The following is a 111270-nucleotide window of genomic DNA, read 5'->3' as shown; positions in this document are numbered from 1 at the left end:
CAGCACGAAGAGCGGCCGACCGGCATTCGCCGCCCGGCGGGCAATGCCAGCGAGCGTGCCGGCCGAAATGCTGTGGTCGCCGCCGAGAAAGATCGGCATCGCATCGGCGCTTGCCGCATAGGCCGTTTCGCTGATCGCCGCCGTCCAGGCGGCAATTTCCGGCAGCGCCTTCACCGCCGCGTTGCCGTGTACGACAGGGCACATGTCGGCAGGGATAATCGTTCCGAGGTCGGTCAGTGTATGGCCGAGTTCGGTCAATGCGCCGGCCAGGCCGGCCGTGCGCAGCGCGCTGGGCCCCATCTCGCAACCCATGCGGCCCGAACCCGCCTGGATCGGTGCTCCTACGATCGTGCAATGCATGCTCATGCCCCACCAATTACGATGCCCCTATTGAAGCCGGCATCGCTGGCAGAATGAACATGTCAAATTGGCAAATTTGTCGAAGTGCCTTACCATAGTGGCATCATCTACGTCCGTTGTGAGCAATCATGGACCAGCTCGATGAGCAGATCATCACCTCTTTGCGGCACGACGCCCGGCGCAGCATTTCCGATCTTGCCATCAGCCTGGGTGTCTCTCGGGCAACGGTAAGGTCCCGGATCGAGCGACTTGAAAGGGACGGCGTCATCGTCGGCTACACCGTCATTCTGCGCGCCGACGCGGTCGATCAGCGCGTGCGTGGCATCATGATGATCGAGATCGAAGGCCACGCCGCTGATCGCGTCATCCGGGCGCTGGGCGGCTTCTCCGAGGTCTCGACGATCCACACCACCAATGGCCGCTGGGATCTGGTGATAGAACTCGGAACGCAGACCCTGAGCGAGTTCGACGCGGTGCTGAGACGTATCCGCCTGATCCCCGGAATTACCGGCAGTGAAACAAGCCTGCTCCTGGCAACGCCGCGCACCACCAAGGCGCGGCTGTGATCTTCGCCCTTGACCTGTAGCGGTAACGAAATCCGAAGCCACGGAACCTTCAATTGCCGCCGCGGTTAGAGCAATTCCAGGAAAAGTGTGGAACGCCATTGGCGGATGTTCCCTGCCAAAGGCGTGTTTCACTTCGACCTAAGATGACGATCGGCCGGCGTCCCCGATCGGCCCTCGGATCGCTTGGGTGACGATGGTATAACGCGTGATTTGACCCTCCTCGGGGTCCTCCCCGTGGAAATGGATGTCTGCGTTCAGCGGCAGCGGCGCAGTGCTGCCGAACTGCTTGACGGCGGAGACATGCACGATCTGCATATCGGGATCGCGCTTCATGGCGTCCATTGCTGCCAGCTCGGCGCTGCTGCTGCCACCGATCCGCCAGCTGGCTTCCAGCACACCCGATCGCCAGATGCCCGAGGAATCGACACCTTGGCCGATGTCGTAGTTGCGTCGCGAGGCGAAGAATCCGGGATAACCATCCATCGCTGCGTCATAGGTTCTCGCCTGCGCCACAGCCAAACCCAGCGCCGGAGATAGCCGCAGCTCATCCAGCGCCTCCCATCCGCCCCGCACGACAACCAGATCGGATCCGCCGTAAACGGGCTGCCCGTCGTTGTCGGTCGTCGTCCGCTGGGTGCCGTAATAGCTGACCGACAATTCGTCGATCGTGGTTCTGCCAACGCTCAGTGTAACAATGTCGCGAAGCTGCGTTTCGAGAACAAGGCCGTATTCGCTTAGGTCAGAGGATGGATATTGGTCCAGCAGCCTTTCGACATCGCCGACCGTCGCGGCGGTGTGCTGGTCGCGGCCCCGCGAAGCGCGCGGTGGCTTGAACCGGACCAGCCCGAGCTCCAGCAGACGTTGCGCTGCGCGCAGCGCGTCATGGCGTGAAAATGCAGTGTAGCCGGGCAGTACGGCCGCGGCGACGGCGCTGCCGAAGCCGGCGGGCCATTCCTTTGGCCGTGCCGCCGACCCGTCCACCAGCTCGTGGGTTATGGCCTTGGTGGTTGCGAGGCGCCAGGGCACCACGCCGCCGAAGAAGTCGTCGGGCCCGTTGATGCCCAGTTGGGCCGCATCGGCAGCAAGCAGGCTGTCGTCCGGCACGAAATACAGCCCGCCGCTGTCACCGCCGCCATCACGCAGGCCCTGGCGGAAGGAAAATCCCTTCAACGCTGCAATCGTGCGCGCGACGGCAGCGACGGTTTTCCATTCGTGCGCGTAGATGGTCTCGCCGCCCGGCGCGGAGAATACGACCACAACACCTTTCGTCCCGCTTGGTTGCTTACCGCTTAGCCCGGTCATGTCGAGCCCTTCGCCCATTGCCGAGCCCATCGCCGTTTCCGCGGCGATGCGTCCGAACCGAAAAACCCGCTTCCTCGGCGAATGTTCCGGGCAACGGCGCGCTATCCGGTTTGACCGAGTTGCGGCGATCGGAACATCGGCGGCTCATGGTTTTTATGCGGGAGCCTCAGACAGGGAGATGGATGTGCTCAAGGAGGCCGCGCCGCGCGCCCTGGGAGAGGCCGAGGTCGTCCGCTTGAGACCGAGCTCGCTGTCGCATGAACTGCGGCCAACGGCCGGAATAATCGCTAGCGGTTCATGTTCATGTTCGCGTTCATCGACATCAAATTGTGGTCGAGATTGGCCATGATCCAGATCGAGCCGCCGATCACCAGCACAACGATCAGCACGCCGAAGGCAAGCGCCAGGGCGTTGTTGGTGTTGTCCGGCCCCGTCGTGATGTGCAGGAAGAAGACGAGATGCACGCCCATCTGGGCGATCGCCAGCACGACCAGCGCCACCGGAATGCCGGGTGCCCATATCAGGTTCGTTCCGGGCAACCAGAACGAGGCGATGGTCAGCAGCGTTGCCAGCCCAAGGCCGATCACATAACCGCGTAACCCGGATCCGACTTCGGTGTCGCCGAGGTATTCGTCACCCGGCGCCGTATCGATGTCGTAGCGCTCCAGGCCATCGGTGTCGCGCCGTTGCGCGTGGCGATCGTCCGCATTGCTCATCGACTTGCTCCCAGGAGATAGACCACCGTGAACAGGGCGACCCAGATGATGTCGAGGGCGTGCCAGAACAGGCTGAAGCACATGAAACGCCGAAGAATATCGTCGCGGAATCCCTTGGCGAAGATCTGCGCCATCATCGTAAGCAGCCACAGCAGCCCCGCCGTGACGTGAAGGCCGTGGCATCCCACCAGCGTGAAGAACGCCGACAGGAAAGCGCTGCGTGTCGGTCCGGCACCGCTGGCAACCATATGCGCGAACTCGCGCAACTCGAGCAGGATGAAGGTGGCGCCGAGCACGAAGGTGACAGCCATCGCGACATAGAACCAGGAGCTTCGTCGCGCTGTCACGGCGAGGCTGGCGAGACCGCAGGTAAAGCTCGACAACAGCAAAGCGGCCGTCTCGATCGCGACGTTGCGCAGGTCGAACAGCTCGGCTCCGCTTGGTCCGCCCGCCGTCTTGCCCGCCAGCACGGCGTAGGCCGCGAAGAAGGCCGAGAACATCACGATGTCGCTCAGGAGGAAGATCCAGAAGCCGTAGCCCACGACGATCCGGATCGGTGCTGGGCCGCTGTCGCCGTGGCCGGGTGCACGGCCGTGGCTGCGATGGCCGAGGCGGTAGGGGTCACGCTCTCGAACGTCGATCGCGGTCATTGCCTTGGCCCCGTATGAGTGGCCAGCGCCTCGCGGCGGGCACTTCGGTTGGCGCGGTCGATCCGGGCGACTTCGGCGGCAGGAATGACGTATTCGGGGATGTCGCGCCACGCGAATATGACGAAGGTGGCGAAAGCGCCGAGCGCGCCGAGCGCCACCATCCACCAGATGTGCCAGATGAGGGCGAAGCCCATCACGGTCGCAAAGAAGGCGCAGATGAACCCGGTGGGACCGTTGCGCGGCATCTCGATCGGCTCGTATTCAGGCTCGTCGCGCAGCCGGTTTTGCTCGCGTGCCCGCTGCTTGATGTTCCAGTAGGGCTCTTCGCCCTCGACATGCGGAAGCGCGGCGAAGTTGAAGACCGGCGGCGGCGAGGGCGTGGCCCATTCCAGCGAGCGCCCGTCCCAGGGATCCCCGGTGGCATCTCGAAGCGCCGCACGCTGCCGGATGCTGACGACGAGTTGTATGATCTGCGCGACCACGCCGGCGGTGGTGATTAACATGCCGGCGCCGGCAACCAGCACCCAGGGATACCAGGCCGGCACGTCGAAATGCTGCATGCGGCGGGTCATGCCGAGCAGGCCGACAGCGTAGAGCGGCACGAAGGTGGCGTAGAACCCGATCAGCGTCAGCCAGAAGGCCAGCTTGCCCCAGCCCTCGTGCAGCCGGAAGCCGAATGCCTTGGGAAACCAGTAGGTATATCCCGCGAAGGCGCCGAACAGCACACCGCCGATGATGACGTTATGGAAATGCGCCACCAGGAACAGGCTGTTGTGGAGCAGGAAATCGGCCGGCGGCACGGCCAGCAACACGCCCGTCATGCCGCCGATGACGAACGTCACCATGAAGCCCAGCGACCACAGCATTGGCGTCGCGAAGCGGATGCGGCCGCCATACATGGTGAACATCCAGTTGTAGATCTTCACGCCGGTACCGACAGCGATAATGCTGGTGGCGATGCCGAACGCGGCGTTGACGTCGGCGCCGGCTCCCATGGTGAAGAAGTGGTGCAGCCACACCATGAAGGAGACGATGCAGATGAACAGCGTCGCGGCCACCATCGAGCGGTAGCCGAACAGCGGCTTGCTGGAGAACGTGGAGATAACCTCCGAGAAGATGCCGAACGCCGGCAGGACGAGGATGTAGACCTCGGGATGGCCCCAGGCCCAGATCAGGTTCACGAACATCAGCATGTTGCCGCCGGCTTCATTGGTGAAGAAATGAAAGCCGAAATAGCGGTCGAGCGTCAGCATCGCGAGCGTCGCGGTGAGGACCGGGAACGCGGCGACGATGAGCAAGCTGGCGGCGAGTGAGGTCCAGCAGAACATCGACATCCTGAGGTAACTCATGCCGGGCGCCCGCATCTTCAGGATCGTGGTGACGAAATTGATGCCGGTGAGCAGCGTTCCGACGCCCGCTATCTGCACTGCCCACAGATAATAATCGACGCCGACGCCCGGCGAGTAGGCGGTCTCGCTGAGCGGCGGATAGGGCAGCCATCCGGTGCGCGCGAATTCGCCGATCACCAGCGAGATGTTGACCAGCAGCGCACCGGTGGCGGTGAGCCAGAAACTCACCGAGTTGAGCGTTGGAAAGGCAACGTCGCGAACGCCGAGCTGCAGCGGCACGACCAGGTTCATCAGGCCGATGACGAACGGCATCGCCCCGAAAAAGATCATGATGGTGCCGTGGGCGGAAAAGACCTGGTTGAAGTGGTCGGGCGGCAGATAGCCGGGCGCCTGGAAGGCGAGGGCCTGCTGGGACCGCATCATGATGGCGTCGCTGAAGCCGCGCAGCAGCATCAGCAGCGCCAGCAGCGTGTACATCACGCCAATCCGCTTGTGATCGACGCTGGTGATCCATTCGCGCCACAGATAGGGGAAATGGCCGGCCAGGAAGACCCAGGCCAGCACGCCGAGGATTGCCAGGGCGACGACCGCCGAGGCGATCATCGGCAGAGGCTGATCGAACGGAATGACGTCCCAGCTCAATTTTCCGAGCATTGTCAGCCTCCTGTCTTGGGCAATACGCTCGGCTCGGGGCGACCGGCCTGGGGGCCGGGCGCGGGCGGAACGCCCTGCGTCGCGATTTCATGGAAAAGGTCCGGCTCGACCGAGCGATAGGTCGAAGGCGGCACGTCCAGGCTCTGTCTGGCCAGTTCCTGGTAGCTGGCCTTGTCGAGTGCCTGTCCCTGGTTTCGCGCCGAATTGACGAATGCATCGAAGGCGTCCGCCGCCACGGCATGCAGCACGAATTGCATGCCTGGAAAACCGTCGCCGCTGAAATGGGCCGACCGCCCATAGAATTCGCCCGGCTGATCCGCCTGCAGGTGAAGCTGCGTTGTCATGCCGTTCATCGTGTAGATCATGCCGCCGAGCTGAGGCACGAAGAACGCATTCATGACGCTTGCCGAGGTGAGCGAGAAATGCACCGGCCTGCCCGCCGGCACCACAAGCTGGTTGATGCTCGCGATATTCTGCTCGGGGTAGATGAACAGCCATTTCCAGTCGAGCGAGACGACCTGCACCTCAAGCGGCTTTTGCTGGGAATCCAGCGGCTTCATTGGATCGAGGTCATGCGACCCGATCCAGATGATGCCGCTCAGAAACAGGATGACGAGGATGGGGATCGACCAGACCACCAGTTCGATGCGTCCGGAATAGGCCCATTCCGGCAGATACCGCGCCCTTGTGTTGGTCTCCCGGAACCACCAGGCAAAACCGAGCGTCGCCACGATCGTCGGGACGACGATGGCCAGCATGATGGCGACCGAATTGAGCAGGATCGTGCGCTGCGCCGCGCCGACTGGCCCTTGCGGGTCGAGCACGCCGCCCTGGCAGCCGGCAAGCAGACCAGCAAGTAGCCCAGCAAGTAGCATCGTCGCGCCGACGCGGCCAAAACGGATGACGGCACAATTTCGAACGATCGCCCTCAGCAACATGAAATCTCGCCGTTTCCTGAAAACCGATTGGAACGTTGCAGGCAGCGTGGCTGCCAACCCCGAATGTGCGCGCCGGTATGCTCCTGGCGACAGTTTCTTCATGCACGCGGCTCCGGCTGGCAGAACCACATGCGGCGGACGTCATCGTTAAGCGGTCGACCTGTCGAGAACCCCTCCAAATCCTAAAAACCAGCGGCAAATCTTAAGAAACCAGAAACAGTACCCAGATCGAAGTTATCGCCAGAAACGTGGCGAATGCCAAGGCGGTGAACCGGTTCATGGCCCCGCCCACAGTTGGTCCATTTAGTCCGCTCCCTGCGACTCGTCGCTGAATCCAGTGACGCTGCCCAATGACGCTGCTCTGAATGGTTGCGCCAACCGAACGTATGTTCGTCGCGAAGGTTCCAAAAAGCCAGATCCAACGCAGCCTTTGGTTGCAGTCCGGCGGCCACGCGATGCGCATCAGGGCCGCATGGGCGGCTCTCCTGCCTAGCGGAAGCCGAGGTCGGCTTTGCGTATGTAAAAATTACTTGTCTAGGTAAAAATAGTTGCTACTAATCGGCTGGGCCGACGCATGGCCGGTTCAGGAGGAATTACGGCATGACAAGACTGCGCGGCCTCGCGTGGGATCACCGACGCTGCTGGGGTCCGCTCGACGCCAGCATCGGGCCGTATTGTGCCGCCAATCCCGGCCTTGAGATCGAATGGGACCGCCGCAGCCTTTACGAGTTCGGCGAGGGCGCGCTTGGTCCGGTGCTCGACGCCTATGATCTCGTCGTGTCCGACCATCCGTTCATCGGCGATATTGCCGAAGGCGGGCTGATGGTGCCGTTCGATTTGTCGGCTGAGCAGCGCCGCGGCTTCGAACAGGATTCAGTTGGCGCATCCTGGCAATCCTACGCAAGGGACGGGCGCCAATGGGCGTTGCCGATCGATGCTGCCTGTCAGGTTGCCTCGTATCGCCCCGATCTCGTGGAGCGCTACGGACCGCTGCCGCGCAGCCATGACGAGGTGCTGGAGCTCGGCCGGAGCGCCTTGAAGGACGGCAAATGGCTTGGGCTGCCATTGGTGCCGACTGACGCCATGTGCCTGCTTTTGACGCTCGGTGAGCCCCGCGACGACGGCGACGAGTTCATCGCCAGGCAAAAAATCGAGCAGGCCGTCGGGCAGTTGCGCCAGCTTGCGGCGCTGTCGCATCCGAACTCGCCGAAATGGAACCCGATCCGCTGCTACGATCATATGATCGCACATGACGACGTGGTCTACGTGCCGTTCGCCTTCGGCTATGTGAACTATGCCTCCAAGGCAGACAGGCCGTATCTGCGCTTCGCCGACGTGCCGACGCCGCGATCCGCCGGCGCCTTGCTCGGTGGCGCCGGCATCGGCGTCAGCGCCCAATCGAAACACAAGCAGGCAGCCATCGATTACGCGCTGTTTCTGTGCTCGCCCGGCTATCAGCGCGGCGACTATGTGAAATCCGGCGGACAGCCGGGATCGCTGACGGCATGGCAAGATGGCGAGGTCAACGCTCTCTCAGGCGGCTTCTTCGCGTCGACGCTGGCGACGATCGAAGCCTCCTATCTGCGCCCGACCCATCCGGGCTTCATCAGCTTCTTCCGCCAATGCGCCCCTCATGCCGCGGCGGCCATCGCCGGCGAATTGCCGGCGGCCGAGCTCGCAGATCGGCTGAACCGGCTCTATCGCGAGACCAGGCATGGCCAGCCGCAACGGAGCGTCGCGTAATGGCCACCGATATTGCCCAGATCGTCGACGAAGGCGAAAGCGGCCGCAACGGCTACCGCGTGCCTGCGGTGGAGAAGGCGCTCAACATCCTGGAATTCATGGCTGCCAGCGGCGAGCCGCTGACCCAGACCGAGATCGCCACGGGAATGGGGCGCTCCATTCACGAGATCTACCGCATCCTGCTGCTGCTGGAGAAGCGCGGCTACATTTTCCGGACGCAATCGGACCGCTTTCGCCTGTCGCTGAAGCTGTTCGAACTGGCGCATATGCATCCGCCGGTAAACCGCCTGGTCGAATGTGCGCTGCCGGTGATGCGCGGCCTTGCCGCCAATGCCGACCAGAGCTGCCATCTGGTCGTGCGCGAAGGCGAGAGCGCACTGGTCGTGCTGCAGATCGATTCGCCTTTGCCGATGCGATATTCGGTTGCCCTCGGCTCGCATTTCCCGATCCTCGAAACGAGCTCCGGCGCGGTGCTGCTAGCGCATTCGAGCCGCGCCGAGCGTGACCGCATCGTCGAGCGGATCGTCGCTGCGGGCGAGGGCCAAGGCAGCCGGACGGAAATCGAAGCGCGGCTGAACGAAGTCGCAAGGCTCGGCTATGAAATGCGCGCCTCGCTGGCTGTCGAGGGCTGCACCAACATCTCGATGCCGGTGCGCGACCATACCGGTGCGGTCATTGCCGCGCTCACCGTCCCGTTCCTGCCGCAGAAGGCCGCGCGCTTCGATCGCAAGACCGTCTTCGAACGAACCAAGGCGGCGGCCGAGACGATATCGGCGGCGCTGGGCGCGGGCGAAGCTGCCGCCTCTTCACGTGCCGACCCGGAACGGCGGGACTATCCGTTCAGCAACTGACAAGAAATACAGGGAGAAGAAACATGAACTGGTCCAAATCGATGCTGTTTGCCTCGGCGGCCGCGCTGGCTCTGAGCGCCGCCGCCGCACACGCCGAAAACATGCCGAAGCGCATCGGCTACGTCACCAATTACGCCACGCACGAGTGGTATCAGAACGTCATCAAGGGCATGCAGGCCCGCGCCAAGGAACTCGGCATCGAGCTCGAGGTGCAGGACGCCAATCTCGACATCGCCAAGGAGGTTTCCGCCGCCGAAGACTTCATGGCCAAAGGCGTCGACGTGCTGATTGTCACGCCCGTCAACGAGGAAGGCGTCGTACCGCTGCTGCGCCAGGCGAAATCCAACAACGTTCCGGTCGTGCTCGAAGGCAATCCGGTCAAGGGCATGACCACAATGGTCGCGATTTGCGACTACGACACCGGCTACACAGCCGGCGTTGAAGCCGGCAAATACGCCAAGGAGAAGCTCGAAGGCAAAGCCAAGGTGATGAATGTCGGCCTGCCGCTGCTGTCCGCCACCGTGCTGCGGTCGCAGGGTTTCATGGATGGCCTGAAGACCATCATCCCCGACGCGGTCATGGTCCACGACCTCGACGGCGGCGGCAACCCGGACCGCGCGCTCGAAGTCTCTTCGGCGGCTCTTGCCAAGAACGCCGACATCAACATCATCTACGGCATCAACGATTCCTCGTCGCTCGGCGGCCTTCAGGCCTGGAAAGCGGCCGGCAAGTCGCAGGACGGCCTGTTGACGGTCGGCACCGGCGGCGAAGGCCTCGCCTTCATCAATGCGATGCAGAACGAGCCGTCCTATCGAATCGAGGCCGCGATGTTCCCCGAAAAGGAAGGCTACACCGCCATCGATGCAGCGGTTAAGCTCTTCAACGGCGAAGAGGTGCCGGAACACATCGTCAGTCCGACCGCGCCGATGAACGGCGACGACTGGAAGAAGTTCTATGACTACGACGGCACCACACGAACGATCAAATGGGATGCCGTCAATGCGCTTCAGCCACCGGAAAAATGCATGAAAACTTCCGCCGATCTGAAGAAGTAAGGATTCCGGGTAGCCCTTCCCGCGCGGCGGGAAGGGCATCGGATCGGATGCCGACGGCAAAACAGGTCAACCGCCCTGTTTTGGCCGGCAGTTTCCAAACGGCGACGGCACCCGATGCGGCCCCGAAATGAAATGGACATGAGCGAGCTTACGCAATCCTCCGCGCCAAGGCGTTTCATCGGCGGCCAGCTGCTGGGCAGCAGCCAGCTGGTGCTCGGCGTGATCCTGGCCGTGCTCTGCATCGCCATCTCGATTGCGGTGCCGCAATTCTACTCCGAGGCCAACATCATCGCCATCCTGCGCCAATGCGCGCTGGTGCTGATCGTTGCCTCGGGCATGACGATGCTGATCATCACCGCTGAAGTCGACCTGTCGGTCGGTGCATCGCTGGCGTTTGTCGGCTGCATCGGCATGGCCGTGCTCAATTCGACGCACAGCCTGACGCTCGGCCTGCTGGCGGCGCTCGCCTTTTCCGGTGCGGTCGGCCTGTTCAACGGCCTCGTCGTCACCAGGCTCAAGGTGAACTCGCTGATCGCCACCATCGGCACCATGATGATGCTGCAGGGCGGCGTCTATCTGTTCACCCGCGAGGCAGTGCAGAACCACCATCGGCTTGCAAGTTTCACCGATCTCGGTGCCGGCTATATCGGCGCGATCCCGCTGCCCGTGGTCATTGCCGCGCTGATTTTCGCGCTGGCCGCGGCAACGCTGCGCTTCACCACGCTCGGCCGCTATCTCTACGCGGTCGGCGCCAATGAGCGGGCGGTTCGCCTCTCCGGCGTGCGCTCGCAACGCCTGAAGCTGTTCGCCTTCGTCGTCACCGGCCTTTGCGTCGGCATTGCCGGCATGATCCTGTCGTCGCTGATGAATGCCGGCCAGCCGACCGCCGGCCGCGGCTTCGAGTTGACCGTGATTGCCGCCGTCATCCTCGGCGGCACCAGCCTGCTTGGCGGCCGCGGCTCGCTGCTCGGCACGTTGCTTGGCGTGCTCGTGCTGAAGGTCATCGACAACGGCATCATCATCCTCGGATGGAACCAGGACCTGCAAATGGTGGTGCCGGGCATCGTCATCATCCTGGCGACCTATCTCGACATCGTGCGGAACAGAGCCAATGTCGGTTGATTTCCTTCACCCCCGCAAAACCGCGGCTGTCGACAAAAGCGTGCCGGCGCTGGAGATGCGCGGCATCGGCAAGCGCTTTCCCGGCGTGGTGGCGCTGGACAATGTCGATCTGACCCTGGAACCCGGCAAAATCCACGCCCTGATGGGCGAGAACGGCGCCGGCAAGTCGACCCTGATCAAGATCATGGCCGGGGTCTACGGCAAGGATGCCGGCACCATCCGCTTGCGCGGCCGCGAGGCCGACATCAAGTCGCCGCGCGATAGCCTGAAAGAGGGCATCAAGGTGGTGTTCCAGGAGATCGCGTTGATCGCCGAATTCAGCGTCGCCGAAAACATTTTCCTTGAGGGCTATCCGACCGGCAAAGGCGGCTCGATCGACTGGAAGAAGATCCGTGCCGACGCGGCCGCCTTGTTCAAGCGCATCGGCTTCAACGTCGACCCGGCGGCGCGCACGGGATCGCTGCCGGTCAGCCAGCAGCAAATGGTCGAGATCGCCCGCGCACTCGCCCATGAAGCCCGCGTCGTGGTGATGGACGAGCCGACCTCCTCGCTGACGCCGAACGAGGTCTCGCTGCTGTTCACCGTCATCCGCCGGCTGGCCGCTCTCGGCATCGCGGTGCTCTATGTCAGCCACAAGCTCGACGAGGTCTTCGAGATCGCCGACACCGTGACCGTGCTGCGCGACGGCCGTCACGTCTCGACCAGGCCGATCGGCGAGCACACCAACGACACGCTGATCCAGGACATGATCGGCCGGCGCATTGAAAACCTGTTCCCGCGCAAGCGCGGTGCGCCGGGCAGCAAGGTAGCGCTTTCCGTTGAAGGGCTCAGCACCGCCAAGAAGCTGAAGGATGTGTCGTTCGAGGCGCATGCCGGCGAGGTCCTCGGCTTCTTCGGCCTGATGGGGGCCGGCCGGACCGAGCTCGCCAAGGCCATCGTCGGCTACGACCCGATCACTTCCGGCGCCATTTCGGTCGATGGCAGCCGGCTGCTGCCGCACGACACCCATACGGGCGTCCGGCTCGGCATCGGCCTGCTCACCGAGGATCGCAAGAGCGAAGGGCTGATGGGCGAGCTGCCGGTCTACCAGAATGCAAGCCTCGCCTCGCTCGGTGCCTTCGCCAGAATGGGCTTCGTCGACAAGGCCAGCGAACGCAAGGCGGTGCAGGACTATGTTGACCGTTTCCGCATCAGGACGCCCAGCCTGTTCCAGCAGGTCAAGAACCTGTCCGGCGGCAACCAGCAGAAAGTGCTGATCTCGCGCTGGCTGATGCGCGGTCTCAAGGTGATCGTCGTCGATGAACCGACCCGCGGCATCGACGTCGGCGCCAAGTCGGAGATTTTTGCGCTCATCGACCGGCTCGCCGGCGAAGGATTGGCGGTCGTCATGATGACGTCCGAAATGCCCGAGCTGCTGGGGCTTGCCGACCGCATCGCGGTGATGTGCGAAGGCCGCCTCACCGCGATCATGCCTCGCGACGAGGCCACGCAGGAGAACATCCTCAATGCGGCGATCGGATAGATGATGATGCTTCGCGACAGCATTCCCTGTCATTCGGCCGACGCTTTCGAAGGGACCAAGCGATGAGCCTGGCAAGCACCGACACCATGAAAGCTGGGCCGTCCATGCTGGCGCGGCTCGTCGCGCGGCAGGAATTGGCATTGCTCCTCTGCCTCATCCTGGTGATCGCGTTCTTTTCCTTCACCGCCGAGAATTTCTTCTCGGTGCGCAACATCACCAATGTGCTCGGTCAGGCTTCGCTGGCGCTCACCGCCGGCATCGGCTGCGCCATCGTCTTCATGTCCGGCGAGGTCGACATCTCGATCGGCTCACTGCTGGCGACCATCGCGCTGCCGCTGATCATCATCATGAACGACACGAATTCGCTTGTGCTCGGCATCAGCGGCGCATTGCTGTTCGGGCTGATCATCGGCGTCGTGAACGGCTATCTGACTGCCTATGCCGGCATCAATTCGCTGATCGTGACGCTGGGCACGATGTTCATCATGCGCGGCGGCGTTTATCTCTATACCGGCCAGCGCGCCATTCCAGACGATGCCGCGCTCGACAGCTTCATCGCGCTGTCGGACGGCCGACTGTTCAATGTCATTCCCTATTCGGCGGTTATCGCCATCGCCCTGCTCGCCGTCTTCGCCTACATGATGCTGCACCGGCCGTTCGGACGGCAGATCTATGCCGTCGGCGGCAATCCGGAAGTGGCACGCCTGGCAGGCTACGATGTGCGCCGCGTCAAGTTCATCTGCTTCATCATCAGCGCGCTGCTGGCGACGGTTGCCGGCATCATCCTGGCCGCCCGCGTCGGTTCGGCGCAGCATACGGCCGGGCTGAATTTCGAGTTCCAGGTCGTCGCCGCCACCGTGCTCGGCGGGGTGAGCCTTGCCGGCGGCATCGGCAGCCTGACCGGCATGGCGCTCGGCGTGCTGATCCTGCAGTTCCTGTCCAACGGGCTGCGCGGTCTCGGCCTGCCGACCGAGTGGCAACTGGTCATCACCGGCATGATCATCATTGCCGCCGTCGCCTTCGACGAAGCAAAGCGCCGGCGCGCCATTGGAGGCTGATATGGATCGTCTCAAAGGGAAAACCGCAATCGTCACCGGCGCCGCCGACGGCATCGGCCATGCGATCAGCGAGGCGATGGCAAGGGAAGGCGCGCACGTCTTCCTCAGCGACATCGCCGACGAGAAGGGTGAAAACTTCGCCGCGGAACTGCGCGCCGCCGGCCATCGCGCCGACTACATCCATTGCGACGTGGCGGAGGAGGCCGACATTGCCGTCCTGATAGACGGCGCGGTCGCCAAGACGGGCCATCTCGACATTCTCGTCAACAATGCCGCCATCGCCATCGGCGGCATGCCGGTTCACGAAATGACCGACGAGCAGTGGCACCGGCTGATCGCGGTCAACCTGACCAGCGTGTTCCGCGGCTGCAAATATGCGCTGCCGCATATGATCGCGCAGAAATCCGGCTCGATCATCAACATGGCCTCGGCACAAGGGCATATCGGGCTTGACGGCTGGACCGCCTATGCCGGCGCCAAGGGCGCGGTGATGGCAATGACGCGCCAGATGGCGGTCGAGTTCGGTCCGCTCAACATTCGCGTCAACTCGATCTCGCCCGGCACCATCAACACGCCGATGAACGACAAATTGGTCAAGGAGATCGGTGGCAACCTCGCCAAGGCCTGGGTAAAGATGCATCCGCTCGGCCGCATCGGCAAACCGTCCGAGGTGGCCGAAGCCGCCGTCTATCTCGCCTCCGACGCCGCCGGCTTCACCACCGGCACCGACCTGCGCGTCGACGGCGGCCTCACCGCGGCACCCCGCTACGTACCCGACCTGCTTTGACAACCAACGAGACAAAAATGAACAAGGCCCTCGAAGGCGTCCGCATCCTCGATTTCAGCCATCTGCTGCAAGGGCCGTTCGCCACGCAGCTGCTCGGCGACATGGGCGCCGACATCATCAAGATCGAGCGTGCCGGCGCCGGCGACATGTTCCGCGGCATGACCTTTTTCGCCAAATGGGTCGGCGGCTCCGAAAGCCCGAATTTCCTCGCCTGGAACCGCAACAAGCGCTCCATCGCGCTCAATCTGAAAAGCCGCAAGGTGCATGCCATCATCTTGGACATGGCCAAGAAGGCGGATGTGGTGGTGCAGAATTTCCGCCCTGGCGTGCTCGCCAGGCTCGGCTATGGCTACGAGGATTTCAGGGCGGTCAATCCCGCCATTATCTATTGCTCGGGCTCCGGCTATGGCGAGGAAGGCCCCTATGTCGAGCGTCCCGGTCAGGACATGCTGATCCAGGGACTGTCCGGGCTGATTTCCAACACCGGCCGCGGCGATCAGGCTCCTGTTCCGGCCGGCGCCGGCCTGGCCGACCAGATCGGCGCCATGAACATGGTCTACGGCATCCTGTCGGCGCTCTACTATCGCGAGAAGACCGGCAAGGGCCAGAAGATCGAGGTCAATCTGCTCGCCGGCATGCTGGCGCATCTCAATCAGGAATATGTCGCGGTGCTCAATCTCGGCGAGGATTTCGTGCGCCCGAATTCCGGCATCGGCCACCCCGGCATGCAGGCGCCGTTCGGTATCTACGAAGCGAAGGACGGCGGCTATGTGTCGATCGCCATGAGCCCGTTCAAGACGCTGTATGAAGTGCTGGAGGCGCCGCAGCTTGCTGTCTACGACGATCTGAAGACGCTGTTCGACAAGCGCGACGAGGTGTTCGACAAGGTCAACGCCGAGACCAGGAAGTTTGCCACGCAGGAGCTGCTGGCGCGGCTGCTCGCAGCCGACATCTGGTGTGCCGAGGTGAAAGACATCCGCCGCGCGGCCGAGGATCCGCAGGTCAGGCACATGGGCATGATCACCAGCTACGAGCATCCGCGCGGCGGCAAGGTCAGGGTGGTCGCGCCGGCGGTCAAGATGAGCGAGACGCCGGCTACCATAGAACGGCCGGCGCCGCTGGTCGGCCAGCATGGCCGCGAGATACTGGCCGAGTTCGGCCTCTCCAGCGGCGAGATTGCAGCACTTGAGGCGTCCGGCGACATGACCGTGGATGCTGCCTGACGATGAGCGTTTACCAGACACTCAGCTTGGAAATATCCGGGCGCGTCGCGGTCGTCACCTTCCGGCGCGCCGATCAGCTCAACGCCATGAACCGGCTGATGCAAAGCGAGATCACCGAAGTTTTCGAGGCGTTGTCGCAGGATGATGGCGTCGGCGCGATCGTGGTGACCGGCGAGGGGCGAGGCTTCATGGCCGGCGCCGACATCAAGGAATACGCCGCCCAGACAGCTATCGAGTTCGACGCCTTCCAGGCCGCCGGCACGCGCATGTATGCGGCGGTCGAGAACAACCGCAAGCCGGTCATCGCGGCGGTCAACGGCTTTGCGCTCGGCGGCGGCATGGAGCTGGTGCTGTGCTGCGACATCGTCATCGCCAACCAGTTCGCGAAGCTCGGCCTGCCCGAAATCAAGCTCGGGCTGGTCCCCGGCGGCGGCGGCACGCAGCGCAGCGTCCAAAAACTCGGCCGCAACCGCGCCAATCTGCTGCTGATGACCGGCGCCATCATGCCGGCTTCCGAGTTCGTCGGCGCCGGGCTGGTCAACGAGATCGTCGATGCCGAAAGGCTGATGCCGCGGGCGCTGGAACTCGCCGAGATGATCGCCGCCGAACCAGCCGCAGCGATCGAGGGGCTAAAAGCGCTGACAGCGCATGCCGTGTCGGGCGATCTGGCCGGCGGCCTTGCCATGGAGCGCGATGCCCTGGGTGGCCTCTACCGCAGCGAGCTCGGCCAGCGTCGCGTCAAGGAATTTGCTGAAAAGAGCGCGGCGCGGCCGAAGGCTGCGAAATGACGTCCCTGGTCAAGCCGAACCGGCCGCGCTTCACCGACGTCGAGGGCCTGGCTGCGATGGTCGGCGGCGGCGACGTCTTCGGTGTCGGTGGCCATCATTTTGCCCGGCTGCCGATCGCCTTGTTGCGGGCCATCGCCCGCTCGGGCGTCAAGCACCTTCGCTATGTCTGCTGGGCCGGCGGCCTGCCACTCGAACTGCTTCTCGAAGCGAATGCCGTGGCGGAGGTCGATATCTGCTTTTCCAGCCTCGATATTTTTGGCTTGCCGCCGCGCTTCCGCGCGGCTGCCGAGACCAATGCCGTGCCGGTCCGCGACTGGACGGCGCTGGCCATGATCCAGGCGTTGCGGGCCGCGCAGCAGAACCTGCCGTCGATGCCGTTTCAGCTTCCGGAGGGTTCGGACATGCTGGCGCGCGTGCCCGGCGCGATCGCCGTGCCCGATCCGATCGCGGGAATCACGACCGGGATCATCCCGGCCTTGCGGCTCGATACGTTCGTCGTCCATGCCCAGCGTGCCGACGAGAGCGGCAATGTCCAGATCATCGGGCCACGAGCGCTGGATTTCGCCATGGCCGGCGCGGCGCGCCAGGTGCTGGTCACGGTTGAGGAAATCGTCCCGGTCGGAGCGCTGCGGTATGATGGCCGGCAGAGCATTTTGACCCGCAATCAGGTGTCGGCGATCGCCCTGGCGCCAGGCGGTGCCTATCCCGCCTCCTGCCTGCCATTCTATGTGACGGATTATCAAGCGTTGGCGGGGGCGTTCGCGGCCAAGGAAATACCTTTGTCGGACAGCCTGAGTATGCCTTCGGAAGGCGTGCCGGAGCGGGTTCAAGACGCTGCAAAAGTCCGCGCTGAAACAGTCCTCGCAATGCCCGGGCTCGTGCACGGCGAAAAGGAGGCGTCCATCGACGAGATCATCGCCGCCCGCATCGCCGCTGAGCTCGACAATGAGAGCTTTGCCAGTGCCGGCGCGGTGTCGCCGCTGGCCAATGTCGCCTACCGGCTGGCCAAAGCGACGCACGCGCCGGACATGATCATCGCCACCATGAGTTGCGGCCATCTCGACATAGCGCCGAGCCCGATGATCCTGTCGCTGATCGAAAGCCTCGATTGCGAGACGGCGGTGGCGCATGCCGGCGGCGATGACACCTATTCGACCTACTACCAGGCCGGCGCGGTGACGCATGAGATCGTCGGTGCCGCGCAGGTCGATCGAGGCGGGCGCGTCAACACCATTGCGCTGCGCAAGCGCGACGGCAGCCTCATCCGGCTGCCCGGGCAAGGCGGCATGGCCGATGTCGCCAACATGCACCGCGATTATCTGCTCTACGTCCCCCGCCATTCCGTGCAGTCGCTGGTCGAGACGGTCGAGATCGCCAGCTCGGCGCGCGGCCTGCTGACTGAGGCCGAGCGCGAGCCGATGGGCTATCGGACCGGCGCGGCATTGGTGTTCACGGACCTTTGCGTGTTTCGGCTCGACCAGGAGAGCCGGCAATTGGTCGTCGTCGAGACCATGCCGGGCGTGACGCGCCAGCAGGTCCAGGATGCCACCGGCTTTGCCCTGACATTCGATGCCGATTGCCGCGAGGTTGCGCTGCCCTCGAACGAGACGCTCGACATCCTGCGAAACCGCATCGACCCGCTCGGCCTGCGGCGCCTCGAATTCGTCAGCGCCAAGGAGCGTGGCGCGCTGATCGCCGAGATCCTGGCGGCCGACCGGCTGATGGTCGAGCGCTGTATTGCCGCGCAGCGGTCGCATACTGCAACAGGCTGAAGAGGGGGCGGCGCATGGCAAAGCCGTTGCTCGAAATGTCGGCCGCGAAGGTCTTCTTCGATGGCATCTTCACCAGCCCGCGCGTCGCCCATCCGGAAGGCGTGGCCATCCATCGCGACGGCTCGATCTGGTGCGGCACCGAAACCGGCGACCTGCTGCGCCTCGCCGCCGATGGCAGCTCGGTCGAACGCATGGGCGGCACGGATGGCTTTCTGCTCGGTATAGCCTTCGATAGCGCGGGAAACTGTTTTGCCTGCGATTTGAGACATTCGGCGATCTTTCGCTGGAATGCCGCGACGGCTGATATGACGCGCTTCGCTTCGGCCGGCATTCGCGTGCCGAACTATCCCGTGATCGACGAGGCGCGCGGCTGGCTCTACGTTTCCGACAGCGTAGGCGAAGACAACCGCTCCGGCATCTTCCGCTATGATTTGAAGACCGGCGAAGGCGGCCTGTGGTGCAGCGAGGCCATGGCCTTCGCCAACGGCATGGCGATGGCGCCGGGTGGGAATGGGCTTTACGTCGTGGAAAGCCATGCGGCCTGCGTCAGCTATGTGCCGATCCGTGCCGACGGCACGGCAGGACCTCGCCGGCTCGTCGTGGACGGCGTGAACAACGTCCCCGATGGCGTCGCCTTGGCGCCGGACGGTTCGCTGTTCATCTCGTGCTACGAGCCGAGCCGCATCTATCGTTGGCGACCGGATAGCGGGCTCGAGGTGCTGATCGAGGATCCGGCGGCAACGACGCTCGCCCATCCCACCAATATCGCCTTCAAGGGCGACAAGCTCTACACCGCAAATCTCGGCCGCTGGCACATTACCGAAATCGATTTGAGGGCGATTTCCTAGATCGGGCCGAACCGGGCAGCGGTCGCCAGGGCTATCGGAGCTGGCCGTGACTGGAGCGGATGCGCAACACCTGCACCCTCGACGGCAGCTCGATCAGGAACTCTTCGTCCCGCTCCAGATGGTGGATTTTTGTCGGATCGCCGCCGGTGAACGCCGCCATCGCCTCGACGTTTTCCCAATAGGAAATCGTCACGAATTCCGAATGGGTCGGCGTGTCCTCGCGAAAGGTCTGCACGCCCAGGGCCTTCTGGGTCAGCGGCTTGATGCCGGCTTCGTAATTGTAACTCTCATAGGCATCCGCCTTTTCAGGCACGGTTCTGCCGCGCCAGATACGAGCGATGGTCGGGGTTTTCTCCGTAGTTTTCTCTGTCATGGCCAACGAATTCCTGCTGGTTTGATTGGTCCGCGGCGTTCGGGCAAGGCCAGCCAAGGAACGCATCTCCCCGGCTGGCAGCCTGGTATCCAGCTGCCAGAGCTTTCATCCTCCCCGGCCGACGTAGCTCGCGCTGCCCCAAGCCTCCTTGCCGGCCGGCAGGAGACCTACTCCTGATCCTCGGCGTCTGCTCCGTGGAAGAAGGACCGGATTTCCTGCATGTCGACGCTGCCGTCACCGTCCTCATCGACGGCGTTGAATATCCGCCCGACGAAATCCTGGACTTCGCTCTGAGAAAGCGCGCCATCGCCGTCCGCATCTACTATGGCGAACATCATTCGCATCCTCGCGCCATGCATCCCGCGTCCAACGCCACCGCGGCCTCCCATCTCCCAACCTCGATCAGGCGGGCCCATCCTGTAGTCGCGATGCCAGTGACCTCGCCGTTCTGCCCGGGGCGCGCGATCTTCTTGCATTCTCTCCTCCAGCATCTCAGTCATCATCTGCCGCATCATATCGCGCATGGCATCCTGCCCGTTCACTGCGGGCGACTGTTCGGCGCCACGATCCGGCGCCGGCGCCGCGGGCGGGCTCGTCTGGCCGAATGCCGGCGCGGCCAACAAAGCCAGCGCCGCTGCAATTACAGTGGTTTTGCTTGCGAGCATCATCGTAATCTCCATCGGTATGAATTGGTGGCTGCTGCATCCAAGCCAAACCGGCTGCTCGCCTCATGGTTCCTGGTCAGTCGCCCGACGGCGCAAAAGTCCGCCTGGTCGCGGCAACGAAAGCCGCTTGCCCACGTTGCCAGTGATGCGAAGCTCCACCAGGAGGAAAAAATGGCTGACGATAAGAGCAAGCGAGATTTCCGCGACCGCGATCGCATTGCTGCGGAAGACGAACGTGAGGTCGAGTATTTTGCCCAACAGAACGGCATCACCGCCGACCAGGTCCGCCAGCTGATCAAGAGCTTCGGCAATGATCGCGGGCGCCTGATCGAAGCCGCGAAGGCGTTGCGAGGGATTTCACCTGCCGGAGCCGACGAGGTGACCAGCGAAGCCCGCCAACAGAGAACGCCTATGCATCTCGGCAAACCCGACGAGTGATGCCAGGCAGCTACTCTGCCGCTGCCGCAGCGTCAGAACTTGCGGCTCAAATAATCCGAGCCGCGCAGGCCGAACCGCCACTCTGCATCGACAGCCTTGGAAATGCCGATCCGGCGGCCTGTAAGAACGGCGCTGGCGTCGCCCGGCCGCCTGAATTCGAATGGCGGCACGTCCAGCGGCAGCCCGTCATGGGATTTGTCGATTGCCAGCGCCTGGCAAAGGCGACCCGGTCCCGAACAAAGCAGCCGGGGATCGTCAAGGCCGCGATTGGCCCGCATCACCTCCAGCCCGGATTGCGGTTCGATTGCGCGGATAAGCACGGCACTGCCGGGCAGGCAGACGGCATTGAGGCACCAATGCAGGCCATAGGAGCGATAGACATAGGCGCTGCCTGGGGCGCCGAACATGGCGCCGTTGCGCACCGTCCTGCCACCGAAAGCATGCGAAGCCGGGTCATCCGAACGATAGGCTTCGGTCTCGACGATGATGCCGCCAACGCCATGCAAGAGCAGCGTGGCGCCAATCATGTCGCGCGCGACGATGGTGGCGTCACGGGCAAAGAATTGATGGGTCGTGGTCACTGTGCAGCAGACTCGATCGCGCCTGAACCTGACGCGACAACAAGGTCCCGGACCGGATGCAAAATGTCCAGCCACTGCGCCGCTGAACTTGCGTGCGATATTCAGCGGAGCATAAACCACCAGTTCCTTCCAGGAACAACCGGCGACCGGGCAGGTTGGGCCAGGCATCGGGGAAGGCGAGATGGACTTGGTGCGCCACGCGCCCAGATGCGCGGCAGTTCGAAACACTCCAGCGCATGATCTACTTCACCGCCGACACGCATTTCAGCGACCCGCGCATTCTGCGCATCGATCGTCGTCCGTTCGGCTCGCTGGCGGAACATGACCGGGCGCTCATTGCGTTCTGGAACGAGACTGTCGGGCCGGACGACGAGGTCTGGCACTTGGGCGATTTTGCCAGGGGATCGGCCGCATTCGTGTCGTCGCTTCTGTCGTCTCTTCATGGCAGCAAGCATTTGATCATCGGCAACAACGATGCTGTGGCCACCATCGACGCCACGGGTTGGGCGAGCACGCAGCACTACAAGGAGCTGACGCTCGACGGCAGCCTGCTGATCCTTTGCCACTACCCTTTTCGCACCTGGAACCAGATCGGCAGGAAATCGATCGATCTGCATGGCCATTCCCACGGCAGGCTGACCCCCGTCACGCGTCAGTATGACGTCGGCGTCGACAACTGGGATTTTCGTCCGGTCACGCTGACCACCATCCTTGCCAGCCGAGGCCGAAGGACGGCTCGGACAAAACCCGGCTGAAGGCGGCTGGCCGCTACCGGAACCTCCGCGGGGCTGAGGCGTTCGAAATTGCAAGGCGTAGAGGCAACGGCAATGGCTCAGAAGATCACGACAGGCGCGAACGACCGGCCGCGCAATGAAACCATCGGCCAATCCGGCGAAGGCCTGCCGGACGACAGCAGCAGGCCGCTCGAGGTCGACGAAGGCTGGGTCGCCCGGCCGAGGAACAAGCTGCAGGGCAAGCCCCGGCAAGCCGGCCAAACCAACACGGACGAAGTTCGCGCAGGCACTCCAGGCGCCGGCGAGAATATTTGTCGCCGCTGTGCAGGGTCAGGCATGATCGACGGCCGCACCTGCCCCGAATGCGGCGGAACCGGCAAGGTGACGACGCCGATTGGCGGAGGCTGAGCAATTCCAGGAAAAGTGTGGAACGGTTTTCCGTCCGGAATTGCGTAAAACAAAAAGATAGGCCGGTTCTGCGTTTCCGGCGAAACGATGAACAGCGCCGGTCAGATCGCCGGCACCCACTTCCAGAACACGCCTTCCTTGCGTTCCGGGTAGTGCTTGAAGTCGCATTCGAAGCGCCAGCCGTAGTTCTTCGCGGCGGCAAGCGCTTCCTTGCTGACCGGGTTCATGCCGGTTCCCGGCGCAAACCAGTCCTCCAGCAGATCGTCGGGGATATAGGCGCCGATCCTCAAGGGCAGCTGTTCGAGGACGACATCCATTTCAGGTGGTGCAGGCACGGGGCGCTCCTTTGAAACCTACCCGCGAAGAAGTCGTTCAACGCCAAGCGGGTTCATTCTTCTGTTCGTAGTCCTGGAACGCCTTCTGGAGGCCGCCTATCACCTCCGCAGACGTCTCGAACATCGCCTTCAGCTGCGGCTCATCGACCTTCTCGATGTCCTCGCGAAGGTGCTGCTTCACCTCCTCCAACTTTTTCTGCATTTTCTGCGTGTGGTGGCGCGGATCGCGGTCGGCAGCGCTTGTCATGATCAAATCTCCAATTTGGTTCTCTCTGGAGAACTCGCCGGGCTCTGAGGATCGCCAGGCGGGGTTTGCAGCGTAAACGGCTTGCCGATAGCTGTGGTTCCCGACTGTGGAGCGGTCTTCGTACGCCTCAGCGCGCCGTTCTCTTTCTCAGCCGTCCGGTAGAGGCGGCGACAAGGAAAGTCGGAGAGGTCGCTTCCAATGAATTCGAGACGCGAGCCGTCGAAACGAGCATAGATGAAGCTGAGAACTGATGGCGCCTCTGGCCAAGGACGGTAATCCACTACCTATAGCCTACGCCTCGTCCGCGATCCATTCGAGCGAGGCACCATGCGGGTCAGTCCAAGCTACAGGGGAGCCGTTCGCAGATAGGAGGAAGCGGCCGGGCGGCCAGCTTGTTCCGGCGCGTGTGGCGATGGACGGAAAGACGCGTGGGAACTCGTTCGATATCCAATAAGGAGAGAGACGCATCGCCTGCTCGGCGAAAGCTTCTCTGTCACCAGGGTCGGAGACATAGTCGAGGACGGCTGTGTGAAAGATGACGAGTGTAGCGTCGTTTGGCGCTTCGTTGCAGAGTCGCACGAGGTCGCTCCCGCGCAGGTCGCCCTTCACCACCCGAGGCTTGACTGTGGCAGCGATCTTTAGGGCCGCCCGCAGATTGGCGAGCCGTGCTGTCTGTTCCGGCCAGACCAGTGTCTCTAGCCATGCGACTTGCGAGTCGTCCGAAGCATCTATCGGGCTCAGGTCCAATCCCGCCCGCCAGACGACTTGCGGCAAGGCCGTCGGCAATGGCGTTGTTTCGCTGGCGAAGCAGCGGAAGACAGGCGGCTCCAAGGCCATCGCCGGTGCGGGGATCACCTTGCGTCCGTAGTCATAGCCATAGAGGTCGGGCATGAGGCAGAGCCCTGCGGAGGTCCCGACCTCGATGAGGGCCAGCGGCTGCGGCAAACGCGCCAGGAGGGGGAGCAGGGTGGCGCACCTTCCCGGCTCGTTGGTTTGCGTTGAGCGCTCGAGCATGAGCGAGCGGATGGCGTCGGGATTAGCCTGAAGCGCCTGGCGAAACTCGGTCCACCCTGTCGGCGTGCCGAACAGGTGACGCACCGCTGCAAGTAGAAGGTTCGGTTGCAGCTTTAGGTCCGGAAGGGTCGACAGGAAACCGAGCGTCTCCCGATCCCCAGTGACTGCCCGAGCCAACTCCTCGTAGAGCGGCGAGCGACCGCGAGCTTCCGTATCGGCGAAGCGAATATATCGGGCTGAGATCTCGGCCAAGCCCTCCTCGTCCATATCCGCTGATCCTCGGTCCCGACGTCTCATCACAGTACACGATCCACGGATCTGATTGGAGCCAGGCCCGGCGTTTTTACACAAGCTTGACCCCCGCGAACTTCCCGTGGTCGCCTACTTAACCGTTGCGCTAGGAGGTTGTGCGCAATCCAAAATCTGGGGAACTGTCCCTAATTGGTGTCTCACCCAGGGGTGCGGTCCACCATGTCTCCGGTATAAACCGTAACCTATGTGTCCGGGCCGTACACTTGAAAGTTGGCGCACCCGACAGGATTCGAACCTGTGACCTCTGCCTTCGGAGGGCAGCGCTCTATCCAGCTGAGCTACGGGTGCCTTCAGGATCGGTGATCCCAAAAACGAACCAGCCGGTGAACCGGCCAGCCACGGCTTCTTAGCGGAAGCAGGCGCCGGCTTCAACGGGCAAGTCGAGTTTAGGCGAATTCCGAAGGCCCCCGCAAAGTGGCTTTAAGCAGCTCGCTAGCCGATGTGTTGAACTGCACCCTTGATCGGAGTGAGCTTACCCCATAGAGCCAAGTTGGGGGGACATCACTGATGGACAAACGAAGCCTCACCGAACGCGACATCTGCACGAAATTCATCTTGCCTGCCGTCAAGCGCGCTGGATGGGACGAGATGATGCAGGTTCGGGAGGAGGTCTATTTCACCAAGGGCCGGATCATCGTGCGCGGGAAGCTGGTGACTCGCGGCAAGGCGAAAAAGGCCGACTTCGTTCTCTACTATAAGCCGAACATCCCCATCGCGTTGATCGAAGCGAAGGACAACAACCACGGCGTTGGCGATGGTATCCAGCAGGGCCTCGACTACGCCGCGACGCTGGACATCCCCTTCGTCTTTTCCTCAAACGGCGACGGTTTCGTCTTTCACGACCGCACGGGCCAGAGCGACACCAAGGAGGCGAACCTCGGCCTCGACGCCTTTCCGTCGCCCGCCAATCTTTGGGCACGCTATCGCGCCTGGAAGGGCCTCAGCCCGGAAGCAGAACAGATCGTGCTTCAGGATTATTTCGACGACGGTAGCGGCAAAGCCCCCCGTTATTATCAGGTAAACGCCGTCAACGCCGCGATCGAGGCCATCGCCAAGGGTCGCGACCGCGTGCTGCTCGTCATGGCGACGGGGACGGGCAAGACCTACACGGCGTTTCAGATCATCTGGCGTCTGTGGAAGGCGGGTCGTAAGAAACGCATACTCTTCCTCGCCGACCGCAACGTGTTGATCGACCAGACGATGGTGAACGACTTTCGCCCGTTCGGCGCGTCGATGGCGAAGCTTTCGACGAATGCAAAGACGATCGAGCGGCAGGACGGCACCACGGTCGATCTGACACTGGCGCTCGACAGGAAGCGGCGCATCGACACCGCCTTCGAGGTCTATCTCGGTCTCTATCAGGCCATCACCGGGCCGGAGGAGCGCCAGAAACTCTACAAGGAGTTCTCGCCCGGCTTCTTCGATCTGATCGTAATCGACGAATGCCATCGTGGCAGCGCGGCCGAGGATTCCGCATGGCGCGAAATCCTTACCCACTTTTCCGGTGCAACGCAGATCGGCCTAACAGCCACGCCGAAAGAAACGGAATACGTTTCAAACGCCGATTATTTCGGCGAGCCAATCTTCACCTATTCATTGCGCCAGGGCATCAGTGACGGCTTCCTTGCACCCTACAAAGTCATCAAGGTCCACATCGATCGCGACGTTGAGGGCTATCGCCCGGAACTTGGGCAACTCGACCGAGATGGTAACGAAGTCGAGGATCGAATCTATAACGCTAAGGATTTCGACCGGACGCTGGTTCTTGACGACCGCACTTTGCTTACCGCCAAGAAGGTCACCGAATTTCTAAAGGAAACCGGCGACCGCTTCCAGAAAACCATCGTGTTCTGCGTTGACCGGGAGCACGCAGCGCGTATGCGACAGGCACTCATCAACGAGAACAAGGATCTTTGCGACGAGAACCACCGATATGTCATGCGGATCACCGGCGGTGACAGCGATGGCCAGGACCAGCTCGGCAATTTCCTTGACCCGGAATCGAAGTATCCCGTTCTAGTCACGACCTCGCGGCTTTTGTCGACTGGGGTTGACGCGCAGACCTGTCGGCTAATCGTGCTCGATCGCACGGTAGGGTCGATGACCGAGTTCAAGCAAATCGTCGGGCGTGGCACCCGCGTTCACGAGGACACCAAAAAATTCTACTTCACGCTGATCGACTTCCGTGGCGCAACCTCACATTTCGCAGATCCGGAGTTCGATGGCGATCCGGTGCAGATTTATGAGCCCAGCGAAGACGATCCGATCACGCCGCCCGACGATTCTGCAGTCGGTTTTGGTGAAATTGATCAAGCGCCATACGAACCGGGCGAAGACGAAACCATAGTCGATCAGCCGGGCTTTCCGCTATCGCCGGGAAACCAGGTGCGCAAGATTTACGTGGACGGCGTCGGCGCCCGCATCGTCGCCGAGCGCGTCGAATATCTTGACGAGAACGGCAAGCTCGTCACCGAAAGCTTGCGCGATTTCACTAAGACGGCGTTGAAGAAGCGTTTCGCCAGTCTCGACGATTTCCTCAGACGCTGGAAATCTGCCGAACGCAAACACGCGATCGTTGAGGAACTAGAAGCCGAGGGCCTGGCGCTTGACGCCATCGCGGATGAACTGGGCAAGAACCTCGATCCCTTCGATCTGATCTGCCACGTGGCATTCGACAAGAAACTTTTGACACGCCGCGAGCGTGCCGAAAACGTCAAGAAGCGCGACGTATTCACCAAATACGGGCCACAAGCCCGCGCCGTGCTCGATGCGCTGCTCGAAAAATATCGCGACGAGGGCGTAATCAATCTCGACGACGCCAACGTGCTGAAGGTGACGCCCTTCACTGCGATGGGCAGCGTCGTCCAACTAATCAAGGCGTTCGGCGGCAAGGAAGGCTTTGAAAAGGCCGTCCACGAAATGCAGGATGCCCTTTACCAGGAGATCGCATAGCCAATGATTGTCCGCACCACTGTCAAATCCATCCAGGACATCATGCGCCAGGATGTTGGCGTTGATGGCGACGCGCAGCGCATCAGCCAGTTGTGTTGGATGTTCTTCCTCAAGATCATCGACGATCAGGATCAAGAACTTGAACTGACTAAGGACGGCTACCACTCGCCGATTCCGGAAAAACTCCAGTGGCGCAACTGGGCGGCCGACCCAGAAGGCATCACCGGGCAAGCTATGCTCGATTTTATCAATGATGAACTTTTCCCTGCATTGAAAGGCTTGCAGCTCACTGGAAAACCGGGCGACCGGCGCCGCGTAGTGCGCGACGTGTTCGAGGACGCGTACAATTACATGAAATCCGGACACCTCATCCGGCAGGTCTTAAACAAGATCAATGAGGTTGATTTCAATAATCTCGACGAGCGGCGGCACTTCGGCGAGTTCTATGAGCAGTTGCTGAATGATCTTCAATCGGCAGGCAATGCCGGCGAATATTATACACCGCGCGCCGTGACTGCCTTCATGGTTGATCGCATTGACCCGCGCCCAGGAGAAACGCTGTTCGATCCCGCTTGCGGCACGGGTGGCTTTCTCACCTGCGCTATTCGTCACATGGAAAAAGGCCACGTCCGCACGCCCGCGCAGCGTGAGACGATGCAGGGCGCCTTGCGGGCGGTGGAGAAGAAGCAACTTCCGCACATGCTCTGCGTCACCAACATGCTGCTGCACGGCATCGAAGACCCGAGCTTCGTGCGCCATGACAACACGCTAGCCCGGCCGCTGATTTCATGGAGCAAGGACGAGCGCGTTGATATCGTCGTCACCAATCCTCCCTTTGGCGGGCGCGAGGAGGACGGCATCGAAAACAACTTTCCGACCTTTCGCACCAAGGAAACGGCCGACCTATTCCTCGCGCTCATCGTGCGGCTGCTGAAGGCCGACGGCCGCGCCGCCGTGGTGCTGCCCGACGGCACCCTGTTCGGCGAGGGCGTCAAGACGCGGCTCAAGGAACATCTGATGGAGGAGTGCACCCTCCACACCATCGTTCGCCTGCCTAACTCCGTGTTCAAACCCTATGCCTCGATCGGCACTAACCTCCTGTTCTTCGAAAAGGGCGCGCCGACCAAGCACGTCTGGTTCTACGAACACCGCGTGCCGGAAGGTCAAAAAGCCTATTCCATGACCAAACCGATCCGACTGGAGCATTTTCAGGGCTGCATCGATTGGTGGGGCGGCAAGGAGCGGAAGGGCCGCGAAGAAACACCGCAGGCGTGGAAAGTGAGCGCCGAGGATATCAAAGCGCGCGGCTACAATCTCGACATCAAGAACCCGCACAGTGTTGCCGACGATCACGGCGACCCGGAAACGCTGCTGGCGGCTCTAGCCAAGGCCGAGGCCGAGACGGCGGGCTTGCGTGACCATTTGAAGGCGATACTCGCTGAGGCGCTCGCCCGATGAATGCTGAACGCCTGTTGGTGCATTATGAACAGATTGCCGACGCACCGGACGCCATTGCGAGGTTGCGCCGCTTCATTCTCGATCTGGCGGTACGCGGCAAGGTCGTGCCGCAGGACGCGAGCGACGAGCCGGCGTCGGAATTGCTGAAGCGGATCGCGAAGGAGAAGGCGCGGCTCGTAAAGGCGGGAGAGATCAGGAAGCCGAAGACACTTCCCGTCGTGGATGAACCGCCGTTCGATTTACCGCAGAACTGGCGCTGGACGCGCATCCGCGAAATTGCCAGCGATCGAGGTCAGGAGATCCCGAAAGGGACATTCACTTACATCGACGTGACGGCCATCGACAAAGAGGCCGGTGTCGTCGCTGACCCGAAGGTGCTAGCGGCCAGCGAGGCCCCAAGCAGGGCACGCAAGGTCACACGGAAGGGCGACGTGATCTATTCTTGCGTTCGCCCATACTTGTTGAACGTCGCTGTCATAGAGGCCGAATTCAGCCCGGAGCCGATTGCGAGCACTGCCTTTGCAGTCCTGAACGGGCACGGCTTTGTGCTGCCGCGTTATCTCTGGATAGTGCTTCGTAGCCCGTTCATGGTGGAGTGCGTTGAGGAGAAACAACGCGGGCAGGCCTATCCGGCGATCAATGACGCGGATTTCGCAATCCTACCCTTTCCCCTCCCGCCATTCGCCGAACAACACCGCATCGTCGCCAAGGTCGATGAATTGATGACGCTGTGCGACCGGCTGGAAGCGGCGCGGGCGGGCCGCGAGCAGGTGCGCGACCGGCTGGCGGCGGCGAGCCTCGCCCGCCTCAACGCGCCCGATGCCGAGACATATCAAGATGACGCCCGCTTCGCCCTCGACGCTCTGCCCGCGCTGACCACGCGCCCCGACCAGATCAAGGCCCTGCGCCAGACCATCCTCAACCTCGCCGTGCGCGGCAAACTCGTGCCGCAGGATGCGACCGACGAACCGGCGTCGGAACTGTTGAAGCGCATCGCGAAGGAGCGCGCCGGGTTGCTTAAAGCGGGATACCCGAACCCGGATGAGGCGCGCACCCAGATTAAGAAGTTGGCCGAGCAGTCCGTTCCAGACGGGTTGGAGACACTTCCCAACGGTTGGGCATGGGCAACCCTTCTGCAATGTTCGGGGCTCGTCATCGACTGCAAGAACAAGACTGCGCCCTATGCTAGTTCAGGGATTCGTTTGATACGAACGACGAATGTTCGCGATGGCCGGATGAACTTGAACGACCAGAAGTATGTCGATCAACGGACATATGAAATCTGGAGCGCCCGTTGCACGCCTGAGCCCGGCGACATTCTCATCACGCGCGAAGCTCCTATGGGCGAGGTCTGCCTCATTCCTTCGGGCGAACAAATCTGCCTCGGGCAGCGCATGATGCTTGCGCGTTTGGTGCCCGACACGATTGATCGCAATTTCATGATCTACTCGCTTCGCGATCCAAAGCTGATGGATCGTGTTCAGGATAAGCCGATCGGCGCAACGGTGCAGCACCTGCGCGTGGGCGGCGTCGAGACCTTGCTTGTTCCCCTCCCGCCGCTCGCCGAACAACACCGCATCGTCGCCAAGGTCGATTCATTGATGGCTCTGTGCGAGCAGCTCGAGGCGAGCCTCACCGCCGCCGAGACCACCAGTCGCCGCCTGCTCGACGCGCTGCTGACCGAGGCGCTGGCGCCGGTCGACGCGCGGGAACTGGAGGCGGCGGAATGACGCTCCTGATCGAATATCACAGCCGATCTTTCCCCAGCGTATACAATTTGGCACGCATCGGAACTCTCAGCACATCATGGGATGAACATCTTCAACGCACTGATGCCTTTGCTGGGCTGGACCCCCCGAGAAGGGGACGGTCAGCTACTTCCTCGGGATGACACTTTGCAAGCTGTTCTCATCACGGCTATTGAACACACCGGTAGTCTGTTCAACCTCCGGCACAGCGCCGATTTGACGACGATGGCGCGGAACGCCGAATCGACCTCGATCGTCCCGCCGTGCCCGAAACGCAGCTTGGTCCGGCGCCACCGCCTGCTCATTCGGTCAGGGTGAGGACGGCCTTGCCGCTGATGCTGCGCTGCCGCAGCGCGTCCAGAGCCCGGCCGACGTCCCGCCACGGCACGGTCAGGACCACGCGCGTTTCGAGCCGGCCGGCAGCGATCAGCGCGAGCAGCGAGGCGATATCGGCGCCGACCTGCGGACCGGAAGTGTAGTAGGCGAAGGTCTGAAGCCGCGCGCCCTCGTGACCCGGCACGAACTGGCGGAAGCCGATGGGCGTGAGTTCGCCGCTGCTCGAGCCGAACATGACGACGGTCCCGCCAGGCGCCACCCGTTCGATGGCGTGGGCGAGGCTATCGCCGCCGACCGACTCGGTAATCAGCGAGAACAGTCCTTCGGCGAGCTCGATCGACTCCACGACCCGCTCGGCTCCCAGGCCGCGGAGATCTTCGGTATGCCGGGCGGCGGCGACCGCCACCACCGACGCGCCCTGCTGGCGGGCGATCTGGATCTGGAAACGGCCGACCGCGCCGCTTGCGCCGGTAATCAGGACCCGCTGGCCGGCAAGGTCTCCGCCGTGGCGCAGGGTCCGCAGCGCGGTCGTGCCGGCGACCGGAACGGTGGCGGCGGCGACGAAGCTGACGCCGTCCGGCAGGACGGCAAGGTGGTCGGTTGGAACGGCGACACGCACGGCCCACCCGGCCTCGTCGACCAGCGCCGCAACCCGGGCGCCGACGGCCGGCCCGGAGCCATCGGCCGCCGCGCGCTCGACAATTCCGGCGACGTCCTGGCCAGGCACCCAGCCATTCGGGCGGATGTTGAGCAGGCGCAGTTCGCCGCGGTTCAGCGAGACTGCCCGGACTGAAACCAGCGCCTCGTGCGGGGCGGGCTCGGGCTCGCCAAGCTCGGCGAACCTCAACCCGGTGGCGCTGTCGGAAGATGTGACTAAGCCGAGCATGGTTCGTACCTTCCTGCTGCCTGGCGGACGCCAGCCTGTTTTCGTGCGCCGGGCCAGGAAGCACGCCTGCATGCTCCTGAGTTACTCATCCGGTGGCCTAAATTATCGACTTTCCTGGTTGAGTAATTTAGATATCTTGGCACTTGATCGCTAAAATCAGTCAAAATGAGACAGCCTCTTCGCTTCCCCTGGCCGAATTTCGATCCGGATGACGTCCTCGCCCCGGCAATCGCCGTGCGCGTTGACGTTACCGAAACCAGGGCGGAGGTGCCCGACCACCGCCACCGCAAAGGCCAACTCGTCTTCGCGCTCGGCGGGGGCGTCACATGTCGCGTCCCCAGCGGCCTGTGGATGGTGCCGCCGCATTGCGCGGTGTGGATTCCCGGCGACATGGAGCACAGCAATATCGCGACCGCCAATGCCCGGATTTTCTTCGTCTATATCGAGCCGGGAGCTGCCGACCTGCCGGACCGGTGCTGCACACTGTCGATCTCGCCGTTGCTGCGTGAGCTCATCATCGAGCTGGCCGATCGCGGTGAGGACGAGGACGCCAGGAGCGAGCTCCTGACCAGGGTTCTGCTCGCCGAACTGCCGCGTATGCCTGTCCAGCAGCTACATTTGCCGATCTCGTCCGAGCCGCGCTTGAGGCGCATCGCCGCAGCGTTGGCGGAAGATACTGCCGACCGCAGCACCTTGGCGCAATGGGCCAGTCGCGTCGCGCTCAGCGAGAGCAGTCTCGCACGTCTCGTGGTAAAGGAGACAGGGCTGACCTTCGGGCGCTGGCGCCAGCAATTGCACCTGATCGTCGCATTGCGCGAGCTGGCCTCCGGCGCGAGCGTGCAGCAGGTTTCGGCCGATCTCGGTTACGAGTCGGTCACCGCCTTCATCACCATGTTCAAGAAAGCGCTTGGCAAGCCGCCGGCAAAGTATCTCAGCGGTATCGCGCAAAACGGCGGTTCGGCGTTTGTCGCCTGATGAGCGCCCTGATCCGCCGCCCGCCGGACGTCAGCCCTCACTGCTGCTCGGCATACAGCAGCCGCGTCGTCGCATTCGCCATCCCCGTCGACAGGCTGCGCTGGATCAGCGCCTCGACATGGTCGTTGCGCTGGCGCGCGCTGTCGGCGCCCATCACCACGATGATCAGCCTGTGCCCGTCCGCATTATAGGAGGTAACGATGTTGAAGCCGGAAGCCCTGATGTAGCCGGTCTTGATGCCGTCGACGCCGCGCACCCGGCCGAGCATGTCGTTGTGGCCGCGCACCAGCCTGCCGCGAAACATGAAGTCGCTTTCGGAGAAATAGTGGAAATGCTGCGGGAAGCGGGCGTGCAGCGCCATGCCGAGCACCGCCATGTCGCGCGCGCTCGTGTGCTGGTCGCCGTCCGGCAGGCCCGAGGCGTTGCGGAAAACGGTGCTGCTCATGCCGATCTGGCGCGCCTTGGCGGTCATCATGCCGGCGAACGCCTCTTCGCTGCCGCCGAGATATTCGGCAACGGCGACCGCCACGTCATTGGCCGATTTGACGACGATGGCGCGGATCGCCGAATCGACGTCGATCGTCTCGCCGCGCCTGAACCGCAGCTTGGTCGGCGGCTGCCGGGCGGCGTTGTCCGACACCGGAATTTGCGTCTCCTTGCTGATGCGGCCCTGGTCCAGCGCCTCGAACAGAAGGTACAGCGTCATCATCTTGGTCAGTGACGCCGGATAACGCGGCGCCGTCGAATTGACCTCGAACAGCGTCTTGCCGGTGCCGGCATCGATGACCATGGCGGCATATTTCTGCGGCGGCGCCGGCACCGCCAGCACGCTGTCGGGCGGCGCCACCGTCGTGCAGCCGGCGGCAAACAGCAGCAGCGCCAGCACAGCGACGCATTTGTGAATGAGCGAAAAGAAGCGGAAGGCGGACAAGTCAGTTCCGAAGGCAGGCTGTTTCTGAGACGAGGCGAAGCTATCTTAACGCAAAGGCACAGTCCATTTGGTTAATATCGGTCGGTGCCTGGATTGGTGCCCTGTCCACAGGCCGACGTGGCGCGGTCTGATGTGAATTGCCGGCCACCGCGCTTGCGCAACCGGCGGCGAGTGGGCTTTGCTGGCGCCGGCAGAATCGGGCCGCCAGTATCGGGCCGGGAGAATCGGTAGGTGCACATGGATACGGTCACGATCAGGGCAAAGGGCATTTCGGTATCGGTCGATCTGGCCGTCGGCCATCTCGCCGACATGGCGATTGAGATCGATGGCCGTCGGCTGAAGCCGCTGCATCGCGCACCCTGGGTCGGCGAGCCGCGCGAGACGCTGCCGAAAGACCTGCCTGAAGGGACGGTCCACCTGTCGGGCGATTTCCTGTGCGCGCCGTTCTCGACCAGCGACGTCGAAGCGGCACCTTTGCATGGCTGGCCGGCCAATAGTCGCTGGGACGTCGTCGATAGCGCAGCAACGGCCGATGGCTGGCGCGCCGTCTTCCGTCTGCAGCGCCCGGTCATGGGCGCAACCGTCGACAAGATCCTGACCTTGCGCAACGATCATCCCCTTCTCTATCAGGAGCACGTCTTTTCCGGCGGCGCCGGCGCCATTCCCGTCGCCCACCACCCGATGACGGTGATGAAGGCCGGCGGCAAGCTGGCGTTCTCGGCGAAGCGCTTTGCCGCAACGCCGAACGAGGCGCCTGAGCCCGATCCGGCCCGCGGCCGCTCTTTGCTCGCCTACCCGGCGCGCAGCGCCGACCTGACGCGCTTTCCCGCCGCCGATGGCGGCACGATCGACCTGACCACCTATCGCATGGACCAGGAGCGTGAGGATTTCGTCACGCTGGTCGAGGCCGATCATGGCGGGCCGGGCTGGACGGCGCTGGCGCGCCAGGCGGAAGCCGATCTCGTGCTGGTGCTGAAGAACCCGGCCGAATTGCCGGTCACCATGCTGTGGGTCAGCAATGGCGGGCGCGATTATGCGCCATGGAGTGGCCGCCATCGCGGCGTGCTCGGCATCGAGGACGGCCGCACCGCCGTCGGCCACGCCGCATCGCTCGGCGACAATTGGCTGAAGCGCGAAGGCGTGGCGACCGCCTTTGCCCTTTCTGAAGGGCGCAGCTTTTCGTTCCGCCATGTCATCGGCGCACTGCCATGGCCATCCGGCGAGCCGCCGCGCGACGTCACGACCTCGCCGGGCCGCATGCGCATCCTGGCCGCCGATGATGCGGTGCGCGACATCGGCTTCGACAGCGATTTCCTGCGGATCGGCCAATCCAGGCCCGATTGAAGGCCTGGCACAATCCGGCGTTTGAAATTTCCGAAAACTGCCGCCAAAATGCGCCAGAACCAACGTAAGGGGGCCAATGTCCGAGATCGCCCATATCGCTGCTGCCATTTTCAAGCGCGCCGGCAGGGCGCCGCGCTTCGTCGTTGCCATTGCCGGTCCGCCCGGCGCCGGCAAATCGACATTGTCGGCAGGGTTGCACGACTTGCTGCCGGAAGGCACGGCGGAAGTCGTGCCGATGGACGGCTTCCATTACGACGATGTCGTGCTCGAGCGGCGCGGCCTTCGCGCGCGAAAAGGTGCCCCGGAAACCTTTGATTTTGCCGGCTTCGAAACGCTGCTGAAGCGCATCCGCGCCGGCGAGCCGGATATCGCCATCCCGGTCTTCGACCGCAGCATGGAGCTGTCGCGCGCCGCCGCTGCGATCATCGCCGCCGAGACCAAATTCATCCTGGTTGAAGGCAATTATCTGCTGCTCGACGAAGAGCCATGGACGCGGCTGGCGCCGCTGTTCGACTTCTCGATCTTTGTCGATGTGCCGCGCGCCGAGCTCGAGCGCCGGCTGCTGGAGCGATGGCACGAGCACGGCCGGTCCGACGAGGACGCGCGCGCCTGGATCGTTTCCAACGACATGCCGAACATCGATCGCGTGCTTGCCCGTCGGCGGCCCGCCGACCTGGTGGTCGGTGAGCAGGCCTGATCTGTAAGGACTGTTCGGCCGGAACCTTAACACTTTCAGGCCGTTATCCCGGACACGGCAATCGTGCCGCATGAGGGAACAGTTCGATGGAAACCATGGCAAGAAAGCCTGCGCCCGCCAAGGGCAGGGCAACACGATCAAAAGCAACCCGAGCGAAAACCAGCGCCGGCCCGGCAGCGGCGACGCGTTCCAAGGATGCGGCAAAGCCCAGCTTTGGCAAGGCAGCGCCGAAAAAGGTGATGCCTGCTGCGAGCAAGGCCGCAGCTCCCAAAGCCGCCAGCCCTAAAAAGCCGGCAAGCAGCAGCGCATCGATCGCAGGCAGCGCAATGCGCACCGTCAAAACGACGGCCAACGTCGCCGCTGGTGCCGTGCTTGCGACCGCCAAAGGTGCGGCGTCGCTTGCCGCTTCCGTAGTCGGCAAGAGCTCGAAACGCCGGACCAAGGCAAAATAGCCGGTCCAGTCAGGCTTTCGATCAGGCTCTGGCCGGAATGGTGAGGCCCCTCTGCACCGCCGGCCGGGCAAGGCCGCGCTCCAGCCATGCGCCCACGCTGGGGAAGTCGTCGAAACCGACGAGTTCCCGTGCCTCGTAAAAACTGATCAGATTGCGCACCCATCCAAGCATCGAAATGTCGGCGATGGTGTAGTCGTCGCCCATGATCCAGCTGCGGCGCTTGAGCCTCGTTTCGAGGACGCCGATCAGCCGTCGCGACTCGTCGCGATAACGTTCCAGCGGGCGCTTGTCGGCGATTTCGCGCCCGGCGAATTTGTGGAAGAAACCGACTTGGCCGAACATCGGCCCGATCGAAGCCATCTGGAAGAACACCCACTGGATCGTCTCGTAACGCAGCGTTGCGTCTGCCGGAACCAGCTTGCCGGTCTTGTCGCTGAGGTAGAGCAGGATGGCGCCGGATTCGAACAAGCCGATCGGCTTGCCGCCCGGGCCGTTCGGATCGATCATCGCCGGTATCTTGCCGTTCGGGTTCAAAGACAGGAATTCCGGGGTCCAGCTCTCGTTCTTGCCGATGTCGACGGCATGCGGCTCGTACGGCAGGCCAAGTTCCTCCAGCGCGATCGATATCTTCACCCCGTTCGGCGTCGGAAACGAATAAAGCTGGATGCGGTCGGGGTGGCTCGCCGGCCAGCGCGTGGCGATCGGAAACGCGGACAGATCGGTCATCGAAACTCCTGGTCGGGGACCGCGCCGAGCGGCACGGTCATGGCGGGTCGCAGAGAGTTAGGCGCGACGCCTGGCGCGATCAATATGCGCATGGAAAGTTTCACGGCCCCGGTGAAGGGCCCGCAAGGCGTGCGGTCACACGGCCTTGACCGCCAGCACCGCATTGGTGCCGCCGAAGGCGAAGCTGTTGCTGATCGCGGTGCGCACGGTGCGTTCGCGCGCCACGTTCGGCGTGATGTCGAGATCGCAGTCGGCGTCGGCTTCCCGATAGTTGGCCGTCGGCGGCACGATGCCTTCGCGGATCGCCATCACGCAGGCGATCATTTCCAGCGCGCCAGATGCGCCGAGGCAGTGGGCGTGCATCGATTTGGTCGAGGAGATAGAAAGCTTGTAGGCATGGCCGCCGAAGACACGCTTGATCGCCGCTGTCTCAATCTGGTCGTTGGCCTTGGTGCCGGTGCCATGCGCGTTGAGATAGTCGACGTCCTCGGGATTGAGCCCGGCATCGACGAGGCAGAAGCGCATCGCCGCCTCAGGCCCTTCGATAGTTGGCGCGACGATGTCGGAGGCGTCGGCGGAAAGGCCGACGCCGGCGATTTCGGCAAGGATGGCGGCGCCGCGCGCCATGGCATGCTCATACGTTTCCAGCACCACCATGCCGGCGCCTTCGCCGAGCACGAGCCCTTGGCGGTCGGCCGAAAACGGCCGGCAGGTGTCCGGCGACAGTACCCGCAGGGCCTCCCAGCCCTTGAGGATGCCCCAGACCAGCGGCGCATCGGTGCCGCCGGCGACCATGACATCGGCCCGGCCGAGCCTGATCTGATCGACCGCCGAGGCAATGGCGTGGTTGGATGACGAGCAGGCAGAGGTGATGCCGAACACCGGCCCGCGCAGACCAAGATTCATGCTGACGTGGCCGGCGGCTGCGCCCGGCATTACTTTCGGTACGGTGAAGATGCCGGCGCGGTTCTTGCCTTCGAGCAGGATGGCGCGATAGTTCTCTTCGATTGCCTCCCAGCCGCAGACGCCGACGCCGACGATGGTGCCCATCCGGTAGGTGTTGGCCGCGTGCGGGTTCAATCCCGCCTGCTGTGCCGCCTCCCGCGCGGCGATCGTCGCCAGAAGGCTGAAGCGGTCCATCGACACGACCTGCTTGCGGTCGATGCCGTGCTCGGGAAGCGCCTTGATTTCGCAGCCGACCTTGACCTTCAGATCATGCAGCAGCGGATTGTCGATCGCGCCGATTGCCGAACGGCCGGCGCGCATCTCATTCCAGATTGCCGGTGCATTGGTGCCGAGGCCGCATAATCCGCCGATGCCCGTGATGACGATGCGCTTGTGCATTCGGTCAGGCTTTTTTCGCGATCAGCGCGCGAACCGCCTCGACCATGTCGCCGACATTCTTCAGATTGCTCCAGGCATCGACCGTGTTCATCTCGATTTCGATGCCATACTCTTCCTCGAGATCGAAGATGATTTCCGTCAGTTCCAGCGAATGGATGCCAAGGGCGGTCAGTTCGGTACTGGTGGTGATTTCCTCGCCGCCCGGCTCGGCATGAGCCTTGATCTTGGCGATGATATCGTTTGCCAGCTGGTCAGCCATTCGGTTTCTTCCCCAACTCTGTCGTTTCCCGACGCCAACTGATCAGCGCCCCTTTTGTCCTCGATTACGTCGTCATCGTCGCCTTTTACCCCCGCCGGGCGCCGGTGACCGTACCAAGGTGGCTCCCTCTATAGAAACCGAAACGCTGTCAAGCAACAAGCTATATATCGACAAAGCCGCCGCAGTGCTTAACGTTGGTGTCGTGGATACGATCGCATATAGCTTGACCCCAGTGCCGGCCCAGCGTGTTGCCGGCGTCGCGCGGCTTGGCTGCGACTGGAACGGAGGCCGCACGCGTCTTCGGCGGCTGTACCAGGACGGCTCTGCCAAGATCCGCATGCCGGCGGTCTCGGCCGATCCGCTCGAAGCCGTCCTGATCAACACTGCCGGCGGGCTGACCGGTGGCGACCGTCTCGCCTGGGAGGTCGATGTCGGTGCCGGCGCCGCCGCAACCATAACGACGCAGGCCTGCGAGAAAATCTACCGCGCCGCATCCGACCGCGCCGAAGTGCGGGTGCAGCTGACCGTCGGCGAAGATGGCCATATTGCCTGGCTGCCGCAGGAAACCATCGTCTTCGACCGCTCGGCCTTTGCCCGCACACTTGACGTGGAGCTTGCCGCCGGAGCCGAGGCGCTGATCCTGGAGGCTACCGTCTTCGGCCGTCTGGCCATGGGTGAACGGGCAGCGCAAGGCCATTTCCACGACCGCTGGCGTGTCCGCCAGGACGGGAAGCTGGTCCATGCCGAGGAGTTCCGCATCGGGCCCGACATTGCGGCCACCTTGAACCGCACGGCAGTTGCCGGCGGTGCCGTCGCCGTGGCGACGCTGCTGATGGTGTCGCCGCGGGCAGAGGCTTTGCTCGAGCCGGCCCGGGGCATAGTCGGCGGCCAGGGCGGCGTCAGTTTCTGGAGCGTGCGGAAATCTGGCAAGCTTCTTGCGAGGCTGTTCGCCGAGGACGGCTACCAGCTCCGCAAGCGGCTGGTGCCGCTTGTCGAATCGCTCAACGGACGGGCAGGCCTGCCCAAATTATGGTCACTCTGATTTCGATCGTGCCACTGCAGGAAAAAGCATGAATCTGACGCCGAGGGAGAAAGACAAGCTGCTGATCGCCATGGCGGCGATCGTGGCCCGCAAGCGGCTCGAACGCGGCGTCAAGCTCAATCATCCGGAAGCGATCGCGCTGATCACCGATTTCGTCGTTGAGGGGGCCCGCGACGGCCGCGCGGTCGCCGAGCTGATGGAGGCCGGTGCCCATGTCGTCACGCGGGCCCAGGTGATGGAAGGCATTGCCGAAATGATCCACGACGTGCAGGTCGAGGCGACGTTTCCAGACGGCACCAAACTGGTGACCGTGCACGAGCCGATCAGATAACACCGCCAAGGAGAGGAAAATGCTTGAGCTGCGTCCCAACTGCGAGTGCTGCGACAAGGATCTGCCGCCCGATGCGACGGATGCGGTGATCTGCACCTTCGAATGCACCTTTTGCGCCGACTGCGCACAAAACGTGCTCGGCGGCGCCTGCCCGAATTGCGGCGGCAACTTCTCGGCCCGCCCGATCCGTCCGGCAGCGCTGCTGAAGAAATATCCGGCCTCCACCAGACGTGTGCTGAAGGCCGAAGGCTGCGGCCCCCGCAAGGCCGCCTGATCCGGCGACCGTGAAACGGAAGGCAATCAATGATCCCTGGCGAAATCATCACGGCAAGCGGCGAGATCGAGCTGAACAAGGGACTGCCGACGGTCACCTTGAAGGTAGCCAACAGCGGCGACCGGCCGATCCAGGTCGGCAGCCATTACCACTTCTTCGAGACCAATGCGGGACTGAGATTCGATCGCGACAAGGCCCGCGGCATGCGCCTCGACATCGCTGCCGGCACCGCGATGCGCTTCGAGCCGGGGCAGGAGCGCGACGTTACTCTGGTGCCGCTCGGCGGCAAGCGCGAGGTCTACGGGTTTCAGCAGAAGATCATGGGCGCGCTGTGAGATCGAAGGCGTCGAGCAGTTTCGGCTCAGCCGGGCGGCTTGGCCGCCGCATAGATGACGACCTTTCCGGGATCGTCGAATTCTACCGCCAGAACGTCCTCGGTCTGCACTCGCCGCGAGTCGATGGCGTTGAACAGCAATGCGTTCGCCTCGATCTCCTTGCGCAGCTCGGCAATGTCGTCCCGATGTTGCCTGACCTTGTTCTCGATCGCCGGCGGCGGGCCGCCTTCGGTGCGCGCGGCGTCGGTAAGAAACACGATATCGACCTTGTCGAGCTTGGATGTCTTGCGCACGACGGCGATGTTTTCACGCGTGCGGTCAATCGCCGAACTGACCTTGCCGGCTTCCGCATTTGTCTTGGTCTCTTCCTGGCCGACCTCCGAGCCGACGATCCGGTTGACGGTCTCGGCGCTGTCCAGGCTTTGCGCGTTCAGCGCGGCGTGCGGAATGCTGGCTGCCAGAAACGCGGTTGCGGCAATCCCATGCAGCCATCTGGTGTCGGAGAAGGTGGTGATCGCCATCGCTCGTTCTCAGGGTCCTTTTCGAGGCTTGTGTCAGGGCGACAGGACCGAAACGTAACGTCCCCCGTGAAGGTTCCCTTTGCGATGCGGCGGGCTGACCGGGCGCCGGCCCGCCGCCTCGTCTCGTCAGCTCGCTTTCTTGGTGATCAGCGTCAGCGCGCCATTGGTGCTCATGCTGGCGGCGATCACCTGCGCCGAGGTGAGCCCCTTGGCTTCGAGCGCGGATTTGACCTGCGGTGTCGCGTCGATCGAGCCGCGCAGTTTCTGCAGGTCGGCATCGCTGCGCTTGGCGATCACCTCGTTGACCTTGGCTTGAGTGTCCGCCGGCAGATCCTTGATATCGACGACGTTGATCGCCTGGATGGTGGGCGCCTGCGGCTGCGCCCCGGGTGCGGCAGGAGCAGGCGCCGCCGGCGCCGGACTGGGCTGCTGCGCAGGCTGTTGCTGGCCGCTGGCGGCAGTTGCGAGCACCAGCGTGGCGGCGGCTGCCAGAAGGGTCGTTTTGCGCATGGATGTTCCTTTCCATCGATTGGCAAATGGTCGTTTTGGGGTGGCCCGGCCACCTCAAACGCTAAATGGGATCGGAAAGTGTCGCTCAGCGGGTCATTGCGTGACCATAGGATGGCGGCAATGTGGGGCCCGGCCGCGGGCAGGCCGTGTTTCAGCAGAAGGCAGTGGGGAAAACTATGATTTCCGCGAGCTTTTCGGAAGGCGGTTTGCGCTACCAGAAATTCATCGACGAATTTGTCGAGCTTTCGGGCTCCGAGGTCGTAGCAGATCGGATTAGAAAGTACGGGCATACGGAACGCACGAACCACGACGATTTGCCGTTGGATTTGCAGGAGGAAACAAGAAAGGCATTTCTCCTGTCACTCACCGGATCGAATAGGGAAATTGTTGCGCAATTGATCGAAGACGCTCGAAGTAGTGCAGTCCACGATGTTCTTTCCCATCTTCAGTGGAAGCACACATGTGGAGGGCTCGATTTGACTGTCGACGGCTATCGGCTGCCGAGGGAGCCGTTCTGAGGCAGTATGCATATGGACTACATGTGCCGGCGAGCCGGGGATCCGTGGCCCGAAGAGGATCCCGAGACTAACTAGCGAAGACGTCAGTGCGGCCCGCACGGGGGACTTTGGGGTTAAAGTAAGTAGCCATTCTGGCCGTTGAGGGCCGCATCCGCAAACAGGGAACATCCATGCCCGCCAAAATCACCCGCGCCGCCTATGCCCAGATGTACGGCCCGACCGTTGGCGACAAGGTCCGGCTCGCCGACACCGAGCTGTTCATCGAAGTCGAAAAGGATCTCACCCTTTACGGTGAGGAGGTGAAATTCGGCGGCGGCAAGGTCATCCGCGACGGCATGGGCCAGAGCCAGGTTTCGCGCGCGCAAGGCGCGGTCGACACCGTCATCACCAATGCGCTGGTCGTCGATGCCACCGCCGGCATCGTCAAGGCCGATATCGGCCTCAGGGACAGCCGCATCGCCGCGATCGGCAAGGCCGGCAATCCGGATACTCAAGGCGGCGTTACCATTATCATCGGCCCGGGCACCGAGATTATTGCCGGCGAGGGCAAGATCGTGACCGCCGGCGGCTTCGACGCGCATATCCACTTCATCTGCCCGCAGCAGATCGAGGAAGCGCTGATGTCGGGCATCACCACCATGCTCGGCGGCGGCACCGGCCCGGCCCACGGCACGCTGGCGACCACCTGCACGCCGGGGCCGTGGCATCTGGCGCGCATGATCCAGTCTTTCGATGCCTTCCCGATGAATATCGGCCTGTCGGGCAAGGGCAACGCGTCGCTGCCTGCCGCGCTCGAGGAGATGGTGCTCGCCGGCGCCTGCTCGCTGAAGCTGCACGAGGACTGGGGCACAACGCCGGCTGCAATCGACTGCTGCCTGTCGGTCGCCGACGATTACGACGTGCAGGTGATGATCCACACCGACACGCTGAACGAGTCCGGCTTCGTCGAAAACACGGTCGCAGCGATCAAGGGCCGCACCATTCACGCCTTCCACACCGAAGGCGCCGGCGGCGGCCACGCGCCTGATATCATCAAGGTCTGCGGCCTGCCCAACGTCATTCCGTCCTCGACCAATCCGACCCGCCCCTACACGGTCAACACGCTGGCCGAACACCTCGACATGCTGATGGTCTGTCATCACCTGTCGCCGTCGATCCCCGAAGACATCGCCTTTGCCGAGAGCCGCATCCGCAAGGAAACCATCGCCGCCGAAGACATTCTGCACGACATCGGCGCCTTCTCGATCATCTCGTCGGACAGCCAGGCCATGGGTCGTGTCGGCGAAGTGGCGATCCGCTGCTGGCAGACCGCCGACAAGATGAAGCGCCAGCGCGGTTCGCTGCCGCAGGAGACCGGCAACAACGACAATTTCCGTGTCCGCCGCTACATCGCCAAATACACCATCAATCCGGCCATCGCGCATGGCCTGTCGAAGGACATCGGTTCGGTGGCGGTGGGAAAACGCGCTGACCTTGTGCTGTGGAACCCGGCCTTCTTCGGCGTCAAGCCGGACATGGTGCTGATTGGCGGCATGATCGCCGCCGCCCCGATGGGCGATCCCAACGCCTCGATCCCGACGCCGCAGCCGATGCACTATCGGCCGATGTTCGGCGCCTATGGCAAGGCGATGACCAATTCGTCGGTGACCTTCGTTTCGAAGGCCGCGCTCGATTCCGGCCTGCGCGGCAGGCTCGGCATCGACAAGCAGATGGTGGCGGTAGAGAACACCCGCGGCGGCATTGGCAAGCACTCGATGGTGCTCAACGACGCCACGCCGCATGTCGAGGTCGACCCCGAAACCTATGAGGTCCGCGCCGACGGCGAGTTGCTCACCTGCGAGCCGGCCACCGTGCTGCCGATGGCGCAACGCTACTTCCTGTTCTGAACCATAGGCGTTAGAACGACCGACGTAGAACATGCCGCGCCAGGCCTATGGACCAGCAACTCCCCTACGCCCACGACATTTTCCCTCATATCCGCATCGTCCTGGGCATGGTGATCGGCCTCGGCGTCACCCGCCTGCTGTCGGGGCTCGCCCGCATCGTCCAGCATCCCGGCCAATACCGGCTCTATCCCGTGCACCTCGCCTGGGTTGCGTCGGTGCTTTTAATGCTGGTGCATTTCTGGTGGTGGGAGTTCGGCCTGTTCCAGATCGAGAATTGGACCTTCGGCAAATACCTGTTCATCATCTTCTACGCCGTCACGCTGTTCCTGCTCTGCGCGCTGCTGTTTCCGGATTCGATGCTGGACTACACCAGCTATGAGGATTTCTTTTATTCGCGCCGGGCCTGGTTCTTCGGCCTGCTGGCGGCGACCTATCTGCTCGACGTGGTCGATACGCTGCTGAAAGGGCCGGCGCATTTCGCACATTTCGGCGTCGAATATCTGATCCGCACGCCGGTTTTCGTAGCGCTTTGCGTCATTGCGGTCCTGCTGCGCGACCGCCGCTTTCACATCGCCTTTGTCGCCGGCGCGCTCGTCTATCAGATATCGTTTATCCTGCGGCTCTTCGACACGATTGTTTGAGCGCCATTGGGGCGGCTGATCGGTATAGTCTAGGCTTTTTGCGAAAGGTAGTCTTACATGAAGCTCGACATCCGCACCGACTTCACCAAATTCCCGCGCGCTGTGGCGGTACTAGCTGCCGGCAAGGCCGGAACCACTACGCCGTATGACAGCGCAGTGCTTGCCCATGACGAGCGGCATCTGCGCCGTCGCGCCATCGAAACGGCCCGTAGCGACAAGGTGCTGGTCGACCTGCCCGAACCGGTGACCTTGAACCATGGCGACCGGCTGGTGCTGGAGGATGGCCGCCACATCGAGATCATCGCGGCGGCGGAGCCGCTCTACGACGTCCGGGCCAGCGACCCTGTTCATCTGGCCGAGCTTGCCTGGCACATCGGCAACCGCCATCTCGCAGCCGCCATCGAAGCTGGGCGCATCCTCATCCTGCGCGACCATGTCATCAAGGCGATGCTGGAAGGGCTTGGCGCCACCGTGAGCGACGTTTCCGAACCGTTCAAGCCGGTGCGCGGTGCCTATTCCGGGCATGGCGGGCACGGCCATGCTCATGCCGAGGTGCATGCACACAGCCACGCCGAAGCGCATTCCCATAGCCACAGCGAATCGCATTCCCACAGCCATTCGCACGACCATGATCATGACTGACCAGCCCTCCAACGTGGCCCAGCCTTCCAACGTTGCTTTGTTGCGGCTGATGGCGTGGCTGTCGCCGTCTTTTCCGGTCGGCGGTTTTTCCTACAGCCATGGCCTGGAACAAGCCGTGCATGCCGGGCTGGTTGCCGACGGCAAAGAGCTCGCCGCGTGGCTGGAGACGCTGGTCGAGATGGGTTCGGGCTGGAACGATGCGGTGCTGTTTGCCGAAAGCTGGCGCCGTGCGCGCGAAGCCGGCGATCTCGCCGAAATCGCAGCACTCGCAGAGGCCTTGGCCGGCTCGCGCGAGCGTCATGCCGAAACCATGCTGCAGGGCGCCGCCTTCCTGAAGGCGGCCTCGGCCTGGCCGTGCCAGGTGCTGGACCGCCTGCCGGCCGAATGTGCCTATTGCGTCGCCGTCGGTGCCGTCGCCGGCGGCCACGGAATTATGCTGCGGGATGCGCTGGCCGGCTTCCTGCAGGCCTTCTTTTCCAACCTCGTCCAGGCCGCGATCCGGCTTGGTGTCGTTGGCCAGACCGGAGCGACCGCGCTGCTCGCCGGCTTCGAGCCGCTGGCCTTGGCGACTGCAGCCCGCGCTTCCGACTCGACCCTCGACGATCTCGGCGGCTGCGCTTTTATCTCCGACATCACGGCGATGAAGCACGAGACCCAGTATTCGCGGCTGTTCCGCTCATGATCGTCCTAGCCTCCGCGCTCTCCTCGGTCCTGCTGCTGATCACCGCACTGCATGTCTATTGGGGCATTGGCGGCATCTGGCCGGGCAGGGACGCTGCCTCCTGCGCCCGCGCCGTCATCGGCTTTCATGGCGTCGACGAAATGCCGGCACCCTTCGCCAGCTTCGCCGTCGCCGCATGTCTCGGCCTGGCGACACTGTGGCCGATGGCGCTCGAGGGCATCTTTGCCACGCCGTTTCCCAAGGCTGGGCTTGCCGCCACGTCACTGCTTATCGCCCTGGTTTTCCTGGCGCGCGGCATTGCCGGCTTCACGTCCTGGTGGCGCCGGCTGACGCCCGAACAGCCTTTCGCGCGGCTCGATCTGCGTTACTATTCGCCGCTGTGCCTGCTGATCGGGCTTGCCTTCGCCATTCTTGCCTTCACGGAGTTCCCCGCATGATATCGCCCAACGGTCCTCTTCGCATCGGCATTGGCGGTCCCGTCGGCTCGGGCAAGACGACGCTCACCGAAAAGCTCTGCAAGGCGCTGCGTGACGAGTTCTCGATCGCCGTCGTCACCAACGACATCTACACCAAGGAAGACGCCATGATGCTGGCCCGGCTGCAGGCGCTGCCCGAGGATCGCATCGTCGGCGTCGAGACCGGCGGCTGTCCGCACACCGCCATCCGCGAGGACGCCTCGATCAATCTGCAGGCGATCGCCGAGATGACCAAAAAATTCCCGGATCTCGACATCGTCTTCATAGAATCGGGCGGCGACAACCTCGCCGCCACCTTCTCGCCGGACCTTGCCGACCTGACGCTCTATGTCATCTCGGTTTGCCAGGGCGAGGAGATTCCGCGCAAGGGCGGGCCGGCGATCACCCGGTCCGATTTCCTGGTCATCAACAAGAGCGACCTTGCGCCCTATGTGAACGTCAATCTCGACATCATGGAACGCGACGCTGCCCGCATGCGCGGCAAACGGCCGTTCGGCTTCACCGACCTGTCGCGCGGCAAGGGACTGCAGGAGGTGATAGACTTCATCGTCGAGCATGGCGGGCTCAGGGTCGGCGCGGCCACCAGCACGGCGGCATAACGGCGCTCGCCTGCACCAAACGAAACCGGTTGCGCGTGTTCCAGCCGCGCGGCATGCTCGCTCCATTCACGGAGGTCTACGATGAGCATCACGCGCCTGCAGAAGGAAGTGCTGACCAACCTGCCGTTCTATGAGGAGCGCGTCGATCTGGCTTGCGCCTTCCGCTGGACGGCGCGGCTTAACATGCACGAGGCGGTGGCCAACCATTTTTCGCTGGCGGTCAACGACGATGGCTCGCAATTCCTGATGAACCCTAACCAGGTGCATTTCTCGCGCATCAAGGCGAGCGATCTGCTTCTGATCGACGCCAATGATCCCGACACGCTGGTCGGCCCGAATGCGCCCGATCCGACGGCGTGGGGGCTGCATGGTGCCATCCATCGCAACGTGCGTCATGCGCGCTGCGTCATGCATGTCCACTCGATCCACGCCACCGTGCTTGCCTCGCTTGCCGACTCGACGCTGCCGCCGGTCGACCAGAACTCGGCAATCTTCTTCAACCGCCATGTCGTCGACGCTCATTATGGCGGGCTGGCCTTCGAGGAAGAGGGCGAGCGCTGCTCGCAGCTTCTTGTGGACCCGAAGGTCAAGGTCATGGTGATGGGCAACCATGGCGTGCTGGTCATCGGTGACAGCGTCGCCGACACCTTCAACCGCATGTTCTATTTCGAGCGCGCCGCCGAAACCTATATCAAGGCGCTGTGGACAGGCCGGACGCTGCGGGTTCTGTCGGATGAGATCGCCGAAAAGGCGGCACGGGAACAGGAAGACTATCCCGGCCAGGCCGAGCGCCACCTTTCCGAACTGAAGGCGATCCTCGACGAGCAGGAGCCTGCCTACCGGAACTGAGTGCAGTCCCGCCGGGCCTGGCTTAAAGCCCGAGCTTGGCCCGCAATTCGTCGGCGCTGTTGATGACAATCGCCCCCGGCGGCCCTTCCATGGGCACCTCTGGCCAGAAGATCGTCTTCATTCCCGCTGCCAGCCCCGCCGTGGCGCCGGTCACGCTGTCATCGACCGCCACGGCCTCGGCGGGATCGACGTCGGCCAACCAGGCGGCGCGCAGGAAAGGTTCGGCATGCGGCTTGCCTTCGCGCACGTCGTTGCGGCTGACCGTCTTCATGCCGGGATAGACGAGGCCTACGGCGCGCAGATTGGCATCGACGATCAGCCTGTCCGAGTTGGACACCACCGCTTGCGGCACGCCAAGCTCCCGCAGCTCATTGAAAATCTCGATCGCGCCGCTGCGTGGCGTCAGCGTTTCGGCCATCGGCAGATAGTGATCGTATTTGCGCACGATCCAGTCGTCGAAAGGCAGGTCGAGGCCGAACTCGTCGCGCAGCATTTCGTAGACCGGCCATGCGGCGATGCCGAGCACCCGCTCGTGCAGGTTGGCCGGCGGTGCGATGCCGACGCTGTGCAGCGCCGCAATCAGCGCTGCCTCGTGCAGCGGCTCGCTGTCGACCAGCGTGCCGTCCATATCCCAGAAAACCGCTTTCGGCGTCATGCAAGGCTCCATTCTCCAAAATCCCTTAAAGCGTTTAGCGCGGGAGATAAACCGCCGCGTCCCCGCTAATGCATGTCGCGCAAAAGTGTGCAGCGGTTTTGCGATAACGACATGCATGAGGCCGATCGAACACGTCGCGCTTTGGAACCGAGATTGGTGCGACCTCGACAGCCTTGCTGTTGCGACGAGACTAGGTCGACCCCGTCACTTCGTTCGAACCACCAAGTCCTTAAGCAATTGCTCGTACAATAGGCAATTGCGCGCAAGTTCATTCCCTGCGAAACTATGGTACTCCGCCTCTTATGCTCGGCGGGTTGGGAGGCAGGAACTTGAATTCGCGGCAGGACAGCGGCGGCAACAGGCTGGACGACGCGGCGCGCGCCGGATGGCTCTATTACGTTGCCGGCAACACCCAGGACCAGATCGCCGCCACGCTTGGCATCTCGCGGCAGACGGCGCAGCGGCTGGTGTCGCTCGCAGTCTCCGAAGGGCTGATCAAGGTGCGCGTCGACCATCCGATCGCCAATTGCCTCGACCTTGCGGCACGGCTGAAATCGCGCTTTGCCCTTGATCTGGTCGAGGTGGTGCCGAGCGACCCGTCTTCGTCCTCCACCGTCATCGGCGTCGCAGAGGCGGCGGCGGCCGAGATCGAGCGGCGGCTGAGGTCGCCGACCCCGATTGTCATGGCGATCGGCACCGGCCGCACGCTGAAGGCCGCGATCGAGCAGCTGCCGCCGATGGAATGCCCGCAGCACAAGGTGGTATCGCTGACCGGCAACATCTCGCCGGACGGCTCGGCCGCCTTCTACAACGTCATCTTCACCATGGCCGACAGGGTCAAGGCGCGCTCGTTTCCGATGCCTTTGCCGGTCATCGCCTCCTCGCCGGAGGAGCGCGAGATGCTGCTCAGCCAGCCGATGATCCAGCCGACGCTGGCGCTTGCGGCCGAGGCCGACGTCACTTTTGTCGGCATAGGCGATCTCGGCCCGAAGGCGCCGCTTTACGAGGACGGCTTCATCTCGGAGGGTGAATTGAAGGCGCTGCAGAAGGCCGGCGGCGTCGCCGAGATCGTCGGCTGGGTGTTCGATCGCGACGGCCGCATGATCGACGGCATCACCAACGACCGGGTGTCGTCGGCGCCGCTGCCGTCGCGCGAAAAGTCGCTGGTGATCGCGCTTGCCATGGGCGACCGCAAGCTGCCGGGCATCTTCGCCGCCGTCAACCGGCGGCTGGTCAACGGCCTGATCACCGATGAGCGGACCGCCGCCGCCCTGCTGGCGGGCGCATGATCTCCGAGCCCCTGACGGTCGGAAACGATCATGTGAAATCGAAACGCATCTGAACCCCCGATAAAACGAGCGACACTACTGGCGACGGCCGCAAGGATCATTGCCGTCGAGGAAGCCCATGTCTCGCTGCAGATGCGGCGGCAGTTCCCGGACGTCGAGATAGGCCCGTTTCCGCGCCGCGTGCCTTGCCAATCCCCGCGCCAGCCGTGAAAACCAGCCATGGGCTGGAGCAAGAAGCAGCTTTTCCTGTATTGTGGTCATGATCGTCAGCCTTCGCTATCTCTAGGCGTAATTGATCTTCAACACGGAATATCGGTAGGACCGGCCGGTGCCGCCAATCAAACGTCGATCACTGCCCATAAGGAGGGCTTATGCCGGAGCTCAATTCACGACAGCTGGTTTCGCAGCTTCCTCCGCTTCAGGCGATCCGGGTGTTCGAGGCCGTGGCGCGGCATCTCTCGTTCACCAAGGCCGCCCAGGAGCTTGGCATGACGCAGGCGGCGGCAAGCTATCAGATCAAGCTTCTGGAGGAGCGCATCGGCGCGCCCTTGTTCCTGCGCCAGCCAAAACAGATCGTGCTGACCGAACCCGGCCAACGCCTGGCGCCCGCGGTCAGCGAAGCATTCGCGCTGTTGAGCGGCGCCTATGCCGCCGCGCGCACCGGCGCCGACGGCGTACTTTGCGTTTCGACGCTGCTGACCTTTGCCTCCAATTGGCTGGCGCAGCATCTCGGTTCGTTCCAGGTCGCGCATCCGTCGCTGGCGGTGCGCGTCGACACCTCGAACAGGGTTGTCGACTTTGCCAGAGAGGATATCGACATCGCCATCCGCTCCGGTGGCGGCAACTGGCCGGGCGTCGAGACCCATATGCTTTTCAGGGCCGATTTCACGCCGGTTCTCAGCCCAAAGCTCGCGGCAAGCATCGGCGGCGTCAAGGAGCCGGCCGACTTGCTGCGGCTGCCGATCCTCGACCCGGGCGACATCTGGTGGCGGGACTGGTTTGCCGCCGCCGGCCTGCCGGTCGAGGAACTGGCCAAGCGCCCCGGCACCAGCATGGGCGCGCAGGCCTATGAGGCCAACGCCGCGATTGCCGGCCACGGCGTGGCGATCGTTACCAAGGCGCTGTTCAAGACCGAACTTGCCGACGGCCGCCTGATCCAGCCCTTCGATCTTGTTGGTGACGACGGCCATGCCTATTGGCTGGTCTATCCGACAGCGCGGCGCAACGTGCCGAAGATCCGCGCCTTCCGCGATTGGATCCTGAGCGAGATCGCTTGCCAATAGGCTGAATCCCAGCCACCCGGACAGCAAAGCTCCGGCTTTTGGCGGCGCGATGAGCCCGACCGAACCCCTCTCACATATCCCGCGAGTGGCCCAGGCTTGCCGCTGCACGAGACCGACGTGCTGCGCTGCAGCAACGAATCCGTCTTGACATAATTCACCGCAAGTGAGTAATTGCTCACAGCCAAGGCAAATGCTCATCTTGGTTTATGGGAGGAATTTTGATGAAACTTCGCACGTTCACCCTAGGCCTGTTCTCGGCCAGCGCGCTTGCTTTCGCCGCGCATGCCGAATCCATCACCATCGCCACGGTCAACAATGGCGACATGGTCCGCATGCAGAAGCTGACCGACGACTTCACCGCAACGAATCCCGACATTCAGCTGCAGTGGGTCACGCTCGAGGAAAATGTCCTGCGCGAGCGCGTCACCACCGACATCGCCACCAAGGGTGGCCAGTACGACGTGATGACCATCGGCACCTACGAGGTGCCGATCTGGGCCAAGCAGAGCTGGCTCTTGCCTCTCGACAAGCTCGGCGACGATTACGACGTCAAGGACATCATCCCGGCCATAGCCGGCGGCCTGTCGGTCGACGGCAAGCTCTATGCAGCGCCGTTCTACGGCGAAAGCTCCTTCGTCATGTACCGCAAGGACCTGATGGAAAAGGCCGGGCTCAAGATGCCCGATGCACCGACTTGGGACTTCATCAAGCAGGCCGCCGACAAGATGACCGACCGCGCCAACGGCGTGAACGGCGTCTGCCTGCGCGGCAAGGCAGGCTGGGGCGAGAACATGGCCTTCCTGACCGCCATGTCGAACTCGTTCGGTGCGCGCTGGTTCGACGAGAACTGGAAGCCGCAATTCGACCAGCCCGAATGGAAGAACACGCTGCAATTCTATGTCGACCTGATGAAGGCCGACGGCCCCGAGGGCGCGTCGTCCAACGGCTTCAACGAAAACCTGGCGCTGTTCCAGCAGGGCAAATGCGGCATGTGGATCGACGCCACCGTCGCTGCCTCCTTCGTCTCCGACCCGAAGAACTCCACCGTCGCCGACAAGGTCGGCTATGCGCTGGCGCCGGACAATGGCCTCGGCAAGCGCGGCAATTGGCTGTGGGCATGGTCGCTGGCCATCCCCGCCGGCACCCAGAAGGCCGACGCCGCTCAAAAGTTCGTATCCTGGGCTACCAGCAAGCATTATGCCGAGCTCGTCGCCTCGAAGGAAGGCTGGGCCAACGTTCCGCCGGGAACGCGCTCCTCGCTCTATGCCAATCCCGAGTACCAGAAGGCAGCGCCTTTCGCCAAGATGACGCTGGACTCGATCAACTCCGCCGATCCGACGCACCCAACCGTCAAGCCGGTGCCTTATGTCGGCGTCCAGTTCGTCGCCATTCCTGAGTTCCAGGGTCTCGGCACCACCGTCGGCCAGCTCTTCTCAGCGGCACTTGCCGGCCAGTCGAGCGTCGACGATGCCTTGAAGCAGGCGCAGGACGCCGCCACCGCGACGATGACCGAGGGCGGTTACATCAAGTAGGTTCCTCCCGGTGCCGGTTGCCAATAGCAATCGGCACCGGCCGCCCGAATCCCAGTTCGGGCGGCCAGCTTCATACCGCTGAAAAACTTGGCTGACCTCGAAGGGTGACCGTCATGGCTACTCAGCAGACCCGTTCGCTTGCCCGTTTCATGATGGCGCCATCCGTGGTGCTGCTGCTGGTTTGGATGATTGTGCCGCTGGCATTCACGCTGTGGTTCTCCTTCCAGCAGTACAATCCGCTCAATCCGATGCGCGACGGCTTCGTCGGCTTTTCGAACTACGCGCTGTTCTATTCCAACCCGGCATTCCTGCAGTCGATCCTCAACACGCTCACCATCGTCGTCAGCGTGCTTTTGATCACGGTGATCGGCGGTATCTTGCTGGCGCTTCTGCTCGATCAGCCGATGTGGGGACAGGGCATCGTCCGCATCCTCGTCATCTCGCCGTTCTTCGTCATGCCGCCGGTGGCAGCACTGGTCTGGAAGAACATGATCATGCATCCGCAGTACGGTGTCTTCGCCGATATTGCGCGCTTCTTCGGCGGGCAGCCGATCGACTGGTTCGGGCAGCACCCGCTCCTGGCGATCATCATCATCGTTGCCTGGCAGTGGCTGCCGTTTGCGACGCTGATCCTGTTGACCGCGCTTCAGTCGCTCGACGGCGAGCAGAAGGAAGCCGCCGAAATGGACGGTGCCGGCTTCATCAGCCGCTTCATTTATTTGACGCTGCCGCATATGTCGCGCGCCATAACCGTCGTCATCCTGATCCAGACGATCTTCCTTCTGTCGGTCTATGCCGAGATCCTCGTCACCACCAATGGCGGCCCGGGTTACGCCTCTACCAACCTGCCCTTCCTCGTCTACCAGAAGGCATTGCTGGAGTTCAAAATCGGCCAGGCGTCCGCCGGCGGCATCATCGCCGTCATTCTCGCCAACATCGTCGCCTTCTTCGCCATGCGCGCCGTCGGCAAGAACCTGGACAAATAAGGGAGGCTAAGATGGCACGTGCAGTCACCACCCAGCACAAGACGATTGCGACCGCGGCCGCCTGGATCGTCGCGCTACTGATCTTCTTCCCGATCCTCTATACGATCATCACTTCGTTCAAATCGGAGCAGGAGGCCATCCAAGGCTTCAACCTGTTCCCGTCGGGAACCACGGAGAGCTATTCCGAGGTCCAGGCGCAGAGCGGCTATTTCAAATTCTTCCTGAACTCGGTGTTCCTGTCGGTCGGCTCGACCGTCCTGGCTCTGCTTGTCGCCGTACCGGCGGCATGGTCGATGGCGTTTTCGCCGAGCAAACGCACCAAGGACATCCTGATGTGGATGCTTTCCACCAAGATGATGCCGGCCGTCGCCGTGCTGTTCCCGATCTATCTGATCTTCCGCGATACCGGACTGCTCGACAGCCGCATCGGCCTGATGGTCATGCTGATGCTGATCAACCTGCCGATCGTGGTCTGGATGCTCTACACCTATTTCCGCGAGATCCCGGGCGAGATCCTGGAAGCGGCGCGCATGGACGGCGCATCGCTCTGGAACGAGATCATCTACGTGCTGACGCCGATGGCGGTGCCCGGCATCGCCTCGACCATGCTGCTCAACATCATTCTCGCCTGGAACGAGGCGTTCTGGACGATCCGGCTGACCACCACCGAGGCCGCGCCGCTCACCGCTTTCATCAGCTCCTTCTCCAGCCCGCAGGGGCTGTTCTGGGCCAAGCTTTCGGCCGCCTCGACGCTGGCGATCGCGCCGATCCTGATCATGGGCTGGTTCAGCCAGAAGCAGCTGGTCCGCGGCCTGACATTTGGGGCAGTAAAGTAACGGAAACTGCCTGACGCAAAACGACGAAATAGCCCTTCGGGGGAGGAAATCATGGGAAACATCACGCTCAAGAACGTCTCCAAATCCTTCGGGGCGACATCCATCATTCCCGGCCTCGACCTGGTCATCGAGAACGGCGAGTTCGTCGTCTTCGTCGGCCCGTCAGGCTGCGGCAAGTCAACGCTGTTGCGTCTGATCGCTGGCCTGGAGGATACCAGCGGCGGCACCATCAATATCGATGGCCGCGACGTCACCGGTGAGGCGCCGGCCAAGCGCAAGCTGGCGATGGTGTTCCAGTCCTATGCGCTCTACCCGCACATGACGGTGGCCAAGAACATCGCTTTCCCGCTGAAGATGGCGGGCGAGGACAAAGCCACCATCGACAAGAAGGTGAAGGACGCCGCGCGGATTTTGAACCTCACCAACTACCTCGACCGCCGCCCCGGCCAGCTCTCCGGCGGCCAGCGGCAGCGCGTCGCCATCGGCCGCGCCATCGTGCGCCAGCCATCGGCCTTCCTGTTCGACGAGCCTTTGTCCAATCTCGACGCGGCGCTGCGCGGCACCATGCGGCTGGAGATCAGCGAGCTACACCACCAGCTCAAGACAACCATGGTCTACGTCACCCACGACCAGATCGAGGCGATGACCATGGCCGACAAGATCGTCGTGCTCAATGCCGGCAATATCGAGCAGGTTGGCTCGCCTATGGAGCTCTACAAGACGCCGAAGAACCTGTTCGTCGCCGGTTTCATAGGTTCGCCGAAGATGAACCTGATCGAAGGCGCGCCGGCCGCCAAATATGGCGCCAACACAGTCGGCATCCGCCCGGAGCATATGAACATTTCGAAGACGTCAGGCGACTGGAAGGCGACGGTCGGCGTTGCCGAGCATCTCGGCTCCGACACGTTTTTGCACGTCCAGGCAGATGGTGTCGGGCAGCTGACGGTGCGTGCCGACGGCGAGCTGGCCGCCCATCACGGCGACACGATCTACCTGACACCGGACAAGACCAAGCTGCATCGTTTCGGCACCGATGGGAAGGCGATGCTGCAATGAGGCTCGGAGGTAAATCGGCGCTGATCACCGGATCGGCGCGCGGCATCGGCAGGGCGTTTGCCGAAGCCTACATGCGGGAGGGGGCGACCGTCGCCATCGGCGACATCAATCTCGAGGCTGCCGAGAAGACGGCTTCGGAAATCGGCGGCAATGCCTACGCGGTGAAGCTGGACGTCACCGATCTCGCGTCGATCGATGCGGCCGTCAAGGCGGTCGAAGCCAGGGCCGGCGGCCTGGATATCTTGATCAACAACGCTGCTTTGTTCGACCTGGCGCCGATCGTCGAGATCACCAAGGCAAGCTACGACAGATTGTTTTCGGTCAACGTCGCCGGCACGCTGTTTACGTTGCAGGCCGCCACCCGTTCGATGATTGCCCGCGGCAAGGGCGGCAAGATCATCAACATGGCGAGCCAGGCCGGGCGCCGCGGCGAGGCGCTGGTCGCCGTCTACTGCGCCACCAAGGCGGCGGTCATCTCGTTGACCCAGTCGGCAGGGCTCGACCTGATCAAGCACCGCATCAACGTCAATGCCATCGCCCCGGGTGTCGTCGACGGCGAGCATTGGGACCATGTCGATGCCCTGTTCGCCAAGTTCGAGAACCGGCCGAAGGGTGAAAAGAAGAGACTGGTCGGCGAAGCCGTGCCTTATGGCCGCATGGGCACGGCGCAAGACCTCACCGGCATGGCGGTGTTCCTGGCCAGCGACGAGGCCGAATACATCGTTGCCCAGACCTATAATGTCGATGGCGGCCAGTGGATGAGTTGAGGGGGCGAAGGCGCTCTTCTCCCCGTCTCCTCCACGGGGGGAAGAGCCGTCCCGCTAAAGGGTAAAAGCAGATGACCGTGAAACTCTCTTCTTCCATCCTGGCCAAGCTGCCGCCCAAGGTCGCCGGCCCGAAATACGATCGCGTCGCGCTCAAGGCCGGCATCGTGCATTTCGGCGTCGGCAATTTCCATCGCTCGCACCAGGCCGTCTATCTCGACGACCTGTTCAACTCGGGCGTCGGCCACGACTGGGCCATTGTTGGCGCCGGCGTCTTCGAGGGCGAGAAGGTCGGCCGCGGCAAGTTGCAGGAGCAGGACTGGCTGACCACCGTGGTCGAGCAGGACAGCGGCCATATGAGCGCGCGCGTCACCGGCGTCATGATCGACTTCCTGGTGCCTGGCGACGCGATCGCAATCGTCGAGCGGCTCGCCGATCCGGCGATCAAGATCGTTTCCCTGACCATTACCGAGGGTGGGTATTTCATCGATCCGGCTTCAGGCGTCTTCAATCCGACGCATCCCGACATCGTTGCCGACGCGCAACCCGGGGCGACACCGAAGACCGTTTTTGGGCTCATCCTCGCCGGGCTGCTGCGCCGCCGCGCCGACGGTATCGTGCCCTTCACCGTCATGTCCTGCGACAACATCCCCCATAACGGCCACGTCACCTCGGATGGCGTCATCGGCCTTGCGCGGCTGATCGACGAGGATCTGGCAAACTGGGTGAGCGAAAACGTTGCCTTTCCCGACGGCATGGTCGACCGCATCACGCCGGCCACCACCGACCGCGAGCGCGGCATTCTCTCCAGCGAGTTCGGCCTCGACGACAATTGGCCGGTGTTTTGCGAGCCGTTCAAGCAATGGGTGCTGGAGGACCGTTTCACCGACGGAAGGCCGCCGCTGGAACAGGTCGGCGTGCAGTTCGTCAGCGACGTCGCGCCCTATGAGCTGATGAAGATTCGCATCCTAAATGGCGGCCACGCGACCATCGCCTATCCGGCCGGGCTGATGGACATCCATTTCGTCCATGAGGCGATGCAGGAGCCTCTGGTACGCGGCTTCCTCGACAAGCTCGAGCATGACGAAATCATCCCGACCGTGCCGCCGGTGCCGGACACCGACCTCGAAGATTACTACCAGCTCATCGAGCACCGCTTCTCCAATCCGAAGATCGGCGACACCATACGCCGGCTTTGCCTCGACGGCTCCAACCGCCAGCCGAAATTCATCATTCCGACCATCGCCGACCGGCTGAAGGCTGGCAAAAGCGTCGTCGGCCTGGCGCTGGAATCTGCGCTCTGGTGTCGCTACTGCTTCGGCACCACGGATTCCGGTGCCGTCACCGAGCCCAACGACCCGAACTGGGGCCGGTTGCAGGCGACAGCCAAGGCGGCCAGGGGCATGCCTGCCGCCTGGCTTGCCATGGAGGACATCTATGGCGACGTCGGACGCTCGGCGCCGTTCGCCGAAGCGTTCGCCCATGCGCTCAAATCGCTGTGGGCGGACGGCGCGCGCGCGACACTGACGCGCTATCTCGCCGGCGAACTCTGAAGCCGATCCAGCGCGATGACGCCTGAACTGGTCATTTTCGACTGTGACGGCGTGCTGGTGGATAGCGAGATGCTGTCCGTCTCGGCATTGCTGGAGATGATCGCGCTTGCCGGCGGCAACGTCAGCGAGGACATTGCCTACGAGCACTTCCTCGGCAAGAGCATGAAGAGCGTCCGCGAAATCCTCGCAAGCGACTTCGGGCTCGATCTCACCGACCAGCATCTGATCGAGATGCGCTCCGAACTGATGCGCAAGTTCCGCCAGGAGCTGAAACCGATGCCAGGCATCGCACAGGTCCTGCCGAAGCTCGGCGTGCCGTGCTGCGTCGCCTCCTCCGGCACGCTGGAGCGAATCCGCTATGCGCTCCAGGTTACGGAGTTGCTTGGGCTACTGGAGCCGCATTTGTTCAGCGCTGCCATGGTGGCGCGGGGCAAACCGGCGCCTGACCTTTTTCTCCACGCAGCCGACAAAATGGGGGCTGTTCCGCGAAACTGCCTCGTCGTCGAGGACAGCCCTGCCGGCATCGAAGCGGCTCGGGCGGCCGGCATGCGCGTCCTTGCCTTCACCGGCGGCTCGCACACCGGCAACCCGGCACTGAAAGCGCGGCTTGCGTCGAGTGAGCCGGACTTTATATTCGCTGACATGCTGCAATTGCCCGATCTGATTGCAGGCCTGGGAGCGAGAGCAAGAACACCTTGACCAACAGTTTCGTTTGCGCGGTCGATGTCGGCACCGGAAGCGCCCGTGCCGGCATTCTCGACACCGCTGGCGCCTTGCTCGGCCGCGCCGAGCACCCGATCGCCATGCAACAGCCGAAGGCCGATCACGCCGAGCACGATTCGCAGGATATCTGGTCGGCAGTGTGCAGTGCCGTGCGCGCTGCCCGCGAAAAGGCGGGCGTGAAGGCTGAGGATATCGTCGGCATCTCCTTTGACGCCACCTGCTCGCTGGTGGTGCGAGACCGGCATGGCGGCCAGCTCAGCGTATCCGTCACCGGTGAAAGGCGCTGGGACACCATCGTCTGGCTCGACCATCGCGCCATTGCCGAGGCCGATGAATGCACCGAAAGCGGCCATGCCGTGCTCGACTATATCGGCGGCGTGATGTCGCCGGAAATGGAGACGCCCAAGCTGATGTGGCTGAAGCGCAACCTGCCCGGAACATGGAACGAAGCCGGCTACCTATTCGACCTCACCGACTTCCTGACCTGGAAGGCGACCGGCTCGCTCGCCCGTTCGCAATGCACGCTGACCGCCAAATGGACATATCTGGCCCATGAAGAAATCGGCTGGCGGCGCGACTTCTTCGAAGCGGCCGGGCTCGGCGACCTTTTCGAGCACGGCAATCTTCCGGAAAAGGCAAGCCCGGTCGGTGCCGATATCGGCCCGCTCGGCGCGCAAGCTGCGGCGGAGCTTGGCCTCACCGAAAAATGCCGGGTCGGCGCCGGCGTCATCGATGCCTATGCCGGCGCGCTCGGCGTGCTCGGCGGTTTCGCCGGTGAAGCGCAGGACATCGGCCGCCATCTGGCCCTGATCGCCGGCACGTCGAGTTGCGTCATGGCGATGTCGCCCGATCCGCAGCCTTTCGCCGGTGTTTGGGGTCCTTACTATGGCGCTGCCCTTCCCGGCCTGTGGCTGTCGGAAGGTGGCCAGTCAGCCACCGGCGCGCTGCTCGATCACATCATCCGCTGGCATGGCGCCGGCGGCGAGCCGGATGCCGTCATGCATGCCAGGATCGCCCGCCGCGTCGCCGAGCTGCGCGCCGCCGAGGGCGGCAACCTCGCCGCAAGACTGCACGTACTGCCCGATTTCCACGGCAACCGCTCGCCGCTCGCCGACCCGCATGCCGTCGGCGTCATCAGCGGGCTGACGCTGGATTCCTCCTTCGACAGCCTGTGCAAGCTCTACTGGCGCACCGCTGTCAGCATCGCGCTTGGCGTACGCCATGTGCTGGAGGCGCTGAACGAGAACGGCTATCTGATCGACACGCTGCACGTCACCGGCGGCCACACCAAGAACCCGCTGTTGATGGAGCTCTATGCCGACGCCACCGGCTGCGCGGTGGTCGAGCCGCTGGCGGACGAGGCGGTGCTGCTCGGCACCGGCATGATTGCCGCCACCGCTGCCCGGCTTTTTCCCGATTTGAACGCTGCCTGCATCGCCATGCAGCAAGGCGGCAAGACACGAGACCCCAATCCAGCTGCCGCCGGCCGGTTCGATCGCGACTACCGCGTGTTTCTCGAAATGCACAGGCAAAGGCAGGCGCTGGACGCGATCCGATAGATCGGGATCGGCCGCTATCTCTGGTTCCAGCGCCGGATAACCGGCTCATCAAGGTCGTGCTCATAACCAAGCACGCTCACGCTGGCGGTATCCAGCACGAAAAGCGCGCCGTCTTGCGGCGGCAGGCCGAGCCAGCGTGCGGCCAGCACCCGCAGGAAATGCGAGCTTGAGAAGATCAGGACGTTGCTGCCGGCCTCGCGCAACTGGCTGACGATCCGGTCCGCTCTCGAGCCGACATCCACGGCGGGCTCGCCGCGCGGGCAGCCGTCGCGAAAAAGCCGCCAGCCGGGACGCTCGGCGAGGATTTGCTTGGTGGTCAATCCCTCATAGGCACCATAATCCCACTCCGCCAGATCGTCCTTCTTCACGCCTGACGCGCCGAAGCCGGCCAGCGCACAGGTGTTGAAGGCGCGCTGCGACGGGCTCGACCACACCGCCGAGAAGGACAGGCCCTTGAGCCGCTCAGCGACGCGCCTCGCCGCGTCCTCGCCGGCCGGCGTCAGCGGTATGTCGGTACGGCCGGTATGTTTCCCGGACGCACTCCATTCCGTCTCGCCATGCCGAACCAGATAGATTTCGGGAAACGCGCTCATCAGGGTGCCTTTCAAATGAATCCGCCGTGACCATAGCGGCTTCCATAGCCTCTCCAATAGCGTGCATTGAGCCGACTGGCTTAACCCTTCCGCAGGTCAGCCTCTTGCCACCGGTGCCCATTTGATAGACAAACCCGTCGTAATGCGGAATCCGGCCGATCTTGGCCATTTTCCGCGCTGAGACGCGGCTTCCGGCTCTTGCCGACGTGCCGCAATCGGATAGGCGGAAAACTAGAATGTCTGCGATCGAAGCCGACGCTCGCGCGCCGGAAAACCTTTGGCGTCGGGAAATCAGGGCGATGCTGGCGCTCGCCTGGCCGATGGTGCTGACCAATCTCGGCCAGACCGCGATGACGGCCACCGACGTCATGATGATGGGGCGGCTCGGACCGGACACGTTGGCCAGCGGTGCGCTTGGCGCCAATCTCTATTTCATGCCGCTCATCTTCGGGCTCGGCCTGATGCTGGCGACCTCTCCGATGATGGCGACCGAGCTTGGCCGCCGCCGCCACTCGGTGCGCGACCTGCGCCGCACCGTGCGCCAGGGTCTGTGGCTGGCGATCCTCATTTGCATTCCGATCTGGGTCTTTCTCTGGCACGGCGAGGCCGTGTTGCTGGCCATGGGTCAGGAACCGGCACTGGCGCATCAGGCCGGCATCTATCTGCGCTGGCTCGAATGGGCGGTGCTGCCCTTTTTCGGCTACATCGTCCTGCGCTCGTTCATTTCGGCGCTGGAGCGGCCGGGCTGGGCGCTGATCATCGTCTTCGTTGCCGTCGCCTGCAATGCCTTTTTCAACTGGCTGTTCATGTTCGGCAATCTCGGCATCCAATCGATGGGCATCGCCGGCTCCGGCCTTGCCACCACTCTGTCCAGCACGCTGATGTTCGCCGGCATGGCGGCGGTGGTGATGCTTGAGAAGAAATTCCGGCGCTATCGTCTGTTCGGACGCTTCTGGCGCGCTGACTGGCCGCGCTTCAAGGGCCTGCTGCGGCTCGGCCTGCCGATCGCCGGCCTGCTGGCCTTCGAGGTGACGATCTTCAACGCGGCGGCCTTTCTCATGGGCCTGATCGATGCGGCTTCGCTTGCCGCCCATGCGATCGCCATCCAGATCGCCTCGATCACCTTCATGGTGCCGCTCGGCCTCAACCAGGCCGTGACGGTGCGCGTCGGACTTGCCCACGGCGCCGGCAATCCGGAAGGTGTCAGCCGGGCTGGCTGGACCGCCTATGTCGTCGGTGTCTCCTTCATGGCGCTGATGGGGCTAGTGATGATCCTGTGGCCGCATGTCTTGATCGGCGCCTTCATCGATCTGGGCAATCCGGCTAATGCCGAGGTGGTGGCGCTTGCCGTGTCGTTCCTCGCTTTTGCCGCGCTGTTCCAGGTTTTTGACGGCGCGCAGGCGGTCGCCAGCGGCATGCTGCGCGGCCTGCACGACACCAAGGTGCCGATGATCTATGCCGCGATCGGCTATTGGGGCATCGGCCTGCCGCTCGGCGTGCTGCTGGCCTTCCATTTCGGCTTCAATGGCGTCGGCATCTGGATCGGCCTGTCGTCGGGACTGGCGGTGGTGGCGGCGCTCTTGCTGGGGCGCTGGCTGCGGCGCGACCGTATAGCGCCGTCTCTGGTATTCGGGCGTTGAATTGCTGGTCGCCCGCTCAGCGGGCCGCCGCCCGCTGCTCGAGCGAACGTGCATATTGCGTCAGCGGAAAGCACATGACGAAGAAGATCAGCGCTACCAGCCCATAGACTTTGAACGGTTCGAACGTCGCATTGTTGATCGCGTTGGATGTCCTCACCAGCTCCTCGAAACCGATGATCGAGGTCAGCGCGGTCGACTTGATCAGCTGCACCAGGAAGCCGACGGTCGGCGCGCGGGTGATCGAAAACGCCTGAGGCAAGATGATTAGCCGGAGTTCCTGCAGATAGTGCAGGCCGAGGCTGGCGCCGGCGTCCCACTGGCCGCGCGGCAGTGCATCGACGCCGCCGCGCCAGATCTCGGCGAGATAGGCGCTGGCAAAGAAGGTCAGGCCAAGCACCGCCGCGGTCCACGGCTCGATGCGCAGGCCCAGCATCGGCAAGCCGAAGAACATCAGGAAGAGCTGCATCAGCAGCGGCGTGCCCTGGAAAAGCGCGATGTAGCCGGAGGCAAACCGGCGCGCCCATTTATTCTTGGCGATGCGGAAGAACAGCACGATCATGCCGACCACGGCCCCGCCGACAAAGGCAGCCAACGACAAGAGCACCGTCCAGCGCGCCGCCAGCAGCAGGTTGCGCAGAATGTCCCAGAAGGTGAATTCGATCATGACACGCCGGCTCCAAGAAGCCGGCGCCCGCCGCCGACCAGCAGCCGGCGCAGCCCAATCGACAGGATGAGATAGACCATCGTCACCACGAAATAGGTCTCGAAAGCCCGGAACGTGCGCGCCTGCAGCATGTCGGCTTCATAGGTCAGCTCGCGCACCGCGATCTGCGACACCACGGCGGATTCCAGCATCATGATGACGATCTGGCTGGTCAGCGCCGGATAGATCACCTTGAGCGCCTGCGGCAGCACGATCTTGACGAAGACCTGGCGCGGCCTGAGGCCAAGCGCCAGTGCCGCTTCCGTCTGCCCGGGCGGCACCGCGTCGAGCCCGGCGCCGACGATCTCGATCGTGTAGGCCGCCATGTTGAGCGTCATCGCCAGCATGGCTGCCAGCACCGGATCTAGCCTGACGCCGATGCTGGGCAGCCCGAAGAAGATGAAGAACAGCTGCACCAGGAAAGGCGTGTTGCGGATCACCTCGACATAGACGCCGATCGCCCGCTTGAGCAGGAGCGGACCGTTCCGCCGCCCCGCCGCGCCGAGGATGCTGAGCAACGTTCCCGCCAGCGTGGTCACGGCGATCAACAGGATCGTCGTGGCCGCGCCGCGCGCGATCGCCCCTGTCGCCCCGGCAAGCCAGCCGAAGTCGAGGCTATAGGTCACTGGCCGTCAATCCTTGAGATTGGCGGGATCGAGCGGCGTCTTCAGCCAGGCCTTCGAGCTTTCGTCCAGTCTGCCGTCGGCCAGCATCTTGGCAACCGCATCGTTGACCGCTTGCTTGAGGCGGTCTTCCTTCTTGTTGAGGCCGATATGCGAGGGCGAGGTGAGAAGCTGGAATTTCTGTTCCGGCTTCAGCGCCTCCTGACGGGCGAGCACCTGGGCGCCGACATCGTTGCCGACCACCATCAGCTGGGTCTGGCCCGAGATGAAGGCCTGGATGACGGAATTGTAGTTGTCGAAGCGGCGGATGTCGGCCGAGGCGGGTGCTGCCTCGGTCAGCGAGCTGTCCTCCAGCGTGCCGCGATTGACGGCGATCGACTTGTCGGCAAGGTCTTCCTTGCCTTTGACGGCAAGCGCGGCCGGGCCGATCACGGCGATGTAGTAGGGTGCGTAGGCGGCGGCGAAATCGATCACCTGCTCACGCTCCTTGGAATAGCCGACACTCATCAGCAGGTCGACGCGCTTGTCGGTCAGGTACGGGATGCGGTTCTGGCCGGTCACGCTGACCAGATTGAGCTTGACCTTGAGCTGGTCGGCGATGGATTGCGCCACGTCGATGTCGTAGCCCTTGATGCTCATATCGGCGCTGGCCGAGGAGAAGGGCGGGAAATCGGAAAAGATGCCAACATTGATCGCGCCGGCCTTGGCGATGTCGTCGATCGCGTCGGCATTGACGGCCTGGGTGGTGAAACCAAGGCCGGTCGCGCCGAGCATCAGCACGGCGGCGATGGATGATTTGAGCTTCATGTGAAGTGTCATTGTCATTCCCCTGCTGGAAGCTTGTTTGTTTGGTGCAACCGCCGGCTCCAGCGCGGCGGTCGCCTTTGGATTCTCTAGTGAACCATGATCGTCTCCGAAAACCGGTTCCCACTTTTCGGATCATGGTCGAGCGTGTCAGCCCGCCTTGCCGGTGATTGCCGGGCTGAAGACCATCAAGCTGAGGATCTCGAACAGCACCTGCGCGCCGGCATGCGCCGTGTTGGTGGTCGCGTCGTACTGCGGTGCCACCTCGACGACGTCGCCGCCGACGATGTTGAGGCCTTTCAGGCCGCGCAGCAGCTCGAGCACTTCGCGCGTCGTCAGCCCGCCGACTTCCGGTGTGCCGGTGCCCGGCGCGAAGGCCGGATCGACGCTGTCGATGTCGAACGAGACATAGGTCGGCCCGTCGCCGACTATTCTGCGCGCCTTCTCGATAATGGCGGGGATGCCGAGGCCGGTCACCTCTTCGGCATGCACCACGGTCATGCCGGACTCATAGGTGAACTCCCAAAGGTATTCGGCCGAGCCGCGAATGCCGATCTGGATGGTGCGGCTCGGGTCGAGCACGCCGTCCAGCACCGCGTTGCGGAATGGCCCGCCATGGTGGAACTTGGTCATGTCGAACAAGCCGCTGGTATCGCAATGGGCGTCGATATGGATCATGCCCACCGGCGCCTTCTTGCCGACAGCCTTCAGGATCGGGTGGCTGATCGAATGGTCGCCGCCGACAGACAAGGGCAGCACGCCGGCGTCGACGATCTGGTTGGTGCGGCGTTCGATGTCGTCATGGCTGGTCTCCAGCCGGTAGCGGCTCTGGAACGGCACGTCGCCGATGTCGGCGACCTTCAGCTCATGCGTCGGCGCGCATTCCAGCACATGGTTGTAGGGGCCGATGCGCTCGATGGCGCGCAGCGCCCTTGGCCCGAAGCGGGCGCCCGGCCGGTTGGTGACGCCAAGATCCATCGGCACGCCGATCATCGCCACCTGCAGATCGCCGAAATCCGGATTGTCGGCGGCGATTTCACGATAGGGCGCCGCGAGGAAGGTCGGGATGCCGGAATAGGGCGCCAGCCGCGTGCCGGTCTTGGAGAAGATCTTGTCGGCGACACGCTGGAATTTCGGGTCGAACATTTCGCCGCCATGGCTCTCGCCATATTTGCGGCGCAACGCTTCGAGCTTGCCGCGGTCATAACCCATGTCGGTCCTCCATGGCTGGTGCAGCGCGGACGGCGGCCTCGATAGCCGCAGCCGTTGGCTGCCTGCAGATTTCACGTCTTGATGCAAGGCTTGGGCAAAGTGTCCTGTAGCTGCATTGAAAAATCAATTGATATTGTTAGGGTGTTCGCTGTGAGAAAATCTCACAGAGCCTAGGTTCCAAATGGCCAAGCGTTTGCCACCGCTCAACCCGCTGCGCGCCTTCGAGGCGACGGCGCGCCATGCCTCGCTGACCAAGGCGGCGGCCGAGCTGAACGTCACCCACGGCGCCATCAGCCATCAGATCAAGGCGCTCGAGCAATCATTGGGCGTCAAGCTGTTCGAGCGTGCCGGCCAGCGGGTGAAGCTGACGCCGCACGGCGCCGAATTGCTGCCGGCGGTGTCGACCGCCTTCGACGGCATTGCCGCCGCCACGCAGCGCATGACGAGGCCGGCCAGCACCGGCGCGCTGTCGGTATCCTGCGTGCCGGCGCTGCTGTTGCTATGGATGATCCCGCGGCTGGGCAGCTTCACCTCGCAATATCCGGATATCAGGCTGACGCTGATCCCATCCAATGACGCCAAGGACGTCCGCGCCCCGCACATCGATGTCTGCGTGCACTATGGTGACGGCAGCTGGACCGATTGCTGGATGCGCAAATGGTCGGGTCTCGAACTGTTCCCGGTGGTCAGTCCGACGCTGATCAACAACCGCCCGATCCGCACCGTCCGCGACCTCGCCGATCACGTCTTCCTGCATGGCGACGACGGCCGCGAATGGCACACCTGGCTGGCCGCCGCCGACGCGCTGGACCTGGAGCGCGGCCGCCGCCACCATCTTGGCGACGCGCGCATGGCGACCGAGGCCGCGGTCCACGGCCATGGCGTGGCGCTCGGCGACACAGTGACCGCGAGCGGACTGCTCGCCAGGGGTCTACTTGTCGCCCCGTTCAGCCTTTCCGTGCCGGCGGTCGACGATTTCTATGTCGTCTGCCGCAACGAGATGCGGTCGGCGCCGATCGTGCAATTGTTCATCGACTGGCTGTTTGCCGAGAAAGAGCAGGCCGACCGCCGCGCCGATGCGCCGGTGGCGGGCCGCATCATCGGCACTCGTCGCAAGCGTCCGGCGCTCAAGGTGGTCGGCGCCAAGACCGCATCCTGAGGTCGACACTGCCGCGGGCGCCGCTTGCCGCAGGGACTTCTTTTTGTCGGGCCAGTCCGCAAAGCGGGAGGCGCTTTCAAAAATTCGATGCTAAGAGGCATTTGGAGCAATTCTAGGAAAAGTGCGCAGCGGTTTTCCGTCCGGAATTGCGCTAGACAAAAAGCTAGAGCGAGCAGCGAAGGCGGCATTGAGCGATGGCAAAGACCGATATAGCGCGGCGCGTCTACAACCACACCTGGAAGCTCGACCCGATCGTCCGCAGCCTGCTGGACACCGATTTCTACAAGCTTCTGATGCTGCAGATGATCTGGGGCATGTATCCCAAGGTCGACACCACCTTCTCGCTGATCAACCGGACCACCTCGGTCCGCCTTGCCGAGGAGATTGACGAGACGGAGCTGCGCGAGCAACTCGACCATGCCCGTACGCTGCGTTTCTCGAAGAAAGAGATGATCTGGCTCGGCGGCAACACCTTCTATGGCCGCAAGCAGATATTCGAACCGGAATTCCTCGCCTGGCTGGAAAATTTCCGGCTGCCCGAATACGAGCTTTCCAAGCGCGACGGCCAATACGAACTCGCCTTCAGCGGTCCGTGGATGTACACGACGCTGTGGGAGATCCCGGCGCTGGCAATTATCAATGAACTTCGATCTCGCGCGGCCATGCGGGCGTTCGGGCCGTTCGCGCTCGACGTGCTATATGCCCGCGCTAAGGCCAAGATGTGGGCCAAGACCGAGCGGCTGAAGGCGCTGCCCGGCATCCGCATCTCGGATTTCGGCACCCGCCGCCGTCATTCTTTCCTGTGGCAGCGCTGGTGCGTCGAAGCGTTGAAGGAGGGCATCGGCGAGGCCTTCACCGGCACCTCCAACGTGCTGCTCGCCATGGACAACGATCTCGAGGCGCTCGGCACCAATGCGCATGAACTGCCGATGGTGTTCGCCGCGCTCACCAATTCGGAAAAGGAATTGAAACAGTCGCCCTACAACGTGCTGCAGGACTGGCAGCGCTACTACGGCGGCAATTTGCTGATCGTGCTGCCGGACACCTTCGGCACCGCGGCGTTCCTGCGCGATGCGCCGGACTGGGTCGCCGACTGGACCGGGTTCCGCCCCGACAGCGCGCCGCCGATCGAGGGCGGCGAGAAGATCATTTCCTGGTGGCGCGAAAAGGGCAAGGACCCCAAGCAGAAGCTGCTCATCTTCTCCGACGGGCTTGAGGTCGAGACCATCGAGGAGACCTACCGCCACTTCCGCGGCAAGGTGCGCATGTCCTTCGGCTGGGGCACCAACCTGACCAACGACTTCGAAGGCTGTGCACCGACGGAGACCAACCGGCTCGACGCCATCTCGCTCGTCTGCAAGGTCACAGAAGCCAACGGCAGGCCGGCGGTCAAGCTTTCCGACAATCCGGCCAAGTCGACAGGCGACGAGAAAGAGATCGAGCGCTATTTGCGCATCTTCGGCCAGAAGGACCGCGTGGAGCAGCTGGTGAAGGTGTGAGGGCCGACAAGAAGTATTTCTTGGAAAGCATGAGTTCCCGCCCACCCCCCTCTGTCCTGCCGGACATCTCCCCCTCAAGGGGGGAGATTGGCTCTCATCTCCGCTTTGGCCAACCCTCAACAAGGCAAGAAAAGCGCCGGCCGATTCAACCGCCAATCTCCCCCCTTGAGGGGGAGATGTCCGGCAGGACAGAGGGGGGCGCCGTAGAGCGCTGCATTTCTGCAATCAGGCTCTTTCCCGGCCCCATCGCTTCCTTGGCTCTCCTGTCGCCCACTCCCGCCTTCGCTCATGCCTCCGACCGCGGCCACGTCCTGCTCCTTCCCACCGGCTACTACGTCGCCGGCGGCGCGCTCGCCGTTGCCGCCAGCTTCCTGATCCTGGCTCTGCTCCCGCCGGACTCCCTCGACCGCTTCTGGCGCAAACGCCTGCCGCTTTTCGCCTTCGGCGACGGCGCGCGGACCGCCGTCAGCCTGGTATCCTTTGCCGGCTTTGCAATTCTGATTGCCGCCGGCCTGTTCGGCAGCCGCGACCCGCTTTCCAACCCGCTGCCGCTGACCATCTGGACGCTGCTCTGGGTTGGCCTGGCTCTGCTGCAGGGGCTCGCCGGCGATCTCTGGTCGTGGCTCAATCCCTGGTACGGACCGTGCCGCGTCGTCTCGCGCCTGCTAGGTGGCAAGGAGCCGCGGCGGCTCCCATCACGGCTCGGCTATTGGCCGGCTTTCGTGCTGTTCTTCGCCTTCGCCTGGTTCGAGCTTATCGACCCGGCGCCCGACGATCCGGCGCGGCTGGCCTGGGCCGCCGGCGTCTACTGGCTGCTGAGTTTCGCCGCCATGCAGGTCTTCGGCTACCGCGACTGGAGCCTGCGCGGTGAGTTCCTGACCGTGTTCTTTTCCATGGTAGCGCACTTCGCCATCGTCGAGCGTAACGAGGACGGCCGGCTCAAACTCTGCTGGCCGGGCGCCAAGCTGCTTGGTGCCGCGCCGCTACCGCTCAGCGGCGTCGCTTTCCTGCTGCTTGCGCTGTCGTCGGTGTCCTTCGACGGCCTGTCGAAAACCTTCTTCTGGCTAGGCTGGTTCGGCATCAATCCGCTGGAGTTTCCTGGACGCACCGCCTTGATCGGCATCGGCAGTTTCGGCCTTGTGCTGAGCTTTGTCGTGCTTGCGGCCGTGTTCGCGCTTGCTGTCTTTCTTGGCCACCATCTGGCCGGCAGCAAGCATTCGCTCGGTCACGCCGCCGGGCTTTTGGTCTGGTCGATTGTGCCGATCGCGCTCGCCTACCACTTCGCGCACTATCTGACGGCGCTGCTGGTCGACGGCCAATATGCGATTGCCGCTCTCTCCGACCCGTTTGCGCTGGGCTGGAACCTGTTCGGTACCGCCGACATGCCAATAGAAGCCGGCGTTGTCGCCGGCGCCGGTTCGGCGTGCTGGCTGTGGAACCTCCAGGCCGGCGTCATCATAGCCGGCCACATGTTTGCAGTGCTTGTCGCCCATGGCTTGGCCTCGCGGCTGCATCCCGTTCCCGCTCGCGCCGCGCTCAGCCAGTTCCCGCTCACCGTGCTGATGATCGCCTACACCGTCCTCGGCTTGTGGCTGCTTGCCACGCCGAGCGCCGGATGAACGAGGTGCGCGATGGCCGTCAATCGAACCTTGGGGAAAGCTCGCTTGCCACGTCAGAGCTTTGGTGATTTAGTTTGTACACATGCAATTTTCGGCCCTCTTAACAAGAGTGGCCCGCCTGCTACAGCCATTGGTCAAAGCTCATAAACAAGGGGAACTGCCGTGACTGACAAGAATGGGTTTTTCGATCTCTCCAGATACGCTCTCACCCGCCGCACGGCGCTGAAGGGCCTTGCCGCCGGCGCCGGTCTTGCCGTCGCGCCGGGTTTCGTGCGTTACAGCCAGGCGCAGAGCTCGGCGCCGATCAAGATCGGCTTCCAGTCGCACCGCACCGGCATCGGCGCCGCCTATGGCCGCTGGTACGAGAAGACCACGGCGGCTGCAGTCAAGGCGATCAACGATGCCGGCGGCATCAACGGCCGGCCGGTCGAGGTGATCATCGAGGATGACGGCACCGATCCCGGCCGGGGCGCTGAAGTCGTCGGCAAGTTCGCCTCCCAGCACAAGACCGACATCGTCTACGGCACGCTGTTTTCGCATGTCGTCATCGGCTCGGCGCCGGCCGCCGGAGAGGCCAAGATGCCCTATTTCGTTGTCAGCGAAGGCCACCACGTCGCCTCGACCAAGTTGAACCGCTACGTCTTCCAGCCCGGCATCACCGACGTGAAGAGCCAGATCCAGTCGATGGCGCCATGGATTGCCGCCAACGCCGGCAAGAAGGTGACGCAGATATTCCCCGATTTCGCCTTCGGCTACGATCATCGCGACTACCTGCCGCCGGCGCTGAAGGCGCAAGGCGCCGAGGTTATCGCCCAGATCGCGATTCCGCCGACGGAATCCTCCTTCACCAAATATTTCCCGCAGATCCCCGCAGAGACCGAGGTGATCTACCACGTCATGGTCGGTCCGGCGGTGCTCACCTTCGTCAAGGAGCTCGGCGAGTTCTACGGCTCCAATCGGCCGCAGCTGTTCGGCTTCATCGATTCGCTCGAAGCCACCGACATCAACAGCCCCGGCCTCGAATTCCTCGACGGCAGCCATTTCTGGGAAGGTTCGCCGCGTTATGCGCAGCCCGATGACTCCCCTGCGCAGAAGGCCTACCGCGCCGCCGTCGGCATCGACGACAATGGTGCCGCTGTCGGCGATCCCAAGGACGTCTCCACCGCCGCACATATGTTCGGCTGCTGGGAAACGCTCTACGTCGTCAAGAAGGCGATGGAAGACGCCGGCTACAAGGGCCCGGAAGACCGCGCCAAGCTGGTCGAGGCGACCGAGGCGTTGACCGAGTTCGCCGAGGGGCCGGAGCACCCGCAGGGGCCGAAAACCTTCAACGGCAAGATCCACCAGTGTTTTGGTATCCAGAACATCTCCAAGGTCGAAGGCGGCCGGCTGAATGTCGTCCACAAGACCAAGATCGAGGACGGCCTCTACGAGCCGGAAGGGGATTACACGACGCAGGCGCTGTGAGCTCGGTTCTTTAGTCACAGTGCGCTTCGCCAGAGGGGGGCGCTCTGGGCATCTCCCTTGGGCGCGTAATCGATGCACTTCGGACCCCACCTGCTCCTCGCTGCCCTCGAAGGCCTCGTCACCTCCGCCGTCCTGGCGCTGACGGCGCTTGGCCTGTCGCTGGTGTTCGGCGTCATGCGCATCGTCAATGTCGCGCATGGCGAGTTCTTCATGCTGGGCGCGGTGCTTGCCTGGGCGATCTCTACGGCGATATCCGGCCATCCGGCGCTCGGCTTCCTGGCAGCCCTGGTGCTGGCGCCGCTGATCGTTGGCCTGATCGCGCTGGTCGCCGAACGGCTGGTGCTGCGCCGGCTCAACTACAATCCGGAAGCCACCATCGTCGCCACCATCGGCATGCTCTACATCATCCAGCAACTGGCGCTGACCTTCTACGGCCCGGAGGCGCGGCCGGTGGAGCCGCCGTTCAGCTACCGCATCCTTCTGCCGTGGTTCGGCTATTCCGGCTACAAGCTGTCGATCATCGCCGCGTCGGCGCTGCTTCTGGTCGCGACCTGGCTGATGCTGACGCGCACGAAAATCGGCCTCATCATGCGCGCCACGCAATATGACAGCGAGACGGCGCAGGCCTTCGGCATTCCGGTGACCAGAGTCTATGCCGGCGTCTTCGCCCTCGGCGCCATGCTGGCGGCTGTGGCCGCGGTGCTGATCGTGCCGATCAGCCAGGCGCATTATCTGATGGGACAAGACCCGCTGTTGCTGTCGTTCATCGTCGTCATCATCGGCGGCCTCGGCTCGCTGCGCGGCACGGTCGTCGCCGCGGTGCTGATCGGCCTTTCCGACGGCATCATCTCGGTGTTCTTCTCGCCGACGCTGGCCAAGATCATCGCCACCTTGCTTGTCGCCATGGTGCTGGTGTTCCGGCCGCAGGGCCTGTTCGGGATGGCATCGCGATGAAGGATGCATCGCCGGCAAAGCCATATGCGCTGCATCTCGGCGTCATCGCCCTGCTTTTCGGGCTTAGCTTCGTCCTGCCGGATTACCATCACGGCCTGCTCGCCCGCATCATGGTGCTGGCGGTCTTCGCCATGGGCTACAATCTGCTGTTCGGCTATGTCGGGCTGCTCAGCCTCGGCCATGCCATGTTCTTTTCGGCCGGGCTCTATGGCGCCGGCCTTGCCGTCATCCATCTCGGCTGGAGCGTGCCGGCCGCCTTCGCAGCCGGGCTTGCCTGCGGCGCGCTGCTTGCGCTGGTGATCGGGCTGCTGGCGCTGCGCACCTCCGGCGTCGCCTTCATGATCGTCACCATGATGTTCGCGCAGGTATTCTATCTCGTCATCCTCTATCTCGCCGCCTGGACCGGCGGCGACCAGGGCATGGTCGTACCGCAGGCAATGCGGGTCCTGGTCCTGGGCAGCACGTCGCTCGACCTCACCAACCCGACCGTGCGCTATATGAGCGCGCTGACGCTGTTCTCGATCGTGCTGCTTATAAGCCTGGCCATAGTCCGCTCCGGCTATGGCCGCGTGCTGGTCGCCATCCGCGAGAACGAGGAGCGGACCAAGATGCTTGGCTACGATACGTTTTCCAACAAGCTCGCCGCCGTCGTCATCTCAGGCAGCATCTGCGCGGCTTCTGGCGCGGCCTATGCGCTGCTGTTCGGCTATGTCGGCTCGAGCTTCGCCTCGGTGCAGTATTCCATCCTGCCGCTGCTCTGGGTGCTGCTGGGCGGTGCTGCCACCACGCTCGGTCCGCTGATCGGCACGCTGTTCATGTATTATGTCATCGACGTTGCCAGCGGCTACACCTCCTCCTATCTGCTGATCGTCGGCATAGCGCTCATCCTGCTGGTGCTGTTCTTCCCGACAGGCATTCTCGGCAGCATCCGCCAGCGCTGGCTCGGGTGGTTGCCATGATGCCGCTTTTGACGACCAAAGGCCTGTCCCGCAGTTTCGGCGGCTTGCGCGCCGTCGACGGCGTCGACTTCGCGCTGATGCCGGGCGAGATCCGCGCCGTCATCGGCCCCAACGGTGCCGGCAAGACCACCTTCGTCAGCCTGGTCAGCGGCCGCATCCAGCCGTCGTCGGGCACGATCGTCTTCGACGGCGCCGACATCACCAATCTGCCGGCCTACGCCAGGGTTCGCCTTGGCATCGCCTACACGTTCCAGATCACCAGCGTCTTTGCCAATCTCAGCGCCTACGACAATGTTGCCCTGCCGGTGCAGCGCACGCTGACCGACGGCCGCTCGAAGGGTGCTGTTCACATCGGCGTCATGGCGGCGCTCGAGCGCACCGGCCTTGCCGATCGGGCGCAAATGCCGGCCGGGCAATTGTCCTACGGTCACCAGCGGTTGCTGGAAGTGGCGATGGGGCTGGCACTGAAGCCGCGGCTGCTGATCCTCGACGAACCGACGCAAGGGCTGGCCGACAGTGAGATCGACAATTTCATCGAGCTGGTGCGCGAGATCGCCGATAGCGCCACCGTGCTTTTGATCGAGCACAACATGCCGGTGGTCATGCAGCTCGCCGACCGCATCACCGTCTTCAACGCCGGCAGGATTTTAGCTGAAGGCACGCCCGAGCAGATCCGCGCCAATGCCGCGGTGCAGGACGCCTATCTGGGGACCACCCATGGCTGAGGCCCAGTCCAAGGCACTGACGATCTCCGGACTTGATTGCTTCTATGGCGAGGTCCAGGTGCTCTATGGCCTCGATCTCGTGTTGAACGAGGGCGAGGTGCTCTGCCTGTTCGGCCGCAACGGCGCCGGCAAGACGACGACGCTGAAGGCGATCATGGGCCTGGTGCCGGCAAGGTCCGGCTCGATCCGGCTCGAAGGGCGGGAATTGACCGGCTTGCCGGCGCACGAGGTGCCCAAGGCCGGCGTCGCCTACGTGCCGCAGGGCCGGCGGCTGTTCGCCGAGATGACGGTGGCTGAAAACATCGAGATCGGCCTGATGGCCCGCAACAAGGGCAGGGCGACGCGCGAAAACGTGCTCGATCTTTTCCCGCTGCTGCGCCAGCGCCTCAGGCAGCGTTCCGGCACGCTGTCCGGCGGCGAGCAGCAGATGCTGGCCATGGCCCGCGCCCTGTGTCTGGAACCGCAGGTGCTCCTGCTCGACGAGCCGACCGAAGGGCTGATGCCGTCGATGATCGCCAAGATCCGCGAAACCGTGTCGAAACTGCGTGCGCTTGGCGTGTCGACAATTCTTGTCGAGCAGCGCGTCGATGCCGTGCTGTCGGTTGCAGACCGCGTTTGCTTCATCGAAAACGGCCGCAACCGCGAGACGGTCGATGTCGAGGAACTGCGTGCCGATCCCTCCGCGGTCCGTCGCTATGTCGGCGTCGGCTGATCAGGCAAAGAACAGCAAGCCGGCGAGCAGGAAAGTCGGGATCAGCACGGCGCCTGACCACGCCATGTAGCCAAAGAAGCTCGGCATCTTGATCCCGCGATGCCGGGCAATGGCATAGACCATGAAATTCGGCGCATTGCCGACATAGGTGTTGGCGCCCATGAATACCGCGCCGGCCGAGATCGCCGCCAGCGTCGAGGCGAGCTCGGTCATCAGATGCTGCGCATCGCCGCCCGCTAGCTCGAAGAACACCAGATAGGTCGGCGCATTGTCGAGGAAGGACGACAGCGCCCCGGTCAGCCAGAAATAGGCAAGGTTGTCGGGCGCGCCGGTCGGCGAACTGACCAGCAGCACCAACGGCGCCAGCGCGCCGTCGAGGCCGGCCCGCAATATGGCGACGACCGGCACGATGCAGATGAAGATGCTGGCGAACAGCTTCGCCACCTCGGCGATCGGCCCCCAGTTGAAGGCGTTTGCGCCGCGAAACTCCTTCGGCGAGACGACAAGCGACGTGAAGGCCAGTATTAGGATGGCGGCGTCGCGCACCAGATTCTGCAGCTCGAGGCTGACGCCCTGGAAAGCGAAGCTCACTCCCGGCTTCCAGGCAGCGGAAATCAGGATCGCGGCGATCACCCCGGCCAGCAGCGGGATGTTGGCCAGGCCACGAATGCGCACCTTGCTGTCGGGCGTCGGATCCTTGATCTTCGGCGCGCCTTCCTCGCGGTGATGCATGATGATGTCGATCGCCAGGAAAACCACCAGCACCACGCCGGCGACGAACAGCGTCTCGGGCAACAGGTGAACTGTCGTCCAGAAGAAATCGACGCCGCGCAGAAAGCCGACGAACAGCGGCGGATCGCCGAGCGGCGTCAGCGACCCGCCGATGTTGGACACCAGGAAGATGAAGAAGATGACGACATGGGCGTTGAAGCGCCGGTTGTCGTTGGCGCGGATGAGCGGCCGGATCAGGATCATTGAGGCGCCGGTTGTGCCAATGACCGAAGCAAGCACCGCGCCGCCCAGCAACAGCCCGGCATTGACCAGCGGCGTGCCGTGTATGTTGCCGGCAACGAAGATGCCGCCCGAAATGGTGAACAGCGCAAACAGCAGGATGATGAACGACATGTATTCGGTGAGCAGCGCATGCAGCACCGCCTGCGTGGCCGACGGGATGCCGAAGGCGATGGCCAGCGGCCCGATCACCAACGCTGCCCAGAAGGCAGCGATCTTGCCGTAATGGTGCTCCCAGGCATGATGGAAGAGCAACGGGCCGGTCGCGATGCAAAGCAATAGCCCGGCAAACGGCAGCACCCACCACAGCGACATGGCGGCGCCCGGCAATTCGTGCGCTTCGGCCGCGAGAACCGCTCCCGGAGAAAAGATTGCGGCAATAAGTGCAGCACTTGCCGTCAACGCCGCAAACCGCATGAAGCCCCTCAAAAGTCTGTCAGCTTCGGCTGGATGACGTTCAAATCAGTGCCACGCCGGCATCGCGCATCCGGCCCAGCATCCTCTCCACGGAGCCGTTGAGATCGATGCCGCGGCAGGCGTCGAGCCGCACGGACGTCGCAAAACCGAGCTTGACCGCGTCGAGCGCCGAAAAGGCGACGCAGAAATCCGTCGCCAGGCCGACCAGGGTCAGCGTCTCGATGTTCCGATCCCGAAGATAGCCGGCAAGGCCGGTCGGCGTCGTCCGGTCGTTCTCGAAGAATGCCGAATAGCTGTCGATCGCAGGACGGAACCCCTTGCGGATCACCAGCTCGGCCTTGCTCCAGGCGAGGCCCGAATGGAAATCCGATCCCAGGCTGCCCTGGATGCAGTGATCCGGCCACAGCGTCTGGTGGCCATAAGGCACATCGATTGTTTCGAACGGTTGCTTGCCGGGATGGCTGGAGGCGAAGCTCGAATGGCCGGCGGGGTGCCAGTCCTGCGTCAGCAGGACGTGCTCGGTCCGCCGGATCAGGTCATTGACCAACGGCACGATTTCGTCGCCACCGGCCACTTCCAGGGCGCCACCCGGGCAGAAGTCGTTCTGCAGGTCGATGACGACAAGCGCTTCGTCGGCCATGGAGCCTCCTTATTTTCTTGGTCTTGAGCTTAGGCTCCAATGAAAACGCGACCGGACGCAGAAACTTGACCAGATGGCCGGCTGCGTCAACCTCTCACGGCATAACAAATGCGTTCCGGGCGCACCGGTGCCCATAGCCGTGCAAACTCTGGCTTTGACAATTCCTGCCGGCTTGATATCATTTGCATACGAATGAATTTCCTGCCTTGCATGCTCGGGAAAATCTTTCGGCAGGATCCCCTCTCGGGAAGCCCATTCTGGGAAGGCAAAGCGTGATCCGTTACGCAAAACCCACCACGGTCGACGACGCCCTCGCTTTGCTGGGCGAAGGGCAATGGCGCATCCTCGCCGGCGGCACCGATTTTTATCCTGCACAGGGCAGGAAGCCTTTCCGCGACAATATCCTCGACATCAATGGCTTGGCGGCATTGCGCGGCGTTGCCGAAGCCGAGAACTATTGGCTCATTGGCGCGCGCACCACCTGGACCGATCTCGTCCGCCATCCGCTGCCGGCGGCTTTCGACGCGCTGAAGCAGGCGGCGCGGGAAGTCGGCTCAGTGCAGATCCAGAACGTTGCCTCGATTGCCGGCAATCTTTGCAATGCCTCGCCGGCCGCCGACGGCGCGCCGGCGCTGCTGGTGCTCGACGCCGAAGTCGAACTGCGTTCCGCGGTGGCGACCCGGCATCTGCCCCTTGCAGAATTCATCCTCGGCAACCGTCGCACCGCACTGCAGCCCGGCGAAATGGTCACGGCAATCCGCATTCCCAAACCCGCGACCGCCGGCAGCTCCGCATTCGTGAAACTCGGCGCGCGGCGTTATCTCGTCATCTCCATCGCCATGGCCGCCGCACGCCTGGCCGTCGAAGATGGTGTCGTCAGGAACGCGGCCGTCGCCGTCGGTTCCTGCTCGGTCGTCGCCAGGCGCCTGGTGGGTGTCGAGGCGGCGCTGCGCGGCCGGCCCGTCGGCCACGCGATGGCCACTGCGATCCAATCCGCACCGATGGACGAGCTGTCGCCGATCGGGGACGTGCGCGGCAGCGCCGAATATCGGCTGGATGCAGCGCGCGAGATCGTCGCCCGCGCCGTGCTTGGTGCGGTGGGCGCTGTTCCCGACGAAAGGGCGGCGGCCTGATGGGCATGGAGCGCGCCGACATCGCCTTCGAGGTCAACGGCGCCGCCGTCAGCGTTTGCGTGCCGCCGGTGCGACGGCTGTCCGCGGTGTTGCGCGACGAGCTGCAGCTGACCGGCACCAAGATCGGCTGCGATGCCGGCGATTGCGGCGCCTGCACGGTGCTGGTCGACGGCGAGCCGGTCTGCGCTTGCCTGATGCCCGCGGCTTCCGCCTCCGGCACCGTGGTGACGACCGTCGAAGGTCTCGGCGATGGCCGGCTGTCGGCGCTGCAGGCCTCGTTTCTCAGCCATGGCGCAGCACAATGCGGCGCCTGCACGCCCGGCCTGCTGGTCGCCGCAACGGCACTCCTGGACAGGACGCCTTACCCGAGCGAGGCCGAAACGCAGGATGCGCTGGGCGGCGTGCTCTGTCGCTGTACCGGCTACCGCAAGATCGTCGCCGCGGTGATGGATGCTTGGCGCCACGCCGACGGTCTCGATCAGCGCATGCCATCCTCTGGCCATGCCGTCGGCTCCTCTCCGATCCGCCTCGATGGCGTGCCGAAAGTCACCGGCGTCGAAAAATTCGGCGGCGATTCCTTTCCCGTGGATGCACTGTCGGTGCTGGTGGTCCGCTCGCCGCATTATCATGCCGCTTTCACTTTTGGCGATCTCGGCAGCTGGGTGAAATCCCGTCCCGGCATTGCCGGCGTCTTCACCGCTGCCGATATCCCGGGAAAGAATTGTTTCGGCGTCATCGCGCCCTTCGCCGACCAGCCGGCGCTGGCTGAAGGATTTTCGCGCTTTCGCGGCGAGGCGGTGGCGCTGATTGTCGGCGAATGCGAGGCTATCCTCGATCTCGACCTAGCCGATTTTCCGGTCAGTTGGACCGAATTGCCGCATTTTCTGGAAACTGGCGAAGCACAGGCCGGCGGTGCGTCACTGGTCCATGAAAACCGGCCGTCGAACCTGCTCACCTCCGGCTTCGTCGAGCGTGGCGACCCGGAAGCCGCGCTTGCCGGTGCGGCTTTCGTCGTTTCCGGCGCCATCGACACCTCCTATGTCGAGCATGCCTATATCGAGCCGGAAGCCGGCTATGCCTTCATGGACGGCGACACGCTGGTCGTCGTCGCCTGCACGCAGGCCCCCTATATGGACCGTGACGACACGGCAAAAGTGCTCGGCCTTGCCCCGGAAAAGGTGCGCATCGTGCCGACCGCCACCGGCGGCGGCTTCGGCTCCAAGCTCGACGTCTCGCTGCAACCGCTCATCGGCCTCGTCGCCATGAAAACCGGCCGGTCGGCGGCGCTCGCCTATACCCGCACCGAATCGATGATCTCGACCACCAAGCGCCATCCCGCTCAGATGAGAGCGAGCATCGGCGCCGATGCCGACGGCCGCATCACCGGAATGGTCTTCGCCGGCGATTTCAACACCGGCGCCTATGCCAGTTGGGGGCCGACGGTCGCCAACCGCGTGCCGGTGCACGCCTCCGGCCCCTATGCGACGCCGAACTATCGCGCCGAAGGCCGCGCCATCCACACCAATGGCCCGATTGCCGGCGCCTTTCGCGGCTTCGGCGTGCCGCAGGCGACGATCATGCAGGAGACCCTCTATGACGAATTGGCCGACAAGCTCGGCATGGATCGGCTCGACTTTCGCCTGAAGAACTGCCTTCGGAACGGATCCGAAACAGTTACCGGGCAGCGGCTCGAGTCGGGCGTCGGCATCGCCGACTGCCTGGAGGCCCTCCGCCCACAGTGGCAGCGTGCCCTTCGCGATGCCGAAGCGTTCAATGCCGGTAACAGTATCAAAAAACGCGGCGTCGGCGTGGCCTCTTGCTGGTACGGCTGCGGCAACACCTCGCTGCCCAATCCGTCGACCATCAAGGTCGGCATCTCGGTATCGGGCGAAGTCGTCCTGCATCAGGGCGCCGTCGATATCGGGCAGGGTTCGAACACTGTCATCGCGCAGATCTGCGCCGACGCGTTGGGTCTTCCGCTTGAAAAGCTCCGGCTGAAAGGCGCCGACACGGCGATCACCCCCGACGCCGGCAAGACCTCGGCCTCGCGCCAGACCTTCGTCACCGGCAAGGCCGCCGAAAAGGCCGGCCGCGCCTTGCGGGAGACCATACTGCGCTTCGCCAATGTCTCGGAAAAGGCGGCGATTGCGCTGGATGGCACAAGCCTGAGCATCAGGGAAGGCGAAGCGACGCGCCGCATCGATCTTTCCTCGCTGAAGGCAGACGCCGAAGGATTCGTCTTCCGGGCCGAGGAAAGCTACGACCCGCCGACGCAGCCGCTCGATGCTAAGGGCCAGGGCAAGCCTTACGCCGTCTATGGCTATGGCGCGCAGATCGCCGAACTCGAGGTCGACCTCAAACTCGGCACGGTGAAATTGATAAAGATCACCGCCGCGCACGATGTCGGCAAGGCCATCAACCCCTTGCTTGCCGAAGGCCAGATCGAGGGTGGCATCGCCCAAGGCATCGGCATGGCGCTGATGGAAGAATACATCCCCGGCCGCACCGAAAACCTGCACGACTATCTGATCCCGACGATCGGCGACGTGCCGCCGATCGAGACCATCTTGATAGAAGTTCCGGATCCGGAAGGACCCTTCGGGGCCAAGGGTTTGGGCGAGCATGTGCTGATCCCGACGGCGCCGGCGATCCTCAACGCCATCCGCCATGCCGCCGGTGTGCTGGTCACCAAAATTCCGGCGACGCCGACCCGCATCCGCGCCGCCATCCTCGACAAGGAGGCGCGCCGATGAGCGAGCTTGCCGAACGCTTCGAGACACACGATCCCGGCGAGAAGCTGGTGGCCGAGAAGATCCGCTGCGATGCCTGTCCGGTCATGTGCTACATCGCCGATGGCCGCACCGGCGCCTGCGATCGCTACGGCAATGTTGGCGGCAGGATCGTGCGGATGGACCCGCTGACCATCCTCGACCACGCGGCCGAGACAGGCGGCGCGGTCGTGCCCTTTGCCGAGGAAGGCAAGGGCTGGGACGGCGAACTGGTCAACACCGGCCGCCGCTTCGTCACCGCGATCGGCGCCGGCACCACCTATCCCGATTACAAGCCGGCACCCTTCATCGTCAGCCAGGAGGTCGAGGGCGTCGATCTGGTCACCGTCGTCACCGAGGGCATCTTCTCCTATTGCGGCGTCAAGGTGAAGGTCGACACCGACCGTCATATCGGCCCCGAAACGGCGACGGTCCGAGCCCAAGGCGAGGCGATCGGCCATGTCACGACCGGCGAATACGGCTCGCAGATGCTGTCGCTGGGCGGCGTGCATCATCTGACCGGCGGTTCGAAGGCTGAAGGGCGCGCCACCTGTGACGCCATGCTCAGCCTGTGCAACCGCAAGCCGGTCGAGCTCGTCATCGACGGCGGCGCCACCGTCATCGTCGAAGCCGGCAAACCGCCTGTCATCGACGGCAAGCTCGAGCAGCGCATGCGCGTCGGCTGCGGTTCGGCCACCATAGGCATGTTCGCCACCCAGTGGCGCGGCCTTGTCGACGAGGTGGTGGTGGTCGACGACCACATCACTGGCGTCGTCTCCGAGCATCAGGCCGGCAAGGTGCTTGGCTGGCAGGACACCGGCATCAAGATTATCGGCCGCCGTTCGACGCCGGGCCGTTATTTCAAGGTGTCGGAGCCCGGCCTCGGCTGGGGCGGCACCAGCATCTCCGACCCGCTGTCGATCCTTGGTGAATGGAACGCCAAAAAGGGTGCGCGCCCCGGCATGTCGCTGCTGATGGTCTCGACCACCGGTGAGCAATTCGCCTATTACGAGCTCGACGACGAATTGAAGCCGGTGCAGAAACCGTTCCCGGAGCGGCTGCGGAAGTCGGTTGAACTGATTGAGGACAATTGCGAGCCGGCGCTCTGCACCGTGCTTTTCGTCGGCGGCGCCGGCGGCTCGCTGCGCGCCGGCGTCACCGAGAACCCGGTCAATCTGACCCGCTCGGTGCAGGGCCTCAAGACCTATGTGACGGTCGGCGGCGCGCCGGTCTATGTCTGGCCGGGCGGCGGCATCACGCTGATGGTCGACGTCACCCGCGTGCCGGAAGGTGCCTTCGGCTATGTCCCGACGCCGGCGCTGGTGGCGCCGATCGAGTTCACCATGCGCCGCGACGATTATGTCAGGCTCGGCGGCTACGAAGCCGAAATCCGCAGCGTCGATGATATCCTGGCTAAGGGCGGCGAGTATCTCAACCCGCGCCGCGGCACGGCCGCACCCCGTGACAATCCCTGGCCGCCGCTGGCGCAGTTGCGTCGCGCGGCCGCAAACGGGGCCGGGCGATGAACGGCCCACAGGCGCATTGGCTCAAGGACGGCCGGCGACTTCACCTCAATCATGGGCCGATTGACCTGATCGTCGAGGCATTCGGCGAGGCGAATGAATGCAGCGCCGCATATCGCCAGGCAATGGCGCGCTTCCAGACAATCCTGGTTGAACTGGTCGAAGAGTTGCCCGGGCTGCGCTGCCCGGCCTCCTCGCAGCCCCGTGCTTTCGCAGGCCCGACGGCACGTCGCATGGAAGCGGCGGTCGTTCCGCTAGCGAAACAATTCATTACGCCGATGGCTGCCGTCGCCGGTTCGGTAGCCGACGAAGTGCTTGGCGCGCTGCTTGCCGGCCACCGGCTCGAGCGCGCCTATGTCAACAATGGCGGCGACAGCGCGATCTATCTCGGCCACGGGCAGTCGATGACGCTTGCCATTGCCGGGACAGGTCATGGGTTGGCAGATCGTCTCACGATCCGCGCCGAAGACGGGATCCGCGGTGTCGCGACAAGCGGCTGGCGCGGCCGCTCCTTTTCGCTGGGCATCGCCGACGCGGTCACGGTGCTGGCGCGAACGGGTGCTGAAGCCGATGGCGCCGCGACCTTGATCGCCAACGCCGTCGATCTGCCCGGTCATCCGGCCGTTAGGCGCGTACGGGCGCGCGATCTCGCACCTGACAGCGACCTCGGCGACCGTTTGGTGACACAGGGCGTCGGGCCGCTTTCCGCCGCTGAAATCGCTATTGCGCTGGAAGGCGGATTTGCCGTTGCCGAGGAGTTTCGGCGGCGCGGCCTGATTGCCGCCGCGGCGCTTTTCCTCGGCGGTCAGGTGCGCATCGCAGGTCCGATGGCGCTCGCCAACAAAGTTTTAGAGAGGGAAATTGCTCATGCCTGAGTTTCCGATCCGCAAGATCGCCGTGCTGACCGAAGAGATTTTTCACGAAGGCGGGCCGATGGCGAAGGTGCCGCGGCGCCGCGCCGCGGCCATGGCTGTGGTGAAGAACCCGTTCGCCGGCCGTTACGTCGAGGAACTGCAGAGCGCCATGGAGGATCTGAAGCCGCTCGGGCTGCTACTCTCCGACAGGCTCATTGCCGCATTGGGCGGCGACGTCAAACAGATCGACGGTTACGGCAAGGGCGCCATCGTCGGCATGGCGGGCGAGCTGGAGCATGGCGCGCTGTGGCATGTGCCGGGCGGCTATGCCATGCGCGAGCGGCTCGGCGACGCCAAGGCGATCGTGCCGTCGGCAAAGAAGGTCGGCGCCTTCGGCGCGCGGCTCGATGTGCCGCTCGGCCACATCAACGCCGCCTATGTGCGCAGCCATTTCGACGCCATGGAAATCGGCATCAGCGATGGTCCGCGTCCTGACGAGATCCTGTTTTGCCTCGCCATGACCTGCGGCCCGCGCGTGCACGACCGCATGGGCGGGCTGGCGGCCAAGGACATCAAGGCATGGGATGGGCTGCGGTGAGCGCCGAGGACAATCTGCTCAAGCTGGTCGAGGCCGAGGAGCCTGACGAAAACGACTATCGCTTGCAGGAGCAGGTCGGCTTCATTCTGCGCAAGGCGCATCAGCGCCACGTCTCGATCTTCGCCGCACATATCGCCGATCTGACGCCGCCGCAATTTGCCGCTCTGGCCAAATTGCGCGACGTCGGCGAGACCTCGCAGAACCAGCTTGGCAGCCTGATCGCCATGGATGCGGCGACGGTGAAGGGCGTCATCGACCGGCTGAAAGCGCGTGGCTTTGTCGAACTTAGCAAGCACGAAGTCGACAAACGGCGCCTGCTGGTCAGTCTGACGGCCGAGGGGCGCGACGCGATCGAGCGGCTGATCCCGCTTGCCCGCGAGATTACGCAGGAAACGCTGGCGCCGCTTTCCGCCAGGGAAGCGGCCATTTTCATGAAGCTGCTGGCCAAGCTGGCTTAATCTGCTGCCTGCCGGCGTTTGGTTGTTGTTCCTGCCGGGCGCTGAACGCCCGGCAGGAAAGCCTCGTCTCAGAGGCCGTTGTCCTTCAGGATCTGGGCGGCATTTTCCTTGGTGATCTTCTGCGTCGGCAGGGTGATGGTCTTTTCCACCTTCTCCCCGTTCAGGAACTTGATCGCCTGCCGCAGCCCTTCGGCGCCCGGCGTCACATAAGTGAACGTCGCCGTCAGCTCGCCATTGGCGACCAGCTGCACGCCTTCATTGGGCAGGCCGTCGATGCCGATGAACTTGATGTCCTTCTCACGTCCGACGTCCTTGGCGGCAAGATAGGCGCCATAGGCCATCGGATCATTGTGGCCGTAGACAAGATCGATCTTCTCGTTGTTGCGCAACGCGGTCGCCATGATGTTGTAGGCCTGGTCCTGCTTCCAGTCGCCCGACTGCTGGTCGAGCAGGTATTTTATGCCGGGCTCCTTGTCGGTGAATTCATGGAAGCCGTCATGGCGATCGTGTGCCGGCTGGGTGCCCATGCCGCCCCAGATCTCGACGACGTTGCCGGCAGCCTTGCCCTTGCCGCCAAGCAGCTCGACGGCATATTCACCGGCAGCCCGGCCGATCAGCTTGTTATCGCCGCCGACGAACTGCGTGTAGTCATTGGTTTCGACGTTGCGGTCGAGCACGAAGACCGGAATCTTGGCATCGATCGCCTGCTGCACGACACCGGTCAGGCCGGCGGATTCTTTCGGTGACACCAAGAGCGCATCGACCTCCTGACGGATCAGGTTTTCGACATCGGCGACCTGCTTCTCGGTCTTGTCCTCGCCGTCGGTGATGATCAGCTCGACTTCCGGATGCTTGGCCGCTTCGGCCAGGATGTCCTTGTTGAACTGGGCGCGCCAGGGTTCGATGGTCGTCACCTGCGAGAAGCCGATCTTCCACTTCTTGTCCTGCGCATGGGCGCCGCCGGCAAGCATGGCGGTCGTGGTCAGGAGTGCCGCTGTCAGCCCGGCGAGCTTCAACAATTCACGTCGTTTCATTTCTTGTTTCCTCCAATATTCAGAGACGCGGTCTCTTGCGACGGCCGCTTTGCCGCGGCCGTTTCCTTGTGCGCTTGCCCACCGGGCAGTCGCAGATAGAAGAGAAGATCACCGGCATTGCGCTCCTGTACGAGCACGGTACCGATGATGATCATCCCCTTCAGCACCAGCTGAAGGTTCGAATTGATGTTGTGCAGCTGCAGGATGTTGGAGAGCAGCCCGAAGATCAGCACGCCGCAGAACGTCCCGGTGAGGCTGCCGCGTCCGCCCATCAGGCTGGTGCCGCCGATGACCACGGCGGCAATCGCGTCGAGCTCCAGCCCGGCGCCGGCGTCCGGCTTGCCTTGCCGGTACTGCGCGACATAGAGCACCGCCGCGATACCGGCCAGCAGCCCTGACACGGCATAGGTGGCGATCTTCACGCGGCCTGCGGCGATGCCCGACAGCCGCGCCGCCTCCTCATTGCCGCCGATTGCGTAGACATAGCGGCCGAACGGGGTGAAGCGCAGCACGGCGCCGTAGATCAGGATGGCGCCGAGGAAGAACAGGCCCGGCATCGGGATCACGCCGAACACCAACGAGCGCAGCATTTCGAAATCGGCTGTGGCGTTCGAGCCGGTATAAACCGGCAGCACCGCATTGTTCTGGCCGGCGGTCAGCCGGGCGATGCCGAGCGCAGTGACCATCATCGCCAGCGTCACGATGAAGGGCTGCAGCCGCCCGGCGACGATGATAAAGCCGTTGAGCGCGCCGAACAGCAGGCCGACGCAAGGCGCCACCAGCAGCACGCCGAGCACGCCGAATTTTGAGCCTACCTGCGGCAGCAGGAACCACAGCACCAGACTGCACAGGATCACCCCGACAATGCCGGGCGTCACCAGCCCGCGAACGCTGTCCAACCTGATGTCGTGCGTGGCCTGCGCGCCGGCGCGGGATTTTTCGATGTTCAGCAGGATGAAACGAGTGACGAGAATGCCGAGGCAAAGGGCTGCCACGGCAACTGTCGGCACCCCCAGCACCACCGCCGGCGTCACGCCTGGGACCGTCAGCAGCATGGCACAGACAACCGTGCAGATCGCCATCAGCGAGCCGACGGAAAGGTCGATACCGCCGGTGATGATCACCGCAGTCATGCCGGTGGCAATCAGGCCGGTGGTCGACACCTGGCGCAGCACATCGAGCAGGTTGCCGTAGGACAGGAAGATGTTGTTGCCCTTGGAGCTGATCGGCGAGCCGAGCACGCCGATCAGGAAAATGGCGATCAGGCCCCAATAGAGCTTCGTGCGGGACAGGATATGCAAAATGCTCATGCGGCAGGCCTCGTCATGGTCCGTCGCGGCGCCGCAAGCCGCATGATGGCCTCCTCGCTGGCTTGCGCGCGGGACAGCATTCCCGTCTGGCGGCCGTCGGCCATGACCAGGATACGGTCGGAAAGATGCAGCAGCTCCGGCAATTCCGAGCTGATGACGGCGATCGCCAGCCCGTCTCGCGCCAGCTTGAAGATGAGATCGTAGATTTCCCGCTTGGCGCCGACATCGATGCCGCGCGTCGGCTCGTCTAGCAGCAGCACCCGCGGCCTCGTCGCCAGCCATTTTCCGATGACGACCTTCTGCTGGTTGCCGCCGGACAGCGTGCCGGCCGGCTGCTCGACGGTCTCGCAGCGAATGCCGAGCGCCTTCACGGCGTCCCGTGCCAGCCCTTGCTCACCGGCCAGCGAGCGCATGCCGAACCGCGCCAGCGCGCCGACCAGCGGCAGCGCGACATTGTCGGTGATCGAGGCCTCGAGATGCAGGCCTTGCGTCTTGCGGTCTTCTGTGACCAGGGCGATGCCGAGCCGGCGTGCATCGCGCGGCGAACGGATTTCTACTGCCTCGCCATCGAGCCTGATCTCACCGCCGGCACGTCCGCCGCTGGACCCGAAGATGGTTTCCAGGATTTCGGTGCGGCCCGAGCCCAGCAACCCGCCGATACCGAGGATTTCTCCTGCGGCAAGATCGAAGCTGACGCCATCGAGCACGGTGCGCCAGCCATGGCGATTGGGCTTCGACAGCGACAGCTCGCTTACGGAAAGGACCGTGTTGCCACTGGGGATGCGGTGCTCCTGGGGGGAAGCAAGCAGGTTTCGCCCGACCATCGCTGAAATTATGGCGTCTTCGTCGAGCTTGTCCATCGCCTGCGTCAAGACGTGGCGTCCATCGCGAAGCACCGTGACCCGGCTGGCCAGATGCATGACCTCGTCGATGCGGTGCGAAATGTAGACGATCGCCACGCCGCTGTCGGCGAGCTGGCGGATGATGCGGAACAGCCGCTGGCATTCGGCCGGCGAAAGCGCCGAGGTCGGCTCGTCCATGATCAGAATGCGCGCCGACATCGACAGCGCCTTGGCGATCTCGACCAGCTGCTGTTCGCCGACGCGCAAGGCACCGACGCGCGCATCCGGGTCGAGCTCGATGCCGAGCCTTTGCAAGAGCGCGCCGGCGGCGCGGCTGCTCGCCTTGCGGTCGACGATCAATCCGGCGATCAGCTTCTCGCGGCCGAGAAAGATATTGTCGGCGACGCTGAGTTCGGGGACGAGGTTCAGCTCCTGGTGGATGATGGCGATGCCGGCACGCTCGGCTTCGCGGACGCCGGCAAAGCGCACCGCATGGCCATCGATACTGACCGTTCCGTTATAGTCCGTATAGACGCCGGACAGGATCTTCATCAGCGTCGACTTGCCGGCGCCGTTCTCGCCCATCAGCGCATGAACCTCGCCGCGCCGCAGCTCGAAGCCGACATCGACAAGTGCGGCGATCCCGCCGAAGGACTTGGAGATGTGCTCGGCGCTCAGCACGACAGCCGAGCCGTCCGCCATAATGCCTTGTGCAGGGATGGAATTGCCGTGCTGCATGACAAGGACGGCCTCCCTCCGTCGTCACCGAACACCTCAAACGCTAATCTAAACGTTTCGATCATGTCAAGCCAATATCTGGAGTCTGAGATTGTTCCATTTCAATTCTTGCGCAAAACCATAAGATTCCGTAGGTATTGCTGCCGCGGAGTGGTGAAACGTTTCGAAAATGACAGCGTCAGGGCGAAAAAGGCAGCGTAAATCCACTGCACCGACCATGCTTCATGTGGCCGAGGCCGCGCGTGTTTCCGTGGCCACCGTATCGGCGCTGATCAACGGCACCGCGACCGTCAGCCCCGAGCTCAGCCAGCGCATCGAACAGGCGATCCGCGACATCGGCTATAAGCGCAACGCCATCGCCCGCAGCCTCAAGATGGGCACCACACGCACCATCGGGCTCACCGTCCCACACATCACCAACCCGTTCTTTACCGACGTGGTCTCGGTCATCCAGCAGGCTTTCGACCGGGCCGGCTACGCCGTCATGCTGTGCTGCACCGACGAGCACCTGAACACCCAGGACGACCAGATCAGGCTGCTGCTCGACCGCATGGTCGACGGACTGATCGTCGCGCGTGTCGGCGACGGCGCGATCCTCAAACGGATTGTCGACGACGCCAATGTGCCGGTCGTGCTGCTCGACCGTGTTTGCCAGGGTGTCGACACCGATGCCGTCGTTCTCGACAATCAGCGTGCGGTGTTCGACGCCATCACCTACCTGATCGATCTCGGCCATCGGCGCATCGGCTACATCTCCGGCTCTTTCGACATCTCGCCGATGCATGACCGCATGGCGGGATACCGCGAGGCTCTCCAGGCCGCCGGCCTGCCGGCCGAGGCCGAGCTCGTCCGCTTCGGCAACTTCCATGAAGTCGACGGCTACAACGCGACCATGCAGCTTCTTTCGCTGCACGACCGGCCGAGCGCCATCTTTTCGGCCAACAACCCGATGGTGATCGGCACGATGAAGGCCATTCGCGATATCGGCCTGTCCTGTCCGGAGGATATTTCGGTCGCCTGCTTCGACGATTTTCCGTGGTCGGATGTGTTCCGGCCGCAATTGACCACGGTCGCACAGCCAGTGCAGGCGATTGGCGAACAGGCGGCCAATCTGCTGCTCGACCGGCTCGCCGGAAACAGGGACGCGCCGCCGCGCAAGCTGACGCTCAAGGGACGCTTGATGATCCGCAATTCATGCCGCCCGCTAGGTGCGACTGCGCAGAGCGTCAGCGCGTAGCGCTTGGGCTCTGTTCAGAATCTTTGTAATGCCGGACGGACAGCGCTCCCTCTGTCCTGCCGACCCCGGCCCTTCGCAGCCGCTACGGGCGTTCGTCGTTCGAAAAACCGAGCAATTGAAGGGCGCGGCGCCGATCGAGCCAACAATCAGCCCGCCGACAAGCAGGAAAATCTTGGCAATCGAAGCATGTCGGATTAGGAATATGACGAGATGCGGCTGATCGCCTACACGGGCGCCGGCTTGAGTCATGTGCGTGAAATCGATCCTAATCGGGCTGGTACTTGCTGGGATGGTCGCATTCTTCGGCTGCACCACCGGCGGCGCATTAAGGACTTTCCCCTCGGCCTATGGCGGCCTCACCGATTCCGGTTTTCGCGTTCCGCCGGTTCCGATCTACAAGGTTGACCAAAAGTTCCATCGGCAGACAGTGCCTTATGCGACTGAAGAGGCGCCTGGCACCATCATTGTCGATACAGGAGCGAAGTTCCTCTACTACGTGTTGGGAGACGGTCAGGCGCTGCGCTACGGAATCGGCGTTGGCAAGGCGGGCTTCGAGTGGCATGGCACTGCTCACGTTGCGAGGAAGCGCGAATGGCCGGATTGGAGCGCGCCGTCTGCGATGATCGTGCGCGAGCAGAAGCGAGGCCGCATCATACCGGCTCATATGGAGGGCGGACTCATGAACCCGCTCGGGGCGCGCGCGCTCTATCTTTTCAACGAGAAAGGTGACACTGGATATCGCCTGCACGGTAGCCCTGAATGGTGGTCCATCGGCAAAGCGGTGTCGGCGGGCTGCATTCGCCTCATGAACCAGGACATCATCGATCTCTATAACCGCTCTACAATCGGCACCAAGGTGGTCGTCATTTAGTAGACGCCGCGTTTCCGTCTAACAGACGAGCATGACGGATCGAACACTCTCCGCGTAGAACGCGCGAACTGTTCGCGATGTTCCCCTGCCTGAGGCCGGCCTTGACCGCAACAGTGCCAAGTGGCGAACCAACTCTTAGGCAGCTTCCGACAGCGATTTGTGAGCGTCGGCCAGGATCTCGAACGAGCGCACCCGCGCCGCATGGTCGAAAATCTGCGCCGTGACCATCAGTTCGTCGGCGCCGGTGCGGCCCACGAATGCCTCGATGCCTTGCCTGACCGTTTCGGGAGAGCCGACGACGGCGCAGGAAAGCGCTTGGCCGAGCATGGTCTTGGCCATCGGATCGAGGTCGCGCTCATATCCTTCGACGGGCGGCGGCAATCGGCCGGGCCGGCCGGTGCGCAGATTGACGAAGGCCTGCTGCAGCGAGGTGAACAACAGCCGCGCCTCGGCATCGGAAGGAGCGGCGAAGACGTTGAGGCCGAGCATCACATAGGGCTTGTCGAGCTGCTCCGAAGGCTGGAAACGCGAGCTGTAGATCTCCAGCGCATGGTCGAGCTCGGCCGGCGCAAAATGCGAAGCGAAGGCGTAGGGCAGGCCGAGCATGGCGGCAAGCTGCGCGCCGTAGAGGCTGGAGCCCAGGATCCAGATCGGCACTTTTTCGCCTTCGCCGGGCACCGCGCGGATGCGTTGGCCGTCTTCGGCCGGCTGCAAGTAACCGATCAGCTCGACGACGTCCTGCGGGAAATTGTCGGCGCCAGCCTCGAGGTTGCGGCGCAGCGCCCGTGCCGTGGCCATGTCGGTGCCGGGCGCCCGCCCGAGGCCGAGATCGATGCGGCCGGGATACAGAGCGTTGAGCGTGCCGAACTGCTCGGCGATGACTAGCGGCGAATGGTTGGGCAGCATGATGCCGCCGGCGCCGACGCGTATCGTCTTGGTGCCGCCGGCGACATGGGCGATGACCACCGAGGTGGCGGCGCTGGCGATGCCCGGCATGTTGTGGTGCTCTGCCAGCCAATAGCGCCGGTAACCCAGCCGCTCGGCATGACGGGCGAGATCGAGCGAATTGGCGAGTGACTGCGAAGCGTTGCTGCCTTCGACGATCGGCGACAGGTCGAGAACGGAAAGAACGGTCATCGGCGCGGGTTTCCTGTGGGCCGAAGGGATGTAGGAAGCCGTTGCCGAGGCGGCAAATTCAAAATGTTGATGGAGCACTGGGGGCACACAACGGACGTGCGGCCGATGCAAGGTCGTGATCTGCCCCAATCGGGGGACGCTTTTGACCCTTTAAGTCGCTACTTTTTCACCTCGGGAATCTCTTCGTCCTCGAGCACCGTCGTGTGTTGCGCCGCCAGGAAATTGCCGACATGGCTGAGACCGTCGAAATGATCGCAGAACACCTTGATGACGACCAGCAGCGGCACCGCCAGCAACGCGCCGACGAAACCCCACAGCCAGGACCAGAAGGCGATGGCGATGAGGATCGCCACTGCGTTGATCTCGAGACGGCGGCCGACCACCGTCGGCGTCACGAACTGGCCTTCGACGACATCGCACATAAGGACGAAGGCCGGCGCCAGCAGCGCATAGGAAATCGTGTCGAAGCTTATCAGCGCGATGATCGTGACCAGCGTGATGGTGGTCAGCGCCCCGATATAGGGTAGGAAATTGAGCAGAGCCGCTGCCGCGCCCCAGACCTGCGCGTTGGGCACGCCGAGCGCCCACAGGCCGAGCCCGATGACCACGCCGAGACATGTGTTGATGACCGTGACAGTAAGCAGATAATGCGAGATTTCACGTTCTACGTCGTAGACGACGCGCAGCGCCCGCTTCTTTTCGCTGAGACTGGGGAAGGACTGGACAATCTTTTCATAGAACATCGTGCCCGAGGCGAGCAGGAACAGCGACAGGACGAAGACGATGGTAACGCTGGCGCCGGCCGACAGCACATTGCCGGCGGCCTGCGAGAGAATACCGGATGGCGCCATCGCCACCCTCTGGACGCCCGGCTCCTGGGATGTCTGTGTCAGGCCCTCGATCTGGCGTGAAATCTCCACGATCCTTTCGAGCGGACGGCGCAGTTGTGCCAGACGTTCGGTAAGCTGCTGGCCGATCGTCGAGGTGTTGTTGATGAGGTCGATGACCGGGCCGCTGAGCAGATATCCCGCGACGGCGACGAGGCAAAACGAAAGCAGCACCAGCAGTGTCGCCGAAATGACATCGGGCATGCCATGCTTGCGCAGGAAGCGAACGATCGGCGTCAGCGTCAGCGCCAGCAGGAAAGCCAAAATGACCGGCATGAAGAAGGCGCGGGCGAAGTAAAGCGCGTAGATCGCCATGAGGATGAAGATGCCGACGAGCAGCGAACGCATCAGATGCGCATCCGCCCGCGCCTCGGCGCGCGGATCCGGGCTTTCGGCAGCGCTTGCGCCCGAAGCGGCGGGTTCGGCTTTCATTCTGACCCTCGGCGGTACACCGCGATTGGTGCAGACCGTTGGCGAAAACGCCTCTGTGGCTTCAAGGTTCCGTTAGCCGGCGTCACCGGAAGGGCTGCCTCGCGGCCTTGCCGGTGAATCAGGCAACCGGCGTCGCCACGGCGGGAACGGCCTTCGCCGTTTCCCGGCGCACGATCGGCGCCACCTTGGTGCCGTAGAGTTCGATGGCCTTCATCACCTTGGCGTGCGGCATGGCGCCGATCGCCATTTGCAGCAGGAAGCGGTCGTTGCCGAATATCCTGTGCTGGGCAATGATCTTCTCGGCCACCTGTTCTGGATTGCCGACGAACAGCGCGCCGTTCGGGCCGCGCGATTGGTCGAAATGCGCCCGCGACGTCGGCCCCCAGCCACGCTCGCGGCCGATGCGGTTCATCGCCTCGGCCTGCGGCCCGTAAAAATCGTCGGCTGCCTGGTCCGGGGTCTCGGCGATGAAACCGTGCACGTTGAGGCTGGTGGCAAGGCTCGCCGGATCGTTGCCGGCCCGCCTGGCTGCATCCCTGTAGATGTCGAACAGCGGTGCGAACCGCGCCGGCTCACCACCGATGATCGCCAGCGCCAGCGGCAGCCCGAGCACGCCCGCGCGGGCGACAGATTGCGGTGTTCCACCGATCGCGATCCAGATCGGCAATTTGTCCTGCAAGGGCCGGGGATAGACGCCGCGATCGTTGATCGGCGCGCGCAGACTGCCCGACCAGGTCACCTTGACATGATCGCGGATGGCGAGCAGCAGGTCGAGCTTCTCGGCGAAGAGCTCGTCATAATCTTCGAGATTGTAGCCGAACAGCGGAAAGGATTCGATGAACGAGCCGCGCCCGGCCATGATCTCGGCCCGGCCGCCGGACAGAAGATCGAGGGTGGCAAACTGCTGGAAAACGCGCACCGGATCATCGGAGGACAGCACGGTGACGGCGCTGGTCAGCCTTATGCGCTTGGTCCGTTCGGCAGCCGCCGCCAGCGCCACCACCGGAGCCGAGGCAGCATAGTCGGGACGGTGGTGCTCGCCGAGACCAAACACGTCCAGCCCGACCTGGTCGGCCAGCTCGATCTCCTCGATCAGGTTGCGCAGCCGCTCATGCGCACCGATCGCACCGGGACCCGGTTCCGGGCTGACGTCGGCGAAGGTGTAGAGACCGAGTTCCATAGTGTGTCATCCCAGCGTTTGTCTTGGCGCTACAGGTAGCGATCAGTCCGTCGCCCCGCCAGAGGCCTGGATGGTGAACAGTGCGGGTGGCTTTCAGTCGAATTCAATCGAAATGGCGTCTCCCGTTTGCAACAGATCAGAATTTCATGGCTGGCATACCGTTTTGGCGCTTGAACTCTCGGTTTTCACGCGTATGTAAGCCTCGCAAATTGACTCCAGGGAAGTGGACTTGGCTATCTACAGGGAAAAAGACGTTTTCGAGCGGCGCAATGCCGCAAACGAGGCAAAGAAGGCGCTTCTGGAGCGCTTTAAGGCAAAGCCGGCGGCAGATGATCCAGCGGTGCTGGCACGACAGGCGGAGCGCAAGGCGATCCTCGAGGCCCGCGCGATACGCGAGGCCGAAAAGGCCAGGCTGAAGCAGGAAAAGCTGGCGCGCGAAGCAGCAGAAAAGGCCGAGCGCGAGGCAGCTGCCGAAGCGGCACGCATCGCCGCGGAAGAAGCTGCACAGGCCGAAGCGAAGATCCGGGAAGCTGAAGAGAACGAGCGCATCGCCCGTTTTCTTGCCGACGAGGCCGAACGCAAGGCCAAGCGTGATGCGCGCTATGCCGCGCGCAAGCAGCGCACTGGCAGGACGCCGCCCGGCTTCTCCGCCCGATAGCGCCTTCCGGCGCTGATCAGCCGAATTCAAGAATCAGGGCCGCCTTGCAGCGGCCCCGAGCGCGTTCGTCTGTCAGAATCGGCTAAGCCGCGAGCTTCAGTCCCATGATGCCGCAGACGATTAGCGCGATGCAGGCCAGCCTGATCGCCGTCGCCGGCTCCCCGAGCAGCCATATCCCCAACAGCGCCGTGCCGACGGTGCCGATGCCGGTCCACATCGCATAAGCGGTGCCGACCGGCAACGCCTTCAGCGCCAGGCCGAGCAAGGTCAGGCTGACGATCATCGAGGCTACCGTCAGGACGGTCGGCAGCGGCTTCGAGAATCCGTCGGTGTACTTGAGGCCGATCGCCCAGCCGATCTCGAACAGGCCGGCGAGGAACAGGAAAATCCACGACATCGGAACGCTCCGTTTCGATGGCTTCCGGCCGATTTCTTGAACGCGCAAAACTGTCTTCGCCCCATCCATAGGGGATGCGCGTGCGCTTAATGAACAATCATACCGGCCGCGTTTGCGGCCGGTCGAAATCAGCCGAAACGGTAGCTGCGGCCCTACTTGTCCTTCAGCTTCATCGCCTTCACCGGCGGTGCCTTCAGGGCCGGCGCCGGAGCGGGTTTCTTCGCGTCCTTCTTCGGCTTGCGGGCTTCCTTGCCTGCCTTCATCGCACCCTTAGCCATGATTCGTTCCTCCAGTTGATGTCTGGCGAAGTGAAACAAGAGAAAACGCTCGACTGCAAGAGGCCGCTGCCGTGCAGTCGCCCTGGCCGATGGCTGTCAACCGGTTTCTAATTCCCTCGTAAACCGCAGCGGTCCGTGCCATGGTCTTCTTCGCCCTGCAGCATCAGCCCTTGCGATTCGCCGGCTGATGATCAGGCAGGCCGGTCAGGACGACAATGCGGATCCACATCGGTTGCCAGATGAGCTTCGATTTCCCGCAGGAAACACCGCTGATCGCGATGCTAAATGTCCATTATTCGCGCGCATCCGATCTTGAGCGGCCGGACTTCCTGACGTCGAACCCGCCGGTGCCGATCGAAAGCTACCGCGACAGTTTCGGCAATTGGTGCAACCGTCTCGTTGCGCCGGCCGGGCGCTTTGCGTTCGGCACGGACGCGGTCATCCGCGACCCCGGCTCCTTCGAGACGCGCGAGCTGACGGCGTGGCAGCACGAGGTGCGCGATCTGCCGTCGGAGACGCTGCTGTTCCTGCTGCCCAGCCGTTATTGCGAGAGCGACGTGCTGGCGAATGAAGCGTGGCGGCTGTTCGGCAGCACCCCGCTCGGCATTCCGCGCGTCCAGGCGGTCTGCGACTTCGTCCACAACCACATCGTCTTCAACTATTTCAATGCGCGCCCGACGCGCACCGCCGCCGAGGCCTATCGCGAGCAGAGTGGTGTGTGCCGCGACTTTGCCCACCTCGCTGTTGCCTTCTGCCGCGCCCTGAACATTCCGACCCGCTACTGCACCGGCTATATCAGTGATATCGGCCTGCCAAAGCCGTGGTCGGACATGGATTTCGCCGCCTGGATGGAGGTCTATGTCGGCGGCCGCTGGCACGCGTTCGACCCGCGCAACAACGCGCCGCGCATCGGCCGTATCCTGATTGCCTCCGGACGCGATGCCGCCGATGTGCCGCTGACCCACATTTTTGGGCCGGGCGCGCTGGCTGGCTTCAAGGTCTGGACGGACGAGGTCGTCGAATAGCCCCGCGCCGCCCTTTTGAACAACTGACCTTTTGAACAACTCGACACTTCGGGCGTTGTGGGAACTGTGGAGCGTGGGCGGGCGCTCCGCCAATCTCGGTGCATCAACCAAGGCAGCACACCATGGCGGCGCATGGCGGGTCGAAAAAAGTGATCTATGCGGCGCTCGCCGGAAATCTTGCGATCGCACTGACCAAATTTGCCGCTGCCTTGTTCACGGGCAGCTCGGCAATGCTCTCGGAAGGCGTCCACTCGCTCGTCGATACCGGCAATGGCAGCCTGCTGCTTTACGGCATGCACCGTGCCGCCCGGCCGGCCGACCGCACGCATCCGCTCGGCCATGGCCGCGAGCTGTACTTCTGGAGCTTCATCGTCGCGCTCCTCGTCTTTGCACTGGGCGCCGGCATATCGTTCTACGAAGGCGTGACGCACATCATGGCGCCGGAGCCGATCGCCAACGCCAAGGTGAACTACGCTGTCCTTGGCCTTTCCTTCCTCTTCGAAGGCACCTCTTGGCTGGTGGCGCTGAAGGAATTCCGCCACCAAAAAGGCAGCCACGGCTGGCTTGAGGCGGTGCAGCTCAGCAAGGATCCGAGTGTCTACACCGTACTCTTCGAGGACAGCGCGGCACTTCTCGGCCTCGTTGTCGCCTTCGCCGGCATATTGGCAGCGGAACGGCTGGACATGCCTAAGCTCGACGGCGCCGCGTCGATCGGCATCGCGCTCATCCTGGGCGCGACCGCGATCTTCCTGGCGCGCGAAAGCAAAAGCCTGCTGCTCGGTGAGCCGGCCTCGCCCGAGGTGCAAACAAAGGTGCTGGCCATCGTCCAGCAGGACCCGGCGGTGCAACGCGCGAATGGCGCACTGACGCTGCATATGGGTCCGCAGGAGATCGTAGCCGCTTTGAGCATCGAGTTCGAGGATCATCTGTCTGCGCCGGAGATAGAGACCTGCGTCGAGCGCCTCGAGACACGGCTGAAGGCGGAGATGCCGGAGGTGACGCGGCTCTTCGTCAAGCCGCAGACCACCGGCACCTGGGAACGCCGGAGCAAGGCCTTGGCGGGGGCATCCGGACAAGAACCGGCCTAAGGAAAATGGCTTGAGGAAACCGATGCGTCATCGGGCAGTCCCGGCTATGATCGCAGGCAAAAGCTAGGGAGGAACGAAGATGAAAATCGACGGCGGGTGTCATTGCGGCGCCATCACTTACGAGGCCGAAGTCGATCCGGAAAAGACCACCATTTGTCACTGCATCGATTGTCAGAAGCTAACCGGAACGGCCTTTCGCGTCACGGTGCCGGCGTCCGAGGACAATTACAGGATCACCAAGGGCACGCCGAAGATCTACATCAAGACCGGTTCGAGCGGCGCCAAGCGCGCTCAGGCATTTTGCGGTGAGTGCGGCTCGCATCTCTACGCCACGTCGGCGGGCGAGGGACCGAAGGTTTACGGCATCAGGGTCGGGACGGCACGGCAGCGCGATCAACTGGTGCCGAGAAAGCAGATCTGGCATCGCTCGGCGCTGCATTGGCTGCCGGAATTCGAAGGCATGACCATCATCGAGGAGCAGTAGCGCCAGACCCGGGCGAAGCGCTCGCCTCCGGTTCCGGCGGAGCTCTCAATCGTCGCCTTCGACGACCCTTAGCCTCAACTGCCCGGTTTTCGAATCGGCGACGCGCGGGCTGCTTTCCGCTTTTGCTCCGCTGCCATTCGAACCAGTGGTGTTCTCCGCCGGCTGCACGCCAAACTCCAGCGCCTCGATCTTTTGTCCGCGCCTGGTCACCTTCGATGTCGAGACCAGAATGTCGTCGATATCCTTGGCCGATTGGCCGAAATGCGTCTGCAATTTGCGCACCCGCTCGTCGAGCCGAGACACGTCTTCCATCAGCCGGATAACCTCGCCCTGGATCAGGTGCGCCTGCTCGCGCATGCGTGCATCCTTGAGGATTGCCTGGATGACCTGGATCGACAGCATCAAAAGCGATGGCGAGACGATGACGATCCGCGATCGATGCGCCTTTTGGACAACGGCTTCGAAATTCTCATGGATTTCGGCGAACACCGATTCCGAGGGCACGAACATGAAGGCGGTGTCCTGCGTCTCGCCCTGGATCAGGTATTTTTCGGAAATATCCCGGACATGCACCTCGATGTCGCGGCGGAAAGCCTGTGCGGCGGACTTCTGCAGGTCGGCGCCTTCGGCGGCCCGAATGGCATTCCAGGCCTCGAGCGGAAACTTTGCATCGATGGCAAGCGACGGTGCGCCGTTCGGCATCTTCACCAGGCAGTCGGGCCGGCTGCCATTCGACAAGGTCGCCTGGAATTCATAGGCGCCGTGCGGCAATCCGTCGGCGACGATGGCTTCCATGCGCGACTGGCCGAAGGCGCCGCGCGTCTGCTTGTTGGAAAGGATCGCCTGCAATTGCACGACCTGGCCGGCCAGCGACTGGATGTTGCCTTGCGCGACATCGATAATCGCCAGCCGTTCCTGCAGCTTGGCGAGGCTCTCATGCGTCGATCTCGTCTGCTCGGTCATGGTCTGGCCTAGGCGGCCGGTCATGGCATCGAGGCGCTGGCCGATCGACTGTGTCAGTTCCGCTTGGCGCGCCCCGAACACTTCTGCGATGGCGCCCATGCGGCCCTGCATTTCCGCCTGGCTTGCCAAGATGCCGGCCATCCGCACCTCGGCGTCGCGGGCGTGGTCGGCGGCTTCGGCGGCCGCCACCGCACGCGCCTTGGCCGATCGCCAGAGCGCAACGACGAGCGCCACGAACAGTCCGAGGAACAGCATTGCGCCGAAACCCAGGGCATGGCCGAGCGTGATCGTGGTGGCGCCGAGCCGGGCGACAGGTTCGGACAGGATGGTGGCCAGATCGTTCATGCCGACAGCATAGATGATTCGGTCTACCGGCACAGATCAAAACGTGAACGACCCGAAGGCGCCCCGGTTGACGCTTTTCCTGCGAGGTCTTAGGTGAGACGCCATGTCGATCAAGCCGCTTATCATCCTCCCCGATCCCGTCCTGCGCCAGGTTTCAAAACCGGTCGAGCGTGTCGACGGCGACTTGCGCAAACTGGCCGGCGACATGCTGGACACCATGTATGACGCGCCCGGCATTGGCCTCGCTGCGATCCAGGTCGGCGAACCCTTGCGCATGCTGGTCATCGACCTCGCCAAGGAGGACGAGACGCCGGCACCGCACGTCTTCATCAATCCCGAAATCCTCGAAAGCTCCGACCAGCGTTCGGTCTATGAGGAAGGCTGTCTGTCGATCCCGGACTACTACGCCGAGGTCGAGCGTCCGGCAGCGGTGCGGGTGAAATATCTCGATCGCGACGGCAAGCTGCAGGAGATCGAAGCCGAGGGGCTGATGGCGACCTGCCTGCAGCATGAAATCGACCATCTCAACGGCGTGCTGTTCATCGATTACATCTCCAAGCTGAAGCGCGACATGGTGGTCAAAAAGTTCAAGAAGCTCGCCAGGGACAAGGCGCCAGGCAAGATGGTGGGATAGGGGTCGACGAATGCCCCTGCGTGTCATCTTCATGGGTACGCCTGAATTCTCCGTGTCGACGCTGCGGGCGATTGCCGAGGCCGGGCATGAATTGGCAGCCGTCTACACGCAGCCGCCGCGCGCCGGCGGCCGGCGCGGGCTCGAACTGACGCCGTCGCCGGTGCAGCGCGAGGCGGATCGGTTGGGCGTCGAGGTTCGCACGCCGGTGTCGCTGAAGGGCGAGGCGGAGCAGGAGGCGTTCCGCGCGTTGGGTGCCGACGTCGCCGCGGTAGTCGCCTACGGGCTGCTTCTGCCGAAACCCATTCTCGAGGCGCCGCGGCTCGGTTGCCTCAATGGCCACGCATCGCTGTTGCCGCGCTGGCGCGGCGCCGCCCCTATCCAGCGCGCCATCATGGCCGGCGATACCGAGACGGGCATGATGGTGATGCGGATGGAGGAAGGCCTCGACACCGGGCCGGTGGCAATGGTTGAAAAATGCGCCGTTGGACCCGACATGACGGCCGGCGATCTGCACGACCGGCTGATGGTGTTGGGTGCGGCTCTGATGGTGCAGGCGCTCGAACGGCTGGAACGGAATACACTGACATTTACCACACAGGCCGAGGTGGGGGTGACCTACGCCAAGAAAATCGATAAATCGGAGACTCGCATAGACTGGCTGCGACCTGCCGGCGACGTGCACAACCAGATTCGCGGCCTGTCGCCCTTTCCCGGTGCATGGTGCGAGGCCGAAATCGGCGGCCGCATGGAGCGGCTGAAACTGCTTCGCTCGACGCTCTTGCAAGGCGCCGGCGAACCGGGAGGAATTCTCGACGATCGGCTGACGGTCGCCTGCGGGTCAGGCGCGATCAGGCTGGTCGAAGTTCAACGTGCGGGCGGAAGGCCCATTGCCGCGCAGGAGTTTCTGCGCGGGGCCAAGCTCGAAAAAGGAATGAAATTGTCATGAGCATGATGTCCATACGCGCGGCGACGCCGCGGGACCGCGAGGCGATCCGCCTTGTCGAAGAACACGCATTCGGCCAGCAGGCGGAGGCCGGACTGGTCGACGCGCTGGTCACCGGCGGTGATGCCGTCGTCGAACTGGTGGCGGACGAAGACGGGCAAGTGGTCGGCCATATCCTGTTTTCACGGCTCTTCGTGCAGAATGGCGGCAAGAGCTTCCCGGCGGTGGCTTTGGCGCCTCTGGCGGTCGAGCCGTCGTTCCACGGCACCGGCATCGGCGGTGCGTTGGTCCGCGAGGCTCATATCCGCCTGAAAGCTGCCGGCGAGACGCTCGCCGTGGTGCTCGGCGATCCGGCCTATTATGGCCGCTTCGGCTACAACCGCGCCCGTGCAGTAAAATTCGAGAGCGAGTACCAAGGCGAGGCTTTGCAGGCGCTTGCCTGGGGCGAGGCGCCGGAGACCGGCAGGCTGGTCTACGCCTCGGCCTTCGGCTCAGCCCTCGCCGCCTGATTTCGCCTCGATCCGGGAATGCCGCGTTTTCGCCTCGACATCGAATATGACGGCAGTCTCTTCGCCGGCTGGCAGCGCCAGGCCAACCAGCCTTCGGTGCAGCAGGCGATCGAGCAGGCGATCGAGAAGTTCTGTGGTGAGCAGGTTTCGCTGCGCGCCGCCGGCCGCACCGATGCCGGCGTCCATGCGACCGCTCAGGTGGCGCATTTCGATCTGATCAAGGCATGGCCCGGCGACAAGGTGCGCGACGCCGTCAACGCGCATCTGCAAGCGGCCAAGGTGCGCATCGCCATCCTGAAGGCCGCCGTCGTGCCGGATAGCTTCGATGCGCGTTTCTCGGCGATCGGCCGCCATTACCTCTACCGCATCGTCAACCGCCGCGCGCCGGCGGCGCTCGACAAGGGCAGGATCTGGTGGGTACCGAAGCAGCTCGATGCCGGTGCCATGCACGAAGCGGCAAAGGTGCTGCTTGGCCGGCATGATTTCACCACCTTTCGCTCGACCCAGTGCCAGGCCACCAGCCCGGTCCGCACGCTCGACCGGCTGGATGTCAGCCGGGCGGGCGATTTCATCGAAGTCCGCGCTTCGGCGCGGTCATTCCTGCACAACCAGGTGCGCTCGATGGTCGGCTCGCTCAAACGTGTCGGCGAAGGCGGCTGGACCATTGCCGACCTCAAGGCGGCGCTCGAGGCGCGCGACCGTGGGGCCTGCGGTCAGGTGGCGCCGCCCGACGGGCTGTTTCTCGTCGGCGTCGATTATCCTACGCCTGGCTGATCCGGCACGCTGATACCGAGCAGCGCCTGCAGGCCGAACAGGACGATCAGCGACGCCACGAACATACCGGCAAAAACAGCGCTGCCGACAGCCGCACCCCTGCCGATCGCGACGTTGGTCATCCGCCAGGTCAATACCATCGACAGCGCGAACAGCAGCAGCGACACCAGTCCGGAGACTTCGTTGGCCGACGTCAGGAAAAGCCGGATCAACGCTGATGGCAGCATCATCCAGGCGATGATCGCCGAGGCCCAGTTGCTGGCCACGACATAATGGACGAAACGGCCGCCGACGCCGACCCGCGGCGCCACCAGGGCGAGGCCTATGAGCGGCAGCACCCAGGCGCCGATATCGACAGTGGCCAGGCGGATCAACATGCTGAAACGGCCGACGAATGCGTTGGGATCGCCGATCTCGTTGGCAATACCGACCCAGCCGACGATCAGTGCCGGCGCCGCGACGACGATGGCAAAAAAGGAGTTCCAGAAACCGTCCGCCGAAAGGTCGAGCAGGCGAAATCCGTCGGCCTTGCCGAGCATCAGCCGCCAGGCGCCGGCAAGCGAAGCGTAGGTTTCATCCGCGGAAAGCATCACTAGGATATGTCCTGCGCAAACCAGTCTTCAACGAAGCGCAGATAAATCTGCGTCAGCGTCTCGAGGTCGGCAATCGCCACGCGTTCGTCGACCATGTGCATGGTCTTGCCGACAAGTCCGAATTCGACCACCGGACAATAATCCTTGATGAAGCGGGCATCGGAGGTGCCGCCGGAGGTGGAGAGCACCGGCTTCCTGCCGGTCACCGCCTTGACCGAACCGCCAAGCGTCTCGATCAACCTGTCGTCGCGTGTCAGGAAAACATGGCTCGGCCCGTCGCGCCAAGCGATCTCGTAGTCGACCGGCGTCTTCTTGCCGGCGCGGTATTTCTTGCGTTTCGCCGCCCGGTCGAGGCGATTGTGGATCTCGGCCTGGATTGTCTCGGCGGTCCATGTGTCGTTGAAGCGAATATTGAAGGTAGCCGCCGCCTTCGCCGGGATCACGTTGGTGGCAGGGTTGCCGACATCGATAGAAGTGACCTCAAGATTGGTCGGCTGGAAATCCCTTGTTCCGTTATCGAAGACCGGGTGAAGCAAGGCGTCGACCAGCGTTACCAGGCCACGCACCGGGTTGTCGGCTAGCTGCGGGTAGGCGGCGTGGCCCTGGCGGCCGTTGACGGTGACCGTGCCCGACAGCGAGCCGCGCCGGCCGATCTTGATCATATCGCCGAGCGCGTCGGGATTGGTCGGCTCGCCGACGATCGCAGCATGCCATTTCTCGCCTTTGGCAGCCGCCCATTCGAGCAGTTTCGTCGTGCCGTTGATCGCCGGCCCTTCCTCATCGCCGGTTATCAGCAGCGAGACCGACCCCTTCGGGCCGCCCTTCTGCGCGATATGTCGCGCTACCGCCGCGACGAAACAAGCAATGCCGCCCTTCATGTCGACGGCGCCGCGGCCGAACATCTCGCCATTGGCGATCTCGGCGGCAAAGGGCGGGTGCGTCCAGGCTGTTTCATCGCCCACCGGCACCACATCGGTATGGCCGGCAAACATCAGATGCGGGCCGTTGCCGGAACGCCGCGCGAAAAGGTTCTCTATGTCCGGTGTGCCGGATTCGGAAAACACCGGGCGCTCGACAGCAAAGCCGAGCGGCTTCAACATTTCTTCCAGCGCGCTCAGCGCACCGCCTTCGGCGGGCGTCACGGAAACGCAGCGAATGAGAGCAGCCAGATTTCTAGTGGGATCGGTAGGCAGCGTCATGGGCAAAAGCGATAGTCGAAAGCGCAAGGCCTGTCACGGCCAGACATAAGGGCCAGCCATGCCGCCGACATTATGGTTTTCATGTCGTATAACTGTGACAAGGCCTCTCGACCAGGACAGGGCCATCGCATGGTCGCGCGTGGCAAGACGATCGTAATCGCCGGTGCCGGCAGTATCGGATGCTACGCCGGCGGCTGCCTGATACTTGCCGGGCGAAAGGTGGTTCTGCTGGCGCGACCGCGCATCGAGCACGCGCTGCAAAAAGGTGGATTGCGCATCACCGACCGTGATGGCCGCGACCGTTCCGTCAAGTCGGAGGCATTGTCGGTCACGGCTGATCCGGCCGCGGCGTTCCCCCGTGCCGATGTCATCCTGGTAACGGTCAAGAGCGGCGCGACGCAAGACATGGCCGGGCTTATTGCGGCCCATGCCCGACCGGACACGATGATACTCAGTCTGCAGAACGGCGTCGACAATGCCGATAAATTGCGAGCCCATCTCACCGCCCGGCCGGTGCTCGCGGGTATGGTGCCGTTCAACGTGGTCCAATCGCCGGAGGGCGAATTGCCGCTTCGCCTGCACCGCGCCAGCGGCGGCAAGGTGATGATCGAACAGGGTCCGACAGGCCTTGACGAAGTGCTTGACGTCGAGGGCTTTGCCGTCGCCACGCATGGTGACATCGAAGCGGCGCTATGGGGCAAGCTGCTACTCAACCTCAACAACGCACTGGTGGCGCTTTCCGGCCTGCCGCTGACGGCAGAGCTTGCCGATCGCCGCTGGCGGCTGATCCTGGCCGGCCAGATCGACGAAGCGTTGGCGGCAATGACGGCGACAGGCATCGAACCCGCTCGCATCGCCGGCCCGCGTCCCGCACTGCTGCCGAAAGTGCTTCGCCTGCCCGACTGGCTGTTCAAGTTCTTGGCGCGGCGGATGCTTGCCATCGATCCGGCCGCGCGTTCGTCGATGTGGGATGACCTTCAGCGCCGCCGGCCGACGGAGATCGGCGAACTGCAAGGCGCGGCCCTGCGCTTGGCCGAAAAGGCCGGCACGCCGGCACCTTTGCTGAAGCGTGTGACGGCACTGGTGCGCGCGGCCGACCAGGAGAGGCGCGGATCGCCCTGCCTGACGCCGGAAGCCGTCATCGCGACCGTCAGATCGTAGCCCGCACAGGCGCCCAATAACGGCCCTTGCCGGTGCGCTTGGCTTCGTAGAGCGCATGGTCGGAACAGGTGAGCAGGATTTCCGGATCGCCGCCGTCTGCGGGTGCGAATGCGCTGCCGACACTCAAGCCGACATGGATGGCGGAGCCGACCCCGAGGTCGAAAGGCACCGAGACCTTTTCGATGGCCCGCTTTGCCAGGTAGGTGGCCTCGATCTCCGAGGTTGCGGGCAAAAGGATGACAAATTCATCGCCGCCGATGCGGAAGACCACGTCCCCCGGCCGGAAGCCGCGCTTCAATCGTTCGGCCACCTTGCGCAGCAGCACGTCGCCGACGGCGTGGCCAAAACGGTCGTTGACCTGTTTGAAGCCGTCGAGATCCATGCTGAGCACTGCAAACGGCTTGCCGCCATTGGCGGCCGGCGCCGCAAGGTCGCGGCACATGTCGCGCAATTTCTCCTGCAGGAAGATGCGGTTTGGCAGGCCGGTCAGCGCGTCCTTGATGGCCAGGTCGCGATTGTCCAGCTCGGCGCGGATCATGCGGGCGTTGATCGCGTGGTTCTGAAGCAGCACGATGATGACGCCGGCAACATAGAACAGCGTCTGAATTCCGACGATCGGCATTCCGGGCGCCGCAGAAAACAATGCACCGACCACGTAAGGCAGGCTTACGGCCAACATGACGAATATGGCGAAGCGCGGGGTCGCCGCATTGCGTGACGACACCACGCCAACGACACCTGCGACATTCAAGGCAGCCAGTACGGACAGCGCCATATTCCCGCTGGCAACACAGCCATAGCAGCCGAGGCCGAAAACGACCGACCAGACGCCGCTGGCTGCCATCAGGCCTGCCAGCGGCCCTTTCGAGCCGCGCCTGCGGGCCCGCTCGCATTCCCGCATCAGCAGAACGCGGACGACGAAAAGCATCAGGTCGGCTGCGATCCAGGCGTAGGGCCACCAATCCTTGGTGGCAAGTGCGGCGCTGACCGCAACCACCAGAACGCTGATGGTGCCGAACAGGACTGCGAATTTGCGGTCGAAAGTGGTGTCGAGCAGCCGGGCGCGGACGGCTTCCGGTTCCAATCTCATCGGCGAAGAGAACCAGGCAAACAGGCGAGCGCCGGCGGTCCACGTTTTGCGCGGCTCCTTGGTGGTCAGAGATAGGTCGCTTGTCAGTCGAGCGCTCCGTGCCGGTCGACACAGTCTTCGCCGGCATGCTGGGCGAGGGTGATTAACATTCGCTTAGAGCATCCGGCGCAAAACCGGGGTTTCGGAACTCCCCGCTCTGCCGCTCTAGCGGATCTGCCGCCGGCTCGCGGGTTTTAGCTTGCCGGCCCCGGTTGTTTGCGGACCGCAGGCCGACGCGGCGGACCCGGCTCGGGATCGGTCTTCGCCGCACGTGCCGGCTGCCCATGAGGGGTTTCGATCAGCGTGATCTTCTGCCAGATCTTTCGAGAGAGGTTCGAAGCCAGGTTCTCGATGTCATTGACGCCGTCGATGACCACGGCGTCGTTCACCGATTGCGCGAACAGCGCGGCGATCTTGCCGGTGATCGACAGCATTTCGGAGCAATAGTCGAGATAGCGGGCAAGGTCAGCGGCGTTGGTGATGCGGGCTGGCGAATGCGCAGTCGGCTTGAAACTGGCTGAAAGTGCTGCCGGATCCTTGGTCAGCTGGTGCATGTCAATGACGTGGATCAGCGACCGCAGCCCGTGGAGCTGGCGAAACACCCGCTTGCGCTTGATCCGCTCCTCGGAGCGGATCAGGGCCAGGAAGCCCAGCACGGCGAGGATGATCATGTTGAGCGAGGCTTCGATGCCTTGCACCGACTGGAAGGCATCGTGGTTTCCAGAAATGCGGCCAAGCGGCAGGATTGTGCCGACGAAAAGGAACATCAGCGCTCCGACGACGAAGGCGGCGATGATGAGGCCGCGCAGCCACCAGATCGGCGCCTCCAGCGCCTTGGCTGCCTTTGCCAGATCGCGCGACAGCGACACGAGCTCGGCGGCGACGCCGCGCAAGCCTGCATTGGGAAAGCGCTCGGCGACACGCCCTTCCAGCCGTTCGGCGGTTTCGAGGATCAGTTTCGGATCAAGCGAGCGGTAGCGCATGACGAAATGTCCAATCGGCGCTCAGGGTTCGGCCGGTGCATTGGTGCGCTTGCCATAGCGGTTGGGGCCGGGTTGCCCCGGAAACAGGCAAAGCACGAGGAAAGCGATGATCGATACAACCGGTACGAACAGCACCAGCGCCGCAACACCCGGCTTGTCGAGGTCATGCAACCGCTTCACCGCCAACACGACGTTCGACCAAAGCGAGGCAATGAAGGCGATGAAGAAAATGAACGACCACATGTTGCTCTCGGTGGTGCCTTCCGGCACCAGCGTGAAACGGTAGAGCGGGAAGGCCTGTATGATGGCCACCAGCAGTCCTCCAAGAAAATAGGCCGCGCGGCTGACGCGGCCCGAAGCTTTGAAGAAAAGCCAGATAAGGTCAGATCCGTCAGGCAAGCGAATTCCATCCGTATTCGTTGGGAAAGATCAATCGCGAAGCAATTCGTTGATCGAGGTCTTGGAACGGGTCCTGGCGTCGACCCGCTTGACGATGACGGCGCAGTAGAGGCTGGGGCCGGGCTCGTTGTTTGGAAAAGGCTTGCCCGGCAGTGAGCCGGCCACGACGACGGAATTGGCCGGCACCTCGCCGTAGAAGATCTCGCCGGTGGCGCGGTCGACGATCTTGGTCGACTGGCCGATGAAGACGCCCATGCCGAGCACCGAGCCTTCGCGCACGATGCAGCCTTCGACCACTTCGGAACGGGCGCCGATGAAGCAATTGTCCTCGATAATGGTGGGACCCGCCTGCATCGGCTCCAGCACGCCGCCGATGCCGACGCCGCCCGACAGATGCACATTCTTGCCGATCTGGGCACAGGAGCCGACCGAAGCCCAGGTGTCGACCATGGTGCCGCTGTCGACATAGGCGCCGACGTTGACGAAGGACGGCATCAGCACGGCGCCGGGCGCGACATAGGCGGAGCGGCGCACGATCGACGACGGCACGGCGCGGAAGCCCGCCTTCTCGAAATCGACGGCGCTCCAGCCGTCGAATTTCGAGGGCACCTTGTCCCACCATACTGCCTGACCGGGACCGCCCTTTATGATCTCCATCGGGGTAAGCCGGAAGGACAGCAGCACCGCTTTCTTCAGCCACTGGTTGACATGCCATTTGCCGTCGGCCTGCCGCTCGGCAACGCGGGCGACGCCCCGGTCGAGCAGGTCGAGCGCCGATTGGATGGCCTCGCGCGTCTCGCCGCGGGTTGCGGTCGAAATCGTGTCGCGTTCCTCGAAGGCGTTCTCGATAATCTCCTCGAGGCTCGCGAGATCGGGCTTCGACATGAATTCGCTCCATTACCAAGCTGTTAAGGGCCGGCGCCTTAACCTGTTTGAAAGTCGCGCGGACCCTATGTGAAGGCTTGGGGAGGGTCAATCGCGGCAGCGTCACGGGACGGCGCAAGTGAATGATTGGACGGGTAAAGCAAATATGACTCCCATGGAAAAGGCGGGATGGACGCCGCTGCCGCATTCGGACGAGGATCTGGAGCGGTCGAGAAGCGTGCCGGACACGCCGCAAACGCGCGCGGAGACATATCGGCTGGCCTGGAACGATCCCGATTTCATGACGCGGCGCGAGTTGCGCGCGGTCAGGCTGCAGCTCGAACTGCTGAAACCGGAGATGATCCTGGCCGAGCGCGGCATCCAATCGACCGTCATCCTGTTCGGCGGCGCCCGCATTCCCGAGCCCGGCGGCGAAGCCTGGGCGGCCAAGAACGAGACGCAGAAGAAGAACCTCGAGCAAAACAGCAAATATTACGAGGAGGCGCGCAAATTCGCCCGCCTCTGCTCACAGCAGTCGGCCACCTCGTACTATCGCGAATTCGTCGTGGTGACCGGCGGCGGGCCGGGTGTCATGGAGGCCGGCAATCGCGGCGCCGACGATGTTGGCGCGCCGTCGATCGGTCTCAACATCGTGCTGCCCCACGAGCAGGCGCCAAACGCCTACGTGACGCCGGAACTCTGCTTCAACTTCCACTATTTCGCGGTCCGCAAGATGCATTTCGTTATGCGGGCCAAGGCCGTTGCGGTATTTCCAGGCGGCTTCGGCACGATGGACGAGTTCTTCGAAACGCTGACCCTGATCCAGACCGGCCGCATGGAACGCGTGCCGGTCATTCTGTTCGGCAAGGCTTTCTGGGCAAGGGCAATCGACCTCGATTTCCTCGCCGAGCAAGGCACGATCACGCCCGGCGACCAGGATATCATCGATTTCGTCGACACCGCCGACGAGGCCTGGGGGATCATTAGCCGCTTCTATAAACTTTGACATGCAAGCAAGGACTTGAAGCGCGCCGGCTGCCTCAAGCAGTGACTTCGACGATCGCCGTGAGAAAGCCGGCGAGATCGTCGGTGACGAAGTCCACATCGTCCTCGTTGGCCGGGTCGCGTTCCCAGATTTCCGAGAAGGTCGGCTCGAAATTGCGCGGCACCACCAGCACCGTGGTCATGCCCAGCGATTTCGGCACCGACAGGTTGCGGGCGAGGTCTTCGAACATCACCGCATTTTGCCCGGTAACGGCGTGGAGTTCGGCAAATTTCTCATAAGATTGCCGCGCCGGCTTGGGGTTCAGTCCGGCAGCGACGATATCGAAAATATCGTCGAAATGCTCAAGAATGCCCAACTGCCGCGCGGTGCGTTCGGCATGCCGGCGATCCCCGTTGGTGAAGATGAATTTACGGCCGGGAAGCTGGCGTATGGCGGTGCCGAGGACGGGATCTGGAACCAGCCAGGAATAATCGATGTCGTGGACCTTCTCGAGAAAATCATCGGGGTCGATGCCATGGCGCGTCATCAATCCGTTCAGTGTCGTGCCGTATTCGCGGTAGAGCTCCTTTTGCAGCTTGCGTGCTTCCTCGCGCGGCAGCGTCAGCAATTCTCCGACATAGGCGGTCATCTTCACATCGATCTGCGAGAACAGATTCGAATGATGCGGATAAAGGGTGTTGTCGAGATCGAACACCCAGTCGGTGACATGGGCAAAGCGGGCGGGGTCGGGAAGTGTGGTCATACCGTCCTTATGGCACGAAACGATCTTTCTAACAGGAGGTTTATCCACAACCTATGCGCGCCCTGGGTGGTGAAAATGGCGCCATAATTAAAATCTTAAGCATCGCCGAAAGGTGACATTCAGCGCTTGCTGTGACCAAGACGGATCAGTGGGAGCAAGCGATGAATCGCATATTTCTAAAGTCTGCCGCCATCGCTTTCGCCTCTGTCGCGGTCTCGCTTTTGCTGACGCTGATCGTCGTGCCAGCAATGGGTTTTCCGATCAATCGCACCATCTGGCTGACATCCACCGTCTGCCCGCTGGCCCTTGCCTGGGGCGTCGGCGCCTATACGTTCTGGCAGGGCGAAAGGTTGCAGACCGCCCATCGCGAGCTTTCCCGCGCCCATGCCCAACTAGCCGCCGCGCACAGGCGCTTGGCGGAAAAGGCGAGCCGCGACGACATGACCGGCATGCTCAACCGCGAAAGCTTCTTTGCCGCGCTCGACGGCTCCCGGCGTAAATTCGATCGCGGAGCATTGCTGATCATCGATGCCGATCATTTCAAGACCATCAACGACAGCTACGGCCATCTGATCGGCGACGATGCGCTGCTCCTGATCGCAAACGCGATAGAGCGTGGCGTGCGCAGCGGCGACGTGCTTGGCCGCATCGGCGGCGAGGAATTCTGCGCCCTTCTGATCGGCGCTACCGAACACGAGGCCAGGCGCGTCGCCGAGCGCATCCGCCGTGAAGTCGAGCGTATCCGTTTCCGGCCCGTCGACGAACGAACGGTTCCGCTGACGGTCAGTATTGGCGGCATCACCTGCGGCAAGGACGCCGCAGTGTCGGAGCTGATGCGCGCCGCCGACCAGCGGCTTTACGAGGCCAAGCATCGCGGCCGCAATCTGTCGATCATCGACCGCGATATTTCCGAAGCCGCCTGAGCCTTGGCGGTCGCTAACAAGAACTAACCTTTCAGACCTTTTGCCGGATCGAGCGCCGGCTCGCCTTTGCGGCGCGCCACGATCGCCGCAAGATCGGCGGTCTCGAAAGCATCACGCAGGGCGTCGAACGACGGCAGCACGAAATAAGCACGCTGAAACTTGTCGATCTCGTAGCCGGTGCGCATTACGGTTTCCAGGTCGAAGGCGACATGGTGCGCCTCGCCGCCTTCGACCGCGAACTGAAGCTCCGTGAAGGATGACATCAGCCCGGCGCCGAACGCCTTCAGCGGCTGGCCGGGTTCGCGCATCAGCCCGTATTCGACGGTGTACCAGTAAAGCCTGGTGATCATCTCGTCGCCGCCGAGCGCAATCA

Annotated in this window: 118 protein-coding genes and 1 tRNA gene (2 of these 119 running past the window's edge); 72 read left to right on the top strand and 47 right to left on the bottom strand. The window is 63.4% G+C overall.

Going from position 1 to position 111270, the window contains the following annotated elements; genetic code table 11:
• A protein-coding gene (gene rocF / locus NKH23_RS01680) for an arginase (protein ID WP_352912006.1) crosses the window boundary here: on the bottom strand, positions 1-360 show its 5' portion. The gene continues 561 nt to the left of window position 1, outside the view; only the first 360 of its 921 coding nucleotides appear in the window; the start codon lies at positions 358-360; its stop codon lies off the left edge, out of view.
• Positions 361-488: 128 nt separating this feature from the next.
• Here rocF and NKH23_RS01675 point away from each other — a divergent pair, with 128 nt between their 5' ends.
• Positions 489-926 (top strand): Lrp/AsnC family transcriptional regulator, encoded by a 438-nt coding sequence (locus NKH23_RS01675; protein ID WP_292655471.1) that lies wholly within the window; start codon positions 489-491, stop codon positions 924-926.
• 138 nt (positions 927-1064) lie between these two features.
• On the opposite strand, the gene NKH23_RS01670 is transcribed toward NKH23_RS01675, so the two are convergent.
• The 5 genes from NKH23_RS01670 to cyoA all read right to left on the bottom strand — a co-directional run bounded on the left by NKH23_RS01670 (position 1065) and on the right by cyoA (position 6472).
• A complete protein-coding gene (locus NKH23_RS01670; RefSeq protein ID WP_352977129.1) occupies positions 1065-2258 on the bottom strand; it encodes a DUF3182 family protein in 1194 nt (397 codons plus the stop codon).
• A 257-nt stretch (positions 2259-2515) separates the two neighbouring features.
• Positions 2516-2944, bottom strand: a complete 429-nt coding sequence (gene cyoD / locus NKH23_RS01665) for a cytochrome o ubiquinol oxidase subunit IV (protein ID WP_352911999.1) — start codon at positions 2942-2944, stop codon at positions 2516-2518.
• Positions 2941-3594 carry a cytochrome o ubiquinol oxidase subunit III gene (cyoC, locus tag NKH23_RS01660; protein ID WP_352977128.1) on the bottom strand — a complete coding sequence of 218 codons (654 nt, stop codon included), beginning with the start codon at positions 3592-3594 and terminating at the stop codon, positions 2941-2943. The genes cyoD and cyoC overlap by 4 nt, the downstream gene beginning before the upstream one ends.
• On the bottom strand, positions 3591-5597 hold the full coding sequence (gene cyoB, locus NKH23_RS01655; protein WP_353034169.1) for a cytochrome o ubiquinol oxidase subunit I: 2007 nt from the start codon (positions 5595-5597) through the stop codon (positions 3591-3593). Before cyoB ends, cyoC begins: the two co-directional genes overlap by 4 nt.
• A 2-nt stretch (positions 5598-5599) precedes the next feature.
• A complete protein-coding gene (cyoA, locus tag NKH23_RS01650) occupies positions 5600-6472 on the bottom strand; it encodes a ubiquinol oxidase subunit II (RefSeq protein WP_352716403.1) in 873 nt (290 codons plus the stop codon).
• 663 nt (positions 6473-7135) lie between these two features.
• Here cyoA and NKH23_RS01645 point away from each other — a divergent pair.
• The 11 genes from NKH23_RS01645 (at position 7136) to NKH23_RS01595 (ending at position 19304) form a co-directional block, all read left to right on the top strand.
• Positions 7136-8278 carry an extracellular solute-binding protein gene (locus NKH23_RS01645; protein ID WP_353034167.1) on the top strand — a complete coding sequence of 381 codons (1143 nt, stop codon included), beginning with the start codon at positions 7136-7138 and terminating at the stop codon, positions 8276-8278.
• Positions 8278-9129: an IclR family transcriptional regulator gene (locus tag NKH23_RS01640; protein ID WP_352911984.1), complete on the top strand. Its 852-nt coding sequence runs from the start codon at positions 8278-8280 to the stop codon at positions 9127-9129. The genes NKH23_RS01645 and NKH23_RS01640 overlap by 1 nt, the downstream gene beginning before the upstream one ends.
• A gap of 23 nt (positions 9130-9152) precedes the next feature.
• Positions 9153-10184, top strand: coding sequence for a sugar ABC transporter substrate-binding protein (locus NKH23_RS01635; RefSeq protein WP_352911981.1), 1032 nt, complete (start codon positions 9153-9155; stop codon positions 10182-10184).
• A 138-nt stretch (positions 10185-10322) separates the two neighbouring features.
• A complete protein-coding gene (locus NKH23_RS01630; RefSeq protein WP_352911978.1) occupies positions 10323-11306 on the top strand; it encodes an ABC transporter permease in 984 nt (327 codons plus the stop codon).
• Positions 11296-12828, top strand: a complete 1533-nt coding sequence (locus NKH23_RS01625) for a sugar ABC transporter ATP-binding protein (protein ID WP_352911974.1) — start codon at positions 11296-11298, stop codon at positions 12826-12828. The genes NKH23_RS01630 and NKH23_RS01625 overlap by 11 nt, the downstream gene beginning before the upstream one ends.
• A 62-nt stretch (positions 12829-12890) precedes the next feature.
• Complete coding sequence (locus NKH23_RS01620; RefSeq protein WP_352911971.1) at positions 12891-13886, top strand: ABC transporter permease; 996 nt, start codon at positions 12891-12893, stop codon at positions 13884-13886.
• Position 13887: 1 nt separating this feature from the next.
• Positions 13888-14673 carry an SDR family NAD(P)-dependent oxidoreductase gene (locus NKH23_RS01615; RefSeq protein ID WP_353034165.1) on the top strand — a complete coding sequence of 262 codons (786 nt, stop codon included), beginning with the start codon at positions 13888-13890 and terminating at the stop codon, positions 14671-14673.
• Positions 14674-14690: 17 nt separating this feature from the next.
• A complete protein-coding gene (locus NKH23_RS01610) occupies positions 14691-15896 on the top strand; it encodes a CaiB/BaiF CoA transferase family protein (RefSeq protein ID WP_352911966.1) in 1206 nt (401 codons plus the stop codon).
• A gap of 2 nt (positions 15897-15898) precedes the next feature.
• Positions 15899-16684: an enoyl-CoA hydratase/isomerase family protein gene (locus tag NKH23_RS01605; RefSeq protein WP_352911964.1), complete on the top strand. Its 786-nt coding sequence runs from the start codon at positions 15899-15901 to the stop codon at positions 16682-16684.
• Positions 16681-18456 (top strand): CoA-transferase, encoded by a 1776-nt coding sequence (locus NKH23_RS01600; RefSeq protein WP_352911961.1) that lies wholly within the window; start codon positions 16681-16683, stop codon positions 18454-18456. Before NKH23_RS01605 ends, NKH23_RS01600 begins: the two co-directional genes overlap by 4 nt.
• A 14-nt stretch (positions 18457-18470) precedes the next feature.
• Positions 18471-19304 (top strand): SMP-30/gluconolactonase/LRE family protein, encoded by an 834-nt coding sequence (locus NKH23_RS01595; protein ID WP_352911958.1) that lies wholly within the window; start codon positions 18471-18473, stop codon positions 19302-19304.
• 31 nt (positions 19305-19335) lie between these two features.
• Here the strand turns inward: NKH23_RS01595 and NKH23_RS01590 are convergent, their stop codons facing one another.
• Together NKH23_RS01590 and NKH23_RS01585 are read right to left on the bottom strand one after the other, a co-directional pair.
• Positions 19336-19677, bottom strand: coding sequence for a hypothetical protein (locus NKH23_RS01590; RefSeq protein WP_352911955.1), 342 nt, complete (start codon positions 19675-19677; stop codon positions 19336-19338).
• Positions 19678-19844: 167 nt separating this feature from the next.
• A complete protein-coding gene (locus NKH23_RS01585; RefSeq protein WP_352977126.1) occupies positions 19845-20012 on the bottom strand; it encodes a hypothetical protein in 168 nt (55 codons plus the stop codon).
• A gap of 99 nt (positions 20013-20111) precedes the next feature.
• On the opposite strand from NKH23_RS01585, the gene NKH23_RS01580 reads away from it, so the two are divergent.
• A complete protein-coding gene (locus NKH23_RS01580) occupies positions 20112-20780 on the top strand; it encodes a DUF3606 domain-containing protein (protein ID WP_353016089.1) in 669 nt (222 codons plus the stop codon).
• A gap of 32 nt (positions 20781-20812) precedes the next feature.
• Here NKH23_RS01580 and NKH23_RS01575 read toward each other — a convergent pair whose 3' ends face one another.
• Positions 20813-21361: a DNA-3-methyladenine glycosylase gene (locus NKH23_RS01575; RefSeq protein WP_352911949.1), complete on the bottom strand. Its 549-nt coding sequence runs from the start codon at positions 21359-21361 to the stop codon at positions 20813-20815.
• Between the two features lie 236 nt (positions 21362-21597).
• On the opposite strand from NKH23_RS01575, the gene NKH23_RS01570 reads away from it, so the two are divergent.
• A complete protein-coding gene (locus NKH23_RS01570) occupies positions 21598-22116 on the top strand; it encodes a metallophosphoesterase (protein ID WP_352911947.1) in 519 nt (172 codons plus the stop codon).
• Positions 22117-22188: 72 nt separating this feature from the next.
• Entirely contained in the window at positions 22189-22503 is a 315-nt protein-coding gene (locus NKH23_RS01565; protein WP_352912223.1) for a hypothetical protein, read from the top strand.
• Positions 22504-22604: 101 nt separating this feature from the next.
• Here the strand turns inward: NKH23_RS01565 and NKH23_RS01560 are convergent, their stop codons facing one another.
• The 4 genes from NKH23_RS01560 to NKH23_RS01545 all read right to left on the bottom strand — a co-directional run bounded on the left by NKH23_RS01560 (position 22605) and on the right by NKH23_RS01545 (position 24699).
• Positions 22605-22838 carry a hypothetical protein gene (locus NKH23_RS01560; protein WP_023720474.1) on the bottom strand — a complete coding sequence of 78 codons (234 nt, stop codon included), beginning with the start codon at positions 22836-22838 and terminating at the stop codon, positions 22605-22607.
• 37 nt (positions 22839-22875) lie between these two features.
• Positions 22876-23085 (bottom strand): hypothetical protein, encoded by a 210-nt coding sequence (locus NKH23_RS01555; protein WP_352474763.1) that lies wholly within the window; start codon positions 23083-23085, stop codon positions 22876-22878.
• A 291-nt stretch (positions 23086-23376) separates the two neighbouring features.
• Positions 23377-24366: a DUF2332 domain-containing protein gene (locus tag NKH23_RS01550; protein WP_353034163.1), complete on the bottom strand. Its 990-nt coding sequence runs from the start codon at positions 24364-24366 to the stop codon at positions 23377-23379.
• 256 nt (positions 24367-24622) lie between these two features.
• Positions 24623-24699: transfer RNA gene (locus NKH23_RS01545), tRNA-Arg, on the bottom strand.
• 219 nt (positions 24700-24918) lie between these two features.
• Between NKH23_RS01545 and hsdR the strand changes: the two genes are divergently transcribed.
• From hsdR to NKH23_RS01530, 3 genes are read left to right on the top strand one after another with little or no spacing between them, the layout of a single operon-like run.
• Positions 24919-27363, top strand: a complete 2445-nt coding sequence (gene hsdR, locus NKH23_RS01540) for an EcoAI/FtnUII family type I restriction enzme subunit R (protein WP_352911942.1) — start codon at positions 24919-24921, stop codon at positions 27361-27363.
• A gap of 3 nt (positions 27364-27366) precedes the next feature.
• Positions 27367-28821, top strand: coding sequence for a type I restriction-modification system subunit M (locus NKH23_RS01535; protein WP_352977123.1), 1455 nt, complete (start codon positions 27367-27369; stop codon positions 28819-28821).
• On the top strand, positions 28818-30551 hold the full coding sequence (locus NKH23_RS01530; protein ID WP_352911938.1) for a restriction endonuclease subunit S: 1734 nt from the start codon (positions 28818-28820) through the stop codon (positions 30549-30551). The genes NKH23_RS01535 and NKH23_RS01530 overlap by 4 nt, the downstream gene beginning before the upstream one ends.
• A gap of 319 nt (positions 30552-30870) precedes the next feature.
• On the opposite strand, the gene NKH23_RS01525 is transcribed toward NKH23_RS01530, so the two are convergent.
• The gene (locus tag NKH23_RS01525) at positions 30871-31791 is read right to left on the bottom strand and encodes a zinc-binding dehydrogenase (RefSeq protein WP_352911936.1); all 921 of its coding nucleotides are present in this window, start codon (positions 31789-31791) and stop codon (positions 30871-30873) included.
• A 165-nt stretch (positions 31792-31956) separates the two neighbouring features.
• On the opposite strand from NKH23_RS01525, the gene NKH23_RS01520 reads away from it, so the two are divergent.
• Positions 31957-32766 carry an AraC family transcriptional regulator gene (locus NKH23_RS01520; protein ID WP_352911933.1) on the top strand — a complete coding sequence of 270 codons (810 nt, stop codon included), beginning with the start codon at positions 31957-31959 and terminating at the stop codon, positions 32764-32766.
• A 37-nt stretch (positions 32767-32803) separates the two neighbouring features.
• Here the strand turns inward: NKH23_RS01520 and NKH23_RS01515 are convergent, their stop codons facing one another.
• The gene (locus NKH23_RS01515; protein WP_352911931.1) at positions 32804-33697 is read right to left on the bottom strand and encodes a D-alanyl-D-alanine carboxypeptidase family protein; all 894 of its coding nucleotides are present in this window, start codon (positions 33695-33697) and stop codon (positions 32804-32806) included.
• 237 nt (positions 33698-33934) lie between these two features.
• On the opposite strand from NKH23_RS01515, the gene NKH23_RS01510 reads away from it, so the two are divergent.
• Entirely contained in the window at positions 33935-35041 is a 1107-nt protein-coding gene (locus tag NKH23_RS01510) for a hypothetical protein (RefSeq protein WP_353034160.1), read from the top strand.
• A gap of 76 nt (positions 35042-35117) precedes the next feature.
• Complete coding sequence (locus NKH23_RS01505; RefSeq protein ID WP_352911926.1) at positions 35118-35738, top strand: nucleoside triphosphate hydrolase; 621 nt, start codon at positions 35118-35120, stop codon at positions 35736-35738.
• Positions 35739-35781: 43 nt separating this feature from the next.
• Here the strand turns inward: NKH23_RS01505 and NKH23_RS01500 are convergent, their stop codons facing one another.
• Positions 35782-36072, bottom strand: a complete 291-nt coding sequence (locus NKH23_RS01500) for a hypothetical protein (protein WP_352911923.1) — start codon at positions 36070-36072, stop codon at positions 35782-35784.
• Here NKH23_RS01500 and NKH23_RS01495 point away from each other — a divergent pair.
• On the top strand, positions 36065-36190 hold the full coding sequence (locus NKH23_RS01495) for a hypothetical protein (RefSeq protein WP_352911920.1): 126 nt from the start codon (positions 36065-36067) through the stop codon (positions 36188-36190). The genes NKH23_RS01500 and NKH23_RS01495 overlap by 8 nt on opposite strands.
• A gap of 21 nt (positions 36191-36211) precedes the next feature.
• On the opposite strand, the gene NKH23_RS01490 is transcribed toward NKH23_RS01495, so the two are convergent.
• From NKH23_RS01490 to NKH23_RS01480, 3 genes are all read right to left on the bottom strand, one after another.
• Positions 36212-36916, bottom strand: coding sequence for a glutathione S-transferase family protein (locus NKH23_RS01490; protein ID WP_352911918.1), 705 nt, complete (start codon positions 36914-36916; stop codon positions 36212-36214).
• 135 nt (positions 36917-37051) lie between these two features.
• Positions 37052-38260 carry a beta-ketoacyl-[acyl-carrier-protein] synthase family protein gene (locus NKH23_RS01485; RefSeq protein WP_352467770.1) on the bottom strand — a complete coding sequence of 403 codons (1209 nt, stop codon included), beginning with the start codon at positions 38258-38260 and terminating at the stop codon, positions 37052-37054.
• A 4-nt stretch (positions 38261-38264) separates the two neighbouring features.
• Positions 38265-38519 (bottom strand): acyl carrier protein, encoded by a 255-nt coding sequence (locus tag NKH23_RS01480; protein ID WP_023677013.1) that lies wholly within the window; start codon positions 38517-38519, stop codon positions 38265-38267.
• A gap of 202 nt (positions 38520-38721) precedes the next feature.
• Between NKH23_RS01480 and NKH23_RS01475 the strand changes: the two genes are divergently transcribed.
• From NKH23_RS01475 to NKH23_RS01460, 4 genes are read left to right on the top strand one after another with little or no spacing between them, the layout of a single operon-like run.
• On the top strand, positions 38722-39561 hold the full coding sequence (locus NKH23_RS01475; RefSeq protein WP_352911915.1) for an urease accessory protein UreD: 840 nt from the start codon (positions 38722-38724) through the stop codon (positions 39559-39561).
• A gap of 28 nt (positions 39562-39589) precedes the next feature.
• Positions 39590-39892, top strand: a complete 303-nt coding sequence (locus tag NKH23_RS01470; protein WP_023677011.1) for an urease subunit gamma — start codon at positions 39590-39592, stop codon at positions 39890-39892.
• Between the two features lie 19 nt (positions 39893-39911).
• Positions 39912-40166, top strand: coding sequence for a DUF1272 domain-containing protein (locus NKH23_RS01465; protein ID WP_352911913.1), 255 nt, complete (start codon positions 39912-39914; stop codon positions 40164-40166).
• 29 nt (positions 40167-40195) lie between these two features.
• Positions 40196-40501 (top strand): urease subunit beta, encoded by a 306-nt coding sequence (locus tag NKH23_RS01460; protein WP_352911909.1) that lies wholly within the window; start codon positions 40196-40198, stop codon positions 40499-40501.
• 26 nt (positions 40502-40527) lie between these two features.
• Here the strand turns inward: NKH23_RS01460 and NKH23_RS01455 are convergent, their stop codons facing one another.
• Together NKH23_RS01455 and NKH23_RS01450 are read right to left on the bottom strand one after the other, a co-directional pair.
• Complete coding sequence (locus NKH23_RS01455; RefSeq protein ID WP_023722544.1) at positions 40528-41022, bottom strand: hypothetical protein; 495 nt, start codon at positions 41020-41022, stop codon at positions 40528-40530.
• A 126-nt stretch (positions 41023-41148) separates the two neighbouring features.
• On the bottom strand, positions 41149-41532 hold the full coding sequence (locus NKH23_RS01450; protein ID WP_352911905.1) for a hypothetical protein: 384 nt from the start codon (positions 41530-41532) through the stop codon (positions 41149-41151).
• A 176-nt stretch (positions 41533-41708) separates the two neighbouring features.
• Here NKH23_RS01450 and NKH23_RS01445 point away from each other — a divergent pair, with 176 nt between their 5' ends.
• The 8 genes from NKH23_RS01445 (at position 41709) to NKH23_RS01410 (ending at position 47825) form a co-directional block, all read left to right on the top strand.
• A complete protein-coding gene (locus NKH23_RS01445) occupies positions 41709-42050 on the top strand; it encodes a DUF6547 family protein (RefSeq protein ID WP_352911902.1) in 342 nt (113 codons plus the stop codon).
• A gap of 170 nt (positions 42051-42220) precedes the next feature.
• Positions 42221-43936: an urease subunit alpha gene (ureC, locus tag NKH23_RS01440; protein WP_353034157.1), complete on the top strand. Its 1716-nt coding sequence runs from the start codon at positions 42221-42223 to the stop codon at positions 43934-43936.
• A gap of 47 nt (positions 43937-43983) precedes the next feature.
• The gene (locus tag NKH23_RS01435) at positions 43984-44577 is read left to right on the top strand and encodes a hypothetical protein (RefSeq protein ID WP_352467774.1); all 594 of its coding nucleotides are present in this window, start codon (positions 43984-43986) and stop codon (positions 44575-44577) included.
• A gap of 57 nt (positions 44578-44634) precedes the next feature.
• Positions 44635-45219, top strand: a complete 585-nt coding sequence (locus NKH23_RS01430) for an urease accessory protein UreE (RefSeq protein WP_352977120.1) — start codon at positions 44635-44637, stop codon at positions 45217-45219.
• Complete coding sequence (locus NKH23_RS01425) at positions 45206-45901, top strand: urease accessory protein UreF (protein WP_502908305.1); 696 nt, start codon at positions 45206-45208, stop codon at positions 45899-45901. Before NKH23_RS01430 ends, NKH23_RS01425 begins: the two co-directional genes overlap by 14 nt.
• Positions 45898-46338, top strand: coding sequence for a DUF3995 domain-containing protein (locus tag NKH23_RS01420; protein WP_352911891.1), 441 nt, complete (start codon positions 45898-45900; stop codon positions 46336-46338). The genes NKH23_RS01425 and NKH23_RS01420 overlap by 4 nt, the downstream gene beginning before the upstream one ends.
• A complete protein-coding gene (gene ureG / locus NKH23_RS01415) occupies positions 46335-46976 on the top strand; it encodes an urease accessory protein UreG (protein ID WP_352911888.1) in 642 nt (213 codons plus the stop codon). The genes NKH23_RS01420 and ureG overlap by 4 nt, the downstream gene beginning before the upstream one ends.
• A gap of 81 nt (positions 46977-47057) precedes the next feature.
• Positions 47058-47825, top strand: a complete 768-nt coding sequence (locus tag NKH23_RS01410) for a class II aldolase and adducin N-terminal domain-containing protein (protein ID WP_352911885.1) — start codon at positions 47058-47060, stop codon at positions 47823-47825.
• Positions 47826-47847: 22 nt separating this feature from the next.
• Here NKH23_RS01410 and NKH23_RS01405 read toward each other — a convergent pair whose 3' ends face one another.
• Positions 47848-48480, bottom strand: a complete 633-nt coding sequence (locus NKH23_RS01405; RefSeq protein ID WP_352911882.1) for an HAD family hydrolase — start codon at positions 48478-48480, stop codon at positions 47848-47850.
• Positions 48481-48809: 329 nt separating this feature from the next.
• On the opposite strand from NKH23_RS01405, the gene NKH23_RS01400 reads away from it, so the two are divergent.
• Positions 48810-49769 (top strand): sugar-binding transcriptional regulator, encoded by a 960-nt coding sequence (locus NKH23_RS01400; protein WP_352716338.1) that lies wholly within the window; start codon positions 48810-48812, stop codon positions 49767-49769.
• Positions 49770-49844: 75 nt separating this feature from the next.
• Here NKH23_RS01400 and NKH23_RS01395 read toward each other — a convergent pair whose 3' ends face one another.
• On the bottom strand, positions 49845-50030 hold the full coding sequence (locus NKH23_RS01395) for a hypothetical protein (protein ID WP_292662415.1): 186 nt from the start codon (positions 50028-50030) through the stop codon (positions 49845-49847).
• Between the two features lie 110 nt (positions 50031-50140).
• Between NKH23_RS01395 and gcvA (NKH23_RS01390) the strand changes: the two genes are divergently transcribed.
• The 9 genes from gcvA (NKH23_RS01390) to NKH23_RS01350 all read left to right on the top strand — a co-directional run bounded on the left by gcvA (NKH23_RS01390) (position 50141) and on the right by NKH23_RS01350 (position 60061).
• Positions 50141-51052, top strand: a complete 912-nt coding sequence (gene gcvA / locus NKH23_RS01390) for a transcriptional regulator GcvA (RefSeq protein WP_292662413.1) — start codon at positions 50141-50143, stop codon at positions 51050-51052.
• Positions 51053-51273: 221 nt separating this feature from the next.
• Complete coding sequence (locus NKH23_RS01385; protein ID WP_352467784.1) at positions 51274-52584, top strand: ABC transporter substrate-binding protein; 1311 nt, start codon at positions 51274-51276, stop codon at positions 52582-52584.
• 113 nt (positions 52585-52697) lie between these two features.
• On the top strand, positions 52698-53570 hold the full coding sequence (locus NKH23_RS01380) for a carbohydrate ABC transporter permease (protein WP_031195183.1): 873 nt from the start codon (positions 52698-52700) through the stop codon (positions 53568-53570).
• A gap of 11 nt (positions 53571-53581) precedes the next feature.
• Positions 53582-54406 (top strand): carbohydrate ABC transporter permease, encoded by an 825-nt coding sequence (locus NKH23_RS01375; protein WP_352911877.1) that lies wholly within the window; start codon positions 53582-53584, stop codon positions 54404-54406.
• A 51-nt stretch (positions 54407-54457) separates the two neighbouring features.
• Positions 54458-55462 carry an ABC transporter ATP-binding protein gene (locus tag NKH23_RS01370; protein WP_352977118.1) on the top strand — a complete coding sequence of 335 codons (1005 nt, stop codon included), beginning with the start codon at positions 54458-54460 and terminating at the stop codon, positions 55460-55462.
• Complete coding sequence (locus NKH23_RS01365; RefSeq protein ID WP_353034155.1) at positions 55459-56229, top strand: L-iditol 2-dehydrogenase; 771 nt, start codon at positions 55459-55461, stop codon at positions 56227-56229. The genes NKH23_RS01370 and NKH23_RS01365 overlap by 4 nt, the downstream gene beginning before the upstream one ends.
• Positions 56230-56300: 71 nt before the next feature.
• Entirely contained in the window at positions 56301-57779 is a 1479-nt protein-coding gene (locus tag NKH23_RS01360) for a mannitol dehydrogenase family protein (RefSeq protein WP_352911872.1), read from the top strand.
• 15 nt (positions 57780-57794) lie between these two features.
• A complete protein-coding gene (locus NKH23_RS01355; protein WP_352977116.1) occupies positions 57795-58478 on the top strand; it encodes an HAD family hydrolase in 684 nt (227 codons plus the stop codon).
• The gene (locus NKH23_RS01350; protein WP_352977115.1) at positions 58475-60061 is read left to right on the top strand and encodes an FGGY-family carbohydrate kinase; all 1587 of its coding nucleotides are present in this window, start codon (positions 58475-58477) and stop codon (positions 60059-60061) included. The genes NKH23_RS01355 and NKH23_RS01350 overlap by 4 nt, the downstream gene beginning before the upstream one ends.
• A gap of 14 nt (positions 60062-60075) precedes the next feature.
• Here NKH23_RS01350 and NKH23_RS01345 read toward each other — a convergent pair whose 3' ends face one another.
• Positions 60076-60657 carry a histidine phosphatase family protein gene (locus tag NKH23_RS01345; protein ID WP_352977136.1) on the bottom strand — a complete coding sequence of 194 codons (582 nt, stop codon included), beginning with the start codon at positions 60655-60657 and terminating at the stop codon, positions 60076-60078.
• Positions 60658-60890: 233 nt separating this feature from the next.
• Here NKH23_RS01345 and NKH23_RS01340 point away from each other — a divergent pair, with 233 nt between their 5' ends.
• Positions 60891-62294, top strand: coding sequence for an MATE family efflux transporter (locus NKH23_RS01340; protein ID WP_352977114.1), 1404 nt, complete (start codon positions 60891-60893; stop codon positions 62292-62294).
• A 16-nt stretch (positions 62295-62310) separates the two neighbouring features.
• Here the strand turns inward: NKH23_RS01340 and NKH23_RS01335 are convergent, their stop codons facing one another.
• The 4 genes from NKH23_RS01335 to speB all read right to left on the bottom strand — a co-directional run bounded on the left by NKH23_RS01335 (position 62311) and on the right by speB (position 65636).
• The gene (locus NKH23_RS01335) at positions 62311-62958 is read right to left on the bottom strand and encodes an amino acid ABC transporter permease (RefSeq protein ID WP_023722520.1); all 648 of its coding nucleotides are present in this window, start codon (positions 62956-62958) and stop codon (positions 62311-62313) included.
• The gene (locus tag NKH23_RS01330) at positions 62955-63623 is read right to left on the bottom strand and encodes an amino acid ABC transporter permease (RefSeq protein WP_352977113.1); all 669 of its coding nucleotides are present in this window, start codon (positions 63621-63623) and stop codon (positions 62955-62957) included. Before NKH23_RS01330 ends, NKH23_RS01335 begins: the two co-directional genes overlap by 4 nt.
• A gap of 6 nt (positions 63624-63629) precedes the next feature.
• Complete coding sequence (locus NKH23_RS01325; RefSeq protein WP_352977112.1) at positions 63630-64439, bottom strand: transporter substrate-binding domain-containing protein; 810 nt, start codon at positions 64437-64439, stop codon at positions 63630-63632.
• A 135-nt stretch (positions 64440-64574) separates the two neighbouring features.
• Positions 64575-65636, bottom strand: coding sequence for an agmatinase (gene speB, locus NKH23_RS01320; RefSeq protein ID WP_023722517.1), 1062 nt, complete (start codon positions 65634-65636; stop codon positions 64575-64577).
• Positions 65637-65817: 181 nt separating this feature from the next.
• On the opposite strand from speB, the gene gcvA (NKH23_RS01315) reads away from it, so the two are divergent.
• From gcvA (NKH23_RS01315) to NKH23_RS01280, 8 genes are all read left to right on the top strand, one after another.
• The gene (gcvA, locus tag NKH23_RS01315; protein WP_352977111.1) at positions 65818-66795 is read left to right on the top strand and encodes a transcriptional regulator GcvA; all 978 of its coding nucleotides are present in this window, start codon (positions 65818-65820) and stop codon (positions 66793-66795) included.
• 194 nt (positions 66796-66989) lie between these two features.
• Positions 66990-68294, top strand: a complete 1305-nt coding sequence (gene pncB, locus NKH23_RS01310; RefSeq protein WP_292662367.1) for a nicotinate phosphoribosyltransferase — start codon at positions 66990-66992, stop codon at positions 68292-68294.
• 176 nt (positions 68295-68470) lie between these two features.
• On the top strand, positions 68471-69913 hold the full coding sequence (locus NKH23_RS01305; protein ID WP_352977110.1) for a hypothetical protein: 1443 nt from the start codon (positions 68471-68473) through the stop codon (positions 69911-69913).
• A 162-nt stretch (positions 69914-70075) separates the two neighbouring features.
• Positions 70076-71380 (top strand): ABC transporter substrate-binding protein, encoded by a 1305-nt coding sequence (locus NKH23_RS01300; protein ID WP_352977109.1) that lies wholly within the window; start codon positions 70076-70078, stop codon positions 71378-71380.
• Positions 71381-71452: 72 nt separating this feature from the next.
• Entirely contained in the window at positions 71453-72334 is an 882-nt protein-coding gene (locus tag NKH23_RS01295; protein WP_352977108.1) for a branched-chain amino acid ABC transporter permease, read from the top strand.
• Complete coding sequence (locus tag NKH23_RS01290; RefSeq protein WP_353034153.1) at positions 72331-73293, top strand: branched-chain amino acid ABC transporter permease; 963 nt, start codon at positions 72331-72333, stop codon at positions 73291-73293. The genes NKH23_RS01295 and NKH23_RS01290 overlap by 4 nt, the downstream gene beginning before the upstream one ends.
• Positions 73290-74018 carry an ABC transporter ATP-binding protein gene (locus tag NKH23_RS01285; RefSeq protein ID WP_352911854.1) on the top strand — a complete coding sequence of 243 codons (729 nt, stop codon included), beginning with the start codon at positions 73290-73292 and terminating at the stop codon, positions 74016-74018. Before NKH23_RS01290 ends, NKH23_RS01285 begins: the two co-directional genes overlap by 4 nt.
• Positions 74011-74730 carry an ABC transporter ATP-binding protein gene (locus NKH23_RS01280; RefSeq protein ID WP_352977106.1) on the top strand — a complete coding sequence of 240 codons (720 nt, stop codon included), beginning with the start codon at positions 74011-74013 and terminating at the stop codon, positions 74728-74730. The genes NKH23_RS01285 and NKH23_RS01280 overlap by 8 nt, the downstream gene beginning before the upstream one ends.
• On the opposite strand, the gene NKH23_RS01275 is transcribed toward NKH23_RS01280, so the two are convergent.
• Both NKH23_RS01275 and pncA read right to left on the bottom strand, forming a co-directional pair.
• The gene (locus NKH23_RS01275) at positions 74731-76158 is read right to left on the bottom strand and encodes a sodium:proton antiporter (protein WP_352977105.1); all 1428 of its coding nucleotides are present in this window, start codon (positions 76156-76158) and stop codon (positions 74731-74733) included.
• 40 nt (positions 76159-76198) lie between these two features.
• Complete coding sequence (gene pncA, locus NKH23_RS01270) at positions 76199-76798, bottom strand: bifunctional nicotinamidase/pyrazinamidase (protein ID WP_352490552.1); 600 nt, start codon at positions 76796-76798, stop codon at positions 76199-76201.
• A gap of 272 nt (positions 76799-77070) precedes the next feature.
• On the opposite strand from pncA, the gene NKH23_RS01265 reads away from it, so the two are divergent.
• From NKH23_RS01265 to NKH23_RS01240, 6 genes are read left to right on the top strand one after another with little or no spacing between them, the layout of a single operon-like run.
• Complete coding sequence (locus NKH23_RS01265) at positions 77071-77931, top strand: FAD binding domain-containing protein (protein ID WP_352977104.1); 861 nt, start codon at positions 77071-77073, stop codon at positions 77929-77931.
• A complete protein-coding gene (locus tag NKH23_RS01260; protein WP_352977103.1) occupies positions 77931-80684 on the top strand; it encodes a molybdopterin-dependent oxidoreductase in 2754 nt (917 codons plus the stop codon). The genes NKH23_RS01265 and NKH23_RS01260 overlap by 1 nt, the downstream gene beginning before the upstream one ends.
• Positions 80681-82225, top strand: coding sequence for a 6-hydroxynicotinate reductase (locus NKH23_RS01255; protein WP_352977102.1), 1545 nt, complete (start codon positions 80681-80683; stop codon positions 82223-82225). Before NKH23_RS01260 ends, NKH23_RS01255 begins: the two co-directional genes overlap by 4 nt.
• Positions 82222-83097: a UPF0280 family protein gene (locus tag NKH23_RS01250; RefSeq protein ID WP_352977101.1), complete on the top strand. Its 876-nt coding sequence runs from the start codon at positions 82222-82224 to the stop codon at positions 83095-83097. The genes NKH23_RS01255 and NKH23_RS01250 overlap by 4 nt, the downstream gene beginning before the upstream one ends.
• Positions 83090-83674, top strand: a complete 585-nt coding sequence (locus NKH23_RS01245; RefSeq protein ID WP_352911834.1) for an amino acid synthesis family protein — start codon at positions 83090-83092, stop codon at positions 83672-83674. The genes NKH23_RS01250 and NKH23_RS01245 overlap by 8 nt, the downstream gene beginning before the upstream one ends.
• Positions 83671-84132, top strand: a complete 462-nt coding sequence (locus NKH23_RS01240; RefSeq protein WP_352490575.1) for a MarR family winged helix-turn-helix transcriptional regulator — start codon at positions 83671-83673, stop codon at positions 84130-84132. Before NKH23_RS01245 ends, NKH23_RS01240 begins: the two co-directional genes overlap by 4 nt.
• A 68-nt stretch (positions 84133-84200) precedes the next feature.
• On the opposite strand, the gene NKH23_RS01235 is transcribed toward NKH23_RS01240, so the two are convergent.
• Genes NKH23_RS01235 through NKH23_RS01225 form a run of 3 tightly spaced genes read right to left on the bottom strand, consistent with a single transcriptional unit; the run spans position 84201 to position 88056 of the window.
• Positions 84201-85166, bottom strand: a complete 966-nt coding sequence (locus NKH23_RS01235; protein ID WP_254815861.1) for a substrate-binding domain-containing protein — start codon at positions 85164-85166, stop codon at positions 84201-84203.
• Positions 85163-86476: an ABC transporter permease gene (locus tag NKH23_RS01230; RefSeq protein WP_023718176.1), complete on the bottom strand. Its 1314-nt coding sequence runs from the start codon at positions 86474-86476 to the stop codon at positions 85163-85165. Before NKH23_RS01230 ends, NKH23_RS01235 begins: the two co-directional genes overlap by 4 nt.
• Positions 86473-88056, bottom strand: a complete 1584-nt coding sequence (locus NKH23_RS01225; RefSeq protein ID WP_352911831.1) for a sugar ABC transporter ATP-binding protein — start codon at positions 88054-88056, stop codon at positions 86473-86475. The genes NKH23_RS01230 and NKH23_RS01225 overlap by 4 nt, the downstream gene beginning before the upstream one ends.
• Before the next feature lie 217 nt (positions 88057-88273).
• On the opposite strand from NKH23_RS01225, the gene NKH23_RS01220 reads away from it, so the two are divergent.
• Positions 88274-89293 carry a LacI family DNA-binding transcriptional regulator gene (locus NKH23_RS01220; RefSeq protein WP_352449454.1) on the top strand — a complete coding sequence of 340 codons (1020 nt, stop codon included), beginning with the start codon at positions 88274-88276 and terminating at the stop codon, positions 89291-89293.
• A gap of 247 nt (positions 89294-89540) precedes the next feature.
• Entirely contained in the window at positions 89541-90164 is a 624-nt protein-coding gene (locus tag NKH23_RS01215; RefSeq protein WP_352911829.1) for a L,D-transpeptidase, read from the top strand.
• 135 nt (positions 90165-90299) lie between these two features.
• On the opposite strand, the gene NKH23_RS01210 is transcribed toward NKH23_RS01215, so the two are convergent.
• From NKH23_RS01210 to NKH23_RS01200, 3 genes are all read right to left on the bottom strand, one after another.
• Positions 90300-91301 carry an LLM class flavin-dependent oxidoreductase gene (locus NKH23_RS01210; protein ID WP_353034150.1) on the bottom strand — a complete coding sequence of 334 codons (1002 nt, stop codon included), beginning with the start codon at positions 91299-91301 and terminating at the stop codon, positions 90300-90302.
• Positions 91302-91459: 158 nt separating this feature from the next.
• Positions 91460-92620: an AI-2E family transporter gene (locus tag NKH23_RS01205; protein ID WP_352717114.1), complete on the bottom strand. Its 1161-nt coding sequence runs from the start codon at positions 92618-92620 to the stop codon at positions 91460-91462.
• A gap of 118 nt (positions 92621-92738) precedes the next feature.
• The gene (locus tag NKH23_RS01200; protein WP_352717115.1) at positions 92739-93800 is read right to left on the bottom strand and encodes an LLM class flavin-dependent oxidoreductase; all 1062 of its coding nucleotides are present in this window, start codon (positions 93798-93800) and stop codon (positions 92739-92741) included.
• A 229-nt stretch (positions 93801-94029) separates the two neighbouring features.
• Between NKH23_RS01200 and NKH23_RS01195 the strand changes: the two genes are divergently transcribed.
• The gene (locus NKH23_RS01195; protein WP_023718183.1) at positions 94030-94458 is read left to right on the top strand and encodes a DUF6481 family protein; all 429 of its coding nucleotides are present in this window, start codon (positions 94030-94032) and stop codon (positions 94456-94458) included.
• Between the two features lie 82 nt (positions 94459-94540).
• On the opposite strand, the gene sugE is transcribed toward NKH23_RS01195, so the two are convergent.
• Both sugE and NKH23_RS01185 read right to left on the bottom strand, forming a co-directional pair.
• On the bottom strand, positions 94541-94855 hold the full coding sequence (sugE, locus tag NKH23_RS01190) for a quaternary ammonium compound efflux SMR transporter SugE (RefSeq protein ID WP_352717116.1): 315 nt from the start codon (positions 94853-94855) through the stop codon (positions 94541-94543).
• Between the two features lie 152 nt (positions 94856-95007).
• On the bottom strand, positions 95008-95133 hold the full coding sequence (locus NKH23_RS01185; protein ID WP_013528464.1) for a hypothetical protein: 126 nt from the start codon (positions 95131-95133) through the stop codon (positions 95008-95010).
• Positions 95134-95348: 215 nt separating this feature from the next.
• Between NKH23_RS01185 and NKH23_RS01180 the strand changes: the two genes are divergently transcribed.
• From NKH23_RS01180 to NKH23_RS01170, 3 genes are all read left to right on the top strand, one after another.
• Positions 95349-96158 carry a transglutaminase-like domain-containing protein gene (locus NKH23_RS01180; protein WP_352717117.1) on the top strand — a complete coding sequence of 270 codons (810 nt, stop codon included), beginning with the start codon at positions 95349-95351 and terminating at the stop codon, positions 96156-96158.
• A gap of 122 nt (positions 96159-96280) precedes the next feature.
• On the top strand, positions 96281-97246 hold the full coding sequence (locus NKH23_RS01175) for a cation diffusion facilitator family transporter (protein WP_352911821.1): 966 nt from the start codon (positions 96281-96283) through the stop codon (positions 97244-97246).
• 79 nt (positions 97247-97325) lie between these two features.
• Complete coding sequence (locus NKH23_RS01170) at positions 97326-97730, top strand: GFA family protein (RefSeq protein ID WP_352911819.1); 405 nt, start codon at positions 97326-97328, stop codon at positions 97728-97730.
• A gap of 45 nt (positions 97731-97775) precedes the next feature.
• Here the strand turns inward: NKH23_RS01170 and NKH23_RS01165 are convergent, their stop codons facing one another.
• Positions 97776-99038, bottom strand: coding sequence for a DNA recombination protein RmuC (locus NKH23_RS01165; protein WP_352911817.1), 1263 nt, complete (start codon positions 99036-99038; stop codon positions 97776-97778).
• Between the two features lie 103 nt (positions 99039-99141).
• Between NKH23_RS01165 and def the strand changes: the two genes are divergently transcribed.
• The 4 genes from def to truA are packed head-to-tail and all read left to right on the top strand — an operon-like array spanning position 99142 to position 101898.
• Positions 99142-99672 (top strand): peptide deformylase, encoded by a 531-nt coding sequence (def, locus tag NKH23_RS01160; RefSeq protein ID WP_352455964.1) that lies wholly within the window; start codon positions 99142-99144, stop codon positions 99670-99672.
• A gap of 16 nt (positions 99673-99688) precedes the next feature.
• Positions 99689-100618, top strand: coding sequence for a methionyl-tRNA formyltransferase (fmt, locus tag NKH23_RS01155; protein ID WP_352912211.1), 930 nt, complete (start codon positions 99689-99691; stop codon positions 100616-100618).
• A complete protein-coding gene (locus NKH23_RS01150; RefSeq protein ID WP_352717121.1) occupies positions 100615-101124 on the top strand; it encodes a GNAT family N-acetyltransferase in 510 nt (169 codons plus the stop codon). The genes fmt and NKH23_RS01150 overlap by 4 nt, the downstream gene beginning before the upstream one ends.
• A gap of 18 nt (positions 101125-101142) precedes the next feature.
• Positions 101143-101898 carry a tRNA pseudouridine(38-40) synthase TruA gene (gene truA, locus NKH23_RS01145; RefSeq protein ID WP_352911814.1) on the top strand — a complete coding sequence of 252 codons (756 nt, stop codon included), beginning with the start codon at positions 101143-101145 and terminating at the stop codon, positions 101896-101898.
• Here the strand turns inward: truA and NKH23_RS01140 are convergent.
• Together NKH23_RS01140 and dapE are read right to left on the bottom strand one after the other, a co-directional pair.
• Positions 101880-102488: a transporter gene (locus NKH23_RS01140; protein ID WP_254815875.1), complete on the bottom strand. Its 609-nt coding sequence runs from the start codon at positions 102486-102488 to the stop codon at positions 101880-101882. The genes truA and NKH23_RS01140 overlap by 19 nt on opposite strands.
• 2 nt (positions 102489-102490) lie before the next feature.
• Positions 102491-103690: a succinyl-diaminopimelate desuccinylase gene (dapE, locus tag NKH23_RS01135; RefSeq protein WP_352911811.1), complete on the bottom strand. Its 1200-nt coding sequence runs from the start codon at positions 103688-103690 to the stop codon at positions 102491-102493.
• 129 nt (positions 103691-103819) lie between these two features.
• On the opposite strand from dapE, the gene NKH23_RS01130 reads away from it, so the two are divergent.
• Complete coding sequence (locus NKH23_RS01130) at positions 103820-104851, top strand: 2-dehydropantoate 2-reductase (protein ID WP_352911808.1); 1032 nt, start codon at positions 103820-103822, stop codon at positions 104849-104851.
• Here NKH23_RS01130 and NKH23_RS01125 read toward each other — a convergent pair.
• The 4 genes from NKH23_RS01125 to dapD all read right to left on the bottom strand — a co-directional run bounded on the left by NKH23_RS01125 (position 104841) and on the right by dapD (position 108247).
• Positions 104841-105941: a GGDEF domain-containing protein gene (locus tag NKH23_RS01125; protein WP_352911805.1), complete on the bottom strand. Its 1101-nt coding sequence runs from the start codon at positions 105939-105941 to the stop codon at positions 104841-104843. The two genes, NKH23_RS01130 and NKH23_RS01125, sit on opposite strands and share 11 nt — an antisense overlap.
• Positions 105942-106174: 233 nt before the next feature.
• Positions 106175-106963 (bottom strand): hypothetical protein, encoded by a 789-nt coding sequence (locus NKH23_RS01120; RefSeq protein ID WP_352911803.1) that lies wholly within the window; start codon positions 106961-106963, stop codon positions 106175-106177.
• Between the two features lie 21 nt (positions 106964-106984).
• Entirely contained in the window at positions 106985-107362 is a 378-nt protein-coding gene (locus tag NKH23_RS01115) for a DUF805 domain-containing protein (protein WP_352911800.1), read from the bottom strand.
• Between the two features lie 30 nt (positions 107363-107392).
• The gene (gene dapD / locus NKH23_RS01110; RefSeq protein WP_352911797.1) at positions 107393-108247 is read right to left on the bottom strand and encodes a 2,3,4,5-tetrahydropyridine-2,6-dicarboxylate N-succinyltransferase; all 855 of its coding nucleotides are present in this window, start codon (positions 108245-108247) and stop codon (positions 107393-107395) included.
• Positions 108248-108392: 145 nt separating this feature from the next.
• On the opposite strand from dapD, the gene NKH23_RS01105 reads away from it, so the two are divergent.
• Entirely contained in the window at positions 108393-109232 is an 840-nt protein-coding gene (locus tag NKH23_RS01105; RefSeq protein WP_292655870.1) for an LOG family protein, read from the top strand.
• Between the two features lie 34 nt (positions 109233-109266).
• Here the strand turns inward: NKH23_RS01105 and NKH23_RS01100 are convergent, their stop codons facing one another.
• Positions 109267-109974, bottom strand: coding sequence for a pyrimidine 5'-nucleotidase (locus NKH23_RS01100; protein ID WP_352911794.1), 708 nt, complete (start codon positions 109972-109974; stop codon positions 109267-109269).
• A gap of 161 nt (positions 109975-110135) precedes the next feature.
• Here NKH23_RS01100 and NKH23_RS01095 point away from each other — a divergent pair, with 161 nt between their 5' ends.
• Positions 110136-110897 carry a GGDEF domain-containing protein gene (locus NKH23_RS01095; RefSeq protein WP_352911792.1) on the top strand — a complete coding sequence of 254 codons (762 nt, stop codon included), beginning with the start codon at positions 110136-110138 and terminating at the stop codon, positions 110895-110897.
• Positions 110898-110920: 23 nt separating this feature from the next.
• Here the strand turns inward: NKH23_RS01095 and phhA are convergent, their stop codons facing one another.
• Positions 110921-111270, bottom strand: partial view of a phenylalanine 4-monooxygenase gene (phhA, locus tag NKH23_RS01090; RefSeq protein ID WP_352911789.1) — the end only. The gene runs 493 nt beyond the window's last position; 350 of the gene's 843 nt are visible here — the last part of the coding sequence; its start codon lies beyond the right edge, outside the window — the gene reads right to left on this strand; it ends in the stop codon at positions 110921-110923.

The sequence above is a fragment of the Mesorhizobium sp. M1328 genome (genome assembly GCF_040318075.1).
In the GTDB taxonomy this organism is placed as follows: domain Bacteria; phylum Pseudomonadota; class Alphaproteobacteria; order Rhizobiales; family Rhizobiaceae; genus Mesorhizobium.
Note: the sequence above shows the minus strand (reverse complement) of the source record. Positions and strands in the feature narration are given on the sequence as shown.

Coding starts and splice junctions, on each gene's coding strand:
- NKH23_RS01675 (WP_292655471.1), top strand. CDS start 489: ATGGACCAGCTCGATGAGCAGATCATCACCTCTTTGCGGCACGACGCC.
- NKH23_RS01670 (WP_352977129.1), bottom strand. CDS start 2,258: ATGGGCTCGGCAATGGGCGAAGGGCTCGACATGACCGGGCTAAGCGGT.
- cyoD (WP_352911999.1), bottom strand. CDS start 2,944: ATGAGCAATGCGGACGATCGCCACGCGCAACGGCGCGACACCGATGGC.
- cyoC (WP_352977128.1), bottom strand. CDS start 3,594: ATGACCGCGATCGACGTTCGAGAGCGTGACCCCTACCGCCTCGGCCAT.
- cyoB (WP_353034169.1), bottom strand. CDS start 5,597: ATGCTCGGAAAATTGAGCTGGGACGTCATTCCGTTCGATCAGCCTCTG.
- cyoA (WP_352716403.1), bottom strand. CDS start 6,472: ATGCTACTTGCTGGGCTACTTGCTGGTCTGCTTGCCGGCTGCCAGGGC.
- NKH23_RS01645 (WP_353034167.1), top strand. CDS start 7,136: ATGACAAGACTGCGCGGCCTCGCGTGGGATCACCGACGCTGCTGGGGT.
- NKH23_RS01640 (WP_352911984.1), top strand. CDS start 8,278: ATGGCCACCGATATTGCCCAGATCGTCGACGAAGGCGAAAGCGGCCGC.
- NKH23_RS01635 (WP_352911981.1), top strand. CDS start 9,153: ATGAACTGGTCCAAATCGATGCTGTTTGCCTCGGCGGCCGCGCTGGCT.
- NKH23_RS01630 (WP_352911978.1), top strand. CDS start 10,323: ATGAGCGAGCTTACGCAATCCTCCGCGCCAAGGCGTTTCATCGGCGGC.
- NKH23_RS01625 (WP_352911974.1), top strand. CDS start 11,296: ATGTCGGTTGATTTCCTTCACCCCCGCAAAACCGCGGCTGTCGACAAA.
- NKH23_RS01620 (WP_352911971.1), top strand. CDS start 12,891: ATGAGCCTGGCAAGCACCGACACCATGAAAGCTGGGCCGTCCATGCTG.
- NKH23_RS01615 (WP_353034165.1), top strand. CDS start 13,888: ATGGATCGTCTCAAAGGGAAAACCGCAATCGTCACCGGCGCCGCCGAC.
- NKH23_RS01610 (WP_352911966.1), top strand. CDS start 14,691: ATGAACAAGGCCCTCGAAGGCGTCCGCATCCTCGATTTCAGCCATCTG.
- NKH23_RS01605 (WP_352911964.1), top strand. CDS start 15,899: ATGAGCGTTTACCAGACACTCAGCTTGGAAATATCCGGGCGCGTCGCG.
- NKH23_RS01600 (WP_352911961.1), top strand. CDS start 16,681: ATGACGTCCCTGGTCAAGCCGAACCGGCCGCGCTTCACCGACGTCGAG.
- NKH23_RS01595 (WP_352911958.1), top strand. CDS start 18,471: ATGGCAAAGCCGTTGCTCGAAATGTCGGCCGCGAAGGTCTTCTTCGAT.
- NKH23_RS01590 (WP_352911955.1), bottom strand. CDS start 19,677: ATGACAGAGAAAACTACGGAGAAAACCCCGACCATCGCTCGTATCTGG.
- NKH23_RS01585 (WP_352977126.1), bottom strand. CDS start 20,012: ATGTTCGCCATAGTAGATGCGGACGGCGATGGCGCGCTTTCTCAGAGC.
- NKH23_RS01570 (WP_352911947.1), top strand. CDS start 21,598: ATGATCTACTTCACCGCCGACACGCATTTCAGCGACCCGCGCATTCTG.
- NKH23_RS01565 (WP_352912223.1), top strand. CDS start 22,189: ATGGCTCAGAAGATCACGACAGGCGCGAACGACCGGCCGCGCAATGAA.
- NKH23_RS01555 (WP_352474763.1), bottom strand. CDS start 23,085: ATGACAAGCGCTGCCGACCGCGATCCGCGCCACCACACGCAGAAAATG.
- NKH23_RS01550 (WP_353034163.1), bottom strand. CDS start 24,366: ATGGACGAGGAGGGCTTGGCCGAGATCTCAGCCCGATATATTCGCTTC.
- hsdR (WP_352911942.1), top strand. CDS start 24,919: ATGGACAAACGAAGCCTCACCGAACGCGACATCTGCACGAAATTCATC.
- NKH23_RS01535 (WP_352977123.1), top strand. CDS start 27,367: ATGATTGTCCGCACCACTGTCAAATCCATCCAGGACATCATGCGCCAG.
- NKH23_RS01530 (WP_352911938.1), top strand. CDS start 28,818: ATGAATGCTGAACGCCTGTTGGTGCATTATGAACAGATTGCCGACGCA.
- NKH23_RS01525 (WP_352911936.1), bottom strand. CDS start 31,791: ATGCTCGGCTTAGTCACATCTTCCGACAGCGCCACCGGGTTGAGGTTC.
- NKH23_RS01520 (WP_352911933.1), top strand. CDS start 31,957: ATGAGACAGCCTCTTCGCTTCCCCTGGCCGAATTTCGATCCGGATGAC.
- NKH23_RS01510 (WP_353034160.1), top strand. CDS start 33,935: ATGGATACGGTCACGATCAGGGCAAAGGGCATTTCGGTATCGGTCGAT.
- NKH23_RS01505 (WP_352911926.1), top strand. CDS start 35,118: ATGTCCGAGATCGCCCATATCGCTGCTGCCATTTTCAAGCGCGCCGGC.
- NKH23_RS01495 (WP_352911920.1), top strand. CDS start 36,065: ATGCGCACCGTCAAAACGACGGCCAACGTCGCCGCTGGTGCCGTGCTT.
- NKH23_RS01490 (WP_352911918.1), bottom strand. CDS start 36,916: ATGACCGATCTGTCCGCGTTTCCGATCGCCACGCGCTGGCCGGCGAGC.
- NKH23_RS01485 (WP_352467770.1), bottom strand. CDS start 38,260: ATGCACAAGCGCATCGTCATCACGGGCATCGGCGGATTATGCGGCCTC.
- NKH23_RS01480 (WP_023677013.1), bottom strand. CDS start 38,519: ATGGCTGACCAGCTGGCAAACGATATCATCGCCAAGATCAAGGCTCAT.
- NKH23_RS01470 (WP_023677011.1), top strand. CDS start 39,590: ATGAATCTGACGCCGAGGGAGAAAGACAAGCTGCTGATCGCCATGGCG.
- NKH23_RS01465 (WP_352911913.1), top strand. CDS start 39,912: ATGCTTGAGCTGCGTCCCAACTGCGAGTGCTGCGACAAGGATCTGCCG.
- NKH23_RS01460 (WP_352911909.1), top strand. CDS start 40,196: ATGATCCCTGGCGAAATCATCACGGCAAGCGGCGAGATCGAGCTGAAC.
- NKH23_RS01455 (WP_023722544.1), bottom strand. CDS start 41,022: ATGGCGATCACCACCTTCTCCGACACCAGATGGCTGCATGGGATTGCC.
- NKH23_RS01450 (WP_352911905.1), bottom strand. CDS start 41,532: ATGCGCAAAACGACCCTTCTGGCAGCCGCCGCCACGCTGGTGCTCGCA.
- NKH23_RS01445 (WP_352911902.1), top strand. CDS start 41,709: ATGATTTCCGCGAGCTTTTCGGAAGGCGGTTTGCGCTACCAGAAATTC.
- ureC (WP_353034157.1), top strand. CDS start 42,221: ATGCCCGCCAAAATCACCCGCGCCGCCTATGCCCAGATGTACGGCCCG.
- NKH23_RS01435 (WP_352467774.1), top strand. CDS start 43,984: ATGGACCAGCAACTCCCCTACGCCCACGACATTTTCCCTCATATCCGC.
- NKH23_RS01430 (WP_352977120.1), top strand. CDS start 44,635: ATGAAGCTCGACATCCGCACCGACTTCACCAAATTCCCGCGCGCTGTG.
- NKH23_RS01425 (WP_502908305.1), top strand. CDS start 45,206: ATGATCATGACTGACCAGCCCTCCAACGTGGCCCAGCCTTCCAACGTT.
- NKH23_RS01420 (WP_352911891.1), top strand. CDS start 45,898: ATGATCGTCCTAGCCTCCGCGCTCTCCTCGGTCCTGCTGCTGATCACC.
- ureG (WP_352911888.1), top strand. CDS start 46,335: ATGATATCGCCCAACGGTCCTCTTCGCATCGGCATTGGCGGTCCCGTC.
- NKH23_RS01410 (WP_352911885.1), top strand. CDS start 47,058: ATGAGCATCACGCGCCTGCAGAAGGAAGTGCTGACCAACCTGCCGTTC.
- NKH23_RS01405 (WP_352911882.1), bottom strand. CDS start 48,480: ATGACGCCGAAAGCGGTTTTCTGGGATATGGACGGCACGCTGGTCGAC.
- NKH23_RS01395 (WP_292662415.1), bottom strand. CDS start 50,030: ATGACCACAATACAGGAAAAGCTGCTTCTTGCTCCAGCCCATGGCTGG.
- gcvA (WP_292662413.1), top strand. CDS start 50,141: ATGCCGGAGCTCAATTCACGACAGCTGGTTTCGCAGCTTCCTCCGCTT.
- NKH23_RS01385 (WP_352467784.1), top strand. CDS start 51,274: ATGAAACTTCGCACGTTCACCCTAGGCCTGTTCTCGGCCAGCGCGCTT.
- NKH23_RS01380 (WP_031195183.1), top strand. CDS start 52,698: ATGGCTACTCAGCAGACCCGTTCGCTTGCCCGTTTCATGATGGCGCCA.
- NKH23_RS01375 (WP_352911877.1), top strand. CDS start 53,582: ATGGCACGTGCAGTCACCACCCAGCACAAGACGATTGCGACCGCGGCC.
- NKH23_RS01370 (WP_352977118.1), top strand. CDS start 54,458: ATGGGAAACATCACGCTCAAGAACGTCTCCAAATCCTTCGGGGCGACA.
- NKH23_RS01365 (WP_353034155.1), top strand. CDS start 55,459: ATGAGGCTCGGAGGTAAATCGGCGCTGATCACCGGATCGGCGCGCGGC.
- NKH23_RS01360 (WP_352911872.1), top strand. CDS start 56,301: ATGACCGTGAAACTCTCTTCTTCCATCCTGGCCAAGCTGCCGCCCAAG.
- NKH23_RS01355 (WP_352977116.1), top strand. CDS start 57,795: ATGACGCCTGAACTGGTCATTTTCGACTGTGACGGCGTGCTGGTGGAT.
- NKH23_RS01340 (WP_352977114.1), top strand. CDS start 60,891: ATGTCTGCGATCGAAGCCGACGCTCGCGCGCCGGAAAACCTTTGGCGT.
- NKH23_RS01335 (WP_023722520.1), bottom strand. CDS start 62,958: ATGATCGAATTCACCTTCTGGGACATTCTGCGCAACCTGCTGCTGGCG.
- NKH23_RS01325 (WP_352977112.1), bottom strand. CDS start 64,439: ATGACACTTCACATGAAGCTCAAATCATCCATCGCCGCCGTGCTGATG.
- speB (WP_023722517.1), bottom strand. CDS start 65,636: ATGGGTTATGACCGCGGCAAGCTCGAAGCGTTGCGCCGCAAATATGGC.
- gcvA (WP_352977111.1), top strand. CDS start 65,818: ATGGCCAAGCGTTTGCCACCGCTCAACCCGCTGCGCGCCTTCGAGGCG.
- pncB (WP_292662367.1), top strand. CDS start 66,990: ATGGCAAAGACCGATATAGCGCGGCGCGTCTACAACCACACCTGGAAG.
- NKH23_RS01305 (WP_352977110.1), top strand. CDS start 68,471: ATGTCCGGCAGGACAGAGGGGGGCGCCGTAGAGCGCTGCATTTCTGCA.
- NKH23_RS01295 (WP_352977108.1), top strand. CDS start 71,453: ATGCACTTCGGACCCCACCTGCTCCTCGCTGCCCTCGAAGGCCTCGTC.
- NKH23_RS01290 (WP_353034153.1), top strand. CDS start 72,331: ATGAAGGATGCATCGCCGGCAAAGCCATATGCGCTGCATCTCGGCGTC.
- NKH23_RS01285 (WP_352911854.1), top strand. CDS start 73,290: ATGATGCCGCTTTTGACGACCAAAGGCCTGTCCCGCAGTTTCGGCGGC.
- NKH23_RS01280 (WP_352977106.1), top strand. CDS start 74,011: ATGGCTGAGGCCCAGTCCAAGGCACTGACGATCTCCGGACTTGATTGC.
- NKH23_RS01275 (WP_352977105.1), bottom strand. CDS start 76,158: ATGCGGTTTGCGGCGTTGACGGCAAGTGCTGCACTTATTGCCGCAATC.
- pncA (WP_352490552.1), bottom strand. CDS start 76,798: ATGGCCGACGAAGCGCTTGTCGTCATCGACCTGCAGAACGACTTCTGC.
- NKH23_RS01260 (WP_352977103.1), top strand. CDS start 77,931: ATGGGCATGGAGCGCGCCGACATCGCCTTCGAGGTCAACGGCGCCGCC.
- NKH23_RS01255 (WP_352977102.1), top strand. CDS start 80,681: ATGAGCGAGCTTGCCGAACGCTTCGAGACACACGATCCCGGCGAGAAG.
- NKH23_RS01250 (WP_352977101.1), top strand. CDS start 82,222: ATGAACGGCCCACAGGCGCATTGGCTCAAGGACGGCCGGCGACTTCAC.
- NKH23_RS01245 (WP_352911834.1), top strand. CDS start 83,090: ATGCCTGAGTTTCCGATCCGCAAGATCGCCGTGCTGACCGAAGAGATT.
- NKH23_RS01235 (WP_254815861.1), bottom strand. CDS start 85,166: ATGAAACGACGTGAATTGTTGAAGCTCGCCGGGCTGACAGCGGCACTC.
- NKH23_RS01230 (WP_023718176.1), bottom strand. CDS start 86,476: ATGAGCATTTTGCATATCCTGTCCCGCACGAAGCTCTATTGGGGCCTG.
- NKH23_RS01225 (WP_352911831.1), bottom strand. CDS start 88,056: ATGCAGCACGGCAATTCCATCCCTGCACAAGGCATTATGGCGGACGGC.
- NKH23_RS01220 (WP_352449454.1), top strand. CDS start 88,274: ATGCTTCATGTGGCCGAGGCCGCGCGTGTTTCCGTGGCCACCGTATCG.
- NKH23_RS01215 (WP_352911829.1), top strand. CDS start 89,541: ATGTGCGTGAAATCGATCCTAATCGGGCTGGTACTTGCTGGGATGGTC.
- NKH23_RS01210 (WP_353034150.1), bottom strand. CDS start 91,301: ATGACCGTTCTTTCCGTTCTCGACCTGTCGCCGATCGTCGAAGGCAGC.
- NKH23_RS01205 (WP_352717114.1), bottom strand. CDS start 92,620: ATGAAAGCCGAACCCGCCGCTTCGGGCGCAAGCGCTGCCGAAAGCCCG.
- NKH23_RS01200 (WP_352717115.1), bottom strand. CDS start 93,800: ATGGAACTCGGTCTCTACACCTTCGCCGACGTCAGCCCGGAACCGGGT.
- sugE (WP_352717116.1), bottom strand. CDS start 94,855: ATGTCGTGGATTTTCCTGTTCCTCGCCGGCCTGTTCGAGATCGGCTGG.
- NKH23_RS01185 (WP_013528464.1), bottom strand. CDS start 95,133: ATGGCTAAGGGTGCGATGAAGGCAGGCAAGGAAGCCCGCAAGCCGAAG.
- NKH23_RS01180 (WP_352717117.1), top strand. CDS start 95,349: ATGCGGATCCACATCGGTTGCCAGATGAGCTTCGATTTCCCGCAGGAA.
- NKH23_RS01175 (WP_352911821.1), top strand. CDS start 96,281: ATGGCGGCGCATGGCGGGTCGAAAAAAGTGATCTATGCGGCGCTCGCC.
- NKH23_RS01170 (WP_352911819.1), top strand. CDS start 97,326: ATGAAAATCGACGGCGGGTGTCATTGCGGCGCCATCACTTACGAGGCC.
- NKH23_RS01165 (WP_352911817.1), bottom strand. CDS start 99,038: ATGAACGATCTGGCCACCATCCTGTCCGAACCTGTCGCCCGGCTCGGC.
- def (WP_352455964.1), top strand. CDS start 99,142: ATGTCGATCAAGCCGCTTATCATCCTCCCCGATCCCGTCCTGCGCCAG.
- NKH23_RS01150 (WP_352717121.1), top strand. CDS start 100,615: ATGAGCATGATGTCCATACGCGCGGCGACGCCGCGGGACCGCGAGGCG.
- truA (WP_352911814.1), top strand. CDS start 101,143: ATGCCGCGTTTTCGCCTCGACATCGAATATGACGGCAGTCTCTTCGCC.
- NKH23_RS01140 (WP_254815875.1), bottom strand. CDS start 102,488: ATGCTTTCCGCGGATGAAACCTACGCTTCGCTTGCCGGCGCCTGGCGG.
- dapE (WP_352911811.1), bottom strand. CDS start 103,690: ATGACGCTGCCTACCGATCCCACTAGAAATCTGGCTGCTCTCATTCGC.
- NKH23_RS01130 (WP_352911808.1), top strand. CDS start 103,820: ATGGTCGCGCGTGGCAAGACGATCGTAATCGCCGGTGCCGGCAGTATC.
- NKH23_RS01125 (WP_352911805.1), bottom strand. CDS start 105,941: ATGAGATTGGAACCGGAAGCCGTCCGCGCCCGGCTGCTCGACACCACT.
- NKH23_RS01120 (WP_352911803.1), bottom strand. CDS start 106,963: ATGCGCTACCGCTCGCTTGATCCGAAACTGATCCTCGAAACCGCCGAA.
- dapD (WP_352911797.1), bottom strand. CDS start 108,247: ATGTCGAAGCCCGATCTCGCGAGCCTCGAGGAGATTATCGAGAACGCC.
- NKH23_RS01105 (WP_292655870.1), top strand. CDS start 108,393: ATGACTCCCATGGAAAAGGCGGGATGGACGCCGCTGCCGCATTCGGAC.
- NKH23_RS01100 (WP_352911794.1), bottom strand. CDS start 109,974: ATGACCACACTTCCCGACCCCGCCCGCTTTGCCCATGTCACCGACTGG.
- NKH23_RS01095 (WP_352911792.1), top strand. CDS start 110,136: ATGAATCGCATATTTCTAAAGTCTGCCGCCATCGCTTTCGCCTCTGTC.